The 115,343-nt window shown below is 56.1% G+C and carries 94 protein-coding genes, 2 pseudogenes, 2 riboswitches and 1 other annotated feature (2 of these 99 cut by a window edge); of the genes and pseudogenes, 41 read left to right on the top strand and 55 right to left on the bottom strand.

Going from position 1 to position 115,343, the window contains the following annotated elements; all coding sequences use genetic code 11:
- The 26 genes and pseudogenes from VE009_RS23745 to VE009_RS23620 form a co-directional block, all read left to right on the top strand.
- On the top strand, positions 1 to 64 hold the 3' end of the coding sequence (locus tag VE009_RS23745) for a MarR family transcriptional regulator (protein WP_325012008.1). The gene continues 386 nt to the left of window position 1, outside the view; the window shows 64 of its 450 coding nt (coding positions 387-450); its start codon lies off the left edge, out of view; its stop codon occupies positions 62 to 64.
- Positions 65 to 66: 2 nt separating this feature from the next.
- Positions 67 to 279: a binding site (T-box leader), on the top strand.
- A 39-nt stretch (positions 280 to 318) separates the two neighbouring features.
- Positions 319 to 1,560: a tyrosine--tRNA ligase gene (gene tyrS / locus VE009_RS23740; RefSeq protein ID WP_414694926.1), complete on the top strand. Its 1,242-nt coding sequence runs from the start codon at positions 319 to 321 to the stop codon at positions 1,558 to 1,560.
- A gap of 117 nt (positions 1,561 to 1,677) precedes the next feature.
- On the top strand, positions 1,678 to 5,244 hold the full coding sequence (locus VE009_RS23735) for an Npt1/Npt2 family nucleotide transporter (protein WP_325012006.1): 3,567 nt from the start codon (positions 1,678 to 1,680) through the stop codon (positions 5,242 to 5,244).
- Between the two features lie 136 nt (positions 5,245 to 5,380).
- On the top strand, positions 5,381 to 6,298 hold the full coding sequence (locus VE009_RS23730) for an ArsR/SmtB family transcription factor (RefSeq protein ID WP_325012004.1): 918 nt from the start codon (positions 5,381 to 5,383) through the stop codon (positions 6,296 to 6,298).
- Positions 6,299 to 6,629: 331 nt separating this feature from the next.
- Positions 6,630 to 7,751, top strand: coding sequence for an ABC transporter substrate-binding protein (locus VE009_RS23725; RefSeq protein WP_325012002.1), 1,122 nt, complete (start codon positions 6,630 to 6,632; stop codon positions 7,749 to 7,751).
- Positions 7,752 to 7,821: 70 nt separating this feature from the next.
- Positions 7,822 to 8,712 (top strand): sugar ABC transporter permease, encoded by an 891-nt coding sequence (locus VE009_RS23720; protein WP_325012001.1) that lies wholly within the window; start codon positions 7,822 to 7,824, stop codon positions 8,710 to 8,712.
- Positions 8,713 to 8,733: 21 nt separating this feature from the next.
- Entirely contained in the window at positions 8,734 to 9,570 is an 837-nt protein-coding gene (locus VE009_RS23715; protein ID WP_325011999.1) for a carbohydrate ABC transporter permease, read from the top strand.
- A gap of 29 nt (positions 9,571 to 9,599) precedes the next feature.
- Entirely contained in the window at positions 9,600 to 12,323 is a 2,724-nt protein-coding gene (locus VE009_RS23710) for a glycoside hydrolase family 2 protein (RefSeq protein WP_325011997.1), read from the top strand.
- A gap of 169 nt (positions 12,324 to 12,492) precedes the next feature.
- Positions 12,493 to 12,588, top strand: a riboswitch (cyclic di-GMP riboswitch).
- A gap of 186 nt (positions 12,589 to 12,774) precedes the next feature.
- Positions 12,775 to 13,542: a GTP cyclohydrolase II gene (locus VE009_RS23705; protein ID WP_325011995.1), complete on the top strand. Its 768-nt coding sequence runs from the start codon at positions 12,775 to 12,777 to the stop codon at positions 13,540 to 13,542.
- Complete coding sequence (gene ribD, locus VE009_RS23700) at positions 13,539 to 14,633, top strand: bifunctional diaminohydroxyphosphoribosylaminopyrimidine deaminase/5-amino-6-(5-phosphoribosylamino)uracil reductase RibD (RefSeq protein WP_325011993.1); 1,095 nt, start codon at positions 13,539 to 13,541, stop codon at positions 14,631 to 14,633. Before VE009_RS23705 ends, ribD begins: the two co-directional genes overlap by 4 nt.
- A 105-nt stretch (positions 14,634 to 14,738) precedes the next feature.
- Complete coding sequence (locus VE009_RS23695; protein WP_325011991.1) at positions 14,739 to 15,155, top strand: VOC family protein; 417 nt, start codon at positions 14,739 to 14,741, stop codon at positions 15,153 to 15,155.
- A 164-nt stretch (positions 15,156 to 15,319) separates the two neighbouring features.
- Positions 15,320 to 15,538 (top strand): annotated as a pseudogene (locus tag VE009_RS23690) (SRPBCC domain-containing protein); the annotation flags it as partial.
- A 54-nt stretch (positions 15,539 to 15,592) separates the two neighbouring features.
- A complete protein-coding gene (locus VE009_RS23685) occupies positions 15,593 to 16,021 on the top strand; it encodes a DoxX family protein (protein ID WP_325011988.1) in 429 nt (142 codons plus the stop codon).
- Positions 16,022 to 16,303: 282 nt separating this feature from the next.
- On the top strand, positions 16,304 to 18,100 hold the full coding sequence (locus tag VE009_RS23680; protein ID WP_325011986.1) for a sensor histidine kinase: 1,797 nt from the start codon (positions 16,304 to 16,306) through the stop codon (positions 18,098 to 18,100).
- Positions 18,097 to 19,686 carry a response regulator gene (locus tag VE009_RS23675; protein WP_325011985.1) on the top strand — a complete coding sequence of 530 codons (1,590 nt, stop codon included), beginning with the start codon at positions 18,097 to 18,099 and terminating at the stop codon, positions 19,684 to 19,686. The genes VE009_RS23680 and VE009_RS23675 overlap by 4 nt, the downstream gene beginning before the upstream one ends.
- 124 nt (positions 19,687 to 19,810) lie before the next feature.
- The gene (locus VE009_RS23670) at positions 19,811 to 20,743 is read left to right on the top strand and encodes a sugar ABC transporter permease (protein ID WP_325011984.1); all 933 of its coding nucleotides are present in this window, start codon (positions 19,811 to 19,813) and stop codon (positions 20,741 to 20,743) included.
- 1 nt (position 20,744) lies between these two features.
- On the top strand, positions 20,745 to 21,584 hold the full coding sequence (locus VE009_RS23665) for a carbohydrate ABC transporter permease (protein WP_325011982.1): 840 nt from the start codon (positions 20,745 to 20,747) through the stop codon (positions 21,582 to 21,584).
- A 60-nt stretch (positions 21,585 to 21,644) separates the two neighbouring features.
- The gene (locus tag VE009_RS23660) at positions 21,645 to 22,997 is read left to right on the top strand and encodes a sugar ABC transporter substrate-binding protein (RefSeq protein ID WP_325011980.1); all 1,353 of its coding nucleotides are present in this window, start codon (positions 21,645 to 21,647) and stop codon (positions 22,995 to 22,997) included.
- Between the two features lie 78 nt (positions 22,998 to 23,075).
- Entirely contained in the window at positions 23,076 to 24,053 is a 978-nt protein-coding gene (locus VE009_RS23655) for an aldo/keto reductase (RefSeq protein WP_325011978.1), read from the top strand.
- A gap of 31 nt (positions 24,054 to 24,084) precedes the next feature.
- Positions 24,085 to 26,460 (top strand): glycoside hydrolase family 36 protein, encoded by a 2,376-nt coding sequence (locus VE009_RS23650; RefSeq protein WP_325011976.1) that lies wholly within the window; start codon positions 24,085 to 24,087, stop codon positions 26,458 to 26,460.
- Positions 26,461 to 26,599: 139 nt separating this feature from the next.
- Positions 26,600 to 27,526, top strand: coding sequence for a chromosome condensation regulator (locus tag VE009_RS23645; RefSeq protein WP_325011974.1), 927 nt, complete (start codon positions 26,600 to 26,602; stop codon positions 27,524 to 27,526).
- A gap of 169 nt (positions 27,527 to 27,695) precedes the next feature.
- Positions 27,696 to 30,611, top strand: a complete 2,916-nt coding sequence (locus VE009_RS23640; protein WP_325011972.1) for a hypothetical protein — start codon at positions 27,696 to 27,698, stop codon at positions 30,609 to 30,611.
- Between the two features lie 107 nt (positions 30,612 to 30,718).
- Positions 30,719 to 31,069 carry a hypothetical protein gene (locus VE009_RS23635; protein ID WP_325011970.1) on the top strand — a complete coding sequence of 117 codons (351 nt, stop codon included), beginning with the start codon at positions 30,719 to 30,721 and terminating at the stop codon, positions 31,067 to 31,069.
- A 218-nt stretch (positions 31,070 to 31,287) separates the two neighbouring features.
- Entirely contained in the window at positions 31,288 to 38,691 is a 7,404-nt protein-coding gene (gene pulA / locus VE009_RS23630; RefSeq protein WP_325011968.1) for a type I pullulanase, read from the top strand.
- A 749-nt stretch (positions 38,692 to 39,440) separates the two neighbouring features.
- Positions 39,441 to 39,854 carry an MFS transporter gene (locus tag VE009_RS23625; RefSeq protein WP_325011966.1) on the top strand — a complete coding sequence of 138 codons (414 nt, stop codon included), beginning with the start codon at positions 39,441 to 39,443 and terminating at the stop codon, positions 39,852 to 39,854.
- A 24-nt stretch (positions 39,855 to 39,878) separates the two neighbouring features.
- Positions 39,879 to 40,403, top strand: coding sequence for a PstS family phosphate ABC transporter substrate-binding protein (locus VE009_RS23620; protein WP_325012161.1), 525 nt, complete (start codon positions 39,879 to 39,881; stop codon positions 40,401 to 40,403).
- A gap of 210 nt (positions 40,404 to 40,613) precedes the next feature.
- On the opposite strand, the gene VE009_RS23615 is transcribed toward VE009_RS23620, so the two are convergent.
- Positions 40,614 to 41,303: a copper amine oxidase N-terminal domain-containing protein gene (locus VE009_RS23615; RefSeq protein ID WP_325011964.1), complete on the bottom strand. Its 690-nt coding sequence runs from the start codon at positions 41,301 to 41,303 to the stop codon at positions 40,614 to 40,616.
- A 319-nt stretch (positions 41,304 to 41,622) separates the two neighbouring features.
- Between VE009_RS23615 and VE009_RS23610 the strand changes: the two genes are divergently transcribed.
- The 6 genes from VE009_RS23610 (at position 41,623) to xerS (ending at position 46,197) form a co-directional block, all read left to right on the top strand.
- A complete protein-coding gene (locus VE009_RS23610) occupies positions 41,623 to 42,168 on the top strand; it encodes a dihydrofolate reductase family protein (RefSeq protein WP_325011962.1) in 546 nt (181 codons plus the stop codon).
- A gap of 383 nt (positions 42,169 to 42,551) precedes the next feature.
- On the top strand, positions 42,552 to 42,860 hold the full coding sequence (locus VE009_RS23605) for a hypothetical protein (RefSeq protein WP_325011960.1): 309 nt from the start codon (positions 42,552 to 42,554) through the stop codon (positions 42,858 to 42,860).
- A 496-nt stretch (positions 42,861 to 43,356) separates the two neighbouring features.
- Positions 43,357 to 43,716, top strand: coding sequence for a hypothetical protein (locus VE009_RS23600; protein ID WP_325011958.1), 360 nt, complete (start codon positions 43,357 to 43,359; stop codon positions 43,714 to 43,716).
- 50 nt (positions 43,717 to 43,766) lie between these two features.
- Positions 43,767 to 43,991, top strand: coding sequence for a hypothetical protein (locus VE009_RS23595; protein WP_325011956.1), 225 nt, complete (start codon positions 43,767 to 43,769; stop codon positions 43,989 to 43,991).
- A gap of 231 nt (positions 43,992 to 44,222) precedes the next feature.
- Entirely contained in the window at positions 44,223 to 44,429 is a 207-nt protein-coding gene (locus tag VE009_RS23590; RefSeq protein ID WP_325011954.1) for a phosphoglycerate mutase family protein, read from the top strand.
- Between the two features lie 697 nt (positions 44,430 to 45,126).
- The gene (gene xerS, locus VE009_RS23585) at positions 45,127 to 46,197 is read left to right on the top strand and encodes a tyrosine recombinase XerS (protein ID WP_325011952.1); all 1,071 of its coding nucleotides are present in this window, start codon (positions 45,127 to 45,129) and stop codon (positions 46,195 to 46,197) included.
- Positions 46,198 to 46,397: 200 nt separating this feature from the next.
- On the opposite strand, the gene VE009_RS23580 is transcribed toward xerS, so the two are convergent.
- From VE009_RS23580 to VE009_RS23500, 17 genes are all read right to left on the bottom strand, one after another.
- A complete protein-coding gene (locus VE009_RS23580; RefSeq protein WP_325011950.1) occupies positions 46,398 to 46,709 on the bottom strand; it encodes a DUF3846 domain-containing protein in 312 nt (103 codons plus the stop codon).
- A 3-nt stretch (positions 46,710 to 46,712) separates the two neighbouring features.
- Positions 46,713 to 46,892, bottom strand: a complete 180-nt coding sequence (locus VE009_RS23575) for a small acid-soluble spore protein H (protein ID WP_325011949.1) — start codon at positions 46,890 to 46,892, stop codon at positions 46,713 to 46,715.
- A gap of 112 nt (positions 46,893 to 47,004) precedes the next feature.
- Positions 47,005 to 47,898 (bottom strand): Gfo/Idh/MocA family protein, encoded by an 894-nt coding sequence (locus VE009_RS23570; RefSeq protein ID WP_325011947.1) that lies wholly within the window; start codon positions 47,896 to 47,898, stop codon positions 47,005 to 47,007.
- Between the two features lie 69 nt (positions 47,899 to 47,967).
- The gene (locus VE009_RS23565; protein WP_325011945.1) at positions 47,968 to 49,356 is read right to left on the bottom strand and encodes an FAD-dependent oxidoreductase; all 1,389 of its coding nucleotides are present in this window, start codon (positions 49,354 to 49,356) and stop codon (positions 47,968 to 47,970) included.
- Between the two features lie 76 nt (positions 49,357 to 49,432).
- Positions 49,433 to 50,446: a LacI family DNA-binding transcriptional regulator gene (locus VE009_RS23560; protein WP_325011943.1), complete on the bottom strand. Its 1,014-nt coding sequence runs from the start codon at positions 50,444 to 50,446 to the stop codon at positions 49,433 to 49,435.
- A 123-nt stretch (positions 50,447 to 50,569) separates the two neighbouring features.
- A complete protein-coding gene (locus tag VE009_RS23555; RefSeq protein WP_325011941.1) occupies positions 50,570 to 50,932 on the bottom strand; it encodes a cupin domain-containing protein in 363 nt (120 codons plus the stop codon).
- Between the two features lie 21 nt (positions 50,933 to 50,953).
- Positions 50,954 to 51,922: a D-2-hydroxyacid dehydrogenase gene (locus VE009_RS23550; protein WP_325011939.1), complete on the bottom strand. Its 969-nt coding sequence runs from the start codon at positions 51,920 to 51,922 to the stop codon at positions 50,954 to 50,956.
- Positions 51,923 to 51,960: 38 nt separating this feature from the next.
- Complete coding sequence (locus tag VE009_RS23545) at positions 51,961 to 52,815, bottom strand: sugar phosphate isomerase/epimerase family protein (protein WP_325011938.1); 855 nt, start codon at positions 52,813 to 52,815, stop codon at positions 51,961 to 51,963.
- Between the two features lie 65 nt (positions 52,816 to 52,880).
- Positions 52,881 to 54,533 (bottom strand): extracellular solute-binding protein, encoded by a 1,653-nt coding sequence (locus tag VE009_RS23540; protein WP_325011936.1) that lies wholly within the window; start codon positions 54,531 to 54,533, stop codon positions 52,881 to 52,883.
- 43 nt (positions 54,534 to 54,576) lie between these two features.
- On the bottom strand, positions 54,577 to 55,455 hold the full coding sequence (locus VE009_RS23535; protein ID WP_325011934.1) for a carbohydrate ABC transporter permease: 879 nt from the start codon (positions 55,453 to 55,455) through the stop codon (positions 54,577 to 54,579).
- A 49-nt stretch (positions 55,456 to 55,504) separates the two neighbouring features.
- Positions 55,505 to 56,449: an ABC transporter permease gene (locus VE009_RS23530; RefSeq protein WP_325011932.1), complete on the bottom strand. Its 945-nt coding sequence runs from the start codon at positions 56,447 to 56,449 to the stop codon at positions 55,505 to 55,507.
- A gap of 34 nt (positions 56,450 to 56,483) precedes the next feature.
- On the bottom strand, positions 56,484 to 57,608 hold the full coding sequence (locus tag VE009_RS23525; protein ID WP_325011931.1) for an ADP-ribosylglycohydrolase family protein: 1,125 nt from the start codon (positions 57,606 to 57,608) through the stop codon (positions 56,484 to 56,486).
- Positions 57,605 to 58,636 (bottom strand): Gfo/Idh/MocA family oxidoreductase, encoded by a 1,032-nt coding sequence (locus tag VE009_RS23520; RefSeq protein WP_325011929.1) that lies wholly within the window; start codon positions 58,634 to 58,636, stop codon positions 57,605 to 57,607. Before VE009_RS23520 ends, VE009_RS23525 begins: the two co-directional genes overlap by 4 nt.
- A 16-nt stretch (positions 58,637 to 58,652) precedes the next feature.
- Positions 58,653 to 59,522 (bottom strand): NAD(P)-dependent oxidoreductase, encoded by an 870-nt coding sequence (locus VE009_RS23515; protein ID WP_325011927.1) that lies wholly within the window; start codon positions 59,520 to 59,522, stop codon positions 58,653 to 58,655.
- A 34-nt stretch (positions 59,523 to 59,556) separates the two neighbouring features.
- On the bottom strand, positions 59,557 to 60,642 hold the full coding sequence (locus VE009_RS23510; RefSeq protein ID WP_325011925.1) for an Ldh family oxidoreductase: 1,086 nt from the start codon (positions 60,640 to 60,642) through the stop codon (positions 59,557 to 59,559).
- Positions 60,639 to 61,322 (bottom strand): RraA family protein, encoded by a 684-nt coding sequence (locus VE009_RS23505; RefSeq protein WP_325011923.1) that lies wholly within the window; start codon positions 61,320 to 61,322, stop codon positions 60,639 to 60,641. Before VE009_RS23505 ends, VE009_RS23510 begins: the two co-directional genes overlap by 4 nt.
- 113 nt (positions 61,323 to 61,435) lie before the next feature.
- On the bottom strand, positions 61,436 to 62,452 hold the full coding sequence (locus VE009_RS23500; RefSeq protein WP_325011921.1) for a LacI family DNA-binding transcriptional regulator: 1,017 nt from the start codon (positions 62,450 to 62,452) through the stop codon (positions 61,436 to 61,438).
- Between the two features lie 223 nt (positions 62,453 to 62,675).
- Here VE009_RS23500 and VE009_RS23495 point away from each other — a divergent pair, with 223 nt between their 5' ends.
- Positions 62,676 to 63,617 carry a hypothetical protein gene (locus tag VE009_RS23495; RefSeq protein ID WP_325011919.1) on the top strand — a complete coding sequence of 314 codons (942 nt, stop codon included), beginning with the start codon at positions 62,676 to 62,678 and terminating at the stop codon, positions 63,615 to 63,617.
- A 53-nt stretch (positions 63,618 to 63,670) separates the two neighbouring features.
- Here VE009_RS23495 and VE009_RS23490 read toward each other — a convergent pair whose 3' ends face one another.
- A complete protein-coding gene (locus tag VE009_RS23490) occupies positions 63,671 to 65,497 on the bottom strand; it encodes a UbiD family decarboxylase (protein ID WP_325011917.1) in 1,827 nt (608 codons plus the stop codon).
- A 156-nt stretch (positions 65,498 to 65,653) separates the two neighbouring features.
- Between VE009_RS23490 and VE009_RS23485 the strand changes: the two genes are divergently transcribed.
- From VE009_RS23485 to VE009_RS23475, 4 genes and pseudogenes are all read left to right on the top strand, one after another.
- Positions 65,654 to 65,968: a metalloregulator ArsR/SmtB family transcription factor gene (locus VE009_RS23485; RefSeq protein WP_325011915.1), complete on the top strand. Its 315-nt coding sequence runs from the start codon at positions 65,654 to 65,656 to the stop codon at positions 65,966 to 65,968.
- Positions 65,965 to 66,195, top strand: a pseudogene (locus tag VE009_RS27300) (SRPBCC family protein); the annotation flags it as partial. The gene VE009_RS23485 and the pseudogene VE009_RS27300, both read left to right, overlap by 4 nt.
- Before the next feature lie 109 nt (positions 66,196 to 66,304).
- The gene (locus tag VE009_RS23480; protein ID WP_325011913.1) at positions 66,305 to 67,138 is read left to right on the top strand and encodes an alpha/beta hydrolase; all 834 of its coding nucleotides are present in this window, start codon (positions 66,305 to 66,307) and stop codon (positions 67,136 to 67,138) included.
- Positions 67,135 to 67,485 carry a TfoX/Sxy family protein gene (locus VE009_RS23475; protein WP_325011911.1) on the top strand — a complete coding sequence of 117 codons (351 nt, stop codon included), beginning with the start codon at positions 67,135 to 67,137 and terminating at the stop codon, positions 67,483 to 67,485. The genes VE009_RS23480 and VE009_RS23475 overlap by 4 nt, the downstream gene beginning before the upstream one ends.
- Positions 67,486 to 67,545: 60 nt before the next feature.
- Here VE009_RS23475 and VE009_RS23470 read toward each other — a convergent pair whose 3' ends face one another.
- From VE009_RS23470 to VE009_RS23400, 15 genes are all read right to left on the bottom strand, one after another.
- Positions 67,546 to 68,151 (bottom strand): hypothetical protein, encoded by a 606-nt coding sequence (locus tag VE009_RS23470; RefSeq protein WP_325011909.1) that lies wholly within the window; start codon positions 68,149 to 68,151, stop codon positions 67,546 to 67,548.
- 231 nt (positions 68,152 to 68,382) lie between these two features.
- Positions 68,383 to 68,628, bottom strand: a complete 246-nt coding sequence (locus VE009_RS23465; protein WP_325011907.1) for a hypothetical protein — start codon at positions 68,626 to 68,628, stop codon at positions 68,383 to 68,385.
- A 61-nt stretch (positions 68,629 to 68,689) separates the two neighbouring features.
- Positions 68,690 to 71,950, bottom strand: coding sequence for a UvrD-helicase domain-containing protein (locus tag VE009_RS23460; protein ID WP_325011905.1), 3,261 nt, complete (start codon positions 71,948 to 71,950; stop codon positions 68,690 to 68,692).
- Positions 71,943 to 74,822 (bottom strand): PD-(D/E)XK nuclease family protein, encoded by a 2,880-nt coding sequence (locus VE009_RS23455; protein WP_325011903.1) that lies wholly within the window; start codon positions 74,820 to 74,822, stop codon positions 71,943 to 71,945. The genes VE009_RS23460 and VE009_RS23455 overlap by 8 nt, the downstream gene beginning before the upstream one ends.
- A gap of 25 nt (positions 74,823 to 74,847) precedes the next feature.
- Positions 74,848 to 75,786: a transcriptional regulator gene (locus tag VE009_RS23450; RefSeq protein WP_325012159.1), complete on the bottom strand. Its 939-nt coding sequence runs from the start codon at positions 75,784 to 75,786 to the stop codon at positions 74,848 to 74,850.
- Positions 75,787 to 75,998: 212 nt separating this feature from the next.
- Positions 75,999 to 77,108 carry a phosphodiester glycosidase family protein gene (locus tag VE009_RS23445; RefSeq protein ID WP_325011901.1) on the bottom strand — a complete coding sequence of 370 codons (1,110 nt, stop codon included), beginning with the start codon at positions 77,106 to 77,108 and terminating at the stop codon, positions 75,999 to 76,001.
- Positions 77,098 to 77,574 carry a hypothetical protein gene (locus tag VE009_RS23440; protein WP_325011899.1) on the bottom strand — a complete coding sequence of 159 codons (477 nt, stop codon included), beginning with the start codon at positions 77,572 to 77,574 and terminating at the stop codon, positions 77,098 to 77,100. The genes VE009_RS23445 and VE009_RS23440 overlap by 11 nt, the downstream gene beginning before the upstream one ends.
- Before the next feature lie 205 nt (positions 77,575 to 77,779).
- Positions 77,780 to 78,580 (bottom strand): polysaccharide deacetylase family protein, encoded by an 801-nt coding sequence (locus tag VE009_RS23435; RefSeq protein ID WP_325011897.1) that lies wholly within the window; start codon positions 78,578 to 78,580, stop codon positions 77,780 to 77,782.
- Positions 78,581 to 78,588: 8 nt separating this feature from the next.
- Positions 78,589 to 79,584: a Gfo/Idh/MocA family oxidoreductase gene (locus VE009_RS23430; protein WP_325011896.1), complete on the bottom strand. Its 996-nt coding sequence runs from the start codon at positions 79,582 to 79,584 to the stop codon at positions 78,589 to 78,591.
- Positions 79,585 to 79,600: 16 nt separating this feature from the next.
- Positions 79,601 to 80,398: an alpha/beta hydrolase gene (locus tag VE009_RS23425; RefSeq protein ID WP_325011894.1), complete on the bottom strand. Its 798-nt coding sequence runs from the start codon at positions 80,396 to 80,398 to the stop codon at positions 79,601 to 79,603.
- Positions 80,389 to 81,180, bottom strand: a complete 792-nt coding sequence (locus VE009_RS23420; RefSeq protein WP_325011892.1) for an alpha/beta hydrolase — start codon at positions 81,178 to 81,180, stop codon at positions 80,389 to 80,391. Before VE009_RS23420 ends, VE009_RS23425 begins: the two co-directional genes overlap by 10 nt.
- Positions 81,181 to 81,332: 152 nt before the next feature.
- A complete protein-coding gene (locus VE009_RS23415) occupies positions 81,333 to 83,723 on the bottom strand; it encodes a glycoside hydrolase family 95 protein (RefSeq protein WP_325011890.1) in 2,391 nt (796 codons plus the stop codon).
- A gap of 27 nt (positions 83,724 to 83,750) precedes the next feature.
- Entirely contained in the window at positions 83,751 to 84,572 is an 822-nt protein-coding gene (locus VE009_RS23410; RefSeq protein ID WP_325011889.1) for a carbohydrate ABC transporter permease, read from the bottom strand.
- Positions 84,569 to 85,447 (bottom strand): sugar ABC transporter permease, encoded by an 879-nt coding sequence (locus VE009_RS23405; RefSeq protein ID WP_325011887.1) that lies wholly within the window; start codon positions 85,445 to 85,447, stop codon positions 84,569 to 84,571. Before VE009_RS23405 ends, VE009_RS23410 begins: the two co-directional genes overlap by 4 nt.
- A gap of 27 nt (positions 85,448 to 85,474) precedes the next feature.
- Positions 85,475 to 86,833, bottom strand: a complete 1,359-nt coding sequence (locus tag VE009_RS23400; protein ID WP_325011885.1) for an ABC transporter substrate-binding protein — start codon at positions 86,831 to 86,833, stop codon at positions 85,475 to 85,477.
- Between the two features lie 193 nt (positions 86,834 to 87,026).
- Here VE009_RS23400 and VE009_RS23395 point away from each other — a divergent pair, with 193 nt between their 5' ends.
- Positions 87,027 to 88,880, top strand: a complete 1,854-nt coding sequence (locus VE009_RS23395; RefSeq protein ID WP_325011883.1) for a sensor histidine kinase — start codon at positions 87,027 to 87,029, stop codon at positions 88,878 to 88,880.
- 4 nt (positions 88,881 to 88,884) lie between these two features.
- The gene (locus tag VE009_RS23390) at positions 88,885 to 89,625 is read left to right on the top strand and encodes a response regulator transcription factor (RefSeq protein WP_325011882.1); all 741 of its coding nucleotides are present in this window, start codon (positions 88,885 to 88,887) and stop codon (positions 89,623 to 89,625) included.
- 37 nt (positions 89,626 to 89,662) lie between these two features.
- Here the strand turns inward: VE009_RS23390 and VE009_RS23385 are convergent, their stop codons facing one another.
- The 16 genes from VE009_RS23385 to VE009_RS23310 all read right to left on the bottom strand — a co-directional run bounded on the left by VE009_RS23385 (position 89,663) and on the right by VE009_RS23310 (position 103,164).
- Complete coding sequence (locus VE009_RS23385) at positions 89,663 to 90,490, bottom strand: sugar phosphate isomerase/epimerase family protein (RefSeq protein WP_325011880.1); 828 nt, start codon at positions 90,488 to 90,490, stop codon at positions 89,663 to 89,665.
- Between the two features lie 119 nt (positions 90,491 to 90,609).
- Entirely contained in the window at positions 90,610 to 90,942 is a 333-nt protein-coding gene (locus tag VE009_RS23380) for a DUF1904 family protein (RefSeq protein ID WP_325011878.1), read from the bottom strand.
- 15 nt (positions 90,943 to 90,957) lie between these two features.
- A complete protein-coding gene (locus tag VE009_RS23375) occupies positions 90,958 to 92,241 on the bottom strand; it encodes a hypothetical protein (RefSeq protein WP_325011876.1) in 1,284 nt (427 codons plus the stop codon).
- Positions 92,242 to 92,463: 222 nt separating this feature from the next.
- The gene (locus VE009_RS23370; protein ID WP_325012157.1) at positions 92,464 to 92,532 is read right to left on the bottom strand and encodes a putative holin-like toxin; all 69 of its coding nucleotides are present in this window, start codon (positions 92,530 to 92,532) and stop codon (positions 92,464 to 92,466) included.
- 449 nt (positions 92,533 to 92,981) lie between these two features.
- The gene (locus VE009_RS23365) at positions 92,982 to 94,535 is read right to left on the bottom strand and encodes an RNA-directed DNA polymerase (RefSeq protein WP_325011874.1); all 1,554 of its coding nucleotides are present in this window, start codon (positions 94,533 to 94,535) and stop codon (positions 92,982 to 92,984) included.
- A 105-nt stretch (positions 94,536 to 94,640) separates the two neighbouring features.
- Positions 94,641 to 95,183, bottom strand: coding sequence for a hypothetical protein (locus VE009_RS23360; RefSeq protein ID WP_325011872.1), 543 nt, complete (start codon positions 95,181 to 95,183; stop codon positions 94,641 to 94,643).
- 179 nt (positions 95,184 to 95,362) lie between these two features.
- Positions 95,363 to 95,962: a nucleotidyltransferase family protein gene (locus VE009_RS23355; protein WP_325011870.1), complete on the bottom strand. Its 600-nt coding sequence runs from the start codon at positions 95,960 to 95,962 to the stop codon at positions 95,363 to 95,365.
- A 120-nt stretch (positions 95,963 to 96,082) separates the two neighbouring features.
- The gene (locus tag VE009_RS23350; RefSeq protein WP_325011869.1) at positions 96,083 to 96,568 is read right to left on the bottom strand and encodes a hypothetical protein; all 486 of its coding nucleotides are present in this window, start codon (positions 96,566 to 96,568) and stop codon (positions 96,083 to 96,085) included.
- Positions 96,569 to 96,839: 271 nt separating this feature from the next.
- Entirely contained in the window at positions 96,840 to 97,946 is a 1,107-nt protein-coding gene (gene thiO, locus VE009_RS23345; protein ID WP_325011867.1) for a glycine oxidase ThiO, read from the bottom strand.
- Positions 97,943 to 98,743, bottom strand: a complete 801-nt coding sequence (locus VE009_RS23340) for a thiazole synthase (protein ID WP_325011865.1) — start codon at positions 98,741 to 98,743, stop codon at positions 97,943 to 97,945. Before VE009_RS23340 ends, thiO begins: the two co-directional genes overlap by 4 nt.
- A gap of 4 nt (positions 98,744 to 98,747) precedes the next feature.
- On the bottom strand, positions 98,748 to 99,014 hold the full coding sequence (gene thiS / locus VE009_RS23335) for a sulfur carrier protein ThiS (protein WP_325011863.1): 267 nt from the start codon (positions 99,012 to 99,014) through the stop codon (positions 98,748 to 98,750).
- Position 99,015: 1 nt separating this feature from the next.
- The gene (gene thiE / locus VE009_RS23330; protein WP_325011861.1) at positions 99,016 to 99,660 is read right to left on the bottom strand and encodes a thiamine phosphate synthase; all 645 of its coding nucleotides are present in this window, start codon (positions 99,658 to 99,660) and stop codon (positions 99,016 to 99,018) included.
- 16 nt (positions 99,661 to 99,676) lie between these two features.
- Positions 99,677 to 100,372 carry a thiaminase II gene (gene tenA, locus VE009_RS23325; protein WP_325011859.1) on the bottom strand — a complete coding sequence of 232 codons (696 nt, stop codon included), beginning with the start codon at positions 100,370 to 100,372 and terminating at the stop codon, positions 99,677 to 99,679.
- A gap of 122 nt (positions 100,373 to 100,494) precedes the next feature.
- Positions 100,495 to 100,600: riboswitch (TPP riboswitch) on the bottom strand.
- Between the two features lie 123 nt (positions 100,601 to 100,723).
- Positions 100,724 to 101,419: a hypothetical protein gene (locus VE009_RS23320; RefSeq protein WP_325011857.1), complete on the bottom strand. Its 696-nt coding sequence runs from the start codon at positions 101,417 to 101,419 to the stop codon at positions 100,724 to 100,726.
- 11 nt (positions 101,420 to 101,430) lie between these two features.
- Entirely contained in the window at positions 101,431 to 102,222 is a 792-nt protein-coding gene (locus VE009_RS23315; protein ID WP_325011855.1) for a S16 family serine protease, read from the bottom strand.
- 108 nt (positions 102,223 to 102,330) lie between these two features.
- A complete protein-coding gene (locus tag VE009_RS23310) occupies positions 102,331 to 103,164 on the bottom strand; it encodes an AraC family transcriptional regulator (protein WP_325011853.1) in 834 nt (277 codons plus the stop codon).
- Between the two features lie 126 nt (positions 103,165 to 103,290).
- On the opposite strand from VE009_RS23310, the gene VE009_RS23305 reads away from it, so the two are divergent.
- Positions 103,291 to 104,586: a Gfo/Idh/MocA family oxidoreductase gene (locus VE009_RS23305; protein ID WP_325011851.1), complete on the top strand. Its 1,296-nt coding sequence runs from the start codon at positions 103,291 to 103,293 to the stop codon at positions 104,584 to 104,586.
- A 54-nt stretch (positions 104,587 to 104,640) separates the two neighbouring features.
- Here the strand turns inward: VE009_RS23305 and VE009_RS23300 are convergent, their stop codons facing one another.
- Entirely contained in the window at positions 104,641 to 107,043 is a 2,403-nt protein-coding gene (locus VE009_RS23300; protein ID WP_325011848.1) for a glycosyl hydrolase family 95 catalytic domain-containing protein, read from the bottom strand.
- 150 nt (positions 107,044 to 107,193) lie between these two features.
- Positions 107,194 to 109,653, bottom strand: coding sequence for a glycosylhydrolase-like jelly roll fold domain-containing protein (locus VE009_RS23295; protein WP_325011846.1), 2,460 nt, complete (start codon positions 109,651 to 109,653; stop codon positions 107,194 to 107,196).
- A gap of 218 nt (positions 109,654 to 109,871) precedes the next feature.
- On the opposite strand from VE009_RS23295, the gene VE009_RS23290 reads away from it, so the two are divergent.
- A complete protein-coding gene (locus VE009_RS23290) occupies positions 109,872 to 110,516 on the top strand; it encodes a rhamnogalacturonan acetylesterase (protein ID WP_325011844.1) in 645 nt (214 codons plus the stop codon).
- Positions 110,517 to 110,561: 45 nt separating this feature from the next.
- Here the strand turns inward: VE009_RS23290 and VE009_RS23285 are convergent, their stop codons facing one another.
- The 3 genes in view from VE009_RS23285 to VE009_RS23275 are tightly spaced (at most 13 nt apart) and all read right to left on the bottom strand, a layout consistent with a single transcriptional unit that may run on beyond the window.
- Complete coding sequence (locus VE009_RS23285; protein WP_325011842.1) at positions 110,562 to 111,710, bottom strand: oligogalacturonate lyase family protein; 1,149 nt, start codon at positions 111,708 to 111,710, stop codon at positions 110,562 to 110,564.
- A 13-nt stretch (positions 111,711 to 111,723) separates the two neighbouring features.
- A complete protein-coding gene (locus tag VE009_RS23280; protein ID WP_325011840.1) occupies positions 111,724 to 113,778 on the bottom strand; it encodes a glycoside hydrolase family 65 in 2,055 nt (684 codons plus the stop codon).
- Positions 113,747 to 115,343, bottom strand: the 3' portion of a protein-coding gene (locus tag VE009_RS23275; protein ID WP_325011838.1) for a helix-turn-helix domain-containing protein. The gene runs 776 nt beyond the window's last position; the window shows 1,597 of its 2,373 coding nt (coding positions 777-2,373); its start codon lies off the right edge, out of view — the gene reads right to left on this strand; its stop codon occupies positions 113,747 to 113,749. The genes VE009_RS23280 and VE009_RS23275 overlap by 32 nt, the downstream gene beginning before the upstream one ends.

The raw sequence follows: 115,343 nt of genomic DNA, 5'->3' as shown, positions 1-115,343 counted from the left end.
AACATTTATGTCCGGCTTGCTTCGGATCGTCGTTCGGGAAAATGGTTTCGATAAAACCGAATAGATGTCAAAGCGATGATTGGGAATGAAGTAGTCGTTATCTCCCTGTAACAGAGAGTCGGTGGCCGGTGCGAATCGACACAAAGATAACGGGCGAAATACAATCCAGGAGCTTTCTTTGCCGTTGCGCGGCAAGGACGGACGAGCCGTTATTCGTGAAGTGGAAGAATGAACGTTCTTCAACAAGGGTGGCACCGCGTGATAAACCACGTCCCTTTCCGGGATGTGGTTTTTTATTATCTTTAGGAGGAATACTTGGTGAGAAATCTTCTCGAGCAACTGACGGATGAACAATTGGCCGAAGTAAAGAGACAACTGGATATGTACACGCAAGGGGTAGAAGACATTATTCCAACGGAAGAATTAGAATGGAAAATTGCGAAATCCGTTTCGGAAAACCGTCCGTTACGAATTAAACTCGGATTGGACCCGTCCGCCCCCGACGTGCATCTGGGACACACAGTCGTACTGAAAAAATTGAAGCAATTTCAGGACAATGGCCATTTGATCCAATTGATCATTGGCGATTTCACGGGGAAAATCGGCGATCCGACAGGCAAAAGCACGGCCCGGACGCAATTGACGGACGAAGAGGTAAAGCATAATGCTAAAACGTACTTCGAGCAATTCGGCAAAATTATCGATATGGATCGAGTCGAGCTTCACTACAACTCAAAGTGGTTGTCGTCCCTGCAGTTTGAAGATGTGCTTCGGTTAGCAGGGAAAATTACAGTGGCAAGACTGATGGAACGTGACGATTTTGAAGAACGCATTGCTTTAGGGAAGCCCATCTCCTTGCATGAATTTTTCTACCCTGTTATGCAAGGGTACGACTCTGTCGTATTGGAAAGCGACATTGAGCTGGGAGGAACCGACCAACACTTTAATATTTTGATGGGCAGACATTTCCAAGAGCGTTTCGGGAAAGAGAAACAGGTCGCGCTGCTCATGCCGCTCTTGGAAGGACTTGACGGAGTAGAGAAGATGTCGAAGTCCAAGAAAAATTACATCGGCATCGACGAAGAACCGAAGGCGATGTACGGAAAAACAATGTCCGTTCCCGATCACCTGATGTTGAAGTATTTTGAATTGGTTACGGACTTGACCGCTGCCGAAGTGCAAACCATTAAGACGAATATAGAAACGGGAAAGTTACACCCAAGGGACGCCAAGATGATGCTCGCCAAAACGATCGTTACCATGTACTGCGGGGCGGTTGAAGCGGAGAAAGCGGAACAAGATTTCGTTACTGTATTCCAACAAGGCGGTACACCCGAATTCGTCCCTGCCATGAAGTGGGGAAAACGGGAAGCCCCGCTTCTAGACGCTTTGGTGGAATTGAACCTATTGAAATCAAAAAGCGAGGCGAGAAGAATGATCGAACATCGAGGGGTACGGGTAAATGGGGAAATCGTAACGGATCTTCAGTTCCGGCTCAACGCGGTGGACGAACCCCTTCTCCAAGTCGGTAAACGAGTGTTCGTACGCCTCGCGCCGTAAAAATGCGGAACCCTCTATCAAAGAAAAATCGTTAATGCCGGGAGCTCTCGATTGTATATAATAGGTTAATAGTCTTACAGACTAATTGACTAATTGCAGAGACAGGGGCACGCCGGTATGAGGACCTTCGCAGGAAAGCCGCTGAGCACGGTCATGGCGCGTATTTCGGAGGACAAGGAGGAGTACGGCAAAGTAGGTTTATTGTTCATTTATCTGCTCTTCGTTTCCGCCGCTTCGACGGTGGGACGGACGGCGGCGGATGCGCTGTTTTTGACTTACTTCGATTCATCCGTTCTATCGAAAATGTATTTGCCGCAAGCCGCGGCTTTGATCGCAACGGGCATGTTGTTCCAGCGATACGGATCGCGCGTTCGCTTGGATCGGCTCCTTTATGTGCTTATTCCTTCGCTCGCTCTTGCCGTCCTGCTCACGCGGGCCGGCATCGGGCTGGAGGTCGCTTGGGTTTTACCATTCATTTACGTCGCTTACGATGTTTTTAATTTCCTAATGATCGTCTGCTTTTGGCAATTCGTGTCCGCTGTGCTTGATCAGCGGAAAGCAAAGCGAATGATCGGTTGGGTCGGAAGCGGGGGCATCGTCGGCGGAATCGTAAGCGGTTTCGGATTGAAGCTGGCGGTTGCATGGACAGGAACAGCAAATTTGATTTTTGTTTACGCGGCGCTTCAGCTGCTCGCTCTGGCGATCGTCCACCGCTTGATTCGTCGATCCGGCAATCGGGAGGAAGCGTTCGGCGGCTCGGCGAAGGCGGCGCCCCGCAAAGCTTCGGTCGCCGCGAAGAGACGGCAGAGCGAGGGCGGGGCGGTCGGGTTGTTTCAAGCCGTACCGCATCTGACCTATGTGGCGATCATGTCCGCGGCGTTGATCTTGGCGCTTACTTTCGTGGATTACCAATTCAAAGTCATTCTAAGGAACGAATTGAGCGACGAGCAATTGGCCGGTTTCATGGGCGGCTTCCACGGCGTCGCCGGATTGTTGGCATTGCTGGTGCAGCTGTTCGTCGCGGGCAAGACCATATCTCGGTTCGGCGTCACGACCGCGATTCTCGTCTTTCCTGTCGTCCTTCTCGCGGGAAGCGCCGGGTTGTTGCTGTTTCCGGTCTTGGCGATGGCGGTCGTGGTGAAAGGCAGCGACAAAGTCGTAGGCGATACGATCAATTCCTCGGTCAATCAGCTCATTATGTTCCCCATCGCGCCGGAATGGCGGAACAAGGCGAAGAGCTTCCTGGACGGCATCGTTCGGAACGGCGCGAAAGGGGCGGCGGCGATTGGCATCATGTTCCTCTCGCCGTTCCTCTCGGAACGGGCGTTCGCCGCGATCATTATCGGGCTGCTCGTTGTCAGCATCGCGGCGGCGATCCGGATCAAGGGCGGCTACTTGCGAATGCTGCTCGCCTCATTGCAAACGAATCAAGCGAGACACGACGAGGCGGAAATCGACTTCATGGATCCGGCCAGTAAGCAGCTGCTCGCAGAGGCGCTCCGCAGCCCTCGCAAACAGCAAGCGCTGTACGCGTTTCGGGTACTCGGGAGGATGGATAGCTTCGATCTAGCGCCATATCTTCCGGGGCTCCTCGCGCATCCTTCGGAGGAAGTCGCGATCGAGGCGCTGCGTTATATCGAACGGCATAAACCGCTGGGTATGGAAAGCGAAGTGGAGCGCCTCCTTTCCCGCGATCGAGTGCGCTCCCACGCTGTGATGGCGTTGGCGGCCTTCGCGAAAGAGGAACATTTCGGCCGTCTTACAGCTGCTTTGCAGGACCCGGACTTGCAGATCAAATCGAGCGCCATCGCGGGGCTAATCAAGTACTATGGCATCGAAGGCATGTTCGAAGCGGTAGACGCATTAAAGTGGTTGTTAGACAGCGAGGACGACGAAGAACGGTCGGCCGTAGCAGCGCTCTTCGGGAGCATCGGCATTAAGGAGTTCCATAAGCCGTTGATTCCGTTGCTGCAAGACCCGTCGACCCGCGTTCGCAAACAGGCGCTTCGATCCGCGGGCGTTCTGCAGGTACCGGAGTTGATCGCGTTCTTGGTTCCCCTCGTGGACCAGGGCGCTACGCGGAAGGATGCCATCGATGCATTGGCGGCTTATGATGAGAAGACGCTGATTCCGATGCTGCAGCCGTATTTCGCCCAAGATTCGGCTCCGTTGCACTTGCTTGCCGTATTCGAGCGCAAGGCGACGCCGGCGGCAATGAGCCTATTGATAGACATGTACCCGACCTCCGGCTTCGAGATAAAAAATCGGTTGCTGGAAGCGCTGAGCCGCATGCGTCGGGGGAATGAACCGACCGAAGCGCAGAAGCATCGGTTACAACACATCTTCTTGGAAGAAACTTCGTTGTACTGGAACATGACCGAACGGTTGGCAGGACTTTCGGCAATCGAAGGTTATAAAGAAATGGTCGACGTCGGCATTCAATCCAGAAGCGTCATCGCTTGGCGTTTGTTTCAAGTTCTCGGGCTGATGTACGACGCTGCGACGATTCGTTCCGTGTATGCCGGTTGGCGAAGCGGCGAGGCGCGGCAGCAAGCCAATGCGATGGAAGTCGCAGATCAGGTGACGCAAGGCGCCGTCCGCCTCGAGTTGGCCAGAGTCATGAGCGACAGCGGCGCGATCCCGCCGGCTGCGCGTTCGGAACACCATATCAAGGAACAGGTGGATTGGTTGAGCATGCAGGACGACGCATGGCTCCGCCAAGTGATCCGTCATTCGCGAGGAGAGGACGAAACAGGCGAGCTTCAGGAGCATATGGAGCGTATTCGGCAGTTGCGGAACTACAGCTTGTTCCAGGACCTCGCAAGCCGCGACCTGTCCGAATTGGCGGCGCTGCTGACCGAGATTCGGGTCAAGCCGGACGAATATATATTTACAAGGCATGACCCAGGAAATTCTCTCTACCTCGTGCGGAGCGGAAAGGTAGGATTATACCGGGACGGCGTCAAGCTGTCGGAGCGCAAGGCGAACGAATCCTTCGGGAAATCCGGCTTGCTCGTCGAACGCGAACGTTCGGCGGATGCGAAGGCGGATACGGATGTCGTCGTATTGGCGCTCCGCTCGGAGGATTTCTACGAGGCCATGTTCGACCGTTCGTCGATCGCGATTGAAATGATGAAACGGTTGTCGCGCCGGCTGAGGGATTTGTTGGCTCGGCAGCAAGGAGGCTCGCAGGTTTCGGCGCAGGCGCGCCGCGGATCGGAGGCTGAAGCCGTCCGGGAGGCGGCTGTCGCAACCGCTGATGAAGCCAAATCGGATTCGATTCTGCGACGCGTACTCATTTTGCAGCACATCGACTTGTTCTCGCATCTGGCGGAGGAAGATCTCATGCAGCTGGCACAGTTGGTAGACGAAGTGGAGCTGGAGGCGGGCGAATCGATCTGCCGTACGGGCGATTACGGAGATACGTTGTACGGCATCATCGAAGGCTCTGTGAAGGTTCATCGCGAAGATATGACGTTTGCCGTGTTGGGCGAGGGCGATTGCTTCGGCGAAATGGCAATCCTGGACAGCGGTCCGAGGTCCGCCGATTGTTCGGCGATCGAACCGACCCTGCTGCTCGAATTGCATAAAGAGCAGGTCTTTTCGTTATGCTTTCAAAACATGGACGTCCTACGGGGCATGATGCAGGTGATGGGAGAACGAATAAAGGACTTAACGGAGTAGAAGGATCTGAACGGAACCCGCCAACAGATGGCGGGTTTTGTTTGAATGCGGACAGAACCTTAAATGTTCCAAATGTTGCCTACCGGTTGGTTAATCATATATTATTATAAGTATTATTGTAATAAAGGTGGATGGTATGAGGACTTTGCAGCTTACATTGGAAGAGGCGCTAGAGGTGTGCAAAGCGCTGACGAACGAGCATCGCGTGCAGATGCTGAAAGTTCTGAACCAGGGTCCTCTCAACGTCAACGAGCTTTCCGAGCTGTTGGGCATACCGTTCTCTACGGCGGCCGTCAACGTTAAGAAGCTGGAGGATACCGGACTCATCTCTACGGAGATGGTGCCCGGCCGTGGCAGCCAAAAGGTAAATACGAAAAAGTACGACCGTATCGTTATTCATCTTGGACCGGTTGAACCGCAGCTGGAAAATAACATTATTATGGAAATGGGCATCGGCGAGTACACCGATTGCGAAGTAGAGCCGACGTGCGGCCTCCTCAGCGAATTCGGCATCCTAGGGATCATGGACGACCCTAGATCGTTCTTCGAACCTTCGCGGAAGGACGCGGAACTGCTGTGGTTTCGAACCGGTTATGTGGAATACCGCTTCCCGAACCGCATCCCGTACGGCGCCGTGGCGGAGGACCTTGAGCTGTCCGCGGAGGTGTGCTCCGAAGCGCCGTATTACAAGCTGGATTGGCCGTCGGATATTACGGTATGGATCAACGGAGTGGAAATCGGTACATGGACCAGTCCAGGGGATTTAGGCGGGGAAAAAGGGTTCTTGACTCCAGATTGGTGGGCAACCCGAAATACACAGTACGGACTTCTCAAACATTGGCTTATTAACGAAAAAGGAAGCTTTATCGACGGCCTGCAAATTTCGGACGTCACCGTCGACGCATTGAAACTGTCTTCCAAGCCGTACGTATCGGTTCGTCTCGGAGTGAAGAAGGACGCCGTGAACGCGGGAGGAATCAACCTATTCGGGAAACGCTTCGGCAATTACGAACAAGCGTTGCTGCTTAGGATTAAATACGGGAACAACAAATAATTTGTCAGGGACACTCCGAAAGGGGTGTCTTTGCCATTTATTAACTTGTAATAAAACAGCTATTGATGTTATTATAAATATTGTAATGGAACAAACAATATTGTTATATGGAGGGTCTTGCATGAAAAAGAGCGTAGGTGCAATGCTGGGTTCTTTCCTGTTGGCCGTTTCCGTTCTCACCGCATGTTCAGGCGGGAACAATGCTCAGCCGGAGCCATCTGCCGGAAATTCCAGCAACGAAACGACCGAGAAAAATGTAAGCGGTAACACTCCCGCCGGTCCTGTAAATTTAACGTATTGGACCCCGCTGAGCGGCGGCGACGGAGATTACATGAAGGCAATGGTCGACGCGTTCAATGCAAGCCAAGAAGACATCAAGGTAGAGATGTTAAACTTCCCGTCGGCTGAATATTACACGAAGCTTCGCACCGCGGTAGCCTCTAAACAAGGGCCAGACGTAGCGATCGCGCATACGAGCAAACTGCCGGAACTGATTCCCGCCAACGCCATGGAGAGCTTGGACGACGTGGCGGAGGAAGCGGGGATCGATTGGAACTCATTTAACCCGAATATCTTAAACGCACTGATCAGCGAAGGCAAGCATATGGCCGTACCGCTGGATACGCATGCGCAAATTATGTTCTACAATAAGAAGATTTTGCGCGACGCCGGCTTGCTCGACGCGAACGACAAGCCGAACATTCCGCCGGGACCGGACGGTTTCCTTCAATATTTGCGGGATATCAAATCGAAAGTGCCCGCGGACGTGATGCCTTTCGCAACGACGTCGGCCGGGAACCAGCCGTTCTGGACGTGGTGGTCGTTATATAGTCAAGCGAACGGCCAGCTGATCAGCGAAGACGGCACGAAAGCAGCGTTCAATAATGAAAAGGGTCTTGCGGCGCTTCAACTGCTCGAAACGATGATTAAAGAACAACTCTGGCCGATGAACATTAAAAACGGCGGCGAAATCTTTAACAGCGGCAAGGCGGCGCTCTCGATTAACGGCGTCTGGTACGTCGGCGTGACGGAGAAGGTGCCGGATCTAGAATTCGGCGTGATGCCGGTACCGCAAATTTACGACAAGCCTGCGGTATGGGGAGACAGCCATACGTTGTTCGTGCCAACGCAGGCGAAAGACGATCGCGCGAAATTGGTCGCGGCGGCGAAGTTCGCCAACTATCTGGCCGACAACGGAGCCACATGGGCGCAAGCGGGCCATGTGCCGAGCAAACCGGCTGCGTTGGAGTCCCCTGAGTTTAAAGCGCTTCCGTACCGAGCGGATTACGTTGAACTAGCAAGTTATGTCAGCTACTTGCCCCTTCATGAGAAGACGTTCGCGATCGGCGAAATGTTGAAGGCGAATTTCACATTGATGACGAACGGGCAAGTCACGGCGAAGGACATTTTGGCGCAGTCCGAGAAAGACGCGAACGATTTGTTAGCGAAGTAATAGAAGGGAACGGGGGTGTTTCCAGCGGAAGCACCCCCGTCTTTCCCCGTATGGAAGGGAGAGTGCCCGTTTGATTTCGACAGAATCGAAGAAAAAGAACTTAGGGGAAATAGGGGCCGCGTTGTTATTTCTGCTCCCTTATTTGATCTTCTATATCTGGTTTATGCTGTACCCGATTTACAAGGGCTTCATCATGAGCCTTCATGAATGGTCGATCGGCATAGAACCTGTTTTCGTCGGTTTGTCCAACTATGCGGAAATGCTGCAGGATCGCCATTTTTGGGAAGCGTTATGGCATACCGTTTATTTCGTTATATTGTCCACGCCTTCACTCGTCGTCGTCGGTTTATTGTTGGCACTCATCGTCAACGCGGGTTTGAAAGGGACGACGTTTTTGCGTGCGGGATTCTTCCTGCCTCATATTTTGTCCATATCTGTAATTAGCAGCATTTGGGTCTTTATTCTTCAACCCTACACAGGATTAATGAACACCGTTTTGCACTCGCTTGGCGTACAACAAGAAATTTTTTGGTTGAGCGACAAAAACTTGGCATGGATTTCCATCCTCATCGCAACCGTGTGGTGGACAGTGGGATTCAACATGGTGTTGTTTCTTGCCGGACTGCAGGAAATTCCGGACGATTGGTACGAGGCGGCTAGAATCGACGGAGCCAGTGCATGGGATTGCTTTTTGCATATTACGATCCCATCGCTGAGGGGCGTCATCTTGCTTATCATCGTACTTCAGTCGATCGCCTCCTTTAAATTGTTCGGGCAACCTTGGTTAATGACGCAAGGAGGGCCCGGAACCGCAACCCGTCCGTTAGTTCAGTATATTTATGAAACCGGTCTTCACCGCTCGAACGAAATGGGCCTCGCTTCCGCAATGTCCTACGTTCTTTTTCTCGTTATGATTTTGTTTGCCGTCATCCAATTTAAATTTTTATCCAAAAAGGATTAACGCGTGAAAGGAAGGACGGAAATGAAAAGCAGACCACAACGCAGTCGAAACTCGAGATGGCTGCTGTACGCGGCGGGATACGGCACGATTATCGTTTGGCTTGTGCCGCTGCTGTGGATGGCATTGACCTCGATAAAACCGGAGGGCAGTCCGGTTACCGTCCTCAGCGTGCTGATTCAGCCGCCTTTTACGTTCGAAAACTTCTTCACCGTGACGACGAAAGCGGCGTTGTGGCGTTGGACGTGGAACAGCGCCGTGATCGCGGTGTTTACGACAGCCGGGACGTTATTGATAACTTCATTGGCCGCATTCGCTCTATCAAGATTGAAGTTCCCGGGCAAAAATTTCGTTTTCTGGCTTATTCTCGCGGGGTTGATGGTTCCTACGGAAGCGACGATCATTCCGCTGTTTCAAATGATGATCGACAACGGCATGATGAACAGTTACAGCTCGATTATTTTTCCAAGTTTGGCGGCGCCGCTAGGGGTCATGATCTTGAAGCAGTTTTTCGACGGCGTGCCGAACGAGTTGGTCGAGGCGGCGAAGATCGACGGGGCGGGCGTGCTGCGCGTTTTTTTCAATATTTTTATACCGCTATCCCGTTCGGCGTTAGCCGCGCTAGCCATATTTACGTTTATCAGCTCATGGAATAACTTTCTGTGGCCGTTCCTTGCGATCAGCTCCGAACAGATGATGACGCTACCGATCGGCATCCCGCTCTTTCAGGGCAGTCACGCCCAAGAGCTCACGTTGCCGATGGCCGCCAATGTATTGGCCAGCGTTCCGGCGATTTTGGTGTTCGTTTTGTTTCAAAAACATATTATTAAAGGCATTACAATGACCGGTATAAAGGGATAAATAAACGGGGCTAAGGTGGAAGGATAACTTTGAGAAAGCAATGGAGCTTGTCGGGGCAGTGGCGTTTTGCGACGGATCCGAAAGACGAAGGGGAAACGAACGGTTGGTACCTAGAAGCAGCTGAAGGCGGTATGGAGGTGACCGTTCCCCATATTTGGCAGCGCAGCGAGGAACATCTCGCCTACTTCGGGGCCGCTTGGTATAAGCGAACGTTCCAAATCGGGGATCGCAGCGAGAAGAAGCGAGTTTACGTACATTTCGACGCCGTTGATTATACAACCCGCGTATGGGTGAACGGCCGGTACGTCGGCGAACACGAGGGTGGGTTTACGCCTTTCGAATTTGACGTGACCGATTATTTGACGAGCAGCGGCGACCAAATGATCGCCGTGCGCGTATACGACCCGCAAGATAACGCGGACATTCCGATCGGGAAACAAGGAAGCTGGTATACGCGGGTGAGCGGGATTTGGCAAGACGTTTATTTGGAAGAACGCTCAGCCCTTTATTTAGACCGTATTCGGATTACCCCGGATATCGACAAGAGCGCGATCAACGTCGAGTATCGTTTGGGCGGGACGCCCAAGCACGGCGGCGCGGGAGAGATTCATTACGCCGTAATCCCTCATCTGGGCAACGGGGAGACGATCGCGAGCGGACGAATCGATGCGGGGGCTTCGCTTGAGGGCAGCTTCGAGGTGGAGATTCCGAACGCGGTGCTGTGGGATACCGAAAACCCGTTTTTGTACGAGCTCCGGATCGAGATGGCGGACGGCGGGGAACGCATAGACGTTAAGACGGAACGGTTCGGCATGAGGCGCGTCGAGTATGCGGACGGCATGGTTGTCCTCAACGGCAAGCCGCTGTATATTCGCGGTGCGTTAGATCAAGCGTTCTACCCGGACACGATTTACACGGCTCCATCCGATGAATATATTCAACGGGAGATCCAGCTTGCGAAGGAGATGGGCTTCAATTTGCTGCGCAAGCATATCAAAGTGGAGCTTCCGCGATATTTATATTGGGCTGACCGTATGGGGATGCTCATTTGGGCGGAACCGCCGAATTACGTGAAATGGACGCCGGCAGGGGCCCGCCGGTTTCGCAACGATTTATTCGCTATGGTGGACCGCGATTATAATTGTCCGTCAATTATCATTTGGTCTCTATACAATGAGGAGTGGGGGCTCGAGTGGGATCTCGCCAGAGATCCTGCGAAGCAAAGGCATGTGGAGGAATTGTACGACGAACTAAAGGCGTACGACCCGACGCGCCTGCTCTGCGACAACAGCGGCTGGGCGCATGTGAAAACGGATATTAACGATCATCATCGCTACTTCGTTTGTCCCGACCAACTCGATGCGTGGAGGCGCGATCTGGACGAATTCGTCGTAGGGGATCCGGACCGTAATTTTGTAGGGGATCGCCGGTCGAACGGGCAACCGATCATCGTTTCGGAATTCGGGGTTTGGGGCTTGCCGAGTATGCAGAAGCTGAAGGACCATTACGGCAATCGGGAACCGTGGTGGTTCGTGAATCAAGGGGAAGAGTCCCATCAAGAAGATTATAAAAAACCGGTTACGGCGGAAGCGAACTTCGCCAAATTCGGCCTGAACCGGGCGTTCGATTCGTACGAAACATTAGCTGTCGCCTCGCAGCAGAGGATGTTCCGGGCCGTAAAATCGGTCATTGAAGAAATGCGCAAGCGCCCGCTGGTAGCCGGTTACGTCGTGACGGAATTTACGGACATCGAGTGGGAGACGAACGGATGGTTGGATTATCTCCGGAATCCTAAAGTCGGTTTCGAACGGTTAAAAGATTTTAACGGCGCCTTGACAATTATGGTCGACGGCGTGAAGCACAACCTGTGGGCGGGGGAAAACCAGGCATGGGACGTCATCGTTTCCAATCATGACGGCTTGACGTTCGAGGGGGTCGCGCGTTGGGAGATCGAGGGTACGGCGTTATCCGGGGAATTTCCCGTTCGGCTGGATGGAAGCGTACATTGCAGGCTGGAATGCGCGGTCCAATTCCATGCGCCGGAAGTTGATTCGTCACGCGCTTTCGTATTCCGGATCGAGCTGTGGAACGGTTCGGAACTTACGGCCGGCAACGAAGAGGAATTAACCGTGTCTCCGACGAAACAAAGTATTCAAGGTCTTGAGGTGACGCCTTATCGGCTTTCCTCCGATTTCGTACGGCGTATGCAAGCGAACGGAGCGGCCGTGAAAGAGGAACTGTCGACGGATGCGGTCATTCTTACCAATCGATTGGACCAGAACGTACTGCAATTCGTACGGCAAGGGGGATATGCCGTTTTCTTGGCGGAGGAAGGAGAGCAGCTGACCCATCGCGACCAGTTTACGTTCCGGCATTTGCCCGAAGGGGAGAGCTGGCCCCGCGCTTCTTCATTCAATTTTGTCGACGTTGCTTGGTTCGAAGGCGTGCCGCTTCGGCCCGAGATGGGGTGGGAGGTCGACGAGCTGATTCCGCATTACGTGCTGCCGTTTACGGATTATAAAATCGGAGGCGGCCGCCGTTCGATTCCGCTATTCGGCAATCCCGGACTTGCGGAGTCCGGCGAAGTGATCTCCGGGTATTTCCAAGGTTGGATCGGACAGGTCGGCGGATCGATCGTGCGCAAAACATACGGTCTCGGGTCCATCCTCGTCGTTACGTGGAGATTGCTGCAATCTTACGGCGTTCACCCGATCGCGACACAGGTGCTGCATAAACTCTTGCAAAAACGGTAAACCATCTTCGTTGGGGCAATGGACTCCTGCCAGCAGGCGATCAATCAGGAGCTGTTCCCGTTGTTCATGAGGCAGAGTCGTTACTCGCCTCGTGGCAAACTGTGGCATATATGTAAAATATAGATTGCAATGATAGAAAGCAAAGATTATCATTGTAGCTGTAATGCAAAACCGATAATGGCAAAGCTAATGAAAATTAGCGACGCAAAGCTACAGGGGCTAAGGAAGTTGCGAAATGCAAAGTCTATGCCAGCCAGTTGCCGAATAGTTTGGAAATCCGGGTGCCTCTCTCAGGGTATTCCCGTTTTTCAAAATCCCCATTTTCGGCAACGAATGTGGGGATTTTTTATTTTAACCCATTAAACAAACATATTGACAGAAAGGTGGTGTCCAGTTGCAGGGACGACTAAGTCCAAAGATTCAACAAAACTGACGAAAAGGAGATGAAATAATGATTTCGATGCAAGCTAGAAATGTGGTGGCCGAAAAGATTAAGATCCTGAGACAAGACCACGGCCCGAATCTCGTTCTTGTTGGCCCCGTGCAGCTCCCGGTTCAACTGGAAGGTCGAGAAGTTACTTTCCAATGGTATACATGGTTAAATCTGAACACCATTCCTCCGCTGGAAGGAGAGATTCTCGACGTACTGTCTGAAATTGATTTTGCATCTTCTCAGCAATCTTCCGTACTCGTTTATGGCGACTTTGCTAACAACGATCAAGCGTTGGTCCGGTTTCACAGCATATGCCATACCGGGGATATTTTCGGAAGCAAGCGCTGCGACTGCGGCTATCAAATGCAACGTTCCTTGAACATGATCGCCCAAAACGGTTGCGGGGCTCTTTTTTACATAGCTAATCATGAGGGGCGCGGTATCGGGCTTTTTTCAAAGTCTCTTGCTTATCTATTGCAGGAACAAGGCTACGACACGGTAGAAGCCAATAATGAGCTTGGTTACGACGACGATCAGCGCTCCTACGATGAAGCGATTCGCGTACTTCGAAGCATGCGTCGCAAGCCGGTCAGTCTGATTACGAACAATCCCAAAAAATTGCAATCCCTTCGAGAGCAAGGGCTTCTTACCGATCAACACGTCTCTATTTGGGGGGCTCCCACGAAGCATAATAAGCGATACTTGAGAACGAAAATCGCCAAATCCGGTCACCTTTACGAGACCTCGACCCGAAGCGTCGAACAGGAAGGATGGAGCGGCAGGTGAATCATGATCAGCATTTTATGAAACTGGCGTTGGATTTGGCAGCCACAGCCAAAGGAAAAACGACGCCTAATCCCGTCGTGGGCGCCATTCTTGTCAAAGAAGGGCAAATCGTCGGTATGGGCGTCCATCGGAAAGCGGGGGAACCTCATGCCGAAGTTCATGCCTTTCGCATGGCCGGCGAGCATACGAAAGGCGCCACGTTATACGTAACGCTTGAACCTTGTTCTCTGGTCGGAGGAACCGCTCCTTGCGCGGAAATGGTTAAGAACGCTGGGGTCGCGCGTGTCGTCGTCGCCATGCAGGATCCGAATCCGTTGATGGCGGGACGCGGCATTCAACTGTTGAGGGAACACGGGATCCGAGTGGATGTGGGGGTGTTGGAAGCGGAAGCCGAATTGCTCAATGAGCGATATGTGCACAACATGACCAAACAACTCCCGTTCGTTATTTCTAACGTGGCTATGACGCTGGATGGAAAATTGGCTGCGCATACGGGGCACTCGCAGTGGATCACGGGGGCACAGGTACAACAGGAAGTGCATCAGTTGCGCAGCGAAGTCGATGGCATTCTGGTGGGGATCCAGACGGTGCTGGCGGACAACCCCCGCCTAACGGCGCGATTGCCGGAGCGTTCGAAACAGCCGACCCGCATCATCCTCGATACGAATCTGCGCTTACCGGTGACGGCTCATGTGGCCGATTGTTCGGAAGCACAGACTTGGATTGCGACGAGAGAGGGTGCGGATCCTGAAAAAGTGAGCGCATTGAAACAAAGAGGGCTGGATATTCTTTTTGTACCTCAAGCTGAATACGGACTTGACCTGCATGCCTTGATGAGCATTTTATATCAGAGAGGCATTACCGACCTTATGGTAGAAGGCGGCAGCGAAATCAATGGATCTTTCTTGCGTACTAAACTGATTAACAAATGGTTAATTTATATCGCCCCCAAAATACTGGGAGGACGCAATTCCTTCACTCCCTTCGGCGGCACGGACGTGGAAACGGTTGATGAGGCTTGGAATGTTACGATCCACAGTACCCGGCTGGTCGGAGAGGATATTTGTATCACGGCATATCCGAACGACTAATCTTGACTCCGGAGTTTGCAACGTACCGATGAATTTACGGCGGCTCGAACGTCTATAGTTATGTACGCCAATCGGATTCATACCAAACTCTAGGAGGAACCAACGATGACGATGAAACTTACCCCTTACATCAATTTGGAGGGACGCGCGAAGGAAGCCATTCAGTTTTACGAGCAAACCATTGGTGCCGAGATTGTTTCCCTTGCGACATACGGGGACATGCCGAACATGCCCGATACGTTTACGGACGAGCTGAAAAGTCTTGTGGCGCATTCGAAGCTGAGAGTGGGCGAATCGGAGCTGATGTTTTCGGATGCGCCTTGGGGTTCGCCGATCGAAACCGGGAAACGGGTGACGATCTGCATTACGACGAACGACGTAGAGAAGTCGAAGCGGATCTTCGATGCTTTGCGGCAAGAAGGTCACGTCAATTTGCCGTTTCAGGAGGAGTCTTTCAGCCCGGGATTCGGCGACGTCACGGACAAATTCGGCGTGACCTTCCAGGTCTACACGGAGATGTAAACCGTATCTCTCGAAGAAAGAGTTGCCCACAATGTGGCGCGACTCTTTTTTTTGCCGCGGGTCCCTAGGGGATTCACATCTTAGGAATATATAGGACCGATGAATTCCGCCGGTTGGTTTCGTCTATATAAGTGAGAACAAAAACAAGAGAGGATGCTTTTCCGATGGAAACGAGTCAACCGACGAAAATTACCGTGCAAGCCGTCATTCAAGCGCCGGTAGAGAAGGTATGGAGGCACTGGAATGAGCCGGAACACATCACGAAGTGGAATCAAGCCTCGGAAACGTGGCACGCCCCGAATGCGGTAAACGATCTGCGGGTTGGAGGTAAGTTTCCGATCCGGCTGGAAGCGAAAGACGGCAGTATGGGGATGGCAGGCGATTTTGGATAATTTCAAAAATATACGGAGGAATTTTAGAATAGGGGGATGACGGTCTTGAAGATCGAGACGAAGACGAACACAGGGATAACAATCGCAAACGGCATTTCTAAGGGGCGTCTGTGGACAGCGCGTGCCATGGGCGGAATCGTCGTTCTGTTCATGCTGTTCGATGCGATCGGGAAAATCGCCAAGCCGGAGCCAGTGATCGAAGGCACGCTGGCGCTCGGATTTGCCGAGAACCACATTGCAGTAATGGGAGTTCTAGGTTTGCTCTGCACCATCATATATGTTTTGCCGCGAACGCGGTTCCTGGGGGCGTTGTTGCTCACGGGCTACTTGGGAGGCGCAGTGGCTGCACATCTAAGGGTGGATAATCCGTTGTGGTCTCATATGCTGTTTCCAGTATATGTCGCCATACTTGCTTGGGGGGCGCTGTGGCTAATCGATCGAAGATTGCGCAATCTCCTTTGGGAACGCGAATGATATACTGCCGCCCCGCTATGAAGGTAAGATAGCCTGTAAGTTATTAAATTACGAGGGATAGCATGAAGAGGAGAGTTCAGCCAGCTATTGCTGGTTGAACTTTTTTCATTAAGGGTTTTTAATGCCATAATCATCCTTCAGCCAAAAATGCGAACCGAACGTTTTATCTCTTTAGGTTTTATTTTTGTATTTTTAGCGTTTTGCTGGAAACGAGGTTTGTGCCCCCTTATTTGCCCCGTCTAACGTTATAATAGATAGAAACTTTGGGGAGGAACACCTTAGATGAAAGTGCCGAAGTTCTTCTCTCTGAAACATACGATCATGCTTTTGTTTTTTCCGATGATCGTTGTATTCGTGATCGTTAGCGGGTCCTCTTCCTATCTCTTGGCCGTTCGGCAAATCGAAGAGAACGCATACCGAAATATTACGGATCTTGTGGTGCAAACCAAGAGCCATATGAACGAACAATTGCTGGTCGTCTTTGGGGAGTTGGTCGCTGTCGTGAACGGCTCCGGCATCGGCGCAATGGTGACAAGTTTAGATTCGACCGAAGGATTGGATTCCAACCGGTACCTTGCCGTCGCGAATCAATTCGAGCGGATCCATCAGACGCATTACTCGATGATCGACTCCATCTATATGAATTTTAACGACGGGAAAGCGTCGTATACCAAAGTGAACTACTTGCTGACCGACGTGAACTTTTCTTATGAGGAGTATTCAAGTCGCTACCGGAACGACAACGCCGACTACCATTGGCAAAATTTACACGAGGACGGCATTTTTCGATATGTAGGCGGTGAGAAGGAGAAAGTCGTAAGCGTGTTCAGCTTGTTCGGGTCGGAAACCTCGCAGGCGAAAGGGATCATATTATTCCATCTGAAGGAAGCGTTCTTCAGTGAGATCCTTAGTCTCGTAGAGATTAGTGAGAATGGCTACTTAGCTTTGGCGAGTTCGGATGGCATGATGATGTTTAAAGACGTAGACGATATTTACATACCGGATGACAAGGTTCGAAGCCACTTGATGAATCGGGAAGCGGCATCCGGGACGTTCCGATTTACGAAACCGGGCGGGGAGCGAACCGTGGTCATTTACGATACCCTCCCGATCAACGGTTGGCGGCTCGCGGCGATTTTTCCCGAGAACGATATTCTGGAAAAAATTAATTATATTAAATATCTCACGATCGGCATGATGGTCGTCGTGATCGCCGCCGCGGCGGCCATGTCGCATATCCTGCTTCGTACGGTGACGCGACCGATCTCCACGCTGACGGCGAAGGTCAAACAGGTCGAAAGCGGAAAGCTGGACACGATATTCGACGTACGAACGAACAATGAAATCGGAATTTTGAACCGGGGAATCGGCAGCCTCATTCAGAGAGTCCAATTGCTGTTACACGACATACGTCTTGAGCAAGAACAGAAGAGAAAGGCTGAATTGGCTGTATTAAATGAACAAATCAAGCCCCATTTTCTATATAATACGCTTCATTCCTTAAATCAATTAATTGCGATGGACCGCAAGTCGGAAGCGATGACGATGGTCGAATCGTTATCGACCTTTTATCGCCTAGGACTTAGCAACGGCAAAGAGACGATCGGCGTCCAGGAAGAGGTCGAGCTCGTTCAACATTACTTGTACATCGTAGGTCAGCGGTATAGCGACACGATGCGCTACAGCGTCGAGGTCGACCCGGAATTGAATCAGTATGTCATGTTGAAGCTGCTGTTGCAGCCTTTAGTAGAGAACGCGATTTATCATGGCGCCAAACAAAAGCGAGGGTTGTCGGATATCACGGTGACGGGGACGCTGCAAGGCGAACACATGATTTTCCGAATCGCGGACAACGGCAAGGGAATCCAGGAGGAGCGGCTTCGGTCGATCCAAGCTACGCTTCGGGGGCGGCTTGATCAGGATCATAGCAAAGGGTTTGGGCTGTATAACGTTCAAGCTCGGATTCAAAGCTACTTCGGCGCTGCGTACGGCATCGGGATCGAAAGCGTGTACGGAGAAGGCACCGTCGTTACGGTGAAGCTCCCGAAGCTTCAAAAACAGGAGGTTGACGACAAATGAAGATCCTCATCGTTGACGACGACGTCATTATTCGCAAGGGATTGAGCGAGGGGATCGACTGGCCGCAGCACGGCTTCGAATTGGTCGGTGCGGCCGGCGACGGGGAAGAGGCCTTGGAGCTGATGAAGCTGCAGACGCCGGACATCGTCATCTCGGACATCCGGATGCCGTTCATGGACGGACTAGAGCTGGCCGAACGAATGAACGAAATGTACCCGTGGGTGAAGCTCATCCTGCTGACCGGGTACCAAGAATACGAGTACGCGAAGAGGGCCATCGAGATGAGAGCCTCGGAGTACTTAATTAAGCCGATCCATAACATGGCCCTGCTTCAGAAAGTAATCGAGCTCGGCGCACAAATCGAACAGGAACGGACGTACACCCGGCAAGTGCAAGAGGGAATGCCGCTTCTTCGTCAACGTTTTTTGCAGAAGCTGGTGACGGCCGCGCCGGGGCCGAATTTTCACTCGGAGATTAAGTTCCTTGGATTGCCGTTGGATAAGACCGTCTTCCACGTCATGGTGATCAAGATCGACGGGCTGACTAGTCCGGAGCTTCTAAAGAGGTATTCGGAGAAGGAAATTATTAAATATTGTGTGCACAATATCGCCCGGGAGCTTCTAGGGGAGCTGGGACTGACCTTCGATTGCGAGGACGATGAGATCGCTGCGATCGTGACAGGAGATAACGACCCGAAGCGGTTGTTCGAAAACGCGTACGTGTTCGCGGAAGAGCTATTGGTTCAAATCAAACGGTACGTGAAGACGACGGTCACCATCGGCATGGGCGGGGCGTACGAGGGCCACGAGAAGCTGCCGAAATCGTATCAAGAAGCCCGCTCTTCGTTGGCCTATCGCCATTACGCCGGAACGAGTCAAATTATTACCGTCCACGATACAGGGTTGTTCGCGGATATGAACGAACTGCAGCTGGCGGGGCTGAAGAAGGAGTTGTACGCCAAGGTAAAGCTCGGACTGTCGGAGGACTCCCTGGGAGTCTTGAGCCAATTGGAGCGGAAGCTGTTCGAAGCGCAGCTGGAGTGGTCCCAGGTGCATCTTCTGGCGGTGGAAATCGCCGTCGTGGTCTTTCAAGGGATGCAGGAATGGGATGAAGAGGGCGAAAGCCACAAGGATTTCTACACCGTATGTAAGGAGCTTCAGGAACTTGAGACCGTATCGGACATCTTCCGCTATCTTCGCTCCTTCATCGAAGCCATCACCCGAGACGCGATGAAGGTGAGAGATTCGCAAACGAAGGGAATCGTCCTGAAGGCGATGGAGTATATCGATCAACATTTTTCGAACGAAAACTTATACTTGCAGGAAGTTGCGGGAGCCGTCCATGTCAACCCGACTTACCTGAGCATCATATTCAAGCGGGAGAGGGATATCAACTTCTCGGATTATTTATTGGAGGTCCGGATGAAGAAGGCCATCCAACTCATTCGCAAGGGAGAATTGAAATCGTACGAAGTCGCCCAGCAGGTGGGATACCCGAATCCGCAATATTTTAGCGTTGTGTTTAAGAAGTATACAGGGTATTCCCCGACAGAATACCGCAACGCCGCCGCACGGAAAGACGCATAGTCGCATGCGTCTTTCTTTTTCTTTTGCAGGACGAAAAGAATTCAAACAGAACGATAAAGCGATTACATTCAACTGAAGACCTCCTTCCGATATGATGAGATCAGTTCCAAGGGAGGTCAGTGAAATGAAAGAGCGCAACATTTCAACGAGTTCGGAGCGAGCCGCTTCTCGCAAAGCCGGGTTGAACAAGGCTGTCGTACCGTACTTGTTCATCATTCCTTGTCTTTTGTTTTTAACAACGTTTCTCATTTATCCGATCGGCAATTTGTTTTACTTCAGCTTCCAAAACTACAACATTAACGCGCCTTATTACAACGGTTTCGCCGGTCTCGCGAACTTTAAGAAAGCGTTGATGGAAGACCCCTTGTTCTTCAAGAGCTTGGGCATCAGCTTGAAGTGGGTGTTCAGCCAAGTAGCCTTGCAGTGCGTGTTAGGTCTGATGCTGGCGCTCCTATTGAATCAGACGTTTCGATTCAGAGGGCTGTTTCGATCCCTTGCGTTCGTCCCTTGGGCGATCTCCGGCGTCATTACGTCGCTGATTTGGTCGGTTATGTTCAATGAGCACATGGGGCTGATTAACGACTTGTTTCTGAAATTCGGTTGGATCGAACAGCCCGTCGCGTGGACGGCGAATTTATCCACCGTGTTTAAGGCCGTAGTCGTTGCAGAGCTTTGGAGAGGGCTGCCGTTCTTCGCCATCACGTTCCTTGCCGCACTCCAAGCGATCCCGAATGAATTGTACGAAGCGAGCCGAGTAGACGGAGCGAACCGGCTCAAGATGTTCTATTACGTTACGCTTCCGTACCTGAAGAATGCGATCGTACTGACGACGTTGCTCCGAACGGCATGGGAATTCAATAACGTTGATCTCATCTTTAACATGACTGGCGGCGGTCCGGCGCACGCGACAACGACGTTGACCATGTATGTCGTGGAGCTTGCCGTCAAGGGCGGGGATTTCGGATACGGCTCGGCGCTCACCGTCATTTCCTTCTTCCTGCTCATGCTTTTCTCGATTACGTATCTATGCGCTTCCCGGTTCGGAAAGGAGTCCTGACATGTTGTACATCAAGCGTAGGGCGGATCGGTTCCTGACGTTGTACGTGCCCCTGATTGTATTTATGGCGTTCATCCTGCTCCCGTTATACTGGACGCTCGCGACCGCCTTGAAGAGGGAGGGGGATATTCTAAAACGGCCATTAGCGTACTGGCCTTCGCCTCTGACGTTCGAAAACTTCGCGTTCGCATGGAAAAATGTCGGGTTCGCGACATACTTCCAGAACAGCTTGCTCGTAGCGGGAGTCACGGTCGTCTTCGTATTAATCATCTCGATTTTCACCGGGTATGCGATCAGCCGGTTCTCGTTCCGAGGGAAGTCCGGGTTTATGCTCCTGCTGTTATGCACGCAGTTCGTGCCTGCGGCGATGCTGCTGATTCCGCTGTTTATCATGCTGAAGAACGCAGGGTTGATCGGCAATTACTTCTCGCTCATCTTAACGTATACGACGCTCCAGCTCCCGTTCAATTCGATTCTCATGAGCAGCTTTATTTCCAACGTGCCCGAACAGTTGGAAGAAGCGGCCATGGTAGACGGGTGTACCCGGTTTCAATCCGTGCTGTACGTCGTGCTGCCGGTGCTCGTTCCCGGCATCGTCGCAACGGCTTCGTTCACATTTATCTATGCATGGAACGAATTCTTATTCGGTCTCATGTTTATCAGCAAGCACACGATGTTTACGATCCCCGTCGGTTTGAACAGTATGCTCGGGGAGTACAACATCAATTATGGCGCTCTGGCGGCGGGGAGTATGATCGCGTTGGTACCGGCCGTGCTGTTATTCATGTATATCCAGAAATTCCTCGTACAGGGCATCGGCGACGGTGCCGTCAAAGGGTAAGGTAGTCCTCTTTCGAGAGGTTACTTATACAAAAGCTATTACTCTAAGGAGGGTCTTACGATGAGAAGGACAAAGACGTTGGGCGTAAGTTTAGTGGCGATCTCCGTGCTGGCGACGGCTTGCGGGACGCAGCAGAGCGACACCGTGATCGAGGATTCGCAAAACGCGGCCGCCGGAGGCGGGAGCCAGCCCGAAAAGGTGACGATTACGTTCTGGGACGAAAACTCGGGACCGGCTCGGACCCCGTATTATGAAGAACTGATCGCAACGTTCGAAGCGGAAAACCCGGACATCGACGTGGAATATGTGGGCATTCCGTCAGCGTCGGCGAAAGAGAAATACGATGTCGCGATCGCGGCCGACGGTTTGCCGGACGTAGGCGGACTTCACATTATGTGGGTCGCAGACTTCGTGGCGAGAGAGAAATTGCTTGCCTTGGATACCATGTACGATCAGTGGGAAGAAAAATCGGTCATGAACGCAGCGTCGGTGGATGAAGTGCGCAGCTATGTACAGGACGGCAAGCTATATTTCATTCCTAATACGTTAAGCGCCGATATGATTTGGTACCGTGCCGATTGGTTCCAAGAGGCCGGCCTCAAGGCGCCGGAGACGTGGGACGATTTCTTCACGGCTGTGGAGAAGCTTACGAACCCCGACGAACGCCAATATGGCTTTAGCATCCGAGGCGGAGCGGGCGGGGCGCATCAGTTGAAGAAGATGATGTATTCGTATTCGGGGATCTCCGAGTTTTTCGACGAAAACGGAAAAAGCACGTTAAACGATCCGCTCCATGTCGAGTTCCTGGAAAAATACTTAGGCCTCTATAAGAAGTATACGCCCGAGAGCGACATCACGAACGGGTACAAGGAGATGGTGGCGGCGTTCGATACGGGCATTGCCGCTATGATTCAGCATAACATCGGCTCCTTCGGCGAGCATGATAAGACGCTCGAGCCGAATCAATTCGCGGGCGTATCCCTGCCGCCATCCCCGATTAACGGCAAACGGATTATCGAGGGCGGAAACTCTACGGGCTACGGCGTCTTCAGTACGACGAAGCATCCAGAGGAAGCATGGCGCTTCATGAGCTACCTCATTTCGGCGGACGTGCAAAGCTTCTGGAACCAAAATATCGGCCAGCTGCCGACGAACGAGAAGGCGATGGCGAACGAGTGGGTACAAAATACGCAGCATATTAAAGTGTCCGCCGATGCCTTGTCCGACCCGACGACGCAGTTCATCAATCCGCCGCTCCATCTGCCTGGCTACTCGACGATTCTCGATCAAGTCGGCAACGGAGGTCTGCAAGCGGTTATGGCGGGTACCGAGACGGTAGAAAGCTACCTGAACCGCTGGGCTGCCGCTATGGAGGAAGAACAGAAGAGGTACGACGAAGTCTTTAAAAAGTAAATATGGTGGCTTGGATGTAGCCGGATCGGCAAGATTCGGCTATTTCCGCTTACAAGCGCCCCGGCGGGAGGAGCCGATATGAAGTCTATACCGTTGCAGCAGAGGGGAATAGCGGCTAGTCGTTTGATCCTTGGGTGTATGGGGCTTGGCGGAGAAAGAAATCTTGCCCCGATCGATGTGCAGGACGTCAGCCATGGACGGGCCGCCGTAGAGGCGGCGATCGCTGCGGGCATTACCATGTTCGACCATGCCGATATCTACAAGCTGGGAAAGGCGGAGCAAGTGTTCGGCCGCATTCTGGCGGAGGATAGTTCGTTGCGAGAGAAGATCGTTCTCCAATCCAAGTGCGGGATCCGGGCGAAGGAATGGTCCGGACTTCCCTTTAAGCGGTATGATTTTTCCGCTTCGCATCTTCTCTCGAGCGTCGACGGCATATTGAAGCGGCTGGGTACCGAATATTTGGACGTGCTGCTGCTTCATCGCCCGGATCCGCTTATGGAACCTGATGAGGTCGGGGAAGCGATTCGGACGTTGAAAGCCGGAGGGAAGGTTCGGTATTTCGGCGTTTCCAACATGAGCGCCGGGCAAATTCGACTGCTGCAGTCCGGAACCGACGAACCGTTCATCGTGAATCAGCTGGAAATGAGCCTTCGGCATACCGGTTGGCTGGAATCGGGGATTCATATAAATCAGACGGCGGCAGCCGGCGACTATTTTCCTGAAGGAACGTTGGAGTACTGCAGATTGAACGGAATTCAGTTACAATCTTGGGGAGCCTTGGCTCAAGGAGCTTATTCGAACGGTCCAGGAGCCCAAGAGGATGAGCGGATCGCCCGAACGGCTCGGTGCGTGCAGAAGCTGGCGGAAAATTACGGGGTTCAGCCGGAAGCGATTGTCCTAGCCTGGTTGTTACGTCATCCCGCCGGCATTCAACCGATTGTCGGGACCTCGAATCCAGCGCGAATCGCGGCTTGCGCCGCTGCCGCCCGAATCACGCTCACGAGCGACGAATGGTACGAATTGTACGTGTCTTCCAGGGGAGCCGAAATGCCTTAGCGAGAAATGAACAATCGAGGAGTGGGATCCTATGAAAACGGGAGTGCAGGATTGGCTGGTTTCCGTCGATCGAGAGACGGGGAATCTCTTATGGAACGGTCCCGGGATCGGGATGCAGGCAGCGTTCGAAGCGGAGTGGGAGGACGAGAACGGCCTATTCCACTCCGGAGCGGCTTGGAAGCTTGCAGGCGAGGAACGGGAAGGGTTCCGCGACGAGAACGGTACGGAATATTTGATCCATACGTACCGTTACAAGCATGGAACGGTAACGCTGCTTCGACAACTGAAATATGCCGTCGGCGCGGCGTCCGCGTTGGAGCTTCGGCTGACCCTTCAGAACGCGGGAGAAGGAGCCTTGAAGCTTCGTCGTCTCGTCCCGCTTCTCGTTCAAGGTGCGCAACACCTGCATATCGGGGACGTCGGCGCGGGCGGATGGACGTTTTACAAAAACGGGCGTCAGAAAAATGATTTGCCTGCCGTATGCGTGCTCGGCGTCCGCGACGAAGCGTACCAGGACGCGGTAGCCGGGATGAGCGAATCCGGCAGGCGTATGGAAGCGGCCGAGGGCGCGACCGAGATCGTAAGCGACGAATTAAGCGTCATCGTCGGGGGGCAGCGAGCGGATTCCCCTTCGTTGTTAATCGGCTTCGTGGACGCGGTGACGCATCTGGCCGAATGTCGGCTTCGGGTAGGAAGAGACGGGAGCTCGCTGGAACGCCTCGAAGCCTCTTGTCTGTTCGACGGCGTGCGCCTTGAGGCTGGAGCCGCGCGCGAAGGCGGATGGCTGCGGCTTGACGCCGGTGCGCCGTTCGAGGCGGTCGACGAGTACGTACAGGCGAAGCGGCTTGCGACCGGCACGATGGCGATGCCGAACCCTCCATCCGTATACTGTACGTGGTACTACTACGGGGACACCGTCAGTCAAGATGATGTGTACGCTAACGTCGACGCTTTGAAGGAAAAGGGGATTCCGATCGACGTCGTGCAAATCGACGAAGGCTGGGAGCAGCGCTTCGGAAACTGGGAGGCGAACCACCGATTCCCGGACGGAATGGAAGCGGCGGCAAGGAGAATCCGGGAGGCGGGATATCGACCTGGGATTTGGACCGCGCCGTTCCTCGTAGAGCCCCGGAGCGACATGCGCTTCTACCATGACGAGTGGCTCCTGCGGGGGAAAGACGGCGAGCCTGTGAAGTTCTATATGAATAACACGGACAACCTCGTATGGGACGTCACCCATCCTGAGGTCCTTCAATGGATCGAGGATCTCTATAGAAAACTGACCGCTTGGGGCTACACATACCATAAGCTTGACTTTACGCGGGCGGTCGCGCTAGACGCCAACGTTCGTTTTTATCGGGAGGGCACGACGCGGGCGGAAGCGTACCGCATGGGGGTCGAGGCCGTGCGCCGCGGCATCGGACCGGAAGGGTACTTGCTCCTATGCGGAGGACTGTACACCCCGCCTTCCGGACTTGCGGATGCGCATCGGACGAGTTCCGATGTGCTCAGCATGTGGAGCGAGCACGACGGAAAGCAAGGCGGACAGGTGGCGCCGTTCACGATGAAGCAAAACACGCTGCGGTATTGGATGGGGCGATTGTGGCATAACGATCCCGATGCGCTTATGGTGCGTCGTCAAGAGTACCGACTGCGCTCCCTCGACCTAAGCCTCGGGAAGCTGACGGACGACGAAGCGCGCGTCACAGCGCTTAACCAATATTGGGGCGGCGGACTAGTGTGCTTCTCCGAGCCAATGAACGACATCGACGACGACCGGCTTGGCTTGCTGCGCCATATCGTCCCCTCGATCGGGGTACCTGCGGTTCCGCGGGATATGTATAGCGGAGTTCGCTACCCGCGGACGATGGTCACGGAGGTGGACGGCGGGAAGGCAGGACTGTCCCGATGGCATACGGTCAGCATCGTGAATTGGAGCGATGATCCGGCGCCCGTGACAACCCGGCTGGAGGAACTGTTGCCGAGCGACTATATCGCGGAGCATGAAGCGTTCCACGTCTCCGAGTTTTGGAGCGGCGAAATTCGCGAAGTTCGAGCGGGGGAAGCCTTACACTTCGGCGAACTGCCTCCTCACGCTTCTCTCCATCTCAAAATTGTTCCGTTGTCGTCCGCCCAGCCGGTCGTCGCTTACACGAACGGACATTTCTCCATGGGGGCCGCCGAAATTACGGGATTCGACTATGACGGCGGCACATTGAATATGCACATCGATTGGCCTTGGAAGGAGCCGTTGGTCGTCGTGCTGCTGGCGCCGGACGGCTGCGCATGGTTGACGGCGGAAGGCGCCAAAGATGTAACCTCCGAACTAGAGGGTTGCAAGCTCCGCGTTACGGTGCCGGGAGGCTGGAAGGGACCGCTGAAGGCGACGGTCGGCTCAGCTTCGTAGCTCGAATGAAATAACAGATACGAGAGAAATGCGGTGGAGCCGATCCACCGCTTTTTTTGCGTTAATCAGAATTAATAGCGGAACCTTCCGTCTGCAGGAAACGTCCTTGTCAAATAAGTGATGATTAAGGAGGTAAGACATGGACTATAATTCACCCATCGAAGCGAAGTTAAAGGCGAAACGATACTCCAAAGCCATTATAGCCGCGGGTCCCCGTCATACCGTTGCCCTCCATTCGGACGGAATGGTAACGGCCCTGGGTGATAATAAATATGGCCAATGCGATCTAAGCAGCTGGCAAGGTATTGTGTCTGTAGCTGCTGGTAATGTTCATATGGCGACGAACACGGGAAATTCCCATACCGTCGGTCTTGCGTCTGACGGTACCGTGGTGGCTGTGGGTTGGAATAAGCATGGCCAATGCGATGTAAGCGACTGGCGCGGTATTGTCGAAATAGCGGCGGGTTGGCGTCGTACCGTCGGACTTCAATCGGACGGCACGGTTTTAGCCGTAGGGCGAAATGATGAAGGACAATGCAATGTAGGCGACTGGCGTGATATGGTGGCGGTAACGGCGGGTGACTGGCATACTGTCAGTCTTGCATCTGACGGCAGGGTGACGGCCGTGGGTAATAATCGGTATGGTCAATGCAATGTAAGTAACTGGCGCGACAAAGTGGCGGTAGCGGCGGGTTATCTTCATACCGTGGGTCTTAAGTCGGACGGCACTGTGGCGGCTGTAGGATTGAATAAGCATGGCCAATGCGATGTAAGCGGCTGGCGCGGTATTATGATGATCGCGGCAGGCAGTTACCATACCATTGGCCTTAAAACAGATGGCACCGTGGCGGCTGCGGGGAGTAATGAGCATGGTCAATGCAACGTAAGCGGTTGGCGTAATATTGTGGCGGTAGCGGCGGGGTGCGCTCATACTGTCGGTCTTAAATCAGACGGCACTTTGGTTGCTGTGGGTGATAATGAATATGGCCAATGTGATATAGGCGGCTTGAGCGGCATCCAACTGCCAAGCATTTCGTTGGATGCCAACCCGCCTGAATTGGGATGAACCGAAGTAGGACCTCGAAATCATCTACTCGTACTCAGCAGTCGACGCTGATAGGAGGTGCCTTTCAAACAAATTAGGGATTTTATCCCATAACCAATACCATTTATTTCCTTTATAATCGTATTGGGCACGAGGTAGGGAAACTGCCCCAAAAATACGAGGTTAGGAGATGAATGATGTGGAAATGGCAACCGCACAAGGACCCATCGACCTCAACGACCTGAAGCAGAATCTCTTCACGACGTTGAACCCTGCAAACGGTGTTCTGGCACCTGGACAAGCGCTTACGTATCGAATTTGCAAACCTGCTTTTTCCGTTCAACCGAAATCGGGGAAACCCGGCGAATTCCACTACGGCAAATCGTATGACTTCCAATACGAGCTTGAAACGTTTCTATCGATCAAGCAAGCCGGAGCGGAGCTCATCCCGGGGAAGGACTATAACCTCCAAGAAATAAGAACGAGCGATTATACCGAAATCGTGTTGACGCCGCTGCTGCGTGTCGAACAACAAGCGGAGTTGACGTTTCAAGCGACCGTCCATGTGATCTTGAACGGCTTTACCGTCCAACGCACCTTCGACCCCGAGACGATCACCTTACTGCCCACCGTTACGGAAACGTTTTTCCAGTCGTTCCTAGCAGAGTCGACATCGACAGACATGCTGCGCAGCGGGGAATTTTTGCAGGCCAGCCTGTCGACGATTCTGCAGTCTTTGCCTGAAGGCGCCTCGACCGACTCATTTCCAATTAAAACGACGATGCCGGTAAACGGCAAACCGACCTTGGTAACGATCCATTCCATCCTCTGGGAAGCTTACAAAGAACCGATCGACGCCGCTTCTGCTTCGGCAGCCGCTCCGATCAAGCTGGTCGAAGGCCAGGATTTCCTGGCGCCTGACGGATTGGACAAGCTGACTTCCCGGTTCCTGTTCTTGCCGCAGGAAGAGTCTTATCGAGCGTATGCCGCGGCCAAAGTATTGACGGAGTGCAATGGCGAAACGCAGACGCTCACGTTAACGACGCCGACCACGATCATTCCGTCCGCGACCTCCGTTCTTACCGATGTTCTAGGCGGCTTCGATTTGATTCCGAATTCCTTCCACACGCTTCAGCCGGGTCAGCCTCTCGAGCTTAAAGTCATTCACAAATTGCTGGATTTGTCCCAGCCGTTCGGAAGCTTGAATATCGGGGCGCTGTCCTATGCGTGGAAAATCACCGGCATCGATTGGAAGCTTAGCCGCCAAACGACGTCCAATGCAGCGGCTGATCCCGTCGAGCTCACGCTGGGGAAAGACTTCTTCCTTTCGGACGCCGGCAATCCGTTCGAGCAGACGCTGATGATCCAGCCTTCGATTGTGGAAACGGCGGAGGAAGCCGTTCCAGAACCCGAAGTGTTCGAATTGATCGGGACCGTGTCTTATCTGATTAATGGACAAAGCGGGAGCTCCAATCCACCCATTAAGCTCCTGATTAAGCAGCTACCGCTTGTTAAAGAGCGCATTCAATCGCTATTTCAGGTGAAATCGGACAAAGCAGGCTCCGCCAGCCTGGGAGAGCCGGTACTTCTGAAGCTGGTAACGCCGCTGGAAAATCTGACCGAAACCGCGCCCCCGCTCACCGCGTCAACACTGCCCGATCTCAAATGGTTCCCCATCACAGGAGGTTTGCCGGTCGGCGGGCTCACAATCCCTTTCGAAATCAAAGAGATTGCATGGCGCGTGCTGGACGACAAGGGGACTCTGTTAAAGGAAGGTATCGACTTCAAAAGGCTCGAAGGTCTAAGCAGCCTTCAAACGTCTCTCGTGTTCCTGCCTCCCAAGGAGTGGACAGGAGGCGCCGCTTCCTTCACGCGCAAGGTTCAAGCGTCCGTTACGGCTACCTTGAATGGCGTACCGCTTTCGCTGGACGATCTTACCTTTACGTTCTCGAATCTGAATTTGCTGCCTTTCCAAGACAAGCTTCTGGGACTGATCGAGCAATCGCTGCAAGTCACGCGGAATGCGGATACGCTGCAGCCCGGAACTCCGCTGATCGCCGAATTGGCCTCTACTCTGGCCAAGCCAGCCGCGATGTCGAAAGCGGGCGTTCAACAAACAGCGCTCCCAGACATTGAGCATCTGTTCAAGGGCACGCTGCCGTTCGCGGATGCCGGTTTGCCGTTCGAGATTCCGCTCGAATTTTCGGTTCGTCTGAAGTGGAAGCTGTACAAGAAAGATGCGGGCGGACAGTTCGTCGAGCTCGGCAGTAATGAGTATCGGCTTCGTCAAGGCGCCCACAACACGAGCGACAATCCGTGGAAAGATTCTCAGCTCGACGTTCTTCTGATACCGCAGGTCAAAGGCATCGATAAGCAGACGGAAATCGAGTTCCGCTACTTAGAGGCCTCCTTGATAATTACCGTTCCGACATTGGACCCGATTCCGCTCAGCCTTCCGAAGATTCCGATCGCGCAGCTTCCAATCGCTGTGCCGGAGCTGCTGCTGCTGTCCGAGCATCGGCTTGACGACCTGGACCAACCGGGCGATCGTCTCGTCGTCCTTCCGCAGTCCACGTTTACCCGCTTCGCGAATTGGGATGTGCTTAAGCCGGCTTTGGAAACAGTGAACGCTCAGATTGAAGCCGTGTACAGCCTGGTCGACGGCGTGGACGATTTGGCGAATTTCGCGCTGATGCTGCTCGGTTTGAGAAGGGCGCTCGGGCACGTGCTTCAACCAATCGGGAAGAACAAACTATGGGTGGCCGAGGCGATCGGCGATCGCATCGCGGATTTGGGCCAGTTGCCCAAGAGCGACCACGACCTGCCGGACGACGACGAATGGGATGACGAGATCTCGGGCATCGTGGCCATCCTGCCATCCAACAGGAAGATCAGGTTTTACCGAGATAAAGATTACAAGAGCGATTGGATGGATGTCATTCCGTCCCGCGCAAGGGAGAATGAACTGCCGTTCGGTAACATCGTCTGTATCTTGAACAACCTCAACATTCCGGACGAACAGGAACTGGACGTGTGGCCGAAAGGTACCCTGGACGGTAATGTGGATAATGACGATATCGACTCGTTGAAATTTTTGGATCTATAGGTTAAATAACAAGCGAATGAACGGTGAAGCCGACCTGCTAAGGTCGGCTTTTATCAAACAAAAATCGAAGACTGGCTGCTTATCTCCCGATCAAGGGGAGGGGTGTTATGAAAAAGGTCGGTTATACAATCATTACGTTAGTACTAGTGCTGTTTACTCTTGGATTTTACCAATTTCAGAAACCTATTCTTAATGAACAAGAAGCGGTCACCAAAGCAAAAGTGTATCTTCAAACAGTCAACAGAAATTTAGATCTAACGTATAACACTGATTTTGTTGAGTTGAGAGTATTTAATAAAGATACTTTTTTGAATAAAGCTACTGGGAATAGAACTTGGTATATACACATCGACGGTGTAGCTATCTTACTTGAGGCAGATACTGGGGAATTTATTCGTATGGTATTTCCTCTGGATGGTGTAATCACCAAAGAAGAACATCCTGACTGGTTTCGTTGAAACATTCATTAGAGAACCTTTTGAATATTTTGTGCAAACGATTTTTCATATTCCAGATCCAGTTGACGTATTTTTAATGGAAGTGGTACAATTTCCCTTAATGGAAACGATTACATTTGGCGGTCAATCCTATTTTTCGGCTTTTAGTGCAAACGGTTGCGCACAACTGAACTTTGTTCCACTGCCTTTCAAAAATGTGAAGAAGGAAGGGAGAGAAAATGTTGAGACAACAAGGATTGAAAGCGATTGCAATCATGTTGATCTTCAGTTTGTTAGCAGGGTTGTTTTCCGGATTGGGGCCGATCCATGTCGCCCAGGCGGCTTCGCTTTCGGTAGACGGGATGAAGGACGAGGCATGGACTGCGATGGAGCCCGTTGCGAGTTCGGCGGAACCGGGCTGGTCCGGGTTCGACATTGGCAACTTATACATAACGAATGACGAGGAGTACCTATACTTTTGGCTGGATGCCGTGAACGTTCCGAATTGGGGCGAAAATGGGCAGTATTTGAATCTAGCGTTGCAGGTGAACGGAGCCGACTCCGGGATCGCCGGCAACCCGTGGGCGTCGCAGTTTCATTTCGGCGGCGCGGAAGAAAAACCTCAATTCCATGTCGTTATGCGCTTAAAGAACGATTCGGAAGTGAACTGGGCCGCGGTGTATGCCGCTGCCGACCTTGGAACGCCGTTGCTCGCCAGCGACAATCTCATGGGCGCCCAGTTTGCGGTGAATCGTTCGACAGGGTTTGAAGGGAAAATTCCGTTTTCTTTGCTCAACCTGCAGCATGGGGACACGATTCGCGCGATTGCGGTGTTAAGCGGAAACAACAGCGCCGAACACGGAGCGTTCGACGTTGCGCCGCGTGCCGAAGGCAACGCGATCGCCGACAGTTGGAACGTCAGCGGGGCCCCGAACGGGCAGTCCGTTTATGGATCTCAAGTTACGATCAGCATTCCCGGGAGCGAAATCCCTGAATTGCCGCCGATCGCAAGCCCGACGTATCACGAAGACGGCACGGTTTCCGTCTTTACGACGGCTTCATCGAATGAGCATTGGATTAACGGTAATTTCCCGGCAGCGGGCGGTTGGTCCGCGTTCCAGCCGATGACCAACCTAGGGACATTCATGGCGAACGGGGAGACCGTTCAATTGTTCCAATACACATTTACCCCGGCGGACGCACAAGCGACAGGCGGCGTAATACAGTATAAGTTCAGCCCTGTGAACGCTTGGAACGGAGACTACATCGACCTCTTCAATCGTTCCCCGCTTGTGGACGGCAATTCGGCGGTGCATTACCTCTTCATTGAGCCGAATGTGCTGCAGGTTGAGCCCGGCGGGTCGGCGGCAGTAGAGGCGTACAGGTTTTTGGCGGACGGAACGAGGGAAGGAATTACCAGCAACGTAGTTTGGACGTCGAGCCAGCCCGACTGGGCTACGGTCGACGCGCAAGGGGTCGTATTCGTAAGTTCGGACGCCGTCCCCGGTCGAACATTCGAAATTACCGCCGAACGAAACGGCGTAAGCGTCAGCAAGAGTTATACAGTTTCATCGGAAGTCGTGCGAAGCCCGGTGGTTCACGATGACGGGACCGTCACGTTCAACAACAATACGCATTCAGGAGAAACCCTTCATCTGGTCGGAAGCATGAACGGTTGGAACAACCAAGGCATTGCGATGACGAAGAACGAGCGCGGCGTTTTTTCCGTTACGATCCCGCTCGCTCCAGGAAGGTACGAATACAAGTTTTTCCCTGTATCCGGCTCGTGGGACAACGGGTTTACCGACCCGCTGAATCCGAATACGGCGAACGGCAACTCGCTGCTGTTCGTACCGGGGCTTACGGCAGCGCCCGCCGACGAGACGGTTTCGCCCGGGCAGACCGTGCAATTCAACGCGAAATTTCTGGCGTCCGACGGCAGCGAAACGGCTGTTCCTGCGGAGTGGAGTCTTGGCGCAGGGGCAAGGGAAGGCGTAACCATCGACCCGGCGACAGGATTGCTCACGGTACAACCGTCGGTCGTACCTGCGGAGAACGATTCGGTGACAGCCGTTGCGACTTACGAGAACGACGGCAAAACTTATACGGCGGAAGCGACCGTTATGCTCGCGTCGGAAACGACGACGTTCGTCGTCCATTATTTCCGCTATGACCAAAATTATGGGGAATGGAATCTTTGGGCATGGCTCGACGGTCACGAAGGCCAAAGTTACCCGGCTGTGACGGAGACGATCGACGGTAAAACGTGGGCGCGCATGAAGGTCGAGATCGCCGGGGACGTTAGCAAGCTAAACTTTATCGTCAGGAAAGGAAATTGGGCGGAGAAGGAATTCAGCGACCGTTCCATGGCGGCTGCGGGCGGCCTCGGCGAAATATGGGTCGTGGAAGGCGATGAAGAGTTGCACAATGCGTACCTGCCGTCTCTCACCGATCCGGCAATACGTGGTGCGATCGCTGATGAAGCAGGGAAAATAAAAGTAACGTTGACCAACAAACCTTTGAGTTACGATACGTTCGAGGCGTGGGACGGAAATCGGAAGCTCGCCGGCGTTTCCGCCATGGGAGCGCATGACAAAGCGGTCGTAATTACGCTCGATGAACCGATTGACGACGTGAGGAACGTATATACGGTAAAAGACGCGTCAGGCGTGTTTAAAGAGAAACGGGTCATGATGCGCGGCATTTTGGACAGCTTCGTCTATTCAGGGGCGGATCTTGGCGTGACGTACGGCCCGGAGGCAAGCGCGTTCAAGGTGTGGGCGCCTACGGCCGTTAACGTATCCGTATCGCTCTACGCGAACGCAGCCGCCGAAGATCAAACGCCGGACCGCCTCGTGCCGATGACTAGGGACAATGCAACCGGCGTATGGTCGGCTACCGTCGAAGGAGATTGGGAAGGCCGGTATTATCTTTATAAAGTGGAGTTCGCCGACGGGACAACGACGTACGCTAACGATCCATACGCGCGCGCCGCATCCGCGAACGGGCTGAAAACGGCGATCGTCGACTTGTCGACGACGGATCCGGCACATTGGAATCCGGAATCGAAGCCTTATATGGTCAATCCGACGGATGCCGTCATTTACGAACTCCATGTTAGAGATTTCTCCATGAACGAACGCTCGGGCATCGCGTCGGAATACCGGGGCAAATATAAGGCATTTACGCAGACAGGAACGACCGATCCGGTGTCCGGCGCGAAAACCGGCGTAGATCATCTCGCGGAGTTGGGCGTTACGCATTTGCACTTGCTCCCGACGTACGATTTCGGTTCGATCGATGAAACGAAGGTCGACGATCCGGCGTACGCCGGCCGGAAATTCAACTGGGGGTATGATCCGATCCATTTCAACGTTCCGGAAGGGTCGTATGCAACTGACTTGACCGACCCGAAGGCACGTATTACGGAGTTTAAAGAGATGGTGCAAGCGCTCCACGACCGGGGAATCCGCGTCATTTTGGACGTCGTCTACAATCATACGCTCGCTTCGGGGCAGACGAATCCGGCATCCGTGTTCGACAAGATCGTACCGGGTTATTATTTCCGTTCGGACGAAAAGGGCCGATATACGGACGGATCCGGAACCGGCAACGAAGTAGCGTCCGAACGGCCGATGGTGCGAAAGTATATCCTTGATTCAACGCGATATTGGGCGGAAGAATACAATGTGGACGGATTCCGCTTCGACCTGATGGGGCTGATCGATACGCCGACAATGACGGAAGTAACGCGTATGCTGCAGCAGGAAGTGCACCCGACGATGCTGGTGTACGGGGAGCCTTGGGTCGCTAGCGATGCGTCCGCCCTGCCGTCGTCGCTGCGCACGGTGAAGGGGACTCAGCGCGGCAAGTCGTTCGCGGTGTTCAACGACAACCTTCGCGGCGCGATCAAAGGCGGAAGCGACGACGATTCGAAAGGGTTTGCGACGGGCGCCGCCGGTGCCGAACAGGGCATCGTGACCGGAGTGAAGGGATCTTGGGAGGACTTCACCGACGGGCCGACGGAAACGATCAATTACGTAACGGCGCACGACAACTTAAACCTCTGGGACAAAGTGATCAAGACGCAGCATCTAGAGGAACAAGAAGGTTGGGTGCATATTGAACACGGAAAATTGATCGGCGATGAATTCGCCTCGGTCGAGGAAGCGGTCGCAGCTGCTACGCCGCATCATGCGGTTGATCCGAATCATGTGCTGGGCAATGAGACCGTGAAGCGCTCGCTGCTCGCGAACGGCATTGCGATCACGGCGCAGGGGATTCCGTTTATCCACGCGGGCGAAGAGCTGCTGCGCACGAAATTCGGCGACCATAACTCTTACGCATCGCCGGATGCGATTAATGAGATTCGTTGGGAATACAAGACGAAGTTCGCGCCGGTTTTCGATTATTACGAGGGTCTTCTGAAGCTTCGCAAAGAACATCCGGCGTTCCGCATGTCGACGAAGGAAGCGGTGCAGCAAGGGTTCGAACTGCTCCGAATGAACGGCAACGTTGTCTCTTATCGATTGAAAAACCACGCCAACAAGGATCCGTGGAACAATATCGTTGTCATTTATAACGCGAACACAACCGACCAAACGGTGACGCTGCCGGCCAGCGCATCCGGCACCTGGAACGTCGTTGTGAACGAATCCGCCGCGGGAACGGAAACGCTCGCCACAGTGAGCGGCGGTAGCGTAATAGTAAAAGCGCTATCGATGATGGTGCTGTACGATCAAGCGGAACCGCCGTACACGCCGGAAGCGACGACGCTGCACCTCGATGCGTCTTCGATCGCGCTCGAGCCGGGCACGTCGAAGTTTATTCGAGCCGCCGTACTGGACCAGAAGGGGCGGCCGATGAATGTCCCGATCGAGTACGTCACGAGCGACGAGCAAGTCGCGGCAGTCAACGGACTCGGCAAAGTAACGGGAGTTGCGGACGGCATGGCGACGATTACGGTGTCGGCCGGGACGCTAACCGCCGAGTTGAACGTCGTTGTCGGCGAGTTGATCCCGACGCAACTGGCGATCCAAGGCCCGTCGTCCTTGTACGCCGGCGATTCCGTATCTTTAACGGCGATCGTTAGAGATCAATACGGGCAACCGATGAACGGCATTTCGGTTTCGTGGAGCTCCTCGAACAGCGCCGTTGCCGAAGTTGCCGCTGGTGGCGTCGTTACGGGGCTCGCCGAAGGAACGGCGACGGTGACGGCGTCCGCAGGGCAAGTCGTAACGGAATTTACCCTTCAGGTAAAGCGGCCGAACACGATTGCGCTGCATTATGTACGACCGGACGGAAACTTTGCGGATATGGACGTATGGGTGTGGAATACGGGGCTGCGCAACAATGACGGTCACAGCGTCGACTTCGCCGCGATCGACGGAACGACGGCCATTGCCTTGATCCCGGTCAGCGAGACAGCGACGAGCGTCGGCTTTATCGTACGGAAGAAGGATTGGTCGTTCAAAGATACGGACCAAGACCGGTTTATCCCGGTCCAGCCGAGCGAAGCGGTGAAGAAGGTAGTTGTCACTTCAGGGGTTGTAGACTATGTTACGGTACCTTCCATACGCAGCCCGCAGCCGTTGGAAGGCGATTTACGCTTCCAATACCGGGACCGCGATCGATTCGCTTTAGGCACGCTCGGCGAGCTCTCCGGCGTGAAAGCCGTCGTCGACGGCGTCGAGCACGATGCCGTGTACGATGAATGGAACGAAGCTTGGGTCTATACGCTCGACGCGCCGCAGGACGGTCACACGTATGTGTACACTTTCCTGGTCGAAGGCGAGCACGTCACGGATCCGAATAACCCGGTTGTCGCGAACGGCAAGTCCGTCTACACGTACGAAATCCCGAAGGCGATTCTCAAGGCGGAAACGAACGCCAAACAAATTTCGTACGACACGAATGCGCTGCTTACCGTATCCGTACAGGGAGCGACCGTTCCGGTCGAACGGATACGGGCCGACTTGAGCGCTTTGGGTTACGAGCAACCGATTCCAATCGATCTTGAGCTTATGCAAACCGCCTTCGGCGTCAAGGACGGGACGTCCCCTGGCCGCAAACCGATCCGCGTCATCGTTACGTATGAGAACGGCATGGAATCGTCAGTCGAAACCGACATCGTCGTCGTCCCTGGCAAGAAAAGCGGAAAAAAAGATTTCTCGTGGGATGAAGCGCGCATTTACTTCTTGTTGACGGATCGATTCATGGACGGAGATCCGTCGAACAATGGGGCGGAGACCGATCCCGGGCATCCCGAGGCGTTCCACGGAGGCGACTTCCGGGGGCTCATCGACAGGCTGGATTACCTCGAGAGACTTGGGATCAATACGATTTGGATTACGCCGATCGTCGATAACGTTGATTTCAATAAAGGCGCTGACTTTAACGGCACCCAATATGCGTATCATGGCTACTGGGCGAAAGACTTCACGAAAATCGACGAGCATCTCGGCGACTTGCAGACGTTCCAAGAATTGCTGGAAAAGGCGCATGACCGAGGCATGAAGGTGATGGTCGACGTCGTGCTGAACCACGCGGGGTACGGGCTGAAGCCGGACGACGATCGCCCCGGCATCAGCGAAGAGGACAAAGCGCGTTTCGACGGCATGCTCCGCACGGATGGCGTCGCGTGCGCGAACGGAATTGAAATTCAATGCGAGGTCTGGGGCCTTCCGGATTTGAAGACCGAGGAGGCAGCCATTCGCGAGCGGATCATCGACTGGCAGGCCGGTTGGCTTGAGAGGACTCGCACCGCACGAGGCGACACGATCGATTATTTCCGCGTCGATACAGTGAAGCACGTTGACGCAACGACTTGGCGCGCGTTTAAAAACCGCCTTGCCGCCATCGACCCGAAGGTGAAGCTGATCGGCGAATATTTCGATGGCAGCGCGACGAATCAAGGGGGAACCCTCAACAGCGGGCAAATGGACAGTTTGCTGGACTTTGACTTCAAATGGCTTGCTTTAGATCTTCTCAACAGCGGGTTGCTCGATGTCAATGAACGGCTGCAGGCGCGCAACGACATGATCGACAATACCGCCATGCTCGGTTCGTTCTTAAGCTCGCACGATGAAGACGGATTTTTGTCCGAGCGCATCGGAGGGGACCGAGGGAAGCTCAAAGTGGCGGCAGCCCTTCAAATGACGGTGAAAGGCCAACCGGTTATCTATTATGGCGAGGAGTTGGGCCGATCAGGGAAAAACGCGGGCGATATGGCCGCTGGACAGTACAGCGAAAACCGGGGCGACATGCCGTGGGATCGGTTGGACGAAGAAGCGGATTTGCTGGGACATTATACGAAAATGCTTCGCATCCGGGCGAACCATTCGGACGTCTTCGCCAAAGGAACCCATAGCGACGCGTTAGCTGGGAGCGACGAAGAGGGGACGCTTGTCTTCGCTCGCAGTTACGAGGGCCGGACCGTCTTCGTCGGACTGAATGTAACGACAGAGGCAAGGCACGTGAAGTTTAAAGCGATCGGATTCGCCCCGGGGGCGACGCTCGTTAACGAGTATTCCGGGGAGCAGGTTAAGGTGGATGGGGAAGGATTCGTCACTATAACGATCCCCCCGAGAGACGGCGGCGGCACGGTCGTATTGGCGAAGGCAGGTACAGATAGAGCGAAATAGACTGGAGGTTGCGCTTGATGAATCGATCGAGTTGCTTGCCGATTCTCCTGCGCAACGCTCGATAGCGCGCCGCGCTGCTTGGCGAGAGCCAAGTACGCGCGGCGCGCCTTTCCGGTGCATGCGCGGTTTCGACGATATCTCATATCCGCCCGGATATGCAGCCTAGTCTATACATCCATCTGAGTAACGGTTTCGTGCTGTCGTGTTACCATCCGGCACTTGCATGTTCGGGGCAATTTACGAAGATAAAAGGATCAAGTTCTTGTCGTCCGACAAAAACGCATGGTACATTTCTCCATAATTAACTGTTCAGCAGTGCAAAGGGGAATCGACACAAAATGCTCCTCGCTGTTCGTTATGACGTGTTTTAATGAACCGAATATAAGAACCGAACCGACGTGTCCGATTCGTAAGTCAATAGAGGCTTGTTTCGGTTATGCGTCCGTTCGACATCCGTCATAACGAAACTAACAACGTAAGCGGGAATGACATCCTTAAGATTACCTTCCGAAGCTTTCATGTTCGTGGTGAAGGCTTTTTTCGTTTGCGTTAAAGAGGAGAAGATGTATCATGTTTGCGCGAAAGTCGCCGCTATACACGTTATTTATATTGCAGGGTGTTTCCTTCGGCGTATGGCTGGGTCTCGCGGTCGATCGGTTTAACCGGAAAAAGCTTATTATACTCGCGGATTCCAGTCAGGCTGCCGGGACGCTTGTGTTACTGTTCGCCATTGCGGACGGGCATCCTCTTTGGCAATTGTACGCGATCGTTACGCTTCAAGGGGGGTTGCGGCCGCACAAGGACCGGCGATCGCCGCCGTTACGTATGAGCAGGTAGCCAAGAGCGAGCTTAATAAGGCCAATGGGCTGAAGGAGCTCATGTTCCCGCTGGCCAGCGTCCTTGCCCCAGTTTTGGCGGGCTTGCTTTATGCACCGATTGGGCTTCCCGGCATCATTTTGGTTGACCTCGTTACGTTCGCGATCGCTGTTGCAGGGACGGTTTTGTCGCCGATTTCGGTAGTTGCCGGCAGGCATGAGGTGGATGGGGCGGCTTCGGACGAGAACCGGCTATGGAAGCAGACGCTCCAAGGCTTTGCGTATATCTCCCGCCGAAAAGGGCTATTCGCGCTTGTCATTTTCATGGCGGTGGAATTTGCTGCTTAATGGTCCGCTGGAACTGGCGATACCATATTTGCTTGCCCGAACGGGCAGCGACCGGTCGATGTCCTGGCTGCTGGGCGCCATGAATGCGGGGTCGCTAATAGCGGGGAAATCACGAATTGGCGGGACGTTGGCGGGAGCAATGACGGTATCCGGGCGTTTCAACGCCCGGAGGGGAGCGGAAGCCGAACTGCGCTGCGAAAATTAATGGCAGGGGAACCGCTAATAACGCCTCACCAAGAAGACGTTGTGAACGGAATGGGCGGCATTATTGCAGAAACCGCCCAATACCGAAATCACAAGAACGCACTAGGTTTTTCATTCCTTTTCTTCGTCACCGGGATGGTGTGCAACGGCAATATCCGCCTCTTGTCTATTGATGGCATGGCCCCAACGAGAGAAAACATAGCTAATGGAACGTACCCGCTTACGGCTGTGTTCTATGCGGTCACAACGAATTCCGATAATCCTAACGTGGAACGTTTCATTGAATGGATCTTGTCCCCGCAAGGACAGTCACTCGTAGAGAAGACAGGGTATACGCCTTTATAGCCGACTATCGGCTAAAGAGAGCGCCGGGGCAAGAGCCGGCCCATCACTTTTTCTTCTGATAGCAATCGATGATTGCGGAAAAACGACTGCCTCGAACCAGTGAAGCTTGAGTTTGTCCATGCTGGCGGATCGTCACTGCCGCTTTCTTTGTTTTGTTCGTTGACATAATAAAAGCCGAGTGTGCGACATTAACGCGCACTCGGCCTTTTTCTACTTATTAACCGTCAATCCAGGAAAGACGGTGTAATCATCAAGTTGTCTGATATCACCAGCAAGCCATGCTTCGGAAATTTTATTATCTGTAACATGGAAGTCAACTAGCTTCAAATTGACCTGAAGTGAGTGGGGGTCATACTCGTAGATCTCTAAACGAATTATCCACTTATTAGAATCTTGCTTAGCATCAATTATTTTGTAGTCAAGAAACTGCGGGAATATCCCGCCTATGGGTATAACGACACCTTCTGCCAGAAGGAAAATGTCGCTGTCGAAATCTTCTGAGACCAATTCACGACCTGTTTGGTCCCGCATGTCATATTTATTGAGGAAGGAAATGATTGTATTTCTGGCATTGATGTAGCTCTGGATCGATTGCAGGGGGATTTGTTGAACCATTATATCATCACCGGATGAACTGTTTTGCGTCTTAATGTTTACGGTTTTCGTTTTGCCGTTCCAATCTACATCTGCTCCGAGTGCGCGTGCAACAAAGCTGATGGGCACCATAACTCGGCCATTGATGATTTGTGGGCTTACGTTCGTGACTACTTCAACACCGTTTACCAAGATTTTAGCCGTTTGTGCTGCAAAAACTGTGGACCCCAATAGACTCCCAACCAAGACAGCGCTAATTGCAATAGTTCCGGCCTTTTTCAACAACCTTGGCTTTAACTTCATCATGATCCCTCCAAAAAAATCCACGATTATTAGACCTCATAGCTTCCGAAAAAGTTGCGTCTATTCCTGACTCTATAACTGTAAGTTTACTGTGTGACGCACAATGAAGGGACATAAACTGAACACGAAAGCGGGGACATTGTTGCGAAAATGCGACAAAAAGATCATCCAAAATTTTATTAACGTAAAATTGTTTTTCAGATTTGAGCTTCCTGAACAATTAGACCGATGAATTTTCCAATAGAATTTCGTCTAAATAAATGAGAATAAAATCAGTAATGGAGTAAGGTCATTCCAGTGGAAACTATTAAGGAGCATGAAAATGAGAAAAGTAGTTGTATCAGAGTTTGTATCGCTGGATGGCGTCATGGAGAATCCACAGTGGACGGTCCAATTCCGTAGTGAGGAAACTAAGAAATTCAAGTTCAATGAACTGAAAGCTAGCGACGCTCTTCTGCTTGGGCGCGAAACGTATGTTCATTTTGCAGCGGCTTGGCCTAATTTGATCGAGCAAGAAGGGGAATATGGCCGAATGATGAACGATTACCCCAAGCACGTGATTTCATCAACCCTGGAAAAAATGGAATGGAACAATTCATCGCTGATCAAGGGCAATATCACGGAGGAAATATCCAAGCTGAAGCAGCAGCCTGGTAAGGATATCTTGGTATTTGGCAGCTGCAAGCTCGTTCAAGCGCTGAGCCGGCTTGACCTCATCGACGAATATCGGCTTATGGTTTTCCCAGTTCTGATTGGAAACGGAAAACGTCTCTTTGGAGAAGGGATCGATAAGAAAGTGCTGAAACTGACGGAAACAATGACATTCGGTTCAGGCGTCGTTGTTCTGACTTATCATCCAGAAAGATAAACCGGATTAATAAGGCAGTTGGTTAGACGATCGTCTGTCTTGTTAACTGGAAATGGAACGAATATGTCTGCACATTTGTGCCGTTAGAAAAAGGGGCATTAGCTCGGTATGTTACCGCGCTAATGTCCTTTATTTTGAAATTACGGGGGGTAAGCGGGGATCAGCCACTTGTGACTGCGGCTGTCTTTACCTTGCGCAGGCTCGACGACTTCTTTGCCTGGTTGTCGAGCGACAACAACTTAACCCGATAAATAAGAGGAGATGGACTAAAAAACTTTCTGGCCGGCGTAGCTAACGGAAAGGATAACGTAACCATAAGCAATTAGGTGACGTATACGTATTTTGGTGCCCAATTATTCCGTTTGTCATTGGAGAGTGAGCGTATGAATAGAGGTACTGTAAGAGGAGTAATAAATTTTATTTTAGTAATTCTATACTCATACATTCACTATCGTTACATTGGTCCAAAGATAATTGACATAACTTCATCTCAATTAATAAGCCTTGGTATTTGGAGCATTATTGTAGGCGTTTGGGGAAACGCTGTTGGAATGAGATTCATAGAGGCAATCTACATGTCAAAAGACCGTCGGTATGAGAATTATTTTTTTATAGTTGCTGGTTTTGTAATGATAATACTAGGGGTTCTTTTGTTATATTTTGAAATTAAGAAATTACCTGCTGGCATATAGAGAGTACCGCTTGCGGATGACGAAAGTGCGGCGATGGGACCGATCCATCGCCATTGTTGCGTTTAACGCAGGTCATTGAAGTAACGGGCAGGATAGTTCAGTCGTTCCTAAGAATACTTCAGTAAAGGCAAAAGTAAGGGGGGGAATGGAATGTGCAGTAGGTGCGACGGTTTTTCAGAGAAAATTCGAATCGTCCATCCATACGAATACTTAAATATTGTTGAACAATTGAAGGTAATCCTTAGTGAGGGAACACTGAAGATTATCCAAGGTAATTGCGACTTTTATACTCTTCAAAAAGGTCAGCTTTGGCCAGATGATGTTTTATATCACGTGTTTGAATGTACTTCATGTGACAGAAAGTTTGAGTTAAGTGTTGAGACCTATCATGGTTCTGGCGGAGCCTGGGATGTAGTGAATTTGTGACTCCATTTTTAAGAAACGATTAAGCTAATGGAAACAAGACCTTCATAAACCATAATAGGGGAGGGTTTATATGGAACAGCCTTATGACATAGAGTTGAAAATTAAAACAGTATGCAAAGAACTTGTTCTTCAGCTTCGGGGCAACAACGGAGGCGATGGAAATGCGTTGGTTGACAGAGATTTAATTGAAGCCTTACATGAGTGTCTAAATATATATGAAGTGACAGTTTGCGACGACAAGATGGTGTCCAAAGAAATCGTTGCTATCTTAATCTATACATGTAGTAGGTTTTACCATCAGAGTAAATACTCTAAAAACTCTGATGAGTTATTGAAGGAATTCGATAAGTTATACGGGAAATTGTTTGATGTATTTGGGTTGATTGATTTACACAACGGCGACGAGAGTACGGCGGTGGAACCGCTTTAAGGCAATCGGGTATAAGGATATGCTTTTTGGGCCTAGGGAGTGATGTGTCTATGGCTTTGCCAAAGCTTATATATAACAGCCCGTTCGAACATGAAAAATGGGTTTGGAGAAACGATTACATCATTATTAATGTTTTCGACGAAGAGAAAAATGAGGTTGTATCACTAAAGAAATATTTTGATGAAGATGACATCATCTATCTTTCAAATCCTTTTACCGCCCTCGGTGAGAATTTAGTTGAATTTAATAAGTGCATCACCGGAAATTTAATGTGAGCTCATTTAAATACTTCCCCTCTAACCCAAATGAGACGTTTGAATATCTGTAGTTTTACTGAAGTAACGGGTACAAGAGTTCAAAATACAACACCATGAAGCCGCTGCGGAATGATTAGCGGCTTCGTTGGGTTAACTGGGCAAAGAGCGCTAGACTATCCGGGTATTGGAAGCGTATGGTTCGGTATCTGATTGTTAAGTAGGTATCGATGAAAATGAGGGGGAAGATGAATGGCTATATATTTTGTGAGACATGGTGTGGACGATGAAGGATATCGTGGGGGCTGGAGCCAAAGAGGACTTAATGCTGAAGGATATAGGCAATCAGAAAAGCTGGGTCGTTACCTTAAGGATAATAAAAGCACTTTTCAAATACATCGTATTGTTAGCAGTGACTTGCAACGAGCAATGGAACGTAGGTACAATGAAGATGTCTGATTTTTCTGTCCAAAATTATATAGTCCGATAATATATATTATGTAAACTTAAAAGAATAACTAGTAAGTACCATAAAAAAAATTCCATGGTAAGATCCCCCTTTCATGTTAAATTTCATTATTAATGGTATCTCGAATATATAATGGGATTTCTGCGCGAACACTGGGTTCGTCTTTTTCTACGTTTGAAATATTTGATGCATGATTGAATCGATCTCGAGTTGTGTGGTTGGCTCCGGATCCCGTTTCAATCGTTAAGGACTACTCGCTGCAGCTGTAGCGTCGTACATCGGAAATGCAATTTGTTCGAATGGTTGTCGATTTATAATTGTATGCTAGTGTTTGCCTAAAACCGGATGAACTCGTCGCGGCCCGACCGATCCTAAATTCATTCATCGGTTCATTGAGATCCGGCTTGTGGACGCATCTGTTTTCATAAATTCGACAAGCTGCACTACAATACAATTAACTCAGTCAGTACAATGTACATTTGAGACAACCCTACGCACGCTCTCATTTTCATTAACCGCGGCTTCTTACGCACAAAATACGCTTTTTGTGAAGAGCTGATTGCAACCCGAGATGCGTTAGTTCCCGGAACGTTACTCTACTGCTACGAAAATGGTATTTACAAGAACATACGTTCCCCCATATAATAATAATTAATTACATTAACAAAAAGAATGAGGTGATGAAAAATGAATGTCATTAAAGAACGCGACTTGCGACTTCTTGAAAGCCGCCTCCCTTCGCTCCCCTGGTATGTGGAGCGATTCGTCGAACACAAGCTGCCGGACTTATCCCCCTCTACCCTCTTAGAATACACCCGGGACTTCGAAGTGTTTTTTCGATGGTTGATTCAGGAAGGGCTTACGTCCGCTTCGGCTCTCCCCCACATTCCATTAAGCGATTTAGAGACTTTAACCATGGAAAACATCGACGCCTTCAAGCTATATCTTCAACTTCGTATTGCGAATTCGCTTACGACGCGGGAGCGTAAGCTTGCCTCCCTGCGATCGCTCTTCCATTATCTGAGCCAAATCGCCGAAGACGAACAGCACTACCCATTATTAAAACGAAATGTGATGGCAAAATTAAGGGCGCATCGTCTAACCAATTCCAAACAGGCGGCTTCTAGACTGAAGGGTAAAATTCTCGAGGACGATCAAGAGATTTCCGATTTCGTTGCGTTCGTCGAGTCCGGTTATTTGAGGTATGCCGCGGACAACCCCCAAGCGCTTCATTATTATGAAATGAATCGTATACGCGACACGGCGATCGTTAGGTTGATCCTCTCGTCTGGAATGCGCGTCTCCGAGATCGTGAATCTAGATGTTGATGATATCGATATGTCTAAGAGAATTGCTTACATCTACAGAAAAGGCAGCGAAGACCCGGGTGCGAAACAAGGCGTATATTTTGCGGAGTCGGGTAAAGAAGCCGTACTCGCTTATTTGCAAGTCAGGGATTCGGTGTATACTCCTAAGCGTTCGGAGAAAGGCTTGTTCCTTGCGATTTCCAGGGGAAAAGCGAACGGAAAGCGCATGTCGAAGCGGGCCATCCAACAAATGGTGAGCAAATATGCGGCCGCGTTTGGAAAGCCGCAGATGACCGTTCATAAGCTGCGTCACTCGTTCGCAACTAGTTATTACCTCAAAAACGATATTTACAAAACGCAGCGACAATTAGGCCACGCAAGTACGGATACGACACAAATCTATGCGCAGTTAACGGACAAGACCATGGAAACGGCTATTAATCGGCTGTAATCAGTCGGAAAGACTTCCCAAACCGTTTCTTAATTTCGGGAGGATGAGCAGCTCCTGCGCCTTCGACATGCGGGTGCGGGTCATCCCTCCCGTCGTCCGTGGCTTACTATGATCCGGAAAGTTTAACATGTCAGAGATGAGAGGCTTACACAAAAAGGAAACCGCCCCCTACGCGCGCGAGCGGTAAGGGACGGTTTCGGTCATACAAAATCATCGGTTCGGATATAGGCATCCATAATCCATGGAATTTCGCTGTCCTCGATTCCGCCGACCGTCCCTGCCGCTTCCTCTCGGGCGATGACGATCGGTCCCCGAACCAGCCCTTGACTGAAATGCGGATTGATCGGCAAATCGTCCGCATTTCCTTGTCCGTTGCAGTACAAGGTTAATCCGCGCTCCAGCCGAACGCATTCAAGAGGACCGCCGAGCAACCCGGCGATCGATTCCTTGCTCTCCTTGACGTTCGCGAACGCGACAGGCTCCCCGGGAACGGCTACCAGCACCTTCGGCATGCATTAATGCTCCTGAAGCATGCTAACCGGCACTTCGTATTCGTTCTGGCGGTCGTCCAGTGGGAACACTCTCGCCGTTTCGTTCGCATGATCTACGTGCTGGATATAAATCGGAACCCCTTCATACGTTACATTCGCCATGACGGGAGAATCCGCGATTTCTTGCGCGCGCTGCCGATTCACGACTACCCCTCCTTCGTTGGTATACACCGCTTTATTTTCCACGTTTTTCATGGAAATATCCGTTGGCGGCGTGAAATCGCAAAATCCGAAAGACCGCTGCGGCCCACAATTTTTATAATCGGACGGAGCGCCCGGTTCCCCGGCTTTCGTTGGCGGCTTCGATGAAGCGGATCAGTTCCAGCGTCTCCGAGAGCGGAACGGCAGGGATCCCGGTTTGGAAAAACCGGACAAGTCGTTCAACGAGCTCGGCATAAAACGGCTTCGTGTACCCGCTTGCGTCGGCGAGGATGGAATGGTCCTTGCCGTGAATAATGGCGCCGAAACGGGAATGGCCGGCGCGCGTGCCGCGGACGGTGCCGATCCGTCCGTCCGCCCACTCGCCTACGACGAGTTCGTGATCGTCGTTCGTCGAGGCGGTCACTTTCGCGCAGCCAGGGCCTAAAATCGCATACAGCATCTCGACCGTATGGATCCCGTACCAAAATAAGCCCGGCTGCGACGGCTCGAGCGGCATTGGGCCGAAGCAATCGGCGCCGAGCGCACCGCCGGATTCCTTGAGCGCTTCGGCGATCGCGCCGGAAAACCGCAGCGAAGAGCTGCTCATGACGGGCGTTCCGTACCGCTCCGAGAGGTCTCGGATGGCCAGCGCTTCGCGGTGCGAGACGGCGAGCGGCTTGTCGATGAAGACGGGCTTGCCGAACGGGGCGACCTCGCGGAATAGCTCTAGATGCGAGCGGCCGTCGAGCGCCACGATCATAATGGCGTCGGCTTCCTCCGCAACCTGCGCAGGCGAATCGACGAGGTCGGCCCCGAATCGGTCGCGGAGCTGCTCCGCGAAGCCGGCGACGCGTGAGCGGCTGAGTTCGATATCGGGCGAGCCGCCCGGGTAAGCGACGGTGACGCGGCCTCCCGGTACGTGGTTCGGATGCGCTTCGTCTTGGAGCAATTCGGCGAAGGCGACGGAATGCGACGTGTCCAGCCCGATCATGCCAAGTTTCAAATTCACAGCATAAGTCCCCCTATTCTTGCCATGAGTTCCGTTCTTCATAGTCGACGAAAATGTTCATCTTCTCATTCACTGGCCCCGCTCTTCCTCCGCCGAAGGATCGCGTCCCCCCTGTTCCTGCGCCAGACCGAGCTCGGCCCCCGCCTGCAGAAGCGCAGCCTGCAGCCTGCGAATCTCGACCTCCCGCGCGGGGACGCCGTTCCGCGCCGCCAGCGCCGCCGCCGTGCCGGCCGCCTGCCCGATCGCCATGCAGCTCGGCGTCAGCCGCGTCGTCGCCTGCGCCTCGTGCGTCGTGGAGATGCACCGGCCGGCCAGCAGGCAGTTGTCGATCCCCTTCGCGACGATCGACCGGTACGGAATATCGTACGCGCCGCCTTCCCGGATGAAGTCGGCCGTGATTCCTTTGCCTTCCGGGTTATGGATGTCGATCGGGTAGCCGCTCCGCGCGACGACGTCGGCGAAGCGCCTCCCGCTCAACACGTCTTCCCCGTTCAATACGTACTCTCCGACGATGCGGCGCGTCTCCCGCACGCCGATTTGCGTGCCGACCTGGGAAACGTACGCGCGCTGGAAGCCCGGAATCCACTTACGGAAAAACGATTCCAGCAAGAACACTTGCTTCCGCCCCTCGATCTCCGCCTTCGACAAATGCTCCGGGTCCAACGGATCGAGCCCGCTGACGCGAGAGACGTTGATTAGCGCTTCGTCCTCGTCGGGGCCGGTGAAAAACAGGACACCCTCTCGGGGGAGCGGAACGTTCGCCGCGTCCCATAACGAGTAAAACCCGCTGACGCCGGTAAGCGGCAGGTCGCGCAGCTCGGCGAACGGCGTCTTCTCGTAGAAGTCGTGCGGATTGTCCAGCATGTACGCCTTCACGGCGGCGAAGTCGACGCCTTTCATCCGAAATTTCATCGTCATCGGCTGCACCTTCCCGGCGGCGTTGCCCTTCTCCCAAGAAGCGCCGGCCAGGAAAGCGAGATCGCCGTCCCCGGTGGCGTCGACGAACGCTTTCGCTTCCACCCGCGCCGCGCCCGATTTATGCCGGAGATCGACCGAACGTATGCGCCCGTCCGCCGCGTCGCAGCCGACGAGCAGGGTATGCAGCAGCAGGGTAACCCCGGCTTCTTCCAGCATGTCGAAGGCGAGCCGTTTGAACGGCTCCGGACGATACGGGGTCACCGTGCGCACGAACCCGATCGTGTCCCTGAGATGACCGGGAGAGGCGTTTTCCGCCGCCAACCGGTCCACGATCTCCTGCGCGATGCCCCGGATCACCTGCTTGCCCGTGGACGTGTGGAACGTCATCCATGGGTAGACGAGCGCCGCCGTGGACATACCTCCAAGGAAGCCATAGCGCTCGACGAGCAGCGTCTCGGCACCGGTGCGCGCCGCTGCGATCGCCGCTGCGATGCCCGCCGGCCCGCCGCCCAGCACCGCCACATCGTACGTTGTTTTCATGCGGATCCGCCTCTCCTTTACGTACACATTTTGGAGCGCTCCCATTTTTGCGAAAAAAGATTCGCCCGGCAGCGGTTTACGTGCTGTCCCGGACGATCAAAGCGTTGCCGACGATGACGTCTTCCTCCGGCTCCGGCGATTCGCCGTTCATGACGCGCAACAGCAATTCGACCGCCTCTTCGCCCAGCGCGAGTTTGTTTTGGCTGACCGTCGTCAGCGGCGGGTCGAAATAGGCGGCTCCCGGCATATCGTCGTATCCGACGACGGCGACGTCCCCGGGCACCGTCCGCCCGTCTTGCCGAAGCGCCTGCACCGCCCCGATCGCCATCCAATCGTTGCCGGCGAAGACGGCGTCGAAAGCGGCCCCGCTCTCGAGCAGCCGGCGAATTTCCCGCTTCGCCGATTCCGCGTCGGCATCTCCGCGCAGCACGAGCGTCTCGTCGACCGGAATGCCGCGCTCCATAAGCGCTCGCTCGTATCCGGCCCGTTTCTCCGCCTCATGATATGTGTCCGGCCGACCTTGGATCAGTACGATTCGGCTGCGCCCGCATTCCAGCAGATGGCGAACCGCATCGTATGCGCCTTGGCGATAATCGGAGGTGACGCAGCGGTATGCGACTCGGGGAAAGTTCCGTTTCCCGACCAACGCGAACGGCATGCCGTACTCGGCGTAGTAAGCGAGGTATGATTCTTCGATGCGTTCGCCCATAATGACGAGCCCGTCGACTTTGCGCCGATCCGCGATCCGCTTCCAGTACTCCTTGTCGGCGTCCGCTCGGTTCGCGAACAGCAGCAAATCGTACCCATGCGCCGTGGCCCGCTTTTGCACGCCTTGCAGCACTTCATAGAAAATGTGGTGATGCAAAAACAAAGGATCTTCGCCGAAAACGACGACGCCGACGTTATTCGTCTTCCCGCCCGCGAGGCTTCTCGCTTGCGCGTTCGGCACGTAACCGGTCTCGTGGATAATATCGAGCACCCGCCGCCGAACTTCCGGTTTGACGCCGGGCTGATCGTTCACGATGCGGGATACCGTCCCGCGGGACACTCCGGCCAATTTGGCGATGCTTTCCAACGTATGTCCGGACATTCGATTTCACCTCTTGGGAGCGCTCCCGAATTGGTTTCCATCTTATCCCTGCCTAGGCGCGCTGTCAAGCGGTTCTTTCCAAACGACGAAAGGAGCCCCATGGGCTCCTCTCCCTCCGCGCGACTATTCCCCGATCGTCTTCCGATCCGGCGCCGAGTAAGCGATGATCATCCTGCACGGCTCCCAGCTTGTTACCTTAGCGTTATGAGCGACGCCGCGCGGAATGCGCAGCATCATGCCGGGCTCAAGGTGAATCGTCTCGTCCCCGAGCGTATGGTCGCATTCCCCGGACAGGACGAAAATGACTTCTTCGCAGTTCGGATGAATGTGCCGCGGATTTTCCGTACCGGCGTTAATGTACACCATGCCGAACGTCATTTCGCATTCCGGATCGATTTCTTGCCCGCACAGCCATTGGATTTTCCCCCAATCCATGTCGAGCACGCGGCCGGAATTCGGTTCTTTTAAATCGGTTACCGTCGCCATCTTCACACGCTCCTCTCCGCATCAGTTCGACGGACGGGGCCGCACGACGTTGACCGGCTGCCCGTCCAAGTACCGCTTTACATTGTCGACGGCTTGATCGAGCAGCCGTCGTCTCGCTTCCTGGCTCGCCCAAGCGATATGTGGCGTAATAATGCAATTCGGCAGTCCCAGCAGCGGAGACGAATCCGGCGGCTCCTTCGAGAGCACGTCTAAGGCGGCGCCGGCTAACGTACCCTCCCGCAGCGCGTCGGCCAAATCCGCTTCCCGAATGAGCGCCCCCCTCGAAGTGTTGACGAGGAACGCCGTCCGTTTCATGATCCCGAGCGTTTCCTTGTTGATCATCTCCCGAGTCTCCTCGGTCAAAGGGCAATGCAAGCTGACCACGTCGGACGATCGCAGCACGTCCTCCAAGCTGCTGAATTGCACGGGTACGCCGATCGCATCTTTAGGCACTCTAGGCGTATAGGCTTTCACCTTCATACCGAAGGCGGCGCCGATTTCGGCGGTTCTCATGCCGATCCGCCCGAATCCGACGATGCCAAGCGTCTTGCCGGCCAACTCCGTCAGAGGCGACCGCCAGTAGCACCAGTCCGGGCTTGCGCTCCATTCTCCCCGGTGCACGGAATCGTTGTGCAGCCCGACTCGGTTGGCGAGCTCGAGCACGAGGGCGAAGACGAATTGCGCAACGGACGCGGTCCCGTAATTCGGCACGTTGGTCACGGTCACGCCCAACGCGTCCGCCGCTTTCACGTCGACGACGTCATAGCCGGTCGCCAGCACGCCGATGTAACGGAGTCCCGGCAATTTCGTCAACGTTTCCTCGCGAAGCGGCGTCTTGTTCGTGAGCAGCACGTCAGCGCCAAGGGAGCGTTCGATAATGAGATGCGCCGGAGTACGATCGTACACCGTGACCTCGCCTAAGGCTTCCAAACCGCTCCAGTCCAAATCGCCTGGATTTAGCGTATATCCGTCCAAGACGACAATCCTCATGCCAAAGCCATCCCCTATCTCGTAATCGCACTACATATTTAATGACCTAAAATGTTTTGGATAAACCGCAAATCGCGCTCGACAATAGCCGAGTCGTCATAACCGGGCTTCCTTTCCCCGTGGGACGGGTTCAAGCATACGGCGGCGACGCCGTCGGCCTCAGCCCGTTCCACCAGCTCCCGTACCGGCCAAGAGGCGTCCTCCAAGGCGGACATCCAGCGCAGGTCGTCGCTGCCTGGTTCGCGCATGCCGCCTTTAACATGCAAATAACCGATCACCGGCTGCAGACGGCTGTACGCTTCTAACGAAGGGAACACACCCATTTGCCACATGTTTTGCACGTCGTAAGTAAAGAACGCTTGCGCCGGGCGGTCGAGCGCGGCGAAAAAATCGACGGTTTCCCCCGGTTCGCCGAAGACGGTGTGTTCCGGCTCGTTCTCGAAAGCCGTCCGAATGCCCATCTCGCCGAGCCGATCGATGCATTCCCGATACAACGGAAACACCCAAGGCGTCATCGACTGTAAATAGTCAGCCGCGTTAACGATTCTCTCCCGCTCGTTCAGCCGAGGGCCGAGCACCCGGACGACTTGCGGACGCAGCAGGCGCGACAGCTCTACCAGCCGGTCGAACGAAGCGAGATGCCTCTCCCGATAGCTCCGCTCGCCCGCCTCCAAACCGTCTTTGAATATGCCAGTCGTTAGACAATACACGTTCATGCCGCTGCGTTCGATCCGCTCGGCGGCGTCGCGCGCTTGTTCGTCGGTAAGATTCATGACGTCCGCGCCGTAAATCCGGTCTTTCAGATCGAGCCAGCGGATGCCCCAAGAAGCTTGAAGCTCCAGTGATCGTTCGAAATGCTCCGAAGCCATCGAATTCAGCATGGTCGCCAGCATGGCAAAACATCCTCCCTGGATCAATCGGGGCCGGACGACGTCCAACCCCGTTCGATGCCCGCATGTTAGCGCTGCTTATATCTCTCCAGAGCCGCTTGCTGAATGCTGATCGCTTCTTCGAGGTTCATCTGGTACAAACGCTCTACGTACGCATCGAAGTTGTCCAGCGACTCTCTGCCCGTGATGAACTTTAAGAGCATTTCGTCCGCGTACGTGTTGATTTCCGACATCGTCGAAGCCAAGCGGGAGCTTTCGTCGGACGTCGGCGTAATGATCGGCATTTGCCGTTCGATCGACGCTTGCGACCACGTCATGGACGCTTCCTTCTGCTGCGGGTACGTTAAAATTTGCTCGAAATAACGGCTGTCTTGCTGGAAGAAGCGGCCGTTGACCGACGCCATCGTATACTGCGCAAGCACGTTGACCGCCGGCATGCTGTCATTTTTCAGCACGAGATCCGTATATTTCGGATAGCCGTCGACCCAATTGTAGGTTTCGCCCTCGATGCCGAAGTTCATCAGGTTATGGCCCCATTCGGAGTAAGCGACATCCATCCATTTCACGGCTTCGACCGCTTTTTTGCTCTTGCTGCTGACGGCGTTACCGAAGCCTGGGAACGGGGAGCGCGCATCGTAATGGAAGTTGTAAGACTTCCCGTCCTTCGCCGTCGGGAACGGCGCACCTACGAGCTTGAAGTTCGGATCGTCCTTCATCAAGTCGGAGAGACGCCCCATGCCGCCGTTCAACATCGCGCCGAACGATCCAAGGCGATGTCCCGTCACCTTCGCGTCGAATTGCTTGCCGTCCGTAGCGGAGAAGTCCGGGTCGATCAGCCCTTCGTCATACCATTTCTTCATCGTCGCGAGAAATTCCTTGTATTCCGGCTGCGCCGCCCCGAACTTGACCGAGCCGTCTACTTGGTAGAAGCCGTACGCCATCCCCCACGCGCTCATAAAGTGCAGAAGCGGCATGTCGCCGATTTTCGACGGCGTTTGGTTGCCGAACGGAATGACGTTCGGGTCGCTGTTCTTGAACGCGGTCAAGACGTTATACCAATCGTCCATCGTCTTCGGCACTTCCAAATTCAAGCGGTCCAACCAATCTTGGCGGAGCTGGAAACCGAAGACGAATTTCGGCCAATCGCCATCCCGGGTGATCGGGAACGTGTACAGCGTGCCGTCGTCGGTCATAATGTCTCTCTGAATATGCGGGTTTTCTTCGAGAAAGCGCTTAAAATTAGGCGCGTGCTTGTCGACGAGGTCGTTCAGCGGGATGATGACGCCGTCGCGCAGCGCTTTTTCCGGTCCACCCGGGTAGGCGCTCCAGTTCCAATAAATCATGTCGGTCAGATCTCCCGAGGAGATCATTAAATTGAACTGTTCCGATTCCATGCCGACCGGCGGTTGTTTAAAGTTGATTGTAACGTTCGTAGCTTCTTTTAGAATCGGCATGATTTTCATTTCCGAAAAATCTTTCATCGTGGCGGTCACCTTGGAATCGTTCTGCACGAACCAGGACAGCTCGACCGGCTTTTCGGATACGAGGAATTCCGACCCTTCGGACTCGGCAGCGGCCGGGGCCGTCGTCTCCGACGTTTTGGCCGGCGCGGAAGGGGCATCCGTCGTGCCGGAATTGCTGCCGGCGCCGGACGAACAAGCGGACAGCACCATCGTCAAAGCCAGCGGGAGACTTGCATAGCGGATGTCACTCTTTTTCATGTTTACGAACAACTCCCTTTTGGAATAGTAGGAAGCCGTGCCGTTACCCTTTCACGGCGCCGACCATGATGCCTTTGGTGAAATATTTCTGGAGGAACGGATAGACGCAAGCGATCGGCAGCGCCACGATGATGATGGTCGCGTATTTGATCGTCTGGCCGATCTGGTATTGATCCAGTTGACCGACCGACCCGGTCATGTTGTCGGTGCTGCTCGCGATGAGGATTTCTCGCAGGAACAGCTGGACAGGGAACATGTTTCGGTCTTGAAGATAAATCAAGGCGGGAAACCAGGAGTTCCAATGTTGAACCAAGTAGAAGAGCGTCATGACGGCCATGATCGGCAGCGACAGCGGAATGAAGATGCGGAAGAGGATCGTAAAATCGTGAGCTCCGTCGATTTTCGCAGACTCCTCCATGCTGTCCGGCACGGCGGCGAACGCCGTCCGCAGCACGATGAGATTGAACGTGTTGATGGCGGTCGGCAGTAGGATGGCCCACGGAGTATTGAGCAGCCCCAGGCTTCTAACGTTCAGGTAGTTGGGGATCATGCCGCCGCTAAAAAACATCGTGAATACGATCAGGATCATGATCGCCGTCGCGCCGCGTACGTACTTCCGAGACAGCGCGTAAGCGCCGAGCGAGGACATGAACATATTGATCGTAGTTCCGGCCATCACGTAAAACAGGGTGTTGCGGTATCCTGTCATGATGTTCGGATTCTCGAGCACGTATTTGTACGTTTCCAGAGAGAAGCCTTTCGGCCATAGCAGGATCCCCTGATGCTGCGAAAACAGTTTCGGGTCGCTGATGGATGCCATGAGCACGTACAAAAACGGATACAGCGTAAGGACGACCAAGAGCGACAAGAGGGAATAAATTACGCCGTCCGACAGTTTGGAAGTAACGCTTTTTGCGAGCATAACCCACCTCCTTCGTTCGTTGTTCGTGCCGGGCGGCTTTCGTCGCTGTCTACCATAACGACGTACCGCTCAGCCGGCGGGCCATTCGGTTGACCCAAAGCAGCAGAAACAAGTTGATCGCCGCGTTGAACAACCCGATCGCCGTGCTGTAGCTGTAACTCATTTCGAGAAGACCTTTCCTGTAAATGAAGCTCGCGATGACGTCCGCCGTTTCGTACGTCAGGGGATTATACATGAGAATGATTTTCTCGTGCCCGACGGACATCATGTCGCCGACTCGCAAAATGAGCATGATGACGATCGTCGGCATGATGCCGGGCAGCGTAATGTGCAGCAGCTGCTTCCACCGATTCGCCCCGTCGACGCGAGAAGCCTCATACAGCTCGGGCGATATGGCTGTCAGCGCCGCAAGGTAAATGATCGACCCCCACCCGATCGTCTGCCAGATGTTCGAAGAGACGTAAATCGTGCGGAACCATTCCGGCGACTGCATGAAGGCGATCGGCTCCACGCCGATGAAGGAAAGCAGCTGATTCACAAGGCCATCGCGCGCTAGGAAATCGACGACCATGCCTACGATAACGATCAGCGAGATGAAGTGCGGCAAATATGAAACCGTTTGCACGAACCTTTTGAATTTTTCCTTGCGAACTTCGTTGAGTATAAGTGCCAAAATGATCGGCGCCGGAAACCCGAAGAGCAGATCGTAAAAGCTGATCAGGACGGTGTTCTGAAGCAGCCGCCAAAAGTAATGGCTCTGAAAGAACTGTTCAAAATGCTCGAACCCGACCCAAGGGCTTCCCCAAATTCCTCGCAGCGGCGCGAAATCTTTGAACGCGATGATGATGCCGTACAGCGGCAAGTAGTGAAAAATGAAGTAGTACAAAACGACCGGAAGCAGCATGAGGTATATGTATCGGTGCTTGAAGAGCTCTTTGGCCCATCCGGTGCCGAGGAGCGTTCCTTTTTTGAATAGGGTCGGCGTCGGCTTCACGTAGTCACCACCTTCTGAGTTGCTGGCCTTGCGGTTACAACTGCTGATCGATGCTGCCGATGACGTCCTTCAATTTTTGGTGCGTATTCAAGGCTGCGGCATACAACCCTTCCGCGGCCTCCTTGGCCGTACGGCGAGACACCGTATACGGGTCGTTGGCTGCCGCTTCCTCGACCGTCTTGACCCAATCGGCGGGAATGGCTTCGATCCCGCGAAGCGCGCCAGCCAGCCCGCCTGCGATATACGCCTTGCAGTCCGTATCTCTGCCCAGGTTGACGGCGTACAGGAGCGCTTCCTTCGGTCGACCTTCGGAAACGTAAAAGCAGGCGAGCCCACCGGACAAAATTTCGACTGCGTTGGACATCCGCTTCCCGGCGTAGTAACGATCGTAGATCGGACGGAGCTCCTTCCAATCGTCGACTTGCTTCGCCCATTGCAGTCCCATTTCGACCTCCTGCCGCGGCGGTCCGGACAAATATCCGAGCGCCGCGTCGATGATCGAGTCGACGCTCGCCGTCGGCTTCAACGCTTCCGCCGTCGCCGCCGCGATCGCGGAACAAACTTCGATGGCGTAGTTGCCCGGCACGCCCCTAACGTCTTTGATCGCGCCGAGCGCGAGCGCGTCCTGCGCCGCCTGCTCCGGGTTGCAAGCGTTGACCATGCCGATCGGCATAATCATTTTCGAAGTGCCGATCATGCCCGGCCAAGCGGCGTAGCGGCCCACTTCCCAAGGAGGAACGCCCGCTTTCAGCGAGTAATAGATGACTTGGTCTTGCGGCCCGAGCAAATAGCCGAATTTCTCCGGATCGATGTCGCTGATCCATGTGCGAGCCAAATCGACGATGTCGATGCGGCCGCCCTTGCGGAGGATGGCGCTCGTGCAGAGACGGTGGCGTTCCATGCCGTCTTCCGTCATGCCCGGGGGCCTCGTGTGCGGGTGATAAATCAGCTTCGGTCCAAGCGGCTGACCTTCCGTCGTTTTGTCGTCGTTGCCGCTGACGACGGATCCCTTCTTCTCCTGCGGCAGCAGCTCCGTCACGAAGCCGTACTTCTCCTCGATTTCGTGCCACAACAAGCCTTCCGTGACGTCCCCCATCGAATTGCCGATCGTACCCGCGGCTTCGCACCCGTAAATTTTTGCAAACAACCGATTGTTCATACCGCTTTCCCCTCCGCTTCATTAATTTCGTTTCGGATGATCCGTCTGCCCTGCTCGGAAGACATATAGGCGAGCTCCAACAATCTCATCGATTCGATGCATTCGTCCAGGCTGTACAGCGGTTCAGCCGCGTCGTTCATGCAGTCGACGAAATGGTCGATGGCCGCATAATTCGACTGATTGAACCAATCCGGCTGTTCCATCAGCAGCTCGGTCGCGCTCGACTTCGTCAGCAGCAGCAGATTGGACTTGTTCTCGTCCTGCTCCACGCGAAGCGACCCGTGCCGATTGTGAATTTCCTTGGACCACGTCCACCGGTCCGTCGTCCAGCAGCCGATGAAGTTGACGACGACGCCCGACTCGAATTCCATGGTGACGGTGGCGTTGTCGTCCCCTTTGTCCGGGTTGTTGACGACTAATTGCCGTGCCACCGCTGTTACCGCTTTCAACTTGCCGAAGAAGGAATGGATCAAATCCAGCACATGCGAGCCGGACGAAAATAAGCAGCCCCCGCCGCACAGCGCCGGATTCCCCCGCCAATGGTTCGGATCGCTCATCGACGGAATATGGTTGCCGAACAGCGTGAACATCGCCATGACCGGGTCGGGGAACTGCCCGGATTCGATCATCGCTTTGACGCGCCGGTGGACGGGGTCGAATCGCTGATGATATTTGACGAACAGCTTTCGCCCCGTACGTTCGGAAGCCAACTTCATATCTAAGCATTCCTGAACGTTCAGCGCCATCGGCTTTTCGCACAGGACGTCTTTGCCCGCCTCCATCGCGCGGACGGCCATCGGTTTATGCAGGTAGTTGGGCGCCGTAATATCGACGAACGAGACCGCGGGATCGAGCAGTGCGTGTTCATAGTTCGCGGTTACGTTCGCGATGCCGTATCGGTCGGCGTAGTTCCGCGCCGCCTCGAGGTTCGGATCGCAAATCCAGCTTACCGTGACGTTCGGATTTCTGCGGTACGCTTCCAGATGCGTCTTGGCGAATTCGCCGGCGCCGATCAGCGCGACTTGCATGCTGCCGCCCCCTTCGTTACGTCCTTCCGGACGTGCCTCTAATGATTTTGCTGACGGCCGCATAATCCGAGTCGCCGTCGGTTCGCGATGCGAGGTGGTACATTTGGTACGCCGCCGTCGCGATCGGCATCGGGATGCCTTCCCCTTCCGACAACGCGATCCGCATATCCTTGATCATGAGGTTCATTTTGAAGCCCGGAGCGAATCTTTCCTCCAGCGCCATCTTATATTTCTTATCGAATACGTAGGAGCCTCCGGAGCTTTCGGCGATGACCTGATGCATCTTCTCCAGATCGACGCCCAGCTTCTCGCCAAGCGCGATCGCTTCCGACGCGGCGATCATGTGAACGGCCGCCAGCATTTGGTTGATCGCCTTGATCGCCTTGCCGGCTCCGCCTTCGCCGACGTGAATCACTTTGTTCGAGAGGACGCTCAATACGTCCTGCGTCTCTTCGATGATGCCTGCGTCGCCGCCGGCCATGATCGTCAACGTGCCGTTCGCCGCTCCGGCGACGCCTCCGCTGACCGGAGCGTCCAGCAGCCGAATGCCGCGGGCTTCGTAAACTTGGGCGATGTTCCGGAAACATTCCGGAGAGCCAGAGGTCATCTCCAGGACGATTTTGCCCGGCTGCAGCGCTTCAATGACCCGTTCATCCAGCAGCACGGCTTCCATTTCCGGATCGGCCGGCAAAATCGTGATCATGACATCGCATGCCGCCGCCGCTTCGGCCGCGTTCTCGACGACGACGGCTCCGAGCTTCCTCAGCTCCTCCGCCGGCTCCGGGTTCCGATGCACCGTCACGAATAGCGCATGCCCGGCCTCCGCCAACCGGCGGGCCATCGGGAGCCCCATCGCGCCGAGCCCGATAAATCCAATATTCGTCAATGCCTTTCCCTCCCGTCATTGCGCCCCGCGTCGTTCACGAGGTTTTCCCTTCGTACAGCTCGCAAGCGGCGGGCGCCAGCGGCACTCCGTACTGCTCGCCGATATCGTACAGTTCTTGAACTACTTTCGCAGGCAGCAGGATGCCGTCCCTCTTCCGCTCTACGGTTTTCCGATGTTCGAGCTCGCCTGGAATGAGAATTTCCGATACGCCCTCGGCCTTCGGTTCGGCCTTGATCGATCGTATGTAATGGTCCATGCGCCGCTTAAACTGGTCGATCGGCATGAATTTGCCGATGTCGAACGCGAGAAACATGTGCCCGACGTTCTGATCCTCTTTCCAGTTTTCGTACATATTGTTCACCGAGCTGCCGTAACCGGCCCCCGTTAAGACGCCGGACAAGATGTCGATGAACATCGAGATGGCGTATCCTTTCGGCCCGCCTACCGGAAGCACGGAGCCTTCCAGCGCTTCGTCGGCATTCGTAGTCGGGTTGCCGTGTTTGTCGACCGCCCAGCCGAGCGGGATGCTTTCCCCTTTTTGCGATGCGACGATGATTTTGCCTCTGGCGACGACGGAAGTGGCCATATCGAGAAGGAACGGGAGCTCTTCCCCCGCGGGGAAGCCGACCGCCAGCGGATTCGTTCCGAGGAACGGCCGAACGCCGCCCGTCGGAGGCATCGTCTGCGAAGCGTTGCTCATCACCATCAGTCCTAGGTTTCGTTCAATCGCTTTAAGCGCGTAGAAGGCTCCGGTGCCGAAATGGTTCGAATTTTTCACGCCTACGACGCACACGCCGTGTCTCTCCGCCCGCTCGCATGCGATCGACAACGCCTTCATGCCGACGACCGAGCCAAAGTTGTTGCGTCCGTCCAGCAGCACCGTGGCCGTACCGTCCGATACGATTTCGGGAGTGGCCTCGGGCTGAATGCGGCCGGCGACGACCCGTTTCAAATAAATCGACGTTCGGACGACGCCATGGGAATCGACGCCTCGCAAATCCGCTTCGACGAGCGATTCGGCGACGGTCGCCGCATAAGCGGGCGGTACGCCGGCGCGGATAAAAACGCTTTCACAAAAGAGCTGCAATTTACGCCAGTCGTAGAGCAGCGGCAGATTCAACTCAGATCACAACCTTTCTCTTTTAAGAGTTGATCTACCCAAGTCCGATCTACCGTTCCGTCGGCAATGGATTGCAGAATGAGTTCTTCTTTCTTCTGCTGTTCGATCACCTTGCGCAGCACGTCGTCGGCCGCGTCCAGCGGGACCGCGACGATACCGTCCTCGTCGCCGACCATGATGTCCCCGGGATGCACGATCATCCCGCCGATTTGAATCGGGACGTTGATTTCCCCCGGTCCGTCCTTGTACGGGCCTCTATGGGTGACGCCTTTCGCATAAACGGGAAGCGGGAAGTCGTCGCTGTCGAACACCGCCGTGTCGCGGATGGCCCCGTCGATCACGAAACCAGCCAGCCCCTTGCGGATCGCAAGGCGCATCATAATTTCGCCGATGATCGAGTTCGTCATATCACCGCCGGCATCCACCACAATGACGTCGCCGGGCTGGGCCAAATCGATCGCCTTGTGGACCATTAAGTTGTCGCCGGGACGCGTTTTGACGGTGAAGGCGACGCCAACCATCTTCTTGCTTCGATGAAACGCTTTCAACTGAGCGGACGCGCTGTGCATTCGGTGCAAATTGTCGCTGATGTGCGGAGTTACGACATGTTCGAACCGTTGTACAAGCGCCGGGTCGGGCCGCCTCGTCAGCGGCAGGACACGGAAACCGATGTTTGTCAAAGCATCGCGACCTCCTCGTCTTCGTAACCGTTTTACGAAACCGGTTTCCTAGACGTAGACTAACACACTCCCCTTCAACCGTCAATCATTTTCGTTCGCGATATGAGAATTTTTTAAATATTCGAAGATCCGCAAGAGCGCCGGACGATCAGGTTCGGTTCCAGCACCTCCGTGCTTGCCCGCGGCCGCTTCGATTTGGATTCGATGCGCTTGATCAGCTTTTGGGCCGCCAGCGCCCCTAGCTGCGCCGCCGGCTGGTTGACGGTCGTCAGCGGCGGATTCAAGTGCTTGGACCACACCGTTTCGTCGTATCCGATTAAGGCGACGTCATCCGGGATCGTAAGTCCGCATTCCTTAACGGCTTCCATGATTTCCAGCGTCATCATGTTGTTCGTGGAGAAAATCGCATCCGGTTTAAAGCCGTCCATCAATTGTTTCACCGCCGCGTTGGCCGCGCCTTCCCGTTGATCGATGACCCTGATTTGGTATTGTTGCTTGTCCAATCCATGCTTCAGCAGCGCTTCTTCGAAGCCTTCGATCCGCTCTTGCCATGTGCTGATGCCTTGGTACGGGTATACGAGCGCTGCGAGTCGTTGTTTCTTCAAACGTACAAAATGCTCGACCGCCATCGTTGCGCCTTTCCGGTTGTCTACGATGACGTTGTCGGTGTTTACGCCTTCCAGCCGCCTATTGATGAAGACGATCGGATATTTTTCTTCCGCCAGCTCGGCGAACAACGGCTGGTTACCGGACGTCGGGTTGACCACGATCCCGTCGACCTTCCGATACCGGAGTCCGCGAACCAATTCCTCCTCCTGCTGCCGATCCTCGTTGGAATTGCAAATCATGACGCTGTAGCCCTTCTTCTTGCACGCATCCTCGAAACCTTCCAGCACCGTCGCCCAAAACGGGTTTTTCAAATTGGAGAGCACAATGCCGAGTACGTTCGTCTTCGTGGATTTCAATCCCTGCGCGTATACGTTGGGGCGGTAGTTCAGCTCGTTAATAACGGCGAGCACTCGCTCCTTCGTTTCTTTCGTCATTTGCAAGTAATTGCCGTTTAATATGCGAGACACGGTGGCCTTCGATACCCCCGCTTTTTTGGCGACCACGTCGATCGTTACTTTCATCATCCCACCCCATTTATGTAAGCGTTTTAAGAAACCGGTTAACTAACCTTTACTCTATGTGGCTAGCGGAGGTTTGTCAAGGAACATAGCTCGGGCTGGCAACTCTAGTCTTCAGAAACCGGACCTGATTTCTCTTTTCATATTTTCCATTCTTTACATGAAACATTTCATAATTCGTCTCGTACTACTATAATGGTTAAAAAACGGTTTGGGGTGACTCCATGTGGGCAACAACGAATTGGACCAAGCGTATGCGACGTTGGGTCTAGACAGAACCGCGACCAAAGAGGCTGTCGAGAAAAAATACGACCTTCTTCTCCGGCGGGAGCGGGCGAGGAAAAAGGAAGCCGGGGCGGATGCCGATTCCGAATCGTTCGAGGCGGTACACCGCGCGTACCGGCTCATTCAGCAGTACGAAGATCAGAAAGACGTTGCGACGATTCAGGCGGAGAAGTATGGTAAGTACAAGCAATATGCGGGACTCGTAGCGAAAATCGATCATTTCTTCAGTTACTACAAATGGCATTTGATCGGCGCGATCGCCGCGGTCGCTTTGCTGATCTACGGCGTATCCGCTTACATCGACCACCGCGAGGAGCAAGCGCGGCTGGCTGCGCTGCCGCCGCCTGATTTGGAAATTATGGTAATGGGCAAATTTTATTTGCCGAACAACGATAACAATATGGACCCGGTCGAGGCGGCTATCGTCAATCAGGTGCCGGGCTGGCAGCGGGTCGAAGTCGAATATCTCGCGGTCGATATGGGCGAGCAAGGAATGGCGGACATCGCCCTCCAGCAGAAAGCGGTCGTCATGCTCGCGACCGAACGTCCGGATGTCTACATTCTCGATCAAGATTCGTTCCGATGGATCGTCAACGGCGGCGCGCTGGAAAGCTTGGACGCGGTCGCGACCGGCAGCTTGGCCGGCAAGGTGCCGGAGGAAGCGCTCGCCAAAGCGCCGGAGCCGCCCGAACGCGCCGCTCCCGGCGAGGAAGCGCCGCCCGGGCCGGAGCGCGTGTACGGCTTCGACGTGAGCGGCACCGCATTCGCGGACGATATGACGTTCATGTACAAAGACATGATTATCGGCATCCGGCAGGGCGCCGAACGCCGGGACAATGCGCTGCAGTGGATCGAGCAGTTTTTCGCCGCCGAAGGGCAATAAACAAGATAAAGCGCCGCACAGGGGGCTCTCCCCTGCTGCGGCGCTTCGTTTGTTTACAGCACTCCGTGCAAGCTGCCGCCGGCGGCAAACAGCCGGTCGATCCGCTTTTCGATCGCCGGGTCGGAGACGAGCGGCGGGGCGTGATGCGGTTTCGTCCGCGCGTCGATCATGACGTTGTCGCAGCCCCAATGCTTGAACTCGTACCCTTCGTTCACCCCGTAAATATCATGGGACGGATTGCTTCGAGTGAATGTAGTCCACAAGAAATTGGCCAGCGATGCGCCGACGAAGGCACTGTCGTCGCAAAGGACGATCATCGGGCATTCCGGCATCGCGCCGCGCTCGCCGATCGCATCCGTCAGCTCGCGAAGCTGCCGCCTAGCATCCTCATAATCGCGGAATGCCGGTCCCTCCAACGCGACGACGCCCGGCATGACAAGCACCGGGTTGCGGAAATCCCGCAGCCCCTTCAGCTGCTCCGGCAAATCGGTACACAGCTCGCGCTTCTTATCTCCGCAGGCGGCGAATACGACTTTGCTTCCTTGGTTTAGACCCGTTCCGGAGTAGTCCAGCGTATCGATGGTCGTGTTGGTCTGGAAATGGATATCGCGTCTGAGGTCGATTCGCTCTAGGATGTAAGCTAGAAATTCCGCTTCCCGATGCGTGCTGAGCGGCTGCTCCTCTTCAGCGGCGATAAAGACATACTTCGCAAGAGAGAGCTGTCCTGTCCCGAGAATGCGGTTCGCGATCGTCAGCAGCTCGGACGGCTGTTGCACCTTGGCGTAAGGCGTGTAGCGTTCCGTGCCGATGGCGAACAACAGCGGGTGGACGCCCGCGGCATCGACGGCGTGAACCTCCTTCGCGCCCGGCACCTCCTGCCGTACCGCATCGCCGGTCAGTTCATGAATGAGCGCCCCGAACGCCGTATCCTCCTGAGGAGGCCTGCCGACGACGGTAAGCGGCCAAATGGCGCGTGGTTTCGCGTACACCTTCCGTACGCGCATCACCGGAAACGGATGAATCAAGCTGTAATAACCGAGATGATCGCCGAAAGGGCCTTCCGGTTTCGTTTCGCCCGGATGAATTTCGCCAGTAATGACGAAATCAGCGTCGCGGCTGATGCAAAATCCGTCCGAATACCCGTATCGGAAGCGGCGGCCCGCAAGCAGACCCGCAAACGTCAGCTCGCTTAACCCTTCCGGCAGCGGCATGACCGCCGACAACGTATGCGCCGGCGGTCCGCCGACGAAGACGCTCGCTTTCAGCGGTTCTCCCTTCCGGTTCGCTTTGTGCTGGTGAATGCCGATGCCCCGGTGAATTTGGTAGTGAATGCCGATTTCTTGATTTACCGCATACTCGTTCCCCGTCAGCTGCACGCGGTACATGCCCAAGTTCGCGTTCATAATTCCCGGTCGATCCGGGTCTTCCGTATACACTTGCGGCAGCGTGATGAACGCCCCGCCGTCCATGGGCCAGTGTTTAATGAGCGGAAGATCGGAGATCGCGATTTCCTCAAAGCCGGAAGCGCCGCCTCCCTGCCGAAGCGGCAGCGCTTTGGCCGCGGATGCCGCCGTGCCGGCATAGCGGAACGGCTGCTTTAACGCCTTCATCGGATCGTTGCGCAACGCGATGACGCGCTTTGTCGATTCCCAGGTTTGCCGGAAAATAAACTTGCTTCGCTCCAAGGTGCCGAACAGATTGGATACCGCCCGGTATCGAGTGCCTTTCACATTTTCGAACAAAAGGGCCGGGCCGCCGGCTTCGAACACCCGCAAATGAATGGCGGCGACCTCCAAGTCAGGGTCCACTTCTTCCCGCACCCGCACGAGATGGCCATGCCGTTCAAGGTCGTTCACGCATGCTTCCAATGTTGGATACATTCTGTTTTCTCCCATCCTATTACCGAATCGCTGCCGAAATTGCAGCAGCTTGCTTAGCCTAATTTTACATGAGTCGACGCCGTTGCGCTAACGCAGGGACCGGCAATCATTATATTTAAGTTGACACTTAAATAATTGGGGAATAAAATGGGAGCCATGATGATCGATACCATTTTTCATGCATTGGCCGATCCGAATCGGCGCAAGCTGCTCGACACGCTGCGCGCCGGACGGCGCTCGGCGGGGGAATTGTCTGCGATGTTCGAGATCAGTGCGCCGGCCGTATCGCAGCATTTGCGCGTGCTGCGCGATGCGGGCCTCGTCGGCGTGGAGAAGCGGAAGACAAGCCGCATTTACTACATTCGAAAGGAAGGCTTCGCGGATTTAAAAGGGTATTTGGAGCCGTTCTGGGACGACCATTTGGCTCTATTAAAATCGCTCGCTGAAGACGAAGAAAGGAGCCGCAAGTGACGGAAATCATCGTGGAGAAACGCATTTGGATCGAGGCGCGCCCGGAGACGGTATTCTCGTATTTCGCGGATGCGCGCAAACTGGCGCTCTGGATCGGCAAGTCGGCGTCGTTGGACGCGCGCGAGGCAGGCCTGATCCGCGTCGATATGAACGGCCGCGATATCGTGGAAGGCGCGTTCGTCGCAGTGGAGCCTCCCTTCCGTCTCGCCTTCACCTGGGGATGGGCCGGAAGCGTCGAACATCCTCCCGGCTCGTCGGCGCCGGAGCGGCGCTGCCGTGGGACGCATTCCGCCGATATGACGAAGAAGGTACGCCGGAAGGAGGAGAACACAGATAATGGATCGACGCACATCGCGTTCAGGATTCGCTTACGCGTCTTACGGTCCCGAGGACGGACCGCCGCTGCTGCTGCTGCACGGCATCCCGGGTTCCTCGCATGCATGGGAGGAAGCGGGCGCTCTGCTCGGGGAAGCCGGCTTCCGCGTCGTCGCGCCGGATTTGCTCGGCTTCGGCGGCTCCGATGAGCCGTCCGCGGACGGCTACATGGAGGAGCAAGCCCGGGGGCTGCACGCGCTGCTCGAAGAGCTTGGCATGCGCGAGCCGTACGTCGGCGCTCACGATTTCGGCGGTCCGGTCGCGCTGACGCTGCTTCGACTGATCCCGTCCGTGCGGCTGCGAGGGCTCATGCTGTCGGCGACGAACACGTTCACCGATACGCCGATTCCTCTGCCGCTTCGCTCCGCGAAAGTGCCCGTGCTCGGCCGAATCGTGTTTCGCGCCATGGCGGGCAGCCGCTTCGGAGGGCGCATGATGTACGCGCAAGCGTTCCGGAACAAAAGCGCGGCTTCGCGCGAACGGTTCGAGCGTCATTTGACGCCGCGCGGCTTGCGCCGAACGAGCTGGATATTCCGCACGAGTCTCGCCGATTTGCCGCGTCATTACGCGGCTGTGGAAGCGCAGCTCGGGCGCCTCGATTGCAGAACGCTTATCCTATGGGGCGACCGCGACCCGTTCTTCGCCGTGGATGTCGCAAGGCGCATGCAACGGGCGATACCGGACGCGGAGCTCGTCGTGCTCGAGGATACAGGGCACTTCGTCCCGGAGGAACGGCCGGCGCTTGTCGTCGAGGAGCTGCTGAGGCGTTTCGATCCCAAGGGAGAATCGCGATGAGCTACTACGATGAACGCATAGGCGCTCCCTTACGGGACGCGGTTGATCGGTTGGTCGGCGATTGGGACGGCGTATCCCGCAAGCGGATGTTCGGCTGCCCTTGCTACTCCGCCGGCGGCAAAATTTTCGCGATTGTGATGTCCGACGGCCTCGTGCTGACGAAGCTGCCCGCGGCCGAAGCGGTTCGCCGCGGTTCGCCGCTGCCCGTCGCCCCGTTCCGGACGGAGACGAAGAACGTGCCGTCGTGGTCGAAGTTCGCCGTCGGCCCGGACGACGTGGCGAAGCTTGCCGCTTGGATCGAGGAAGGATACCGCGCGGCGGTCGCCGAAACGGAAACCGGTCGATGAGCGCCGCGTTCGGCGAAGACGCTCAGGGACACTAGCGCTTCCTCCATCGCCGCTCATCGCTCACGTCGGCCGATACGGCTCCTCTCTCACGAGATGTCCGTACACGATCTTCACAAACAACAGCGGGACTAGCCATTCCATCCCCGTTACGCCGGGAATGGCATAGAAGTTCGCGAACGCCGCGAGCATGATCGCTAGGAACGAAACCGGCCTACGGAGATACAGCGGCGTTCGCAGCACGATAAAGACGGCAAGCATCAGCAGTGCATACCACGCAAGTCCGTAGGATGCCCATCGATCCGGTTCGAAAACGAGCGCCGCCGCGATCGGATGAACGTGGGCCGCGCTGAACAGCGCCGGAGACTTCAGGACGACGCCGAGCCTTCCCTCCTCCGGCTTCGCCGGCGTATGGTAGAACCTCTTGCATGAATTCAGCGCATTCGATACGAGCCCTCCGCCGACGTCGAAGGCGAGCGCCGCCGCGACCGCGAGCTGCGCCGCGTTCCAATTCGCCTCGCGAGACCAAGCCGCCGCCAGCACGGCGGCCGCAGCGGCGAAAGCGCCGACGAGGGCGAGCGTTCGCTCCGCTCGGGTCGCTCCCGTCCCCGACGAAAAATCCGGCTTGCCTTCGTACTCCCACTCGACGTTCGCCTTCGTTCGTTCCATTCGCGCCGCCCCCCTTGGGTAATAGTGAGCAAATGTTCCATTTCCACATAACAGGGATATACGTCGTGCTGCCGAATCGTACGGAATGTTGAGGAAATCCGCCTTTCACGAGCCGCTCCGCTGCCGAGACGTCAGAGAAGGTGTCGAATCGGACCGCATCTTGCGGTTGCTCGGGAAATAAACAACCTCCTCTTGGACAGAGGAGGTTGCATGACCGGCTGTTCCCGTCCGTTATCCGACGAATCGGAGCTGCGCCAGGCATGCGAGCAGCGTAATCTGCCGGCCGTCGTCGGAACGGGCGAACGTCCAATAGCAATGATCGAGGAAGACGACGGCCTTCCCCTGCATCGTCGTGAAGAACAGTTCGCCTCCCTCCGCATTCCGCTGGAGCTCCCGCTGCGCCGCCGCCAAAGATTCCGAGGACCGGCAGAACGCCGTCCATTGTTCATAAGCTTGTTGCGACAATGTAATGTTCATCCGAATCGTCACCCGCTCACCGTTTTTCTTCATTGTATCCGACGGCTGCGACAACAGTTTGTCAGCGAACGTGCGTTCTTATATCGATGGCCGCATATCGATTGAGATGAAGGAAATACAGCCCGGCTTCTTTCACGCGGCCGTTCCCCAGCTTCGCCCACTGCTCGGCGTAGGCGGCGACTTGAGGCGCGTAATGCCGGACGAATCGTTCCTCGTCGCCGAGCTCGAAAGCGTCCGTCTTGAAATCGACGATGACCCATCCATCCGCTTCCTCGAACACGAGGTCGATAACGCCGTTCAACACGCAATCCGGACCGTCTCCCGATACGACCGCTGTAAACGTGAATTCATGGAAGCGACGGATCGCCGCCGCCGCGCGGCGCCAGATCGCGCTCGCGAACACGCGCGACAGCATAAGCGAGGCATCTTCGAGCAGCGAGGCGGGCAGCCCCTCCTCTTCGGCGACCATGCGCAGATACGATTCCATCCGGTCCTCCCGGAGCCCGTTCCCCGCCGCTTCGAGGCAGCGGTGAACGACCGTGCCGAACGCCGCTCCCCTGCCTTCCGCGGAACGCGGGAGCGCGCCGGCTCCGTCGTCCGCCTTCACGCCGGCCGTGACGCTCGTCGTCCGGTACGTCGGCGCGGCGGCGAATGCCTTGAATTCGTTCCAAGGCTGCAGCGCGCCCTCGATCTCGAACGCGGCGGAGTACCGCTCGCGCGGCGCGGGACGGAACACAGCGTCGTCCAGCTCCGGCTGCCGCTGCAGCGCCGCGCCCAGCTCGCTCCACGGGTCGATTTCCGGGCGCGATTCGTACCGGCTGACCACGAGCAGCTGCTTGGCGCGGGTCGCGGCGACGTACAGCAGCCGGTCCCGCTCGGCATGCATATAGGCGCGTTCCTTCTCCGACAGCGCCGTCCACCCTTTCGGCTGCGCCACGATCTCGCTGTTGTACGGATCCTTCCTGCGAGAGATCGTGAAATATCCCCGGGCAGGGTCGACGCTTCGGTCGATATGCTCCGCCGCGTCCGGGTCTCGGTCGCGGCACGGATTCGCCAGGAAGACGACGGGCGCTTCGAGTCCTTTGGCCTTGTGGAGGTTCATGATCCGAACCGCATGACCCGCGCCGGCGAACAGAGAGGCGCCTTCCACGCCGTTCGCTTCGACGATCGTCTCGAGCCGCCGCGTCAGCGCATGCCAGTCGAGCGTCGACTCCGCCTCGTCCCCGAGCAGCTCGAGCAGTTTGACGAGGGTGCCCGAGCGAATCGCCCCGGACGGCTGCGCCGCCGCGAACGGGATGATGCCGATATCCTCCGAGATCGCGGTCAGAGCCGCCAAAGCCGGTTCCCGGCGCACGATGTCCGCGTAGCTCCGCAGCTTCCGAAGCGCGTCGTATACCGGCCGGGCCAGTTCGGGCAGGCCTTCTCGTTCCTGCTCGGCAGCGTATAGCGTCAGCGCCCCGACGTCCCTCCGGTACACGTAGAGCGCTTCGTCGCTCAGCCCGATGAGCGGACCGCGCAGTACGCTTAACAAGGAGATGCGATCCGTCGGATCGTCCAAGCAGGCCGCCAAACGGTGCAGCGCGCGGAGCTCGTCGAACATCGCCTGCGAGCCCGACGTATCCGCCGGGACGCCGTACCGTTCCAGCACTTCCGCGTACAAGCCGATGAATTCCCGGTATTTGAGCAAAATCATGAAATCGTCGGGACGCGCGGGACGCTGCGACGGCTTGCCGCTGTCCCGACCGGCGATCCGCAGGTTGCCGGCGCACGCCCAAGCGATCCAGCGGGCGATCCGCTCCGCGTCGTACAGCGCGATGTCGGCCTTCTTGTCGCGGTCCGTCTTAGGGCAGCTCAACGTGAACACCCCGTGCAGCATCCCCTTCCCTTTCGGGTTGTCGCGGCCGGTGAGCATCGGCACGAACGCGGCCTGGTGATCTCCGGCGCGGTCGGCCGGCATAAACTTCGACTGGAACGCGTAGTTTACGAAATCGCCGATCGACCGGACCGAGCGGAAATTGCGCGTCAGCTGCAGGACGGCGCCGTGTTTCGCGACGATGCTTTTCACGAAGTTGTAGGTCGATATGTCGGCGCGGCGGAACCGATAGATCGACTGTTTCGGATCGCCGACGATGAAGAGCGAGCCGGGCTTCGGCGACTGCTTGCGCCAGTCGTTCTCGCGCGGGTCGCTGCCGGTCAGCAGAAGCATCATCTCGGCTTGCACGGGGTCCGTATCTTGGAACTCGTCGACGAACAAGCGCGTGTAGCGCGCGGCGAATCCGGCGCGTACCTCCGGATGCTCGCGCAGCAGCGCCGTTGCCCGCATCAGCAAATCTTGAAACGACAGCACGCCTTCCTCGAGACGCCGGCGGCGGCTGTAATCGACGGCGGGGAGCACGAACCGGACGACGTGGGGATGCAAATATTCCCGCCATTCTTCGAGGAACGGCAGCAGCGTATCGATTCGCCAAGCGGCGAAGCGGTCTTTCAACGCTTTCGCCGCCTTGCCGTCGGGCCAGCGTTTTTGGGTAAGCTGCAGCGTTTTGTCGAACAAGAGGGCGACATGCAGCAGATTCATATCCTGATTCATATCCCAGCTGCGCATCGCCGCGCGGGCGCTCCGGATCGTCTGCTGCATGGCGTCCCACCCGTCCGGGGGGCGGTGCGACGGCAGCGCCGCGGCCGCCTCCTCGACGAGCGGAAACAGCGTCCCGCGAAGGCGGTCGAAGTTTGGGCGCGGCGTCTCCTCCGTTACGACTTCGACGTCCTCGAACATGGCGACTCTCAGAAAGACGGAGCGCAAATCTTCGACGTGAATGCCGTTCTCCGCCAGTCGGTCGAGCTCCGCCTCCTCCCCGCGCTCTCGCAGCTCCAGTACATAGTCGTCCCAATAGGCGCGCAGCCGCTCTAGCAGTTCGTCCTCTTCGATTTCGGAGAACCGCGGGTCGAGCTTCGCTTCGATCGGGCGCTCCCGAAGCAGCTGGCCGCAGAACGAATGTATCGTGCCGATGTAACATTCCGCGATGCGCTCGAGCGCCCGCTCGAACCGCTGCCGCGCCGCGTCGTCCTCCGCTTCGCGGACGGACCGCTCCAGCCGCATGCGGAACCGCCCGCGAAGCTCGGCGGCGGCTTTCTTCGTGAACGTGATCGCGGCGATACGGGACACGTCGGCTTTGCCGGACGCGATCAGCGCGAGCATGCGGCCGACGAGCGACGTCGTTTTCCCGGAGCCGGCGCCTGCTTCGACCAAGAACGTCGTATCCAAATCTTCCGCGATGCGTCGGCGGGCTTCTTCGTCCATCTGTATCGATGCTTCGTCAACCATGTCGGGTCACCTCCAACAGCGGCGCTAGGCGCTCGCGGTTTTCCGGGAAATTGCGTGCGCCTTTCTTCCACTCCGCATGCGGACCGCACACGGCCGCGTAATCGCAATACGCGCATACCTTCGGGTCGTCCGCAGGCGGGAACAGGCCGCTTCGAATCGCCTCGACGGCGGAGCGGAGCAGCCGCTCCGTTTCCTCGCGTTTTCCAAGCTGCGCCCTCATCGCTTCTTCGCCCATGCCGCGCGCCGTCGGGAACGCATAACCGGCCTCGTCCACGACGGCCTCGGGATCCCGGCCGGTGCGCCGGAGCCACTGCTCGACGGCGAGCGCGTACAGCGCGTGCTGCACCTGCTTCCCTCCGGCATAGAAGGAACCGTCGTCGTACGACTTCGGATTGCCGGTTTTGTAATCGATGACGCGATACCGATGGGGGGCCGTCTCGTCGATGCGGTCGACGACGCCGCGAAGCGGCAGCACGAAGCCGTCCGACAGCTCCAACGCGAACGTCCCTCCGTCGGCATGCAGCTCGAGCTCGAAGTACGCCGGCCGGCTCCCGCGCCGCAGCTCCATGTGGTAAAACACTTCGACGTCGCCCCGGATCGACGCGCACTCTTTCTCGTACACATGCGCGCTCGGCGCGGGAATCGCCTGAAGCGTCTCCTGCAGCAACCTTTCGGCAATGCGGTCCAAACGATCGCGGTCATGCTCCCCTCCCGCCGCGACCGTCTCGTTCATGTAAACAAAGAAGATGCGGTGCAGCAGCGAGCCCCGCTGCAACGGATCGAGCCAGCGCGATCGGTCGTAAACGGCCGTCTCTTTCGGACGAATCCCGAGCAGCTCTTGGTAGAAAAACAGCAGCGGGCATTTCGCATACGTTTCCAGCTTGCTGGCACTGTAGCTTTGTAACGAGATACCCTCTTCGACCACGTTCGATCGGAGCACGCCGTCGTAAGCGCCGATCAGCGTCTCTTGACGCGATTCGACGGCCGCAGCGCCGCTCGATAGCAGCGAGTAAACGGCCAGAACGGACGATCGACCGTCCCGTAGGGTGTGTTGTTTCGTAGATAATTCACCTAATAAATAATCAGTGGTATAAATATTTAAATCAGTTAATCCACCAAAATAGATAGCCGGTTCCGGCAACGCGTCGAACAGCGCATCGAAGTCGGCATCGCCGTTGCCGCAATGCAGCCGGTACAACTGCAGCAGCTCGTACGCGGGGCTGCCTTCCTTCTGGTCGGACAGCCGCAAACCGGTAAAGCTGGCCGTGACCGTTCCGCGGATGCCTCCAAGCCTTCGATCCCGCTCATCCTGGCGGCGAACGGCACGGCGTCCGCTCGTCTCCAGCAACTCCGGTATCCCCGCCGCCTCATTGAGCGCGCGGCGCTCCGCGTCGAGCAGCACGGGATCCTGCCGAATCGACAGCGCCCACGACTCTTCATCCATGCCTAGAATGAATGTGAAGGGCCGACCGGATTGGCCGCCGTTCTCCAACGAAGAAATGAACAGGCTCCCCGGTTTCGGTATCCCTTCCGCTTCTACGTACTTAGATTCCAACTGCTCGCGAACGAGCCGAATCGCTGTCGAAGCGCCCACCGGTTCATCTCCCCACCGACGAGTCGTCTCCCGCAGCTCCCGCACCGTTTGCAACGCGTCGGCGTCGCTGCGGCCAGCCGGTTCCCTGCAGCATTCAACCCATCGCGCGAGAGCGTCCGCGACATGCGCGCAGCTCCAGTCGCTCCGCCGTACGGGGAGCGCCGCGAACCATTCGGAGACGGTCTCTTCGAGCTGCCGTGCGCAGGCGGCGAGGTTTTCTTGGTCGGACGCGTACTCCCGAAGCAGCGCGTAGCGTTCCCGTCCCCAGCCGATGCCGCTCGTCTCCAGCACGCGGACGGCATCCGAAGACTTTATTTCCTCGGACGGAAGCCGCAGCAGCCCCCGGCGGAACGCAGCGATCAGCGTCTCCGCCCGAAAATCCGATTCCATCCACTCCAGCGCCGCCAATGCGGCTTTGCCGATCGAGCCCGCAAGGAACGGGAGTCCTTGAGCGAATGTGCACGGTACGTCCAAGCTGCGCGCCAGGGCATGCACTTTCGGCGCGCAGGCTGCGTAGTCGGACAGAATGATCTCCACCTGATCCCAAGCGAGACGCTGCGCTGCGATGCGCCGGAACGCTTCTTTCGGCTCAGCCAAAGTCCCCGCCGCCCGGAACATCGCCAACGTCTGATACGGAAACCCGGAGTTCGGGTCCGTGAACGGCTCGTTGTCGGGCAGGACGACGATTCGGCCGGCAAGCGCCTTCAGAACCGCGTCGCCCGCCGCCGACAGCCGGAGAGCCGGGTCTAGCAGCAGCAGCCCGTTCTCCATCGGCTCCGCGTACCGGAACAGATGCGCGAAATCGATCAGCTTGTCGCGCTCCAACGCCTCTTCGTACGCTTGCAGCAGCCGGCGTACGTAAGCCCCTTTCTCCGGGCGTTCGAATCGGTTCGGTTCGATGCGCGCGGACGTCAGCCCGGCTTCCCGCAGCTCGCAAACGGCGTTGTGGAACGCCTCCGCGACGCCGGGCGTCACCATCGCGGTCGGCACATAGTCGTCCCCCGCCTGCCCGAGCTTCGTCATCAGCGACATGATGAGCCAGCGCGACTCCTCGCGCGAAACATACCGCCGGCCGCCTTCGAACAGCTTGAGCCGCGCCGCCTCCAGCGCCAATGATTCCACGGTGTGCACTTCGACCTGCTGAACGGCGCCGAACGTTCTAGCCATTCGCTGCACCCATTGATGGCCGGCTGCGAAGCTGCGGACGATCAGTATTTTCCGCCGGAGCGGTTCTTCCTCGATGATTCGATATAAAGCGGTCAGCGTCGGTGTCGGCATGCAACCCTTCCTCCCATATCTGAAATCATCGCGCATAGATCGCTTGCCAGCGTTCGAGCCGCTCCCGCATTTGCTCCCGGTACGACTGCGGCTCGACGATTTCCGCGTCAGGGCCGTATTGGCTGAGCCAGCCGAGAAACTCGCGGTCATGGTTGACCGTCACCTCGAACAGCAGCCCGCCGTCGGGCATCTCCGTCAGCTTCGGGCGAACGAATAGTTCCTCCTCGCGAATATACCGGGCAACGTTCGGTGCGAACTTCACCTTGAACGTGATTAGCTCATCGCCCCGCTCGATGGACCACGTATGCTTCATATATTGGCGGATGTTGAAATCGCCCTTGTCGAACGACTGCTCCGTCAGCGATACGCGCCGGAAGCGGCTGAGGCGGAACGTTCGAATCTCTTGCGCCGAATGGCAGTACCCGATCAAGTAAAACCGCTGCTCGCGCGGGACGAGATAGTACGGATCGATCTTCCGCTCCTTCGTTTCGTTCCGGCTGAGCGTGAAGTAGGTCGCCTCGACCGTCTTCTGGCTGAGCGCCGCCTGCATGATCGCGAACAAATGATGCTGCGCGTCGTCCCGGTGCGACGGCGTGCCCGTCTGAATAATATCTGCGATGTCCTCGATCGTGTCGCGGCGCTTCGCCTTCTCCTTGCGATTGGCGGCCATTACCTTCTCGTAGGCGGAGGAGAAGCCGGGCGGCAACAGCTGCTGCACATGCTCGAGAATCGAAGGCAGCATCGTGAACGCGAGCGTCTCCTCGTCGGTCCAATCCAGCGGATACAGCGAAAAATTGCCGACGAACGCATAGCCCTTGCCGTGTCCGAGGTTGCTGACCGGTACGTTCATGGCGCTGAGCGCTTCGAGATCGCGGTAAATCGTTCGTTCGGTCGTGTCGCATCGTTCGGCCAATTCGCGGGCCAGTATTCCGGGCTTTCCCTGTATTAATGTAATGAGTCGCATTAACCGTATGAGGCGATCCGTCATGGCATGCACGCTCCGTCTTTGTATTCTATATATTTTTCGGTATGGCGCGGCTGAATCCTGCCATGATTTACCGCCGTTGTCTGCATTGTACCAAATCATTTTGACAACTAGATGTCATGAAACATACGTTTGGGGTCAGAACCGAAAAGAACCGGCAGCGACCGCTGCCGGCATTACGCTATCCAAACTTACTTAAATACGACGAAATTGGAAACGACCTTCCGTTCCTTCCCGTCGGAAGGACTGTTTAGCACTTTGCCGTTGTAGACGAAGGCGCTGGAGCCGCCGCCGTCCAAATTGTACGCATCGCGAACGTTCCACTCCAGCAGCTTTGTCTGCGCTTCTTCCAGCGTGACGCCGCTGCTGTAGCCTTCCTGCCTGCCGTCGATGACGATGAACAGCAGATCGCCGTTTGAGAAATGGCCGATCATCGTCCGCGGCTCCTTCTTGTTTTTCCATTTCGACGGGATCGTCTGTTTCTTGCCGTCCTTCAGCAGCGTAGGCACGAAGGTAGCCCCGTTCAGGACGTCCAGCTTCTCGACATCTTTCCTCGAGTGAATGTCCCCGCCGACCAAATTGCCGGTTCGGTTGAACCCGATGAAGCTGAGTCCGGTTTGATAAAAGGTGACGATTTCCCCGTCGACGACGGTGACGCCGAGCGGGTATAGCAGTCCGTCTTTCCCTTTGGAGAACCCGCCCGCGTTGATCGCGAGCGCGGCCCCGGTCCGTTTCGCCGCGGCGCTCGTCGTCTCTCCCTTATGCCCGATTTTATCGCCCGACAAGACGAGCTCGACCGCTTTCGGGTCGTGGAGCTTCACTTTCGCGAGGTACCCGCGGTAGCCCGCTTCCTTGAGCGAGTACACTTTGATCGTCGCCCGTTCGCCGAACGTTTGGCCGATCGGGTCGCCTAGCATGTTAGACAGCACAGCGGCCAGCACGTCCCCCGTCTCCGCGTTCTGCTGTTTGCTTTGATCGACAAGCTGGTCGACCGCTTTCCGCTGCTCCGCGTCGGCGGCCTGCTCCTTCTTCGCCGCCTCCGAGAGCGCGGACACCGCATTGCGGATGTCGGTCAGCTGCTCGACGGACGACGCCGCGCCGGCGCTCATTTGACCGTAGGCGTCAGACACCTCAGCCGCTTGCTGCTTCAAGACGCTCAGCGGGGCTTCGGTCGACGCGTACGACACCGCGGCCGACGCATACTCGGCTTCCAGTTCGGGGGCGCGCAGCTGGAACGCGGCGATGCAGGCGAACAGCGCCGTGACGGCGAGCCCGAGCGGGAGAAGCGGTTTAGTAGACACGGGCCGCTTCCTCCAGCTTCTTGATCGACTTGCGCAGCTCTTCCAGTTCCTTGCTGAGCTCCGTAATCCGATCGTTCAGCGCTTGCTTCGTCTGCGCGGTCGAGCTGAGCGAATCTCCGGCCAGCGACATTTCTTCCTTCACCGCGTTCAATTCGCTTTGCACGGCGGCGAACTGCTGCTGCACCGCCTTGGCTTGGTCCGCGTTCGATTGCAGCGCGGTTTCGAGCTCCGACAATTTCCGGTTCAGCTCCGCGGTATTCGTTTGGTTCGTCTGATGAATGCGGTCCAGCTGTTTTTGAATGCCCCCGACGTACACGTACGCTAAAATGAAGACGCCGGCGGCTAGCGAAACCCAGAGGGCGGCGATCGCCGCGCGGACGACCGCCTTTTTCGACAGCCGCTTCGCCAGCCGTTTGGAATGGGTTCGTTCCGTCCGCGGTTCGATTTCGTAAAACGCTTCGTTCATGGCTCGTTCCTCTCCGTTGATCTGGTTGTAGTGTCGTAGGTGATTTCTTTTTCTCTATCTCTCTATTTATCCTACCATATTTGGCTGCGAGATTTCACAGGTTTTACGGAGAAGTGGGGGGATTTGGAAGACGCGCCTAAACGAAAAGACAGCCCCCTCGGAATCCCGAGAGAGCTGCCTATATAACAAACGATCGCGTTACCCGTTACTCCAGCGTCGTCCGCGCCCCGCCCTTCGCTTCGACGATGTCTCCGCCGACGCTGAGCCAAACCGACATCGCGGAAGGGTTGTACACGAAGTCGCACGCCGCCGAAAATTGCAAACGGTCGCACGCCTGCAAATAATCGTAAATTTCGATGTTCGTCGCGTACCAAATGTCGTCCCGGCCCCCGATGAATTCGCAAAACCGTTCGATGACGTCCCAGTTGTTTCGATCGTTAAACTCATAGCTGTGGCCCCACACGTACATCATATACAAATATTGACGCTTGTGCAGTTCGGCGAACGCCTTGCCGATCTCCAGCACGTCATGGTTGTGGTGGCAGGTCGGATTCCATTCATGCCACCGGTTCGGGAAGCCGAACGTCTTCGTGCTGTGTACCGTGCGCGCGTATTCGATGCCGAGATGCGGCAGCAGATCCATAATGGCCGGGCTGTACGAGCCGTTCGGATACGACATGCCTCGAACCGTATAGCCGGTCAGCCGCTCCAGCGCTTTACGGTCCTCCATGATTTCATGGACCAACGCCTCCTTCGGGCTGCGCGCGATCGTCGGATGGGTGACGGTGTGCGCCGACACCTCGTGTCCCGCGTACAACGACGCGATTTCGTCCGCGCCGATCCGGTCGCCTGCGCCGAGCAAGCCCGAGTTGAGGTGGAACGTGCCTTTAATGCCGTATTGATTGAAAATACCGACGAGGCGGCGATCCGCTTCGCGCCCGTCGTCGTAGCTCATCGTGAGCACTTTGTGTTTGCCGCCGGGGAAGCATTTGACGATTTGTTTCATGGCTCTGTTCACCCTCCGAATGTTCGTGCCGGTTGACCGGCTTTCCGGTATATGTCGTTAATGAATTCCGTCGCGACGGCGGCCGATTCGCCGTCGACGAACGGGGCGCGGCCTTCGTCGATCGCCTGCGCGAAGTCCGCCGCGAGCTGCCGGAACAGCTCGTCGTTCGCGGATCGGTCGGGGTCGAACGCGGGCGGCTCGACGCCCGGCACGTGGAAGGAGACGATCCCGTCGTAATTCGCCGACACGCTGCCTTCGGTGCCGGAAATTTCGATCATCTCCTTCTGCATGCCGACGCTCGCGGTCGACGCTTCGATCATGCCGATCGCGCCGTTGCCGTACCGAACGACCGCATAACCGTGGTCCTCGGTTTCGATATCGTGAAACACTTGGAACATGTTCGCGCTCAGCACCTCTCGGTAGCCGCCGTTCAGCCAAAGCGCGAGGTCGATAATGTGGCTGCCCTGCTGGATGAACGGACCGCCGCCGTCCATCTCGAGCGTCCCGTGCCACGATTCGTAATATTGTTTGGAGCGGAAATGTTTAATGGTGACGTCCACCGTCATAATGCGCCCGAGCGTGCCCGAGTCGACCAGCTCCTTCAGATAGCGCAAATGCTCGATAAACCGCCGCATGTACGATACCGCGAGCACGACCCCGCGCTCCTTGCAGGCAGCGATCATCTCGCGCTGCTTCTCCGGCGCGATGTGGAGCGGTTTCTCGCACAAGCAGTGCAGGCCCGCTCGCGCCGCCGCCAGGACGCCGTCGTAATGCGCCGCATTCGGCGTGCAAATGACGGCCGCGTTCGCCCCGGCGCGGGCGGCCGTCTCGGCGAGGTCGACGCCGTGCGCCGGTATGCCGTGCTCTGCGGCGAACGCCGCGACCTTCTCGGGATTGCGCCCGACGACAGCGACGATGTCCGCCTCCGGCACCGAAGCGAACGCTTTCAAGTACGCCTTGCTGATCGTGCCGTGGCCGACCAGAACGATACGATGTTTGCTCATGCTCATGGTGAACCTCCTACCCGTCGATATAGGTCGACTTCGTTTCCAACCCTAGATGCTGCAAGAAACGAACGATTTCTTCGTCCCAAAACTCCCACGTATGCCCATGGCCTTCTGCTTCGTGATAGCGGTAATCGAACGGGTTGCCCTCTAGGCCTTCGAAAAAATCCCTCATGAGATGATTGAGGTCCAGCCACGGGTCCTCGCTACCGCAGGCGTGATACACTCTTGGGAGCGGACCGCCGGCGGCGACGGCGCGGCGGCCGAGCCATTTCAGGTCGTTCTCCGTCCCCCGAATGTCACCCTCGCCGAACAGCAGTATGCGATCATATGCCCGAGCCGAACCGTCGTTCACGAAGGCGATGTCGGATTTGTCGCCGGCCGACATCGCGCCGATCGCGCCGAACAGATCCGGCCGGGCGAGCCCGATGCGGAAGCAGCCGTAGCCGCCGTTCGACAAGCCGGCGATCAGATTGTCCTCCCGTTCGGCGGACAACCGCGGGAACAGCTGGCGCATCAGCCCCGGCAGCTCCTCGGTCATGTACGTGAAATATCGGCCGCCATGCGCCATGTCGGTCCAACACGAATGCATCGCTCCCGGCAGTACGACGGCGATGCCGAACCGGTTCGCATGCTGCTCGATGCGGCTCATGCGCTGCCACATGCTGTGGTCGCCCGAACCGCCGTGCAGCAGCCACAGCGTCTTCAGCTTGCCGTCCCCGTCGTACGGCTGTCTTTCCTGCGGCATGATGACGGTCGTTTGGACGTCCATGCCGAGAATGGTCGAGTACACATGCGCTTCCATCAGCGCCATTGCGACGTCCCCCCTTGCCGAACAGGTACGCGCGGCGCGAGACGATCGATCAGCCGTTCGACGCACCGGTCCCAGCTCGCCCAGCCGGGCTCTCCTGGCCCTTCTTCATAGACGACGGTCAAGCCGAGCGATGCCGCGCTATCGCGGAATCGGACGTTGTCGTCGCGGACCGGATCCCCGATTCCGCACCAGAGCGCGATGTCCGGCCGCGGACGGTTCGTGGCGGAGAGCGCCTGCGCGGCAGCGAACGCATCGCTGCTCCCGGAGCGCCCCTCGTCACCGAACACGTCTCTCGCCAGCTCCGGCGGCAGCCGCTCGGCCGCTCCCGCCGCATCCAGCGCGCCGGAGAAGGAAGCCGCAAGGGCGAAGCGCTCCGGCGCCCGCAGCGCGGCGGTCACCGCGCCGAACCCGCCCATGCCGCAGCCGGCGACATATCGATGTTCCCGCAGGTTCGAAAGCGGATACATCCGCTCGCAAAACGCAGGCAGCTCTTCGGCGATGAAGCGGGAATAGTTCCGGCCGAACGCCATATCGGCGTACCAGCTTCGGTGCCCGGCCGGCATAACGACCGCGAGCGGCCGGCCTTCCGCGTAGCGCTCGATACTCGACCGCCGCATCCAAGCGGTCTGATCTTCGCCCAGATCGTGCAGCAAATACAGCGTCGGGTAAGGTCCGAGGTCGACCGTCATGCGGGGGCCTTCGCCGCGCTGCGGCAGCAGCACCTCCATGGCGGTCGGCATGCGCAGCGTCTCGGAATGAAAATGTACGCGCAGCCAAGCCATTGTCCGTCAGCCTCCTGCTCTCGTAATCTCTCAAACTCTCGAAGTAAAAAAACAACTCCCTTATTTTACCGCAAAACAACCTGTTGTGGAGCCATTTCGAGCGAAAAAATAGAAGCGTGGAGGCATGGGCCTCCACGCGGTCCGCAATCGCGTCAGCGGTTCGACTCGAAAATCGTATACACCGTTCCCGGGGAAGCGGCGAAACGATACACGTCCTCTCCCTCCAGGACGGATTGCAACGCCGAATCGCCGGCGCGAACGCGAAGCGGCGTCCGGCTGCGGATGCGGCATTCGCCGCCGCGCCGCGATACGATGTCGGCTTGTTCGAGCCGCCCGCCGCGCCACGTGATCGATACCTCGAACCCGCCGCGGGCGCGCAGGCCGCGCACGCGGCCCTCCGGCCAAGCGTCGGGCAGCGCCGGCAGCAGCTCGATTGCGCCGTCGTGGGACTGCAGCAGCAGCTCGGCGATGCCGGCGGTCGCCCCGAAATTGCCGTCGATCTGGAACGGCGGGTGCGCGTCGAACAAATTGGCGTACACGCCTCCGCGGTGCAAATCGATGGTCGTGCCGTCGTCTTCGACCAAGGTGAGCAGATTGGAGAGGAGCCGCAGCGCCCGGTTGCCGTCCTTGAAGCGGGCCCATAAATTCACTTTCCACCCGAGGCTCCATCCGGTGCCGCCGTCGCCGCGCCGTTCCAGCGACGCTTTCGCGGCTTCGAACCATTCGGGCGCCGCCGATTTCGTCACTGCGTCCCCCGGATACACGTCGTACAGATGCGACACATGGCGGTGAACCCGGTCTTCGTCGTCGAAATCGCGCGACCATTCCTGCAGCTGCCCGTGCTTCCCGATCCGGTGCGGAGGCAGCTGCCGCATCGTCGCCCGCAGCTCCTCCGCGAACTCGGGGTCGACGCCGAGCTCTCGCGCCGCTTCGATGCAATGGCGGAACAGCTCGCGAATGAGCGAGATGTCCATCGCGGAAGATTCGCTCAGTGCATGCGTACGCCCGTCGGGCAGCCGGAACCGGTGCTCGGGCGACGTCGACGGCGACGTCATCAACCCGCCCGCCCCGTCGTCGATCAGCCAGTCCAAGCAGAAGAGCGCCGCTTCCTTCATGATCGGATACGCCGTATCGCGCAGGTAGCGCAGATCTCCGCCGAAGCGATAATGCTCCCACAGATGCGCGCACAGCCACGGGCCGGCCATCGGCCAGTTCGCCCACAGCGGGTTGCCGTGGCCGTAGTCGCCCGGCGGCGCCGTCTGCCGCCAAACATCCGAATTATGGTGGGCGGTCCATCCCCTGCAGCCGTAGTTCACCTCGGCGGTACGCCGGCCGTTCGCGGCCAACTCGCCGATGAACTGGAGGAACGGCTCATGGCATTCCGGCAGGTGGCACACCTCCGCAGGCCAATAGTTCATCTGCGCGTTAATGTTCAGCGTGTAGTTGCTGCTCCACACGGGGCGCGGCTCCTCGTTCCAGATGCCCTGCAAATTCGCCGGCTGCGTGCCGGGACGGGAGCTCGCGATCAGCAGGTAGCGCCCGTATTGAAACAGCAGCTCGACCAGCCTCGGGTCCGCTGCGCCGTATTCCCGGATGCGCCGGTCCGTGGGCAGGGTGTCGGGGGCGGCCGGCGCGCCGAGCCGGAGCTCGACGCGATCGAACAGGGCGCGGTGATCGGCGGCGTGAGCGGCGAACAGTTCCGCGTCCGACTTCGCCAGCGCGGCGCGCACCGCCCGCTCCGCAATCGGCCCCGGCTCCCTCCCGGGGTTAGGAGCTCGATCGAAGCCGTCGAAGCTGGTCGCGGCGGCGAACAGCAGCGTGCACCGCTCGGCGCCCTCCACGTGCAGGCCTTGGTCGTCGATCCGCCAAGTCCCCGGGCCGTCCAGCCGCACCTGCAGCCGGCCTTCGAAGCGCATAGCGGTCGTTCGCTCCGGATCCCCGTAACGGATCGGTTCATCGGTGTCGTAATAGTTCGGATCGACCCGCTCCGGACAATGCCCGCGCAGCAGCAGCGCCTCGCCCGCCGGCTCCGCGGCGGAACGCAGCGGACTGTCCAGACGCGCGCGGAAGCGAAGTCTCCCGGGCTTGCTGGCGTACAGCCGGACGACCAGCACCTGATCGGGGAACGAGGCGAACGTCTCGCGCACGTACCGCACCCCTCCGATGCGATAGGACGTGCGCGAGACGCCGCCGCGCAGATCGAGCTCCCGACGGTAGTCGGAAGCCCAATTGCCGTGGTAAAATCGGAGCCGCAAATCCCCGAGCGGCATATAAGACTGCGTGTACGGCCCCATCGTGGAAGCTTTGCTGAGCGCCTCGGCTTCCTCGTACTTGCCCTCGGCGATCAGGCGCCGCAGCTCCGGCAGCGCCGCCCTCGCCTTCGGATTGTTCCACTCCTGCGGAGCGCCCGACCAGAGCGTATCTTCGTTCAGCTGCATCCGCTCTTCCTCGATGCCGCCGAACACCATGGCGCCAAGCCGGCCGTTGCCGACCGGCAGCGCCTCCGTCCACGCTCGGGCGGGCTTCTCGTAATGTAGGTTCATCGTCCGCATCCTCCTTGCGCGCCGGAATCAGCCTTTGATCGATCCCGAAGTCATCCCTGCAATAATGAACCGCTGCCCGATCAAATAAATGATAATAACGGGAAGCGTCGTAAGCACGATGTCCGCCGAAACCAGATTCCAATTGACTTGAAAGCGGCCGAAGAAATTGTACACGGCCAGCGTCATCGGCCATTTGCTCGAATCGTTCAAATAATACAGCGGCAGGACGAACTCGTTCCAAGCGCCCATAAAATTCAAGATGGCCACCGTCACGAGCACCGGCGTCAACAGCGGCAGCACGATCCAGGCGAACAGCTTGAACGGCGGGCAGCCGTCCACGATCCCCGCCTCATCTAACTCTCTAGGCACCGAATTGACGAAGCCGTAAATGAGAAACACGCTGAACGGGATCGTCCCGACCGTGAGCAGCACGATGATGCCGAGCTGCGTATTGATTAGCTGCGTAAGCTGCATTACTTTCGTCAGCGTGACGAAGTTCGTCGGCATCGCGATCCCCATAATAATGAAGAAATACAGGAACCGGTTCAGCTTCGTCGCGTTTCGAGCGAATACGTACGCCGCGATCGCGGAAAGCAGCAGCCCGAACACAGTCGACGTGCTCGTGTACAAAAGGCTGTTCAGGAACGATTCCAGCAGCTTCCCCTGTTCGATCACGATCAAGTAATTGCTCCATTCCAGCCGAGTCGGCAGCGCCATGCTCATCGAGTTAGCGGAGATCTGGTCTTTGAACGAATTCACGACGACGAGCAGCAGCGGAATGAACATCAGTGCGCTTAGGCCCCAGGCGACGCCATTTCGCAGCAACCGCAAACTCCAATGCGCCGTCATTGTTCCACCGCCCCCTTCCGCGTCATTAAACGTATGACGAAATAACCCGATACCGTCATTACGAGGAACAAGAGCGTCGACAGCGCCGTCCCGAGGCCATACCGTCCCGTGGAAAACTCCTTGAAAATCGTCGTGTACAACACATCCGTCGCGTATCCCGGACCGCCGTTCGTCAGTACATAGACGACCTCGAATACTTTCAGCCCGTGCAGCAGATTCAATACGGTCGTCACGACCAGCGCGGGCGTCAGCAGCGGGAGCGTAATATGAACGAGCTTGCTCCACGCATTCGCCCCGTCGATTTCCGCCGCTTCGTAATACGTTCGGGAAATCGACTGCAGTCCGGCGAGCAGAATGATCATGATGTAGCCGACGCCTTTCCACACATCGACCGCGATAATCGATTTGAACGCCCACTGCACGTCGACCAGCCACTTCTGCGCTAGAGCGCCGAGTCCGAGCCAACGCAAGCTTTCGTTCAATAAGCCGGTTTGCGGATGCAGCACCGATTTGAAAATGAGGCCGACGACCAGCATCGGTACGATCGCCGGCATGAAGATCATGACGCGGTGGAACCCCTGCAGCCGCACGCCTTCCTTCAGCATGAGCGCGAACGCCAGCCCGAGCACCGTTTTCAGGACGACCGTGGCGAACGTAAAGACGAGCGTATTCGTCATAAAGCTGAGGTAGTGCTCATTCGACGAGAATACTTTCCGGAAATTGTCCAAGCCGATAAAGGCGACCTCGCTCGAATAGCTGTTCCAATCGGTGAACGAATAGTAGAACCCCATTAGGCCCGGGATGACGAAAAAGACGAGATACAGCACGAGCGTGCCGGCCGCGAAGGACAGCGGGTAAATTTTATTTCGGATCACGTGCGCGCCAACTCCACTCTGTATCGATTACTTCGACCACGCCGGGTCTTTCGCCACGCCTGCCATGTCGGCCCGCCGCTTATCGATGCTTCGCAGCACGTCGATCGGCTCGGAAGCGCCGCTGAACATCGCCACCAAATCTTTCCCGATGTCCATCCATTGCGGGTTCACGTAATTGACGTAGTTTTGAATGTCGGTGCCTTTCGTCGGATACCGCTCGAAGAGCTCCTTTTGCGCCGGCGTGTACTTGTCTTTAAGGCCCGGGAAGTTCAAGTTGGCGATCGTCGGATCGTTGTCCAGCATGTACTGGAGATTTTCGGGCTTCGCCAAGAACGCGAAATATTGCTTCGCTTCTTCGATATGTTTGGAGCCGGAGTAAATGAATTTGCTCGGGCCGCCCGGATTGATGTAGTAGATTTGATTGTCCGCGAGCGGGATGACGAAGAACCCGAAATCGTCCGGCGTGAGCTCCGGATTCGCTTTGACGATATCGTTCACCGTGCTGGCCACGGAGAGCGACATGGCGTATTCGCCGCTCGCCAGCTTGTTCGCGGTCTCCGCGCCGGTATCGGAGAACGCGTTGTCTCCGAAAAAGCCGAGATCGTACATTTCCTTCAGCTGCGTCAGCGATTCGAGCATCACTTGGCTTTCCTCGAATTTGACTTTGTTTTCGTTCAGAGCATTGTACAAATTCGGCTCGCGCTTGTCGTACTGCGGTCCCGGCTCGGCGAACCACAGCACATGGTGCCAGCCGTCGGCGATCGGTTCGTACAGCGGGATGATGCCGGCCTCCTGAATTTTCAAGCAAATTTGCTTAAACTCCTCGTACGTCGATGGAATTTCGAGACCGAGCTGCTCGAAAATCTTTTTGTTATACGTCACGATGAAGCTGCCGGAGGTGTCCCAGATCGTAAGCGCATACACCTTGCCGTTCAATGACAGCTGCTCGAGACTTAACGGATCTTCGCGCTGCACCCATTCTTGATCGCTCAGATCGACCGCGTTTACTTCGACGTTGTAGTTCAACTGAATCTCGCTCTTCCCGCTCTGTCCTCCGAAAATGTCCGGACCTTCCTTCGCGTTCAGCTTCGTTTTCAGCACGTTGAAATATTGGTCCGCAGGGATAATTTGATAATCGATTTTAATGCCGGTTTCTTCCTCGAACTTTTTGGCAAGCTCCATTTCGGCGTCCTTGATCCATCCTTGGCTGGCGATGTACGTTAGCGTAACGTTCTTTTTGCCTTCGGCCGCGTTGCCGCTCCCGGTCTCGGCGCCTGCACTGCCGCTCGAAGGAGCGGCTTCCGGCGCGGCGCCGCTTCCTCCGCATGCCGTAACGATCATCGCGCATAAGGTCAACAGCGTAAGCAGCATCGATTTTCTTTTCATTTCTTTCATCCCCTTTACGAATCGGTTCTCGCTACAATCATAAAGCGCTTACATTCTTGCGAACATGGAGATTTCCGACCGTTTTTATGTATTATTTTGACTAGCCGCTGCGCAAAGAAAGCTTTGACAAAAGTGGCGAAGCGGGAGCAGAATGAGAAAAAATGCCGATGCGAGGCGGTGACGGCGGCGGGCCATGCTGCTGAAATTCAAAAATATACGCTCGATTTTGTTCCTGACCTATACGTTGATCATCGTGATCGTGTTTACGGTGCTTGTGCTCTGGTTTTACCATTGGACCTCCGATTTGCTGCGGCGCAACGCGGCCGAGGCGCTGCGCGGCATGGGTCAGTCGCTGCAGGAGAGCATCGACGCGGAGATCCAGAAGATGGACGACGTCGCCTTGAACGTGATGTACTCGAACCTCGTCCGCAACAACTTCCGCAAATATCTTGCCGAGCTCGAGACGTCCGCCGCCTCGGGGTCCCCCTCCGCCCGAACGGCCGGTACGGTCGAAGCGGGCAAGGAGCTTACCGATATTTTGACCGCCGTCGTCGGCCCTTCGCGTCCGGTGGAGCAGCTGTATTTGTACGACTTCCAAGGCATGATGTACGGCAACGGCTTCGATAACGGCGAACGCTCGTACCGGCCCGACGAGAAAGCTTGGTTCCATACGGTCATGACGAACACGAAGGGCAAATATATCCACCCTCCGGTGCCGGACGAGGACATGTCCCGGTTCCGCTCTTCGCGCGAGGCGCAGTACTCGATTTCGCTGTTCCGACAAATCTACGACAGCTACAATGTCCCGATCGCCATTGTGGAGGTGAAGCAGTATTACAGCAAGGTTTTTGAAAACGCTATCGGAATCGTCCGATCCCGCTCGAACGGCGAGAACGTCTTGGTGTTTAACGAGCAAGGCCGCCTCATTTATCCGATAGACGGAACGGGCGACGCGTTCTCCTCCTATTTCTCCGTGCTCGGGACGAACGCTGCGGACTCCGGGCGGAACTTCGCCCTCGTCAATCCGCGCACTGGCGAGCGGGAGCTCGTCTCCGCGCATGTCTCCGAGCGGACGGGCTGGACGACGATGCTGATCGTCTCCGAGGCGAAGCTTCTGGAGCCGCTCTCCCGGTTCGCGAAGCAGACGGTCCTCGTCGCCGTCGGCGTCCTCCTGTTCGCGATCGCGCTGTCGTTCGCGGCGGCGAGGCGCATCACGCTGCCGCTCTTGAAGCTGCATCGGACGATTCGGAACATTCGACTGGACGACATTGGCAGCGGTAGTCTCATCAGCGCGGAATTAAGCAGCGGCTTGAGCGAAATGGATCAGCTTCATCAGTCCTTCGTCAACATGCGAGCGCGATTAAAGCAGTCGATGGATGATTTATTGCTTTCCCAATCCCAAGAGCTCCAGGCGAAGCTGCTGGCGCTGCAATCGCAGATGAATCCGCATTTTTTGTACAACACGCTGGCGACGATTCATGCGATGGCGGAGGAAAACATGAACGCCCAAATCGTGCGGATGACGGAAAATATGTCCGATTTTTTGCGGTACTTTTCCTCGGACGAATCGTCCGTCAAGCTGTCGACCGAGCTGATGCATACGAGAAAATATTTGGACATCAACCAAATCCGGTTCGGGGAGAAGCTGCAGTACGAGTTTCGGATCGACGACTCGCTCCTCCAGCTTCACATGCCGAAGCTCCTGGTTCAGCCGCTCGTCGAGAACGCGCTGAAATTCGCCACCAAAAGCGAGCCCCCTTGGCGCATCCAGGTCATCGGAACGCTGGCTGACGGCCGGTGGACGCTGGAGGTTTGCGACAACGGGCCGGGCTTTACTGATGCGAGCCTCTCTCTGCTGCGGGAACGGATGGACGAGGTCGACCGGACGAACGTCATTCCCACGCTGGAGCTGAACGGCATGGGCTTGCTGAATATTTACATTCGCCTGAAGCTGCTTTACGGCGCCGATACGCTGTTTGAAGCGTCGAACCGTGCAGGCGGAGGCGCGTCCATTCGAATCGGAGGCACGTGGAAGGAAGGGAGATGAGCGCGTGGAGGAGTTCATTACGGTCGTCGTCGCCGAAGACGAAGATTTGATTCGAAACAATTTAATTAAAAAAATTGAAAACGCCTCCCCCCACATGAAGGTGGTCGGCGCGGCCGAAAACGGCAAAGCGGCGATCGACATCGTATCGCAGGAGCTGCCGGACTTGGTCATTACCGACATCCGGATGCCGGCCACGGACGGCATCGAGCTGATCCGAACGCTCCATACCCATTATCCGCGCATTCGGAAGGTTATCTCGAGCGGGTATGCCGATTTCGAATACGCCCGGCAAGCGATTCGGTACGGGGTAACGGACTATTTGTTAAAGCCGGTATCCGCGGACGACCTTGGGCAGCTGCTCTCTCGAATTCGCGACGCCGTCCTTTCGGAACGGCACGCCGGGAAGCTGGCCGGACACGCCGGTTCCCCACCGGAGGAAATCGTCCACCGCGTCCAGCAGTACATGCGGGAGCATTTCGACCAAGAGCTGACGCTGGAGCATATCGCGAAACATTTTAATTTCCATAGTTCATATTTGAGCAAATTATTTGTGAAGTATACGGGTGAACTGCCTTCGAAATATTTAATGTCGTTGAGAATTAATGAAGCGAAATATTTATTGCGCAACTATCCGAACATGCCGGTGAAGGAAGTCGGCGAACGCGTCGGGTATCCGGATCAATTTTACTTCAGCCGCGTTTTTAAACAGATGACCGGCTCCACGCCGAAGGATTATCAAAAGTAAAAACGTCCCGACGATCGTCGGGACGCAGGGCCGTATGCTATACGGCGTTTTGCCGAATGTTTTCGATATATTGTTTGGAGAAAGCCATCTGATCCGGCTTCGCTTCTTCCATGATGATCTGGACGCCCGGCTTATACTGGTTGAGCAGCTTCATGTACAGTTCGTAGTTCATTTGCCCGAAGCCGGCCGGTACCGTAACCAGCTCCCCTTGCTCGTTGAGCGTCCGGTCCTTCGCATGCGCCGCGATGACGCGTTCCCCCAGCAAGCTGAACGCTTCCTCGATGACGTCGTTCTGCTTCTCGAAGTTGCTGGTCTTGAGCAAGTTGCCCGGATCGAGCACGACGCCGATATTCGACGACGGCACTTCGTCCAGCATGCGTCTCAGCTCGGGCGCGGTGCCGATCAAATGGCCGTTCGCCGCTTCCATCCCGACGTACACGCCCCAGCGTTCCGCCTCTTCGGCCAGCTCCCGCAGCGTGTTCCGCATGGTAGCCCAATCTTGTTCATTGTAATCCCCGCCCGGATTCGTCCCCGTCTCCGCGGCGACGATGCTGCAGCCGAACGAACGCGCATGCCGCAGCAGCTCCTTGAAGCGCTCGATGTTCGTCCGGCGCTGCTCTTCGTTCCGATCGTATAAGTGTACGTAGCAGCCAAGCACGGAGATTGACACGCCCTGTTTGTCGAACGCCTCCCCGATCATCGACGCGAGACCCGGGCTCAGCTTGCCGGGCTTCGTGAAATCGTAGCCGTCGATCGCTTTCCATAACGCCAGCTGCACGTGCCGGAACCCTTTCGCCGATACTTGCTCCGCCAGCGTGTGAACCGGCAAACAGCCGAACAAATGCGCCAAAACGCCAACCGTCATGCTCCTCCACCCTTTCGTCGTTCTCTTGTTCCCTTAACCAAAGTACTTGAATACGGACGAGCGGTCAATGCGATCGATGGGTAAACTTCCGACAAAAACGGAAGCTTATCCGACGAATTTCATGCGTCGCAGCTCACCCCGTTGATGTAATACGCGTCTTCCGTGTACGTTTTGAAAGCGACTTCCAGCTCCGGGACGCCCGCCTGGCGGACATGGCGGTACACCGCCTCCGCGAACCGATCTCGCACGCTGCGGCCGCGGTCGAACCACGCAACCTCGATGAACGGGTACGTGTCGACCCGCTTCCCGTCGAATACGGACTCGACCGCGAGACAGTCGATCGTGAAATTGTCCGTCCCGCATTCGCAAATGCTCGCGAGCTCCTCCACCAAAGCGGCGCTGACGCTCCGCATCGCTTCGACGGGGATCCCTTTCGTTATTAATTGCGGCATGTCTTGTTGTTCCTCCTAGCGTTTTCCTTTGTTCGGACGTGTCGTCATGATTGTACCTAATAATGATGGCCGGAAAAAGATGCGCGACGACGCGGTCAAATTCATCGCCTGCGCGAGCGCGAGGTAAACGTCCTCGTTCCGCGCCGATGCGGCGTAGATGCGCTCGGTGAGCCGCTGCATCAGCTTCATCACGAACGATACGTCTTGGCTGGCTGCAATTTCTGGGTGGCGAAGCGCTTCTGTCAGCGCCATGTCCCACGGCTCCTGCGTCAGCGTCGGCAACGCCGTCAGGTATTGGTTTACCACGCTGTCGATATCGGCTTCGCCGCCTTGTAGGAGCTCGTATAGACGATCGGCTTCGATCGCGGCGACCGACATGCCCTGCCCGTAGAGGGGATCGAACCGGCAGTACGCATCCCCGATCGGCAGGAGCCGCCGTGGCAGCGTGCCGGGGACGAGACGTTTCCGAGTTTGAGACGGAATCCGGTACACGTGCATGTTGCTGACCGGCTCGGCCCGTTGAAGAAACCGGGAAATATCCGGCTGCGGCAAGGACGCCGCGATGGCGGCGAATGCTTCGGCGGTTTTCGGAGGCTCCTTCTTGTACCCGCCTAACGTAACCCCCATGAGGCCGTTCTCAAACGACAGCACGACGCCGGCATACGGTTGATTCGGCAGCCGCGCGGAGATCATTAAATTCGTCCAATCCCGATTGTTCTCTTCCGGATCGCGGTAAAACCGGGTCGCGTAAAACAAATCGATAGGTAGCGATTCCTCGGCGGGCTGGGGCGAAATCCAGTGCATACACGGCGACCCAGCCCCTCCAGCGTCGACCGTCAGTTCGCAGAGCAAATCCGGCAGCGCTTGTCCGTCCGCGGATTGTAGTTTCAGCCCTTCTACCCGGCTGCCGTCCGGGGACAGGATCAGTCCCGCCGCCTTCGTTTTGGGTAGGAATTGGATATTACCGTATAGCTTGAGCCGTCCGCGAATATGATGCTCGAGGAACGGGCGCGTCTGCTGCACGACGCGAATACCGCTGGTGAAACGCGGCTTCCATTGTCCGAAATGGAACCATCGGAGATCGCGGGTAAAATCCGACGTGACGCTGCCGGCATCGATACATTGCTGGATCAGGCCCGGAAACAGCTTTTCCAAGATCGTCTGCCCCCGCTGGAGCAGCACGTGCGAATGATTCGCCTGGGGCGTCCGTTTCCGCGGCTCGACGCCTTCGGGCAGTTCGTCGGCTTCAATTACGACGACCTCTTCGAACGCATCGGCCAGCACTCTTGCGGCCAGCATCCCGGCAATGCTACCGCCAACGACGGCGGCGCGACCAGCTATACGTGGGGTGCGAGATTTCAATGGTGTGCTCCTTATGCAGATTCTTTGGCTTGCTCCTGAATCAGTTCGACCTGATCCGCCCCATTTCCTTCCTTCAGATCTACACCGAAATAATCGGGGTTGCCCTTCCAGGTTAGAAGCACAAAACCCACCTGTCGGCCGTGAACCTGGGGTGGGTTTTTACTTTCTCTTGTAGTTATTCCCGATGAATGTTAAAAGAGCTAGGACAAAGGATGCGAAGAGGATCATGATCGTTATCGCGTCTTTCAACTCCATGGTTTCACCTCCTTTCGAAGGAAACCATGCCCACCCAAGATTCAATTGTACCTCATGATTCTACCATTTATATCCTAATAGACACAGAATGTTTGTTCGTTATTTAAATGTTTTATTCTACGTGAAGCTGTAACTGTTCATGATTTAATCTTAGTAACGCGAAGCGAAACTATTCACGAATTACTCTTCACGATGTAGTTCTGAACTATGTACACTCCGAGGTTTCCTATAACGTCTCGTCTTACTCATTCACGAACCCCCGAAGAAGGTTGTCCGCAGCACCCGCTCCCTCGAATGATCTTCTGCGGACCGAGGGACAGCGTAGCTGGGCCGATGTGTGAATGCGGTGTTATACGACGTAACCAACTTCTTCGAAACAACTCAAAGACGAACATTAAAGGAAAAATGTTCGTAAATCTTCATTAGTATTTCTTTTTAATAAAATCTATAACTTTATCTATTCTAGTATCTTGGCCTATACAATAGCCGTAAAAATGATTTCTTTTAGTTTTCGGCATATTTCTCAACGAATATATTATCCCTTGTCTAACCCATGAAGAGTAATTTTTATCAAATAAACTTAAAATCCATTCGTAGTCAGCCGAGTCCCCATGTTTCCCTAAAAGTAATAAAGCATTTATTAAAACAGCATCGTGGATCTCCTTATTAGAGTTCATGATATGTTCTCGAATTGAATTGACCTCATCGGTTCCAATAGATTTAAACTTACTCATTAATTGCAAAAACCACATGATTTGCCAATCGTAATTTGTTAATTCGTCTTTAATAAATGATGCTATACTACTACTGATATAATATTTCCCCTGTTCATCAGCTATTTTATACAGACTATATAGATAGCCCACTACCTGAGGTGTAACAACTACAAGCCTATCTAAATTTTTAATTACATCCTCCAAAATTTCTTCATCTTGAAAATTATTTAAGTGCTTTAAGCAGAAGCGAGTTATTGAGGGCATGGGATATTCGAGGCTCAATTGCTCCCTAAATAATTCCCTGGCAGATGTTAAATCAACATCTTCATCATCGGCATCCTCTTCTTCAAAGTCAACATAAGGGTTAAAAGAAAAATTGCTAGCTGACCGTATTTCGTCCTTGATTTCTTCTATTCGCTGTTTGTGAGGAAATAGTATCTCCTCGATCTGTTCACTAGGGATAATTTTTGTTTTAGCATCATTTAGGGTAAGTCCTAACGAAGCTAATTTCTCTTCAAGAAGTAATAACACGCTTTGTGCTTCTAAGTAACTATTAACTCCAATTCGTATATCATCAACAAAGCGACAGTACACATAACCTTTACGCATCATAAATTTATCAACAGGATCCAGATAGATGTTACCCAAATAATCAGAAGGCCAGATACCCTGAGGTATGCTGTATGAATTTCCTTTCCGCCATTTTCGTAAAAGCTCACAAAGGGATTCAACAATTGTCGGTGTTGCCCCAAGACCCCTTAAAGTGTTTTCCAGCTCATGATGATAAATTCTCTCGAAATAAGAAGATACATCCGTAACTATTACATATTTAAAATCATTACTAATTTCAATTGTTCTTCCCTCGAACGTTGTGTATGAGGCTCTTCCTTTTAAAAACATTTCCGAAGATGTTCTATTATTGTTATATCTATAACTATGTACTATTCTATCCTCGACGGGGACTAATTTCTCTTCAATTTCATCAGCTATTTCATCAACTAAATATTGATAATAAATTCTGTCTTCTATTTCAGGAACAGAGCCGGGCCTTGTTGTGTAGGATGTTTTTGGTACTCTAATAGTTCTTAACGATTTTGGCTTATATTCTTCTTGTTTCAACATGTTATCAACAATTCCTTGTAACAATTCATTTTTATAATAATCAAATACTTCATATTCAAAATCACCAATAATAAAATCCGTTCTTCTGTCTGCTTTTACTCTTCTCCAAGATATTTCTATTTTCTCAATGAGTTCCACCTTGTAACCCCCCCCTAGGATAACTTAGTTGATATACATATTTTACCACGTATAGAAGTATAGTCATACTTCGAGAATGGTTATGTCGTATAACGTTCCTCGTATTCACGAACTCCGGTAGGGAGTTGTCGCAGCAACCGCTTCCTCGAACCCGCGTCTGCGACCGAGGGTGCCAGCCCGATGCGTGAATACGGTGTTATCGGATTTTAATGCCATCTTCGAATCCTCATACATAATTTTTTCATTAATAACAAGCTGAATTATTTCCTTTAAATAGCTGAACTCTTTAATTCTTTTTATAAACTTATTAGAAAACATTAATACTGACATCATTACACCTGTAGAAAATAATAAATAAAAAAAAGAAATTGTAGTATTTAATATATTTAATAAAGAACTAATTGCAATAAACAATGAAACACCGATGGCAGCTAAGGTAAACACTTTATCTACATTCTTTGCATCTTCGATTCCAGCATTTATATGTGTTAGTATTATCTTTAATTCATTTAACGGTAATTTCTCATATACAGTTTTTATATAATTGCTTTCAGCGATAAGGCTCTTATAAGCTTCTGTATTACTATCTATATTGAATAGTATTTTTTCCAAATTCGAATAATTAAAAACTTTCTTGTTAATTCTCATATCATTCTCTCCTTATCTTTAATTGCAGCAATTTCCGATAACGGCTTCTGCATTCATGAACTCCCGTAGGGAGTTGTCCGCAGCACCCACTTCCTCGAACTCACTTCTGCGGACCGAGGGACAGCGTAGCTGGCCCGATGTGTGAATGCGGTGTTAGGTGAAGGATCTCTGAGTTACCATCACACTATCTTTAGCTGTTTCCATCTATCTAACCATTTCTTATCATAAATTCGCTTCATGAAAATAGATCGATCGTCACAATATTTACTTTGCCTTAACTTTAATTCAAACAGATCCTCTAATCCATGAGGAGCGATTACTTCGATTCTCCCCTGATCCGTTAACTTGATTCCTACCGCTGTATCTGTTTCGGGCCATCGCTTCATTGCGTCATCTAAACTTAAATATGGTTCATGGTTATTCCTAAAGTGCATCCTTGCTTGATTCTTAACTGACCAGTTTAGATTTGAATTTATGGCTCTTAGCTGTTCCTCATATTTCTTGTCTGTTCCCTCTGTAATGTCACTTGCTTCATAATAGATGATATCTACATCCTCAAAGATTAAAGTCTCTTTATTGTTGTGTAAATAATCCCAAACTTGATTGCGGACATACCCCGCCGCAATGAACCAGTTCTTTAACTTTAATGACTTTACCGCTTCTAAATCTCTGACTGATCTGGGATTCATGAGCATAATTTCTATAAGTTTTTCTTCAAGCATTACTGAATCCGCCCTGACTAAATTAATCTTCGATCTTTCGCCTAACGTCTTCTGCATTCACGAACCTCCGAAGGAGGTTGTCCGCTACTTCCGCTCCCTCGATTGATCTTACCGAGGGCCAGTGTAGCTGGCCCGATGCGTGAATGCGGTGTTAGATGAAGTTGCTTGCTTCTCCGATTAACTAAACAAACCGATGATTTCTTTCCAATAAAATCCCAGTAGGAAAACTAGTATTCCCGACACAATACTAATAATAAAATTAATAATTCGTTCGAGATTTTTCCCTTCATTTACTGAGCTTTTAATGGAATTTATTATAGGTTCAGCATTATTTCGCCCAATTTCAGCCAATTGCATATAATCCTTAACAAGCTTCGATTGAGATTCAATCTCTTCTTGTATTTTTGACAATTTATCCTTCCTATCATTTAAGATATTATCTAGTTCTCCTAGCAAATTTGATGTGCTTTGTAATGATTCAATTGCCTTGCTTATCTTTATCTCTATTTCATCATCCTTATCCAACAGTTCCCTTACCAATCTTTTATATTCCTCATTTGAATACGGACGGTAACCAAAACCTATGCCGCCGGGAATTAATAAATCTAATTTAAGTACCCAGATGATAATCCTACCAATCATCCTTACTATAGTCTTAGACATTAGACACCTCAAATTTCAATCTTTTTCAAGCAATTTCATCTAACGTCTTATTTCTGAAGTAGTAATTCCCTTTACAAGAACTATTCGCGAACTTCGGATAATTACCTTCATTAAATTATACAATTTTCCAGGGAAAGGAACATTTCGAAAAATTAAAAATCCCGCATGTATTTGCGGGATCAGTTTAATATCATGTTCTCGTAGTTCATAAGCTTGAATAACACGGCTGATGCCACCAACCCAATACCGTGTGCGGTTAATAATCAGAACTTCACGAAAACCGCCCCGGCGCGAACGTGCCGAGAGGCACTGGCGAAGCCTCTCCGTCGACGAGGGCGGCGGCGATGCGGGCGGTGATCGGGCTCAGCAGGATGCCGTTCCGGTAATGGCCCGCGGCGAAGACGACGTGCGGCGCTTGCGCCAACGGTCCGAGGAGCGGGAAGCCGTCCTGCGTGGCGGGGCGCAGGCCCGCCCAGCGATGGAACGGCTCCATGCCCGCGAGGAACGGGAACAGCCGCTCGCTCCAGCGCCGCAGCCGGGCGATACCGCGCTCGGTGACGGAGCGGTCGAAGCCGGCGACGTCTTCGGAGGCGCCGCAGACGAGCGAGCCGTTCGCCTTGGACACCGCGTAGCCTTGGCTGCTGAACACCATGCGGCGCACGGCGCCGAGCTCGGCCGCATACGCGCAAATTTGCCCGCGAATCGGGTAAATCGGCAGCGCCAGGCCGAACGTCCGCTCCAGCTCCTGCGCCCAGGCGCCTGAACAGATCAGCAGCCGCTCTCCGCGGAATGTCCGGCCGTCCCGGCTCCGCAGCACGACATCCTCCTTCCATTCGAGGATGTCGACGCTCTCGAGCCCCTCCTGCACGTCCGCGCCCAGCTCCCGGCACGCCTGCTCTAGCGCCTTCACGTAATCCGGCGCGTACAAATGGCACTCCTCCGGCACGTGCAGCGCGGCGACCGCTTCGCGGGTGAGCCCCGGCTCCAATCGCCGCAGCGCTTCGCCTTCGACGATACCAGCCTCGGTGTAGACGCCCTGCCACCGAAGCCGGCTCTCCAGCGCGAGCAAGTCGGCCCCGTGGAACGCGGCGTACAGGCTGCCGCTCCGAGCGAACTCGAAGTCGATGCCTGACAAACGCTTCACGTCGTCCGCCCATTGCGGATACAGCCGAAGCGACGCCAACCCGAGCCGGAAGAAGTCGTCGGCGCTCTCGACGTTCTCGCTGAACGGCGCGAGCATGCCGGCCGCGGCGCCGCTCGCCTGGCCGCCGCAGCGGCCGATCTCCAGCACCGTGACCCGGTGCCCGCGCATGAGGCAGGCGAGCGCGCAGGAGAGGCCGATGACGCCGCCGCCCAGCACGAGGACGCGCCGGCTCATTCCGGCAGTCCGGCCGACGCGGGAACGGAGATAAGCTCTTCCAGCCCGCTGCTGGCGCTGGCGTATTTCTTCTTCGGGATGCGTCCGGCCTTACGGGACAAATAACCCGCTTCGATCGCAAGGCGCATCGCCTTCGCCATGCGCACCGGGTCCTTCGCCTTCGCCACAGGCGTATTCATGAGGATGCCGTCCGCGCCGAGCTCCATCGCGAGCGCGACGTCGTACGCCGAGCCGAGGCCGGCGTCGACGATGATCGGCACGCGCGCCTGCTCGGCGATCAATCCGATGTTATACGGATTCAGAATGCCGAGCCCGGTGCCGATCGGAGCGCCGCCCGGCATGACGGCGGCCGCGCCCGCTTCCTCGAGACGCTTGCACAGGATCGGGTCGTCGGACGTATACGGCAGCACCGTGAAGCCTTCCTTGACGAGCTGCTCCGTCGCTCGGAGCGTCTCGAGCGGATCCGGCAGCAGCGTGCGCGAATCGGCGCTGATTTCAACCTTGACCCAGTCGCTCAGGCCCGACGCTCGGGCAAGCCGGGCGATGCGGACCGCTTCCTCCGCCGTCCGAGCGCCCGACGTGTTCGGTAGAAACGTATAAGAGCCTTCCAAATGCTGCAGGATCGAATCGTCTTCCGCCGCATCCAAATTGACGCGCCGAATCGCGAACGTCAGCACTTCCGCTCCCGAGGCGCGGATCGCCTCCCGCTGCACGAACGGATTCGGGAACAGCCCAGTGCCGAGAAAAAAACGGGACGTCAACGCTTTTCCACCGATGATCAATGCATCTTCTGCCATCACGTTACCCTCCTCCGACGAATTGAACGAGCTCGATCCGCATCCCGTCGCGGACCGGCGCGCCGTCCCATTGCGGCTTCGTCAAAATCGCGCCGTCCGCTTCCACGATGACAGGTTTGCCTTCGAGGCCGAAGAAGCCGATCACATCGGCGATCGTCTTCGCCCGCACCGTCCGGCGTTCTCCGTTCACGATCAATGCCACTTCCGAAACTACCTCATTCCCAGCCGCAAGCTCATGTCCAGTCCCAGAGCCTTGCGCAACCTCTGTCATGTCAACGCCTCCTTGCAATCTCCGCTGCTCGGTCGATTTTCTCGAGGAACGCCCGGCACGTGCCCGCGACGTCGGCGCTGCCGACGATTTCGCTGACGGCGCAAATGCGCGTCGCCCCCGCGCGAAGCACCTCGTCGACGTTATGCAGCTTAATCCCGCCGATCGCAACGAACGGGATGCGGATTTCGGCCGCAACCTCTCGCACGTACGACGTCGTCACCGGCGCGACGACGTCCGACTTCGTCTTCGTCGGGAACACCGGGCCGACGCCGATATAATCGGCGCCATCCCGCTCCGCTTCCCGCGCTTCCTCGATCCGATGCGTCGAGATGCCGATAATCCTGCCTGGTCCGACGATCCGCCGCGCCTCGGCGATCGGCAGGTCGTCCTGCCCGAGATGAATGCCGTCGGCGTCGACTGCGAGCGCCACGTCGATATGATCGTTCACGATGAACGTCGCCCCGTACCGCCGCGTCAGCTCGCGCAGCGCCTGCGCTTTCCGCAGCACGTCCCGCTTGCTCCCCGTCTTGTCGCGCAGCTGCACGATGTCCGCGCCGCCGCGTATGGCTTCCTCCATGACGGTCAACAAGTCCCGCCCCGGATGGAACTCCTCGCCGGTGATGGCGTAAAGCCGAAAATCCCGCATCGGCGCCGCCTCCTCCCTACGCACGGACGAACGCGTCGTTCGTCGCCACAGGCCACTCTTCGACCTTGTACGCCATGTCGAAGAACATATACTCCAGCTGGCAGCTCAGCAGGAAATGCTCCCGCATGCGCGCGCGTTCCTCTTCGTTCGCCTGCTCCGCCCACGCGTCAAGCCGCGTAATGAGCTCGTTCATGCCGCTGCGGATCTCGTCGTTCGCATAGAACGAAATCCACTCGTAGAACGGATGCTCCGGTCCCGGGCGCACGGTGTCGACGATATGCTGCGCCGCGTCGATGTACGTCCACGGGCAAGGGAGCAGCACCGCGTAAATTTCCCCGAGCGTCCCTTGGTGGGCCACGGTCAGCATATGGCGCGTGTAATGCAGCGCCGTCGGCGCGAGCCGGTACCCTTGCAGATCCTCGTAGTCGACGCCCGCGACGCGGCACAAATTGTTGTGCGGGTGAATTTCGCTGTTCAGAATAAATCCGATTTTCTCATGGAACATAGCGATGTCACGACGGTCTCGGCACTTGGAGATGCCCAGTCCGTAAATTTGCATATACACGTTCAAATATTCGAAGTCCTGCTTCACGTAATGCACCAATTGCTCCTTGCCGAGCTGCCCGTTGGCGATGCCTCGCAAAAACGGGTGAGCGTAAATCGCCTGAAAAATCGGGTCCGCTTCCTGCCGCAGCTGTTCAGAAAATTTCATGATCCATTCCTCCTCGGAAAAGTTTCGGAATATCCACCAAGGGGCCGGCTCGCTCGAGAACATAAAAAAGCCGCTCCCCATGGAGCGGCTTCATCGGCATCGGTACAAAACATGCAATGCGAATGGACCTTGCTCCACTTTCCTACGCTGGTATGATCCAGATCAGGTTCGAAGGGTCCAAGGAATGTTCCTTGTCTCAGCCGCTCGGCGGCTCCCCTAGTGGTTTCCGTTATGCTATTCTTTTCCAAAGATACAACCGGCTCCGCCGACTTGTCAATACCGAATTTGAAAGCGCCGCGCCGAGGAACCGGATGCCCTCCGATGCGACGCATGCTTACCAAGCGTTCCTGATCAGCGCGGATCGGACGGAACAGATGCCGCGGACGACGGCTCTATGAAGGCTGCGTAGGGCTCGAAGGGTTCGGACCGTTCGGAGGACTCCTGATCGTTCGCCTCGGCGTAATGCAGACGAAGCCCGCGATCGATGGCAAGCGTCATCGCCAGGTAGACGGCCATAGCCGCAACGTCGATGACCGCTCCCGTCAAATACAGAGCATCGCTCGCTCCCTCCGGATTGCGCAGAAGCAGCCGGTTGATGGAGTTCCCGACGAAAACGACGATATACAGCGGAACGATCAAACCATGCACGAGCTTAGCGAAGCGGGCTGCCGCTTGCCGTCGATACAAATAACCGCCGATCTGGGAAAACGTGCTCCCGATCCCCCATAAATTCACAAGCGGAAGCATTCGAACGATCGCCCCGGCATTCGAAATCCGGTAATCCGGGTACCGCCGGCGAAGCGATCCATGAACTTGCACAAGCCAAATAAAATAAGTCGCGAGCACGACATAGTACAGCGCGGTCGCGAAAACGATGAGCGACTGATCGATGCCGAAGTAAAGGTTCATATACGTTTCGAAGTCGTAAACGTAAATCGCGGTGAAGACAGCCGTCGCCGCATTCACCGCGAAACCAACGGTCAGCAAAATGAGATGGATGCGGCCGATCGATTTCGCGGGATACGAGACTTCGTAAGGCTTGGTCATACGGTCAACTCCTATTCTCGATTTAAATAAGCGATAGCGTCGTCCAACGTCGCTACCGGAACGACCCGCAAATCCAAGCCGTATTCGCGCTGAATGCGCTGCGCCTCCGCTTCGTTACCCCACTCGCCTAACGTATCGGTATCGGCCGGAATGAAAAAGACGTCGATTCCGGCATCCGCCGCCCCTAACAACTTTTGCTTCAAAGCGCCGACGGAGCCGACGCGGCCATCGTGATCCAAAGCGCCGGTGCCCCCGATCAATCGTTCGCCTCCGCCGGAAAAGTCGATACCTTGCTCTTCTTCGTACATGCCAAGGGCGATCATCAAGCCAAGCGAATCGCCGTAATAGCCCTCTAATTGTGAAAGCAGATTGTCGATCCTCGAGGAAGCGTCCCCTCCACTCGCAATCGCATCGTTCCCGTCCTCCACGGTCAGAGCAACCGCCGCTACGGCATCGTGCACGGCAGACGTCAAAGGCTCTTCATCAAACATCTGTTCGGCGAACAACTCCTCCTCGGAACGTTCGAGAGGCGTAAACTCGAGGTGACGAATTCGGTCTCTGTGGGAGAGGTACAAGACCCAGCGTTCGAACCTGTTTTTCACGATGCCGCCTTCCACCACGCTGAAATACACGCTGCCGTCGATCCCGAGCTCCCGGACGGGAACCATGTCCCCGCGAAAGTTGAATTCCGCAGGAGCAGGCGCTGTCCCGACGACGGTCGCCCCCAGCGGGAGCAGCAGCAGCGCCAGCGTAATTATGATTTCTTTGGGTACTCGAACGCTCCATCTTCTTACTTTTTCCATCGGAAAAGTCAGCCCTTCGTCGCCGCGTCATTATACAACTTAATATATTTAATCGTTTTCGACGCAGAAGCATCAATTACCTTTTTTTCACTAAATTAAGAAGGGATTTCATCGCTTGGGTGAATCGGGATGCTTTCCCGCAAAGCTTTTCCGGTACTGGCTCGGCGTCGTGCGCATGATTTTTCTGAAGACGCGGTTGAAGTGCGGAACGCTGTCGAAGCCGGACATCTCGGCGATGTCGATGATCCGCTTGCCGCTTTCCCGCAGCAGCCGCTGCGCCGCTTTGACCCGCACGATTTGGACATATTCGGAGAACGAAAATCCTGTCGCTTTCCTGAACGTTCGGCTCAAATACGAGGGGCTGACGTAGAAGCGATTCGCCAAGTCGGCTTGAGAAATGGGCTGGGCGTAATTCGCGTTGATGTATTTGACGATGTCCTCGATCTTCTGGCTGGCCGCGCCGGGCGCCGTTTCCGCTTGGCCGGCCTGCTGTTCGCATGCGCGGACGACGGCGACGAGCAGCTGAACGAACAGCGTCTGGAGCATCAAGTCGCCGCCCGTTCCGCCCTGCGCCTTGGCGGCGAGCATGCGGACCATCGTGTCCTCGACGTCCCGCTGTGCGAGCGGGTCCAGCCGCAGCACCTTCGTCTCGGGGCGAAAGCAGGACAGCAGGAACGGGAGCTGATCTTCATATCGGCTCAAGAATGATTCGCGGAAGCTGATCAGCATGCGTTCGTGATCGGGGACGCCGGTGTCGAGCGTTTTGTGCACGTCGTATTTCGCGATCAGGACCAGGTCCCCTTTTCGAATCTTGTAGGTCACTCCCTCGATGAAATAGAAGCGTTCGCCTTCCAGTAAATAGTACATTTCGTAGGCGTCATGGAAATGGTCGACGGTCATCGAATAATGCCCCGTACGGCGGACGCGGCTGATATGCAGCAATCGGATTCCCTCCCGGGCAGATCAAGGACAAAATATGCAAAGTTTATGCAATAACGGCATGATCCGCGTAGAAATACAACTTTTCCTGTACTATTCTAGCATTAATTCCAGAGGGAGGTATACAAGATGTGGGAACGAAAGCGGTATGCGCACGTCGGTATCGGGGGCCGCGCGGGGTTCTTCTATGAGGCTGTCGTCGGCACGTATCGGGAAACGTCCGAATTAGTCGCGTTCTGCGACGTCAACCAGACGAGGATGGATTACGCCAACCGGCGTCTGCAGGAGAAATTCCCGGATTTCCGGCCCGTGCCGACGTACAAGGCGGAAGCGTTCGAGCAAATGATTCTCGAGACGAAGCCGGACGTCGTCATCGTGACGACGATCGACCGGGCGCACCACACGTATATTATTCGCGCGCTCGAGCTCGGCTGCGACGTCATTACGGAAAAGCCGATGACGATCGACGAGGAGAAGTGCCAGGACATTTTGGACGCGGTGAACCGAACCGGCCGAAACGTGCGGGTGACGTTCAATTACCGTTACTCCGCGCACGCGACGAAAATTCGCGAACTCATTCGCGACGGCGTCATCGGCGACGTGCTGCAGGTCAATTTTCAATGGCTGCTCGACACGCGTCACGGCGCCGACTATTTCCGCCGGTGGCATCGGGACAAGCGGAACAGCGGCGGGCTGCTCGTCCATAAATCGACGCATCACTTCGACCTCGTCAACTTCTGGCTCGCCACGGAGCCGAAGCGGGTGTTCGCGATGGGCGATCTGTTGTTTTACGGCAAAGAAAACGCGGAAAAGCGAGGCGTCACGAAGTTTTACCAGCGCGCCTACGGCAATCCGAACGCGCAGGACGACCCGTTCGCGCTCCACCTCGACCGCTCTCCGTCGCTGAAGGCGATGTATTTGGACGCGGAGCACGAAGACGGCTACCAGCGCGATCAGAGCGTCTTCGGGGACGGCATTTCGATCGAAGACACGATGAGCGTTCTGGTGCAGTATAAAAATAAAGCGATCCTCAACTACTCCCTTCACGCGTATTCGCCATGGGAAGGGCAAATGGTCGCGTTCAACGGCACGAAGGGCCGCATCCAGCTCCATGTCGGCGAGAAATCGTACGTGAACGCCGGCGGCAAGCAGTCGGACGAAGGCGCGGCGAAGGTGCGGCAAATTTTCGTGCAGCCGATTCAAGGCGAACCGTACGAGGTGCCGCTCGAGCATGCAGCCGGCGGCCACGGCGGCGCAGACCCGATTTTGCTCGAAGATTTGTTCGGCACGCCGCAGGACGACCCGTTCCATCGGTCGGCTTCCCATATCGACGGCGCGATGTCGATTTTGACCGGCATCGCGGGGAACATTTCGCTTAAAACCGGCCAAGCCGTCGAGATCAAGGATTTGGTTCGTTTTTATTAATTACGAAAGCCGCGAAAAACCGTCCGAGCGATGCTGCCCGGACGGTTTTTCGGTTTATTCCGCTCTGATGCGAAGCGTTCGGCCCGGCTGCATCGAGATGCGGTATGCGGCGCTTCGATTCGGCACGGCCGCGACGCTAGTTCCCGCCTCGCCCGAAACCCGATACGCGTCGAACGTTTCCGGCAGCAGCAGCGTAAACTCCGCCGCCCGTTCCGCGGTCAACTCCGCTTCGAACCGCCCTTCGCCGCGATCCCAGCGGAAGCTTACGGTTCCTTCGCAAAACCGGAAGCCCGCCGCTTCGCCTCGGCTCCATCGCTCCGGTACCGCCGGCATCAGCCGAACGACCCGGGGAGAGACGTACAGCAGCATCTCCTGTACGGCGTTCGTCACCCCGAGATTTGCGTCCAGCTGCACCGGCGCTTGCGCCTTGTTCATCGAGACCCCCATCTCTCTCCAATCGTTGTGGAGCGTGAACAAGTTGCCGATCAGGCAGCTGCGCGCCAGGAGATCGATCGCCTCGACCGCCCTCTCCCCGCTGCCGAGACGGGCGTAAATCGCGGCCATATGAGCGAGCGACCAACCGGTTTGGGCGCCGATGCGCCTCAGTCCGACGGCGATTTCGAACGCATCGAACAGCTCCGGGTCGTCCTCCCGCGTCACCTCTCGGCCCGGAAACACCGGATACAGGTGCGACAGATGGCGGTGGTCGTAGCGGTCGTCGAAGTCCGGATGCATCCATTCGCGGACGGCCCCGTCTTCGTTCGTTACATACGGCGGAATGCGGCGCAGCATCCGTTCCCACCGCTCGACATCGTCCGCGTCCGCCCCGATCCGCCGCCCGGCTTCGATCAAATTCGTGAGCAGCTCCTTCAAGATGGCGAAATCCATCGTCGCGTCGATCGCCGTCGGCATCGGATGGTCGAGCGGCTCGCCGGGCGCCGGCATATGATTGCCGGGCGTATTTTCCGGAGACACCGACGGGTACATGCGGTAATTGCCGTTCGCATCGTCGACGAGGAAGTCTTCGTAGAACGCCGCCGCCTCCCGCATGAACGGCATGGCTGTGTCGCGCAGAAAGTCGTGGTCCCCGGTAAACAAAAAGTATTCGTAGTAATGCCTCGCGAGCCAGCCGGCGGCTCCGGTCCAGTTCAGAATGACCGGGACGATTTGGTTCGGCGAGCCGATGCCCGGCGTCGTGCCGGCGGGAATGTAGATACCGCGGCAGCCGTACAGCTTGCGGGCGTTGTCCCGGAACGCGTCCATGAGGCCGTCGTAATGGCGAAACAGCGCCTTCGTCAGCTGGACGAGACCGCCGACGGGTGCATGCCAATTCATCATTTGGATGTTTTCGTTCGCCATGTAGTGGCACCACATGAGCCGGTAATCGCCGCCCCATAGGCCGTACAACGGCATCGGCGGGCCGTCCTCCCGGGTGGCGGAGATGTACAAATATCTGCCGTACGCCCACAGCTTCTCGATGAGCGCGGCCGGCGCTTCTCCTTCGTAGCTGTCCAGCAGCAGCTCTTCGTTGGAGCGCTCTCGCTCGGCACCGGAGGCTCCGAGGGAGAGCGATGCGCTCAAGAACAGTTCGCCGTGCAGCGCCGCATGCCGCTCGAGCAGCTGCTCGTAGCCGTGTTCGATCGCCGACAGCTCTTCTCGGAGACGCCTCCAATCGCGGCCGCGCTCGCCGTTCGCGAACGGCTTCACGAGCACGAGCGCGCGAGACGAACGGCGGATGCGGATGCCGTCCCCTTCTCGCGCCGCCTCGCCGTCCGCGAGGACGACCCGCAGGACGGCGCCGTAATCGCGCCCGTCTTCGTTCGCCGCCGCGTAACAGAGAAATTCGCCGTCCGCCTCGCGCGCAATCGTCTGCCGCCTCTCCTCCAACGCTTCGTTCCACTTCGGATTGTCGCTTGGGGGAAAGTCGAGGCGCAGCAGGGCGTCGATCGCCGCTTGATCGGCTTCGATCGTGTAAGCGATCAGGTCGTCCGCCCTCGAGACGAACAGCCTCCTCGCGTACCTCGCGCCGCCGTCCCGCCACGACACCGCGATTTCGCCCGTGCTCATGTCGAGCTCCCGCCGGTACGAACGGAACGCGCGCTCGACATGCATCGTCAGCAGCAGATGGGCGAGCGGCACGGGCGAAGCGAGCGTCGTCGCGTATCCCTTTTGTCTCAACGCGCTCGTCAAATGCCAGTTGGCCTCCATATACCGCCCCTCGTCCATCAGCCTTCGGGTTTCGGGCAGCGTGTAACCAACGTCCGGCAGCTCGTCCTTCCGGCCCCAATGCCATAGTTCCGCGTGGTTAATCAGCACGGTTTCGTCCCCGACGGCTCCGTACACGGAAGCGCCGATCCGCCCGTTGCCCGCGGGCAGCGCATCGCGCCATTTATTTTTCCACCACGAGGCGGGGTATTTCATGGTCAGAATGTATTTTCGATCCGTTGCCGTTCGCATGTGCGTTCCCCTTTCCGGACACTCTCTTTTTATTTTCCGCTGAGCCCGTCTTCCGCTCTACGCGTTTCATGCCCCGTTTGGCAGAACCTTGACTTATTTTGCTGTCCGCCAGGCGAAAAAAAAGACCTCTTGCGAGGTCTTCCTTGCTTGTTATTGCGACGTATAAGCGTTGACGAACGTCGGCCCGAGCAGACCGGACGGCAGCGAAGCGCGGTCATACCGGTTCGCGAGCGAATTCGTCACTTCGACGCGAAGCCGATTGGCGCCGGGCTGGAGCCGATCCTTCACGGACCACCGGTACGGTCCCCATAGACGGGCGCCGAGCTCGTGCCCGTTCACGACGACGCGGGCCAGCTCGCGCACGTCGCCGAGGTCCAGCACGATGTCGTCGAACGCGTCGGCCGACGCATCCCAATCTAGATCAGCCTCGTAGATGATCGTGCCGGAGTAGTGCTCCATGTCTTCCCATGTCGTCCAAGAGGACAGCTCGACTCGGCCGCGGCCCTCGACGGACCATGCGTCCGTCAGCACGACGCGGCGCGCGAGCCGAACGGACGGCGCCTCCCGCGTCTCCAGCGGCTGCGACGGATCGACGGCGACGACGAGGCATTCCCGCCGTTCGAGCCGAAGCCGGACGTCCGTTCCCGTACCGTTCGGCCGCGCGGCCGCGGGCGCCGCGGTTCCGTTCCAGCCGTCCCACAGCTCCGTGCGCCCCTGTTCGGCGATCGTCAGCGTGCCGTCGTACGGCGTCTCGCCTTCGTTCGCGATTACATACAGATGAACGCCGTCTTTCGCGACGTGGCTGATGCGCAGCTCCTTCGCCGCCGGCGCGAGCGCGGGCTTGCCCAGCGCGAACCGCTCCGCCGCTTCGGCGAGCTCCTCGACCGATTCGAACGCGGTCTGCCCGAGATCCGGAGCGCCGGACCCCGGGCCGCCGGCCCACTCCAACGCGGTGCCGCCCGCGCGGACGAACGATGCCAGCGCGCTCCGCGTCGCCGGCTCCAGCAGCGCGCCGCGATCGTACAGTACCGTATCGTACCGATAATCGCGGACGGCAATGGCCCCTTCTCCTGCTTCGACGCCTTCCTGGAGCAGATCCTCTTCCACATAATTGAACTCGATCTGCCTCTCGAACAGCGGCTTCGCGATTTCCCACGGGAGCCGGTCGGCTTGACACAGCACGGCGACGTTCGTCACGTTGCGGCCGTCCGTCATCGTCCAGCTCATCCGTTTGATGTAACGCGCGAACCTGGCGAACTCCGGCCACCAAATATTGTTCGGGCCGACGTCGGGGCCGCGTTCGTACAGCCGTTTGCCTTCGATCGAATAATAAAACGCATGCGGGCTGATCAGGTTGACGCCGCGAACGAACAGCCAGTCGAGGTACCACTTCAGATCGTCGGCGGTCAGCGACCAGCTGTGGTTCGTGCCGCATACGCCGAAGCACTCGTTCAAGTTGCGGCGCCGTCCGCGATGGCGCGCCGCGTCCGACGAGCATTTGCCCAACGTGGAGTGGCGCCCGGCGACGCCCTTCTCCTCTTCCGGCGCGACCCATCGCCACACGACGTCTTGGCCCGGAATATGGAAATAGTTGAGCAACCCGATATCGTCGCTCGCGGCCGGGTGACCGGTCAGCGCGATGCCCTTCGACTCGCACCAATCGTGCAGCGGCTTGTAATAAACGCGCTCCATCCGCTCCCGAACCGTCTTTCGATACATGGCGCGAATCGTCTCCGTCCGCTCGCCCGCATCGTACCAGAGCGCCGCCAGCTCTTCGATCCGTGCGCCCGCGGCGAGGTAATCGTCCAAGAAGTCTGCGGTCCACGGCTGCATCCCTTTCCGATGCCCGCGCCCGAGCAAATCCGGCTCGTCGGTAAACATCGCGATGACGGTGGAGCCGAAATACGCCCCGATTCGGCGGAAATACCGCTCGTGCGTCAGCTCGATAAAAGCGCTCACGGCGTCTTCGTTCAGCAAATCCGCGGCGCGCGGCGCATTCGGTTCTCCGTCGTCTTGGCCGTAATGGATGCCCCGGATTGTCCCGAACGAATACGAATCGACGAACGCGAGGAGCAGCCAGTCTTCCCCGTCCGGCGGAGCGAATCGCACGCGGCCGTTCTCCGGCGCAAGGACGACGGCGCTCTCTGCCTGCACCGCCCCTTCGCCGGCGGAGCGGACCGCTTGGACCGATACGAGCCGGTCGCCCGCATCCTCGTCCAGCGGAACTTCCCACTCGACGGGACCGCGCGCGGCATGCTCCAATTTGCGCAGCCCTCGGCTCGCCAGCTCCGGATTTCGCCGCACGATCTCGCCGTTCGCCGCGCCCGAAGGGTACATCCCTTCGTCGTACAAGATGACCTTCATGTTCAAATTAGCCGCTTCGCGGACGGCCGCTTCCACCAAATCCATGAACGCATCGGATAAATACGGCATGCTTTCGGGAATGCCGATGCGCGGATGCAGCACGAACCCTTCCACCTCTTTCGCGCGAAATTCGCGAATTTGACGGATCAGTTCTTCTTCTTTCAATTCATCGTTCCAAAACCAAAACGGGATCGGCGTGAACTCTCCCGAAGGCTCCATAAATCGTTCTCTGGCACGCTTCAACATTGATTCGTTCCTCCAAGCAGTTCAGCTACATTCCATAACCTACTATGAACGCAGCGGGAATTTCGCGCAATTGCATATTTTTGTCCATGGGGTGCATGAATGTCGGCCGACAAAAGAGTCCAACCCGCGCAATAATTTAAGATTGCAATCCAAGGTGCCGTTAAGGTATTCTAATCGTTGGCACTTCACCATGTTCTTTCAATCGGCAGGGGGTTTCTATGGTTACGGTGTATTTGGCAGGTGATTCTACGGTTCAAACCTATAGCGAAGCGGAAGCGCCGCAAGGCGGTTGGGGACAGTTTATCGACCGGTACGCGACCGACGACGTCCGCTTCGACAATCGCGCGATCGGCGGGCGCAGCTCGAAGACGTTCATCGAGGAAGGCAGGCTGGACGCGATTTGGGCCGACATTCGCCCGTACGATTACATATGGGTGCAAATGGGACATAACGATGCAACGACAAGCCGGCCGGATCGCTATACCGAGCCGTATAAGCAATACAAATCGTACTTGAAGCAGTACGTGGAAGGCGCCCGATCGCGGCAAGCGGTACCGCTGCTGATCACCCCCGTCGGCCGCCTGCACCTCGGCGAGGACGGGCGCTTTATGAACGACTTCCCCGATTACTGCGAAGCGATGAAGCAGGTCGGCGCGGAGACGCGGACGACGGTCGTCGACCTCATGTCCGCCAGCCTAAAATATTACGAAGAAATCGGCTTCGAAGAGGCGCAAACGCTGTTCATGGTTTCCGTGAACGGTACGGATCTAACGCATTTTACGCGCAAAGGGGCGGACGCCATCGCCAGGCTGCTCGCGCAGTTGATCAAAAGACAAGTCGCGGCGCTGAGCCGATTCTTTTAAAAAAACACGTAAGGAGCCGGCTGCGAAGCCCGGCTCCTTACGTGTTTATTTCGCCGCCGGCTCCAGCTTCGGCAGCATTTCGAACGCGTCCGGCATCTCCACCATATACAAGTTAGCGTACCCGTTCTTGTCGCTCGTGAACAACAGCTTCGACCCGTCGCGCGTAAAACGCGGATGGGCGTGCACCTTCTGCGAATGAAAGCTGCACCGCAGCTCGCACAGCACCCGCGGCCCGTCGATCGCGCCGTCCGCTTCCTTCCAGACGCACAGCGTCCTCACGTCGCCTTTGCCGTCGACGACGGCGAGACCGGACCCGTCCGCATGGGAGTGCCATGTGTCGAAATCGAAATCCGTCTCCTTCATCCCCGAGTTGTCATACCGAATCCGCCCGAAGAAGTTGGTCCCGTCCGCCCGAAAGCCATGGTAGCCGATCGTCACGCCGTCCGGATAAAAAAATTCGTGCCCGACCTTCTCCAGCGGCTCGAGCCGTTCGCGGATTTTCCACGCTTCGCCGGTGTCGAGATTCAGCCCCCAGATGCGGTGATCGACGAGATGCCACGGCCCCTCGTGGCAAAACGTGATCAAGTGCGGCACGGTCGGCGAAGCGTTGATGTGCGTAATAAACCGATGCGCTTCGTACACGGTATCGGCATCGCCGGTGACCGCGTCGATGCGCAAGATGCGGCTGTGCGGCGCCGCCTCCATCAGCTCTCGATGGCCGACGTAGCCGTTGCCCAAGTCGAGGCGGATGCGGTGCGACAAATCTTCCTGCAGGCAGGTCAGCACATAGCGGCCGTCGGCCGTGCAGCTCACATTGCCGATCTTGTAGCCCTCGGGCGCCGCGAACAACGGACGTTCCTCCAGCGTATCGAGCCGGAGCGCGGCGATGTTTTGGCCGGTTTTCACGAACGCGACGTCCCCCTGCGGACGAAGGCAAGCGCCCAAAGCGTCGTTGTTCTCGTAATCCGTCAGCTGCGTGATCGCCCCGTCGTCCAGATCGATGCTGTACAAATTCGTCGCGTTGTTCCGGTCCGAGATGAACAGCAGCTTTCGTTCGTTCGCATACCACCCGGATTCGGTAAAATACAAATGATAGCTGTGCGTTTTATAGTCGGTCAGCTGCAGCACGTCGATGCCGGTGAAGCGATCCGAATACCGTTTCCATTCCGCAGGATACACGGTGCCTTTGCCCATGCGGCTACCCCCTTTATAAAATCGGATGCAAACCTTCCCAGCGAACGGACCACCCGTCCTTCGGAAAGCCAGGATTCGGCTCCCCGTTCCCGTCGTGCCAGCCGGCCGCCATCATCGCGACCGCGATCAGCAGACCGCCGTTGCCCGGCAAATAGGCGGTCAGCCCCGGGCGTTGGTAGTTGTGGCCGTTCGGGAGGTACGTATTTTTCGTCGTGTCCATGAGCAGGAAATCGACCGCCGCCTGCCGTTCGCCGAGCCGAGCCGCCGTCATCGCGCTCATCGGGAAATCCCATCCCCACGCCGATTCCCAATGCCAGACGTCCCGCACCTTCGCAAGCGTGTTTCGCATCGTCTCCCGGTCGACCAGCGTTCCGGGCAGCATCCCGAGCGCGCCGAGCATCGACGGGTGATCTCGGTTTTTCGCCGTGAACGTATCCGGGCACAGCTCGTGCGCGAGATACACGCCGTCCCGCTGCGGCGGATGGGCCATCGCGCCGGCGACTTTCGCCCACATCGGGTTCGCGCGCAGCCCGAGCCGTTCCGCCCAACGGACGGCGATTTCGAGCCCGTACTTCCAATATTCGAGCTCGTACGGCGGATTTTTCCCCTCGTGCATATGGTGGCACTCCTGCGCCGGAATGAGCGGCGGGCCGAGGTCGTACGATCGGCGGGCTTCGTTCCAATGGGCGAACGACACCATGAAATCCGCCGAGGCGAATACGAGGTCCGCGTACCGCTCCAGCGTGTCCCGGTTCGGCTCCGCCCGGTACAGCAGCTCGGCCAGCGTCATCGGATGCGGCTGCTGCCAGATGAGCCCCGGCGCGACCGGAGACGGGCTTTGCTTGCCGTCGAAACCGACCATCTTCGGCCACCGCGCGCCTTCGTAGCCTTGCGATGCAGCGAGCTCCTGCGCCAGCGGCAGGATAGCGTTGTACCAATCCATGCTTTTCCGGAGCAGCCACGGGCGGCCCCACAGCGGGAAATGCGCGGCATGCCACCAATGCATCTCCAGATGCATTTTGCCGAACCAGCTGTTATACATAAGCCCCGTCTCCTGCGGAGGGAGCGAGCCGCCGCTGTGAATCGCCGTCAAATATTGCGACAGCACGACGCGCCGCTCCAGCTCGAACGCCCTCGCATCCAGCGATCCCGAGAAATCGACCGCGCCGCCGTACGTCCAGAACGCTGTCCAATGCTCCCGGCTCGTCTGTTCGGCCTCCTCCGGAGTCGTCGGCTCGGGATCGCGGTCCGGCGCGAAACCGACGGCGAACGAGAGGGTCTCCGCGTCGCCGCCCGCCCCCGTCAGCGTAAATTCGTGGACGCCGGTCCGCTCGAGACGTCCTTCTGCCCAGTCCCAGCGGACGCGGTAGCCGTCCTCGTCCATCGTCCGCCGCAGCGCGACGGACGAGGACGTTTCATGCTCGACAACCGTTCGGTGGCGGTCGTCGCGATCCCAGGCCGGGAACACCGCCTTCGACCAGCTCGTATGCGTCATGTCGGGCGCGGGAAAGCGCAGGAAGACGGCGAGCCGCCCTTCGGCGATCAGCCGCGACCGGACGCTTACGCCGACCGCATCGCGCTTCGCGTGGCAGCTCGTGACGACCTCGACCGGAACGCCGTCGAGCGCGAACGCGCTGCGGGCGACGCCGGTCCACAGGTCCAGCTCCTGCCGGACGTTCTCCAGATCGCCGAGCTTCGCCTCCGCGCCGTCCTTGCGCAGCAGGCGGAAAGCGATCCGCCCGAGCTGCAGCCTGTGCGGGTTTTGCCGCAGCCAGTGGTACGCTTCGGCCTTGTCCTCCGGCTTCATCGGATACGGCACCGGCCGGCCGTACGTATCGAATCGTTGATACGCGGCATCGTCCGCGGCGAAGACCGTTCTCCCTCCCGTATAATGCCACCCCCAATTCGACTGCGTGCCGAGCGGCGTTTCGTAATCGTCGTAGAACGTCTGCAGTCCGGTGACGTCGACGCTGAAGCCGAACTCGCCGTTCCCGATCGACAGCGGCGCGAGCGGCTCGGCCTTCGTCAGCACCGGATTATGGCGCGAGACGATTTCCTTTCGATTCAACGTTGTAGTCCCTCCCTCGAAGCTCGGAGGCGGCGGTCGTTTCGTGCGCCGCCTCGAGCTTGTATTTCATCATCTCGCGGTATTTGCCGGGCGTAATGTTTTTGTATTTCCGGAATACGCGGATAAAGCTGTTCTCGTGCTGATAACCGACCTTGGCGGCGATATCCGAAATTTTTTCGTCCGTTTCGACGAGGAGCTCTCCGGCTCGGTCCATGCGAAGCTTCGTAAAGTATCCGTAAATCGTGTCGTCCATCTCCTGCTTGAACAGCTGGCTGGCGAGGCTGACGCTGACGCCGACGGCGTCGGCGATCTCCTGGATGCCGATCGGCTCGCCGAGCCGGCCTTTCATAAACTCGATCATGTTTTGACAGAGCGCGTAGTCTTTGCGTTCCATCAAGCCGCGGATGCGTGCGGACGAGGCGGACGCGCGCCCTGCGAACCGCTGCGCGATTTCCTCCAGCGATAGCGTATCAACCTCCTCGAGCGAATCCGTCTCCTCCGCGTCCGCTTCCCCGCGCTGCTCGATGCGGCGCAGCCGATCCGCGGCGCCCCGCAGCAGCTTCAGCGCCGCGGACGGGTAATACTTCGTCTCGCGCAGCTCGTGCGCCATCCGGGCGACGGCCTGCAGCGCGCGGGATTCGTCGCCCGATTCGATCGCGGCGGCGAGATCGTCGATCCAAGGCTCCTTCGCCGCAGCCGGCGCCAGCTCGTGATCGAGCACCTCGTCGAAAAACGTGACGCTGCCGTAGCCGCGGAACAGCCGATAGCCCAGCGCGTTCTCCGCCTCCAGCATCGCCTGCCGCAGTCCTCCGGGGTCGGCGAACGGGGCGCTCACGCCGAGCGACACGCTGAAGCCGAGCATGCGCCGCACGACGTCGATCGCGTCCGCGAACGCTTCCACCTGCGGCGCCCCCGATCCGCCGCGCGTCGGCTGCAGCAGGACGGCCAGCTTATCCTTGCCGAAGTCGGCGCACGAGACGCGCCATTCTGACGCCAACAGCTCGGCGATCACGTTCGCAAGCGCGAACTTGAGCAGCGAATGGTCGGCGGTCGGATAGCGGCGCGACCATGCTTCGTACCGGTCGATCGACAGCACCGCGAACGTCAGCGGAGCATCGGTCCACCCGTGGAAATAGCTGCTCCATTTCTCCTTCAACTCCCGCTTGCTGTGGACGTTGCCCATGTAGACGTCGTACAAAAATTTCGACGACGCTTCCGGCATCGTCTGCCGAATCAGCTGCGCCAGCTGGGCGTGATCGCTCAGCAGCTCGGACGTCAGCCGTTCCAAATGCAGGAGGTCGTCAGGCGAACGGTTCGGATCGCGGTCGTTCTGATTGAACAGCCGCTGCATGCGCCGAATCGGGCGGAACGCCACCGATTGGATGTACGCGATCGCGGCTATGCCGAGGAGCAGCGCCGCAGCGGACACCGACAGGACGACGTTGCGGACATGCTTCGATTGCGCGAGCAAGCTGTCTTGGGAGACGTACGACACGTACGTCCAGCCGGTTAGCGGCGATTCCAGCCGATTCACCAAATAGGAGGCGCCGTTGTAGCGGAACTCG

Origin of the sequence: Paenibacillus sp. (assembly GCF_035645195.1) — a bacterium.
Lineage (GTDB): Bacteria > Bacillota > Bacilli > Paenibacillales > YIM-B00363 > Paenibacillus_AE.
This window is presented reverse-complemented; position numbering and strand designations above follow the sequence as displayed.

Excerpts from the sequence above, each read along its gene's own strand:
- VE009_RS23435 (WP_325011897.1), bottom strand. The coding sequence starts at position 78,580 with ATGAAACAAATCGTCAAATGCTTCCCCGGCGGCAAACACAAAGTGCTC.
- xerS (WP_325011952.1), top strand. The coding sequence starts at position 45,127 with ATGAATGTCATTAAAGAACGCGACTTGCGACTTCTTGAAAGCCGCCTC.
- VE009_RS23320 (WP_325011857.1), bottom strand. The coding sequence starts at position 101,419 with ATGACCAAGCCTTACGAAGTCTCGTATCCCGCGAAATCGATCGGCCGC.
- VE009_RS23355 (WP_325011870.1), bottom strand. The coding sequence starts at position 95,962 with ATGCAGAAGACGTTAGGCGAAAGATCGAAGATTAATTTAGTCAGGGCG.
- VE009_RS23285 (WP_325011842.1), bottom strand. The coding sequence starts at position 111,710 with ATGGGCAAAGGCACCGTGTATCCTGCGGAATGGAAACGGTATTCGGAT.
- pulA (WP_325011968.1), top strand. The coding sequence starts at position 31,288 with ATGTTGAGACAACAAGGATTGAAAGCGATTGCAATCATGTTGATCTTC.
- VE009_RS23565 (WP_325011945.1), bottom strand. The coding sequence starts at position 49,356 with ATGAAAACAACGTACGATGTGGCGGTGCTGGGCGGCGGGCCGGCGGGC.
- VE009_RS23470 (WP_325011909.1), bottom strand. The coding sequence starts at position 68,151 with ATGGAACGAACGAAGGCGAACGTCGAGTGGGAGTACGAAGGCAAGCCG.
- VE009_RS23725 (WP_325012002.1), top strand. The coding sequence starts at position 6,630 with ATGAAGGCAATGGTCGACGCGTTCAATGCAAGCCAAGAAGACATCAAG.
- VE009_RS23665 (WP_325011982.1), top strand. The coding sequence starts at position 20,745 with ATGTTGTACATCAAGCGTAGGGCGGATCGGTTCCTGACGTTGTACGTG.
- VE009_RS23595 (WP_325011956.1), top strand. The coding sequence starts at position 43,767 with ATGGCTTTGCCAAAGCTTATATATAACAGCCCGTTCGAACATGAAAAA.
- VE009_RS23425 (WP_325011894.1), bottom strand. The coding sequence starts at position 80,398 with ATGGCGCTGATGGAAGCGCATGTGTACTCGACCATTCTCGGCATGGAC.
- VE009_RS23485 (WP_325011915.1), top strand. The coding sequence starts at position 65,654 with ATGATGATCGATACCATTTTTCATGCATTGGCCGATCCGAATCGGCGC.
- VE009_RS23420 (WP_325011892.1), bottom strand. The coding sequence starts at position 81,180 with ATGGCTTGGCTGCGCGTACATTTTCATTCCGAGACGCTGCGCATGCCG.
- VE009_RS23600 (WP_325011958.1), top strand. The coding sequence starts at position 43,357 with ATGGAACAGCCTTATGACATAGAGTTGAAAATTAAAACAGTATGCAAA.
- VE009_RS23680 (WP_325011986.1), top strand. The coding sequence starts at position 16,304 with ATGAAAGTGCCGAAGTTCTTCTCTCTGAAACATACGATCATGCTTTTG.
- VE009_RS23670 (WP_325011984.1), top strand. The coding sequence starts at position 19,811 with ATGAAAGAGCGCAACATTTCAACGAGTTCGGAGCGAGCCGCTTCTCGC.
- VE009_RS23635 (WP_325011970.1), top strand. The coding sequence starts at position 30,719 with ATGAAAAAGGTCGGTTATACAATCATTACGTTAGTACTAGTGCTGTTT.
- VE009_RS23290 (WP_325011844.1), top strand. The coding sequence starts at position 109,872 with ATGGTTACGGTGTATTTGGCAGGTGATTCTACGGTTCAAACCTATAGC.
- VE009_RS23550 (WP_325011939.1), bottom strand. The coding sequence starts at position 51,922 with ATGAGGATTGTCGTCTTGGACGGATATACGCTAAATCCAGGCGATTTG.
- VE009_RS23430 (WP_325011896.1), bottom strand. The coding sequence starts at position 79,584 with ATGAGCAAACATCGTATCGTTCTGGTCGGCCACGGCACGATCAGCAAG.
- VE009_RS23605 (WP_325011960.1), top strand. The coding sequence starts at position 42,552 with ATGAATAGAGGTACTGTAAGAGGAGTAATAAATTTTATTTTAGTAATT.
- VE009_RS23705 (WP_325011995.1), top strand. The coding sequence starts at position 12,775 with ATGATTTCGATGCAAGCTAGAAATGTGGTGGCCGAAAAGATTAAGATC.
- VE009_RS23295 (WP_325011846.1), bottom strand. The coding sequence starts at position 109,653 with ATGTTGAAGCGTGCCAGAGAACGATTTATGGAGCCTTCGGGAGAGTTC.
- VE009_RS23540 (WP_325011936.1), bottom strand. The coding sequence starts at position 54,533 with ATGAAAAAGAGTGACATCCGCTATGCAAGTCTCCCGCTGGCTTTGACG.
- VE009_RS23460 (WP_325011905.1), bottom strand. The coding sequence starts at position 71,950 with ATGGTTGACGAAGCATCGATACAGATGGACGAAGAAGCCCGCCGACGC.
- VE009_RS23520 (WP_325011929.1), bottom strand. The coding sequence starts at position 58,636 with ATGCAAGTCGCGCTGATCGGCGCCGGCGAATTCGCCAAGACGCATCTG.
- thiS (WP_325011863.1), bottom strand. The coding sequence starts at position 99,014 with ATGACAGAGGTTGCGCAAGGCTCTGGGACTGGACATGAGCTTGCGGCT.
- VE009_RS23450 (WP_325012159.1), bottom strand. The coding sequence starts at position 75,786 with ATGCGACTCATTACATTAATACAGGGAAAGCCCGGAATACTGGCCCGC.
- VE009_RS23380 (WP_325011878.1), bottom strand. The coding sequence starts at position 90,942 with ATGCCGCAATTAATAACGAAAGGGATCCCCGTCGAAGCGATGCGGAGC.
- VE009_RS23400 (WP_325011885.1), bottom strand. The coding sequence starts at position 86,833 with ATGAAAAGAAAATCGATGCTGCTTACGCTGTTGACCTTATGCGCGATG.
- VE009_RS23395 (WP_325011883.1), top strand. The coding sequence starts at position 87,027 with ATGCTGCTGAAATTCAAAAATATACGCTCGATTTTGTTCCTGACCTAT.
- VE009_RS23315 (WP_325011855.1), bottom strand. The coding sequence starts at position 102,222 with ATGGAAAAAGTAAGAAGATGGAGCGTTCGAGTACCCAAAGAAATCATA.
- VE009_RS23580 (WP_325011950.1), bottom strand. The coding sequence starts at position 46,709 with ATGCCGAAGGTGCTGGTAGCCGTTCCCGGGGAGCCTGTCGCGTTCGCG.
- VE009_RS23695 (WP_325011991.1), top strand. The coding sequence starts at position 14,739 with ATGACGATGAAACTTACCCCTTACATCAATTTGGAGGGACGCGCGAAG.
- tenA (WP_325011859.1), bottom strand. The coding sequence starts at position 100,372 with ATGAAATTTTCTGAACAGCTGCGGCAGGAAGCGGACCCGATTTTTCAG.
- VE009_RS23645 (WP_325011974.1), top strand. The coding sequence starts at position 26,600 with ATGGACTATAATTCACCCATCGAAGCGAAGTTAAAGGCGAAACGATAC.
- VE009_RS23475 (WP_325011911.1), top strand. The coding sequence starts at position 67,135 with ATGAGCTACTACGATGAACGCATAGGCGCTCCCTTACGGGACGCGGTT.
- thiE (WP_325011861.1), bottom strand. The coding sequence starts at position 99,660 with ATGCGGGATTTTCGGCTTTACGCCATCACCGGCGAGGAGTTCCATCCG.
- VE009_RS23525 (WP_325011931.1), bottom strand. The coding sequence starts at position 57,608 with ATGAACAATCGGTTGTTTGCAAAAATTTACGGGTGCGAAGCCGCGGGT.
- VE009_RS23660 (WP_325011980.1), top strand. The coding sequence starts at position 21,645 with ATGAGAAGGACAAAGACGTTGGGCGTAAGTTTAGTGGCGATCTCCGTG.
- VE009_RS23340 (WP_325011865.1), bottom strand. The coding sequence starts at position 98,743 with ATGGCAGAAGATGCATTGATCATCGGTGGAAAAGCGTTGACGTCCCGT.
- VE009_RS23385 (WP_325011880.1), bottom strand. The coding sequence starts at position 90,490 with ATGACGGTTGGCGTTTTGGCGCATTTGTTCGGCTGTTTGCCGGTTCAC.
- VE009_RS23465 (WP_325011907.1), bottom strand. The coding sequence starts at position 68,628 with ATGAACATTACATTGTCGCAACAAGCTTATGAACAATGGACGGCGTTC.
- VE009_RS23655 (WP_325011978.1), top strand. The coding sequence starts at position 23,076 with ATGAAGTCTATACCGTTGCAGCAGAGGGGAATAGCGGCTAGTCGTTTG.
- VE009_RS23675 (WP_325011985.1), top strand. The coding sequence starts at position 18,097 with ATGAAGATCCTCATCGTTGACGACGACGTCATTATTCGCAAGGGATTG.
- VE009_RS23715 (WP_325011999.1), top strand. The coding sequence starts at position 8,734 with ATGAAAAGCAGACCACAACGCAGTCGAAACTCGAGATGGCTGCTGTAC.
- VE009_RS23415 (WP_325011890.1), bottom strand. The coding sequence starts at position 83,723 with ATGAACCTACATTACGAGAAGCCCGCCCGAGCGTGGACGGAGGCGCTG.
- VE009_RS23455 (WP_325011903.1), bottom strand. The coding sequence starts at position 74,822 with ATGCCGACACCGACGCTGACCGCTTTATATCGAATCATCGAGGAAGAA.
- VE009_RS23590 (WP_325011954.1), top strand. The coding sequence starts at position 44,223 with ATGGCTATATATTTTGTGAGACATGGTGTGGACGATGAAGGATATCGT.
- VE009_RS23735 (WP_325012006.1), top strand. The coding sequence starts at position 1,678 with ATGAGGACCTTCGCAGGAAAGCCGCTGAGCACGGTCATGGCGCGTATT.
- VE009_RS23560 (WP_325011943.1), bottom strand. The coding sequence starts at position 50,446 with ATGTCCGGACATACGTTGGAAAGCATCGCCAAATTGGCCGGAGTGTCC.
- VE009_RS23535 (WP_325011934.1), bottom strand. The coding sequence starts at position 55,455 with ATGCTCGCAAAAAGCGTTACTTCCAAACTGTCGGACGGCGTAATTTAT.
- VE009_RS23305 (WP_325011851.1), top strand. The coding sequence starts at position 103,291 with ATGTGGGAACGAAAGCGGTATGCGCACGTCGGTATCGGGGGCCGCGCG.
- VE009_RS23480 (WP_325011913.1), top strand. The coding sequence starts at position 66,305 with ATGGATCGACGCACATCGCGTTCAGGATTCGCTTACGCGTCTTACGGT.
- VE009_RS23300 (WP_325011848.1), bottom strand. The coding sequence starts at position 107,043 with ATGCGAACGGCAACGGATCGAAAATACATTCTGACCATGAAATACCCC.
- VE009_RS23350 (WP_325011869.1), bottom strand. The coding sequence starts at position 96,568 with ATGTCTAAGACTATAGTAAGGATGATTGGTAGGATTATCATCTGGGTA.
- VE009_RS23375 (WP_325011876.1), bottom strand. The coding sequence starts at position 92,241 with ATGCTGGCCGCAAGAGTGCTGGCCGATGCGTTCGAAGAGGTCGTCGTA.
- VE009_RS23360 (WP_325011872.1), bottom strand. The coding sequence starts at position 95,183 with ATGAGAATTAACAAGAAAGTTTTTAATTATTCGAATTTGGAAAAAATA.
- VE009_RS23610 (WP_325011962.1), top strand. The coding sequence starts at position 41,623 with ATGAGAAAAGTAGTTGTATCAGAGTTTGTATCGCTGGATGGCGTCATG.
- VE009_RS23440 (WP_325011899.1), bottom strand. The coding sequence starts at position 77,574 with ATGAACGAAGCGTTTTACGAAATCGAACCGCGGACGGAACGAACCCAT.
- VE009_RS23555 (WP_325011941.1), bottom strand. The coding sequence starts at position 50,932 with ATGGCGACGGTAACCGATTTAAAAGAACCGAATTCCGGCCGCGTGCTC.
- VE009_RS23410 (WP_325011889.1), bottom strand. The coding sequence starts at position 84,572 with ATGACGGCGCATTGGAGTTTGCGGTTGCTGCGAAATGGCGTCGCCTGG.
- VE009_RS23730 (WP_325012004.1), top strand. The coding sequence starts at position 5,381 with ATGAGGACTTTGCAGCTTACATTGGAAGAGGCGCTAGAGGTGTGCAAA.
- VE009_RS23545 (WP_325011938.1), bottom strand. The coding sequence starts at position 52,815 with ATGCTGGCGACCATGCTGAATTCGATGGCTTCGGAGCATTTCGAACGA.
- VE009_RS23500 (WP_325011921.1), bottom strand. The coding sequence starts at position 62,452 with ATGAAAGTAACGATCGACGTGGTCGCCAAAAAAGCGGGGGTATCGAAG.
- VE009_RS23615 (WP_325011964.1), bottom strand. The coding sequence starts at position 41,303 with ATGATGAAGTTAAAGCCAAGGTTGTTGAAAAAGGCCGGAACTATTGCA.
- VE009_RS23640 (WP_325011972.1), top strand. The coding sequence starts at position 27,696 with ATGAATGATGTGGAAATGGCAACCGCACAAGGACCCATCGACCTCAAC.
- thiO (WP_325011867.1), bottom strand. The coding sequence starts at position 97,946 with ATGAGCCGGCGCGTCCTCGTGCTGGGCGGCGGCGTCATCGGCCTCTCC.
- VE009_RS23490 (WP_325011917.1), bottom strand. The coding sequence starts at position 65,497 with ATGTATCCAACATTGGAAGCATGCGTGAACGACCTTGAACGGCATGGC.
- VE009_RS23650 (WP_325011976.1), top strand. The coding sequence starts at position 24,085 with ATGAAAACGGGAGTGCAGGATTGGCTGGTTTCCGTCGATCGAGAGACG.